The sequence below is a fragment of the Pseudomonadota bacterium genome, from assembly GCA_013285465.1.
In the GTDB taxonomy this organism is placed as follows: Bacteria; Pseudomonadota; Alphaproteobacteria; order Micavibrionales; family CSBR16-224; genus CSBR16-224.
On the sequence record CP053449.1, the window covers coordinates 2,497,079 to 2,612,421 of the forward strand.

The 115,343-nt window shown below is 51.8% G+C and carries 108 protein-coding genes, 4 tRNA genes and 1 pseudogene (2 of these 113 running past the window's edge); 64 read left to right on the forward strand and 49 right to left on the reverse strand.

Annotated features, from left to right (window positions below):
• Positions 1–722, reverse strand: partial view of an HAD family phosphatase gene (locus HND56_11995; protein ID QKK06362.1) — the 5' portion only. 22 nt of this gene lie to the left of the window's left edge; the window shows 722 of its 744 coding nt (coding positions 1–722); its start codon is at positions 720–722; its stop codon lies off the left edge, out of view.
• Positions 723–822: 100 nt separating this feature from the next.
• On the opposite strand from HND56_11995, the gene HND56_12000 reads away from it, so the two are divergent.
• The gene (locus tag HND56_12000; protein QKK06363.1) at positions 823–1,302 is read left to right on the forward strand and encodes a GNAT family N-acetyltransferase; all 480 of its coding nucleotides are present in this window, start codon (positions 823–825) and stop codon (positions 1,300–1,302) included.
• On the forward strand, positions 1,299–1,844 hold the full coding sequence (locus tag HND56_12005; protein QKK06364.1) for an AAA family ATPase: 546 nt from the start codon (positions 1,299–1,301) through the stop codon (positions 1,842–1,844). The genes HND56_12000 and HND56_12005 overlap by 4 nt, the downstream gene beginning before the upstream one ends.
• 13 nt (positions 1,845–1,857) lie before the next feature.
• On the opposite strand, the gene HND56_12010 is transcribed toward HND56_12005, so the two are convergent.
• Positions 1,858–2,304: a hypothetical protein gene (locus HND56_12010; GenBank protein QKK06365.1), complete on the reverse strand. Its 447-nt coding sequence runs from the start codon at positions 2,302–2,304 to the stop codon at positions 1,858–1,860.
• A 184-nt stretch (positions 2,305–2,488) separates the two neighbouring features.
• Between HND56_12010 and HND56_12015 the strand changes: the two genes are divergently transcribed.
• The 4 genes from HND56_12015 to HND56_12030 are packed head-to-tail and all read left to right on the forward strand — an operon-like array spanning position 2,489 to position 8,709.
• Positions 2,489–5,365 (forward strand): isoleucine--tRNA ligase, encoded by a 2,877-nt coding sequence (locus HND56_12015; GenBank protein QKK06366.1) that lies wholly within the window; start codon positions 2,489–2,491, stop codon positions 5,363–5,365.
• The gene (gene tmk / locus HND56_12020) at positions 5,362–6,078 is read left to right on the forward strand and encodes a dTMP kinase (GenBank protein ID QKK06367.1); all 717 of its coding nucleotides are present in this window, start codon (positions 5,362–5,364) and stop codon (positions 6,076–6,078) included. The genes HND56_12015 and tmk overlap by 4 nt, the downstream gene beginning before the upstream one ends.
• A complete protein-coding gene (locus HND56_12025) occupies positions 6,071–7,135 on the forward strand; it encodes a DNA polymerase III subunit delta' (protein ID QKK06368.1) in 1,065 nt (354 codons plus the stop codon). Before tmk ends, HND56_12025 begins: the two co-directional genes overlap by 8 nt.
• An 11-nt stretch (positions 7,136–7,146) precedes the next feature.
• On the forward strand, positions 7,147–8,709 hold the full coding sequence (locus HND56_12030; GenBank protein QKK06369.1) for a methionine--tRNA ligase: 1,563 nt from the start codon (positions 7,147–7,149) through the stop codon (positions 8,707–8,709).
• Between the two features lie 17 nt (positions 8,710–8,726).
• Here the strand turns inward: HND56_12030 and HND56_12035 are convergent, their stop codons facing one another.
• Both HND56_12035 and HND56_12040 read right to left on the reverse strand, forming a co-directional pair.
• Positions 8,727–9,044 carry a multidrug efflux SMR transporter gene (locus HND56_12035; protein ID QKK06370.1) on the reverse strand — a complete coding sequence of 106 codons (318 nt, stop codon included), beginning with the start codon at positions 9,042–9,044 and terminating at the stop codon, positions 8,727–8,729.
• Between the two features lie 124 nt (positions 9,045–9,168).
• A complete protein-coding gene (locus tag HND56_12040) occupies positions 9,169–9,639 on the reverse strand; it encodes a MaoC family dehydratase (GenBank protein QKK06371.1) in 471 nt (156 codons plus the stop codon).
• A gap of 197 nt (positions 9,640–9,836) precedes the next feature.
• Here HND56_12040 and HND56_12045 point away from each other — a divergent pair, with 197 nt between their 5' ends.
• The 9 genes from HND56_12045 (at position 9,837) to HND56_12085 (ending at position 21,679) form a co-directional block, all read left to right on the forward strand.
• A complete protein-coding gene (locus HND56_12045) occupies positions 9,837–10,757 on the forward strand; it encodes an OmpA family protein (protein QKK06372.1) in 921 nt (306 codons plus the stop codon).
• Between the two features lie 459 nt (positions 10,758–11,216).
• Entirely contained in the window at positions 11,217–13,061 is a 1,845-nt protein-coding gene (locus HND56_12050) for a ribonucleoside-diphosphate reductase subunit alpha (protein ID QKK06373.1), read from the forward strand.
• A 65-nt stretch (positions 13,062–13,126) separates the two neighbouring features.
• On the forward strand, positions 13,127–14,110 hold the full coding sequence (locus tag HND56_12055) for a ribonucleotide-diphosphate reductase subunit beta (protein ID QKK06374.1): 984 nt from the start codon (positions 13,127–13,129) through the stop codon (positions 14,108–14,110).
• A 76-nt stretch (positions 14,111–14,186) separates the two neighbouring features.
• Entirely contained in the window at positions 14,187–15,929 is a 1,743-nt protein-coding gene (locus HND56_12060) for a DUF2207 domain-containing protein (GenBank protein QKK06375.1), read from the forward strand.
• A gap of 27 nt (positions 15,930–15,956) precedes the next feature.
• Positions 15,957–16,532, forward strand: a complete 576-nt coding sequence (locus tag HND56_12065) for a LemA family protein (protein QKK06376.1) — start codon at positions 15,957–15,959, stop codon at positions 16,530–16,532.
• Positions 16,529–18,274 carry a DUF2207 domain-containing protein gene (locus tag HND56_12070; GenBank protein ID QKK06377.1) on the forward strand — a complete coding sequence of 582 codons (1,746 nt, stop codon included), beginning with the start codon at positions 16,529–16,531 and terminating at the stop codon, positions 18,272–18,274. The genes HND56_12065 and HND56_12070 overlap by 4 nt, the downstream gene beginning before the upstream one ends.
• Before the next feature lie 45 nt (positions 18,275–18,319).
• Positions 18,320–20,059 carry a DUF2207 domain-containing protein gene (locus HND56_12075; GenBank protein QKK06378.1) on the forward strand — a complete coding sequence of 580 codons (1,740 nt, stop codon included), beginning with the start codon at positions 18,320–18,322 and terminating at the stop codon, positions 20,057–20,059.
• A 174-nt stretch (positions 20,060–20,233) separates the two neighbouring features.
• Positions 20,234–21,217, forward strand: a complete 984-nt coding sequence (locus HND56_12080) for a sel1 repeat family protein (protein QKK06649.1) — start codon at positions 20,234–20,236, stop codon at positions 21,215–21,217.
• 45 nt (positions 21,218–21,262) lie between these two features.
• Entirely contained in the window at positions 21,263–21,679 is a 417-nt protein-coding gene (locus HND56_12085; GenBank protein QKK06379.1) for a hypothetical protein, read from the forward strand.
• Positions 21,680–21,683: 4 nt separating this feature from the next.
• Here HND56_12085 and HND56_12090 read toward each other — a convergent pair whose 3' ends face one another.
• Complete coding sequence (locus HND56_12090) at positions 21,684–22,589, reverse strand: hypothetical protein (protein QKK06380.1); 906 nt, start codon at positions 22,587–22,589, stop codon at positions 21,684–21,686.
• A gap of 271 nt (positions 22,590–22,860) precedes the next feature.
• On the opposite strand from HND56_12090, the gene HND56_12095 reads away from it, so the two are divergent.
• On the forward strand, positions 22,861–23,961 hold the full coding sequence (locus HND56_12095) for an FAD-dependent monooxygenase (protein QKK06381.1): 1,101 nt from the start codon (positions 22,861–22,863) through the stop codon (positions 23,959–23,961).
• A 33-nt stretch (positions 23,962–23,994) separates the two neighbouring features.
• On the opposite strand, the gene HND56_12100 is transcribed toward HND56_12095, so the two are convergent.
• A tRNA-Thr gene (locus HND56_12100) sits at positions 23,995–24,069 on the reverse strand.
• Between the two features lie 186 nt (positions 24,070–24,255).
• On the opposite strand from HND56_12100, the gene HND56_12105 reads away from it, so the two are divergent.
• The 4 genes from HND56_12105 (at position 24,256) to raiA (ending at position 29,578) form a co-directional block, all read left to right on the forward strand.
• Positions 24,256–25,416 carry a type IV secretion system protein gene (locus HND56_12105; GenBank protein QKK06382.1) on the forward strand — a complete coding sequence of 387 codons (1,161 nt, stop codon included), beginning with the start codon at positions 24,256–24,258 and terminating at the stop codon, positions 25,414–25,416.
• Positions 25,417–25,496: 80 nt separating this feature from the next.
• A complete protein-coding gene (locus HND56_12110; GenBank protein QKK06383.1) occupies positions 25,497–25,970 on the forward strand; it encodes a hypothetical protein in 474 nt (157 codons plus the stop codon).
• Between the two features lie 43 nt (positions 25,971–26,013).
• A complete protein-coding gene (locus tag HND56_12115) occupies positions 26,014–28,761 on the forward strand; it encodes a TraM recognition domain-containing protein (protein ID QKK06384.1) in 2,748 nt (915 codons plus the stop codon).
• Between the two features lie 241 nt (positions 28,762–29,002).
• The gene (raiA, locus tag HND56_12120) at positions 29,003–29,578 is read left to right on the forward strand and encodes a ribosome-associated translation inhibitor RaiA (GenBank protein QKK06385.1); all 576 of its coding nucleotides are present in this window, start codon (positions 29,003–29,005) and stop codon (positions 29,576–29,578) included.
• Between the two features lie 131 nt (positions 29,579–29,709).
• On the opposite strand, the gene HND56_12125 is transcribed toward raiA, so the two are convergent.
• The 3 genes from HND56_12125 to HND56_12135 form a co-directional block, all read right to left on the reverse strand.
• Positions 29,710–30,054 carry a hypothetical protein gene (locus tag HND56_12125; GenBank protein QKK06386.1) on the reverse strand — a complete coding sequence of 115 codons (345 nt, stop codon included), beginning with the start codon at positions 30,052–30,054 and terminating at the stop codon, positions 29,710–29,712.
• 100 nt (positions 30,055–30,154) lie between these two features.
• Positions 30,155–31,279: an alpha/beta hydrolase gene (locus tag HND56_12130; GenBank protein QKK06387.1), complete on the reverse strand. Its 1,125-nt coding sequence runs from the start codon at positions 31,277–31,279 to the stop codon at positions 30,155–30,157.
• Between the two features lie 157 nt (positions 31,280–31,436).
• Complete coding sequence (locus tag HND56_12135) at positions 31,437–32,477, reverse strand: alpha/beta hydrolase (GenBank protein QKK06388.1); 1,041 nt, start codon at positions 32,475–32,477, stop codon at positions 31,437–31,439.
• 113 nt (positions 32,478–32,590) lie between these two features.
• On the opposite strand from HND56_12135, the gene HND56_12140 reads away from it, so the two are divergent.
• Together HND56_12140 and HND56_12145 are read left to right on the forward strand one after the other, a co-directional pair.
• The gene (locus HND56_12140) at positions 32,591–33,235 is read left to right on the forward strand and encodes an HD domain-containing protein (protein QKK06389.1); all 645 of its coding nucleotides are present in this window, start codon (positions 32,591–32,593) and stop codon (positions 33,233–33,235) included.
• A gap of 104 nt (positions 33,236–33,339) precedes the next feature.
• Positions 33,340–33,627, forward strand: coding sequence for a hypothetical protein (locus HND56_12145; protein ID QKK06390.1), 288 nt, complete (start codon positions 33,340–33,342; stop codon positions 33,625–33,627).
• 19 nt (positions 33,628–33,646) lie between these two features.
• Here the strand turns inward: HND56_12145 and ligA are convergent, their stop codons facing one another.
• Genes ligA through HND56_12160 form a run of 3 tightly spaced genes read right to left on the reverse strand, consistent with a single transcriptional unit; the run spans position 33,647 to position 38,318 of the window.
• On the reverse strand, positions 33,647–35,725 hold the full coding sequence (ligA, locus tag HND56_12150; protein ID QKK06391.1) for an NAD-dependent DNA ligase LigA: 2,079 nt from the start codon (positions 35,723–35,725) through the stop codon (positions 33,647–33,649).
• Positions 35,722–37,404 (reverse strand): DNA repair protein RecN, encoded by a 1,683-nt coding sequence (recN, locus tag HND56_12155; GenBank protein QKK06392.1) that lies wholly within the window; start codon positions 37,402–37,404, stop codon positions 35,722–35,724. The genes ligA and recN overlap by 4 nt, the downstream gene beginning before the upstream one ends.
• A 29-nt stretch (positions 37,405–37,433) precedes the next feature.
• A complete protein-coding gene (locus HND56_12160; GenBank protein ID QKK06650.1) occupies positions 37,434–38,318 on the reverse strand; it encodes an outer membrane protein assembly factor BamD in 885 nt (294 codons plus the stop codon).
• 200 nt (positions 38,319–38,518) lie between these two features.
• Here HND56_12160 and HND56_12165 point away from each other — a divergent pair, with 200 nt between their 5' ends.
• A complete protein-coding gene (locus HND56_12165) occupies positions 38,519–39,484 on the forward strand; it encodes a hypothetical protein (GenBank protein QKK06393.1) in 966 nt (321 codons plus the stop codon).
• A gap of 407 nt (positions 39,485–39,891) precedes the next feature.
• Here the strand turns inward: HND56_12165 and HND56_12170 are convergent, their stop codons facing one another.
• The gene (locus tag HND56_12170; GenBank protein QKK06394.1) at positions 39,892–42,135 is read right to left on the reverse strand and encodes a primosomal protein N'; all 2,244 of its coding nucleotides are present in this window, start codon (positions 42,133–42,135) and stop codon (positions 39,892–39,894) included.
• A 56-nt stretch (positions 42,136–42,191) separates the two neighbouring features.
• On the opposite strand from HND56_12170, the gene fsa reads away from it, so the two are divergent.
• The 4 genes from fsa to HND56_12190 all read left to right on the forward strand — a co-directional run bounded on the left by fsa (position 42,192) and on the right by HND56_12190 (position 44,719).
• Positions 42,192–42,857, forward strand: a complete 666-nt coding sequence (gene fsa / locus HND56_12175) for a fructose-6-phosphate aldolase (GenBank protein ID QKK06395.1) — start codon at positions 42,192–42,194, stop codon at positions 42,855–42,857.
• A gap of 149 nt (positions 42,858–43,006) precedes the next feature.
• Complete coding sequence (locus tag HND56_12180) at positions 43,007–43,474, forward strand: DUF484 family protein (GenBank protein QKK06396.1); 468 nt, start codon at positions 43,007–43,009, stop codon at positions 43,472–43,474.
• On the forward strand, positions 43,455–43,718 hold the full coding sequence (locus HND56_12185) for a DUF484 family protein (protein QKK06651.1): 264 nt from the start codon (positions 43,455–43,457) through the stop codon (positions 43,716–43,718). The genes HND56_12180 and HND56_12185 overlap by 20 nt, the downstream gene beginning before the upstream one ends.
• Positions 43,697–44,719, forward strand: a complete 1,023-nt coding sequence (locus tag HND56_12190) for a tyrosine recombinase XerC (GenBank protein QKK06397.1) — start codon at positions 43,697–43,699, stop codon at positions 44,717–44,719. Before HND56_12185 ends, HND56_12190 begins: the two co-directional genes overlap by 22 nt.
• A 9-nt stretch (positions 44,720–44,728) precedes the next feature.
• On the opposite strand, the gene HND56_12195 is transcribed toward HND56_12190, so the two are convergent.
• The 4 genes from HND56_12195 to HND56_12210 form a co-directional block, all read right to left on the reverse strand.
• A complete protein-coding gene (locus HND56_12195) occupies positions 44,729–45,049 on the reverse strand; it encodes a hypothetical protein (protein QKK06398.1) in 321 nt (106 codons plus the stop codon).
• Positions 45,046–46,176, reverse strand: a complete 1,131-nt coding sequence (locus HND56_12200; GenBank protein ID QKK06399.1) for a C4-dicarboxylate ABC transporter — start codon at positions 46,174–46,176, stop codon at positions 45,046–45,048. The genes HND56_12195 and HND56_12200 overlap by 4 nt, the downstream gene beginning before the upstream one ends.
• Positions 46,177–46,291: 115 nt before the next feature.
• Positions 46,292–46,924: a response regulator transcription factor gene (locus HND56_12205; GenBank protein ID QKK06400.1), complete on the reverse strand. Its 633-nt coding sequence runs from the start codon at positions 46,922–46,924 to the stop codon at positions 46,292–46,294.
• Positions 46,925–46,939: 15 nt separating this feature from the next.
• On the reverse strand, positions 46,940–48,655 hold the full coding sequence (locus tag HND56_12210; protein QKK06401.1) for a HAMP domain-containing protein: 1,716 nt from the start codon (positions 48,653–48,655) through the stop codon (positions 46,940–46,942).
• A gap of 347 nt (positions 48,656–49,002) precedes the next feature.
• On the opposite strand from HND56_12210, the gene HND56_12215 reads away from it, so the two are divergent.
• The 10 genes from HND56_12215 to HND56_12260 all read left to right on the forward strand — a co-directional run bounded on the left by HND56_12215 (position 49,003) and on the right by HND56_12260 (position 57,311).
• On the forward strand, positions 49,003–50,496 hold the full coding sequence (locus HND56_12215) for an FAD/NAD(P)-binding protein (protein ID QKK06402.1): 1,494 nt from the start codon (positions 49,003–49,005) through the stop codon (positions 50,494–50,496).
• Positions 50,453–50,815: a carboxymuconolactone decarboxylase family protein gene (locus HND56_12220; GenBank protein QKK06403.1), complete on the forward strand. Its 363-nt coding sequence runs from the start codon at positions 50,453–50,455 to the stop codon at positions 50,813–50,815. Before HND56_12215 ends, HND56_12220 begins: the two co-directional genes overlap by 44 nt.
• Positions 50,816–51,013: 198 nt before the next feature.
• A tRNA-Cys gene (locus HND56_12225) sits at positions 51,014–51,087 on the forward strand.
• Between the two features lie 40 nt (positions 51,088–51,127).
• A complete protein-coding gene (locus tag HND56_12230) occupies positions 51,128–51,580 on the forward strand; it encodes a hypothetical protein (GenBank protein ID QKK06404.1) in 453 nt (150 codons plus the stop codon).
• Between the two features lie 74 nt (positions 51,581–51,654).
• The gene (locus tag HND56_12235) at positions 51,655–52,545 is read left to right on the forward strand and encodes a glycerophosphodiester phosphodiesterase (GenBank protein ID QKK06405.1); all 891 of its coding nucleotides are present in this window, start codon (positions 51,655–51,657) and stop codon (positions 52,543–52,545) included.
• Between the two features lie 52 nt (positions 52,546–52,597).
• Positions 52,598–52,861, forward strand: coding sequence for a hypothetical protein (locus tag HND56_12240; protein ID QKK06406.1), 264 nt, complete (start codon positions 52,598–52,600; stop codon positions 52,859–52,861).
• Complete coding sequence (locus HND56_12245) at positions 52,851–54,335, forward strand: DUF4173 domain-containing protein (GenBank protein ID QKK06407.1); 1,485 nt, start codon at positions 52,851–52,853, stop codon at positions 54,333–54,335. Before HND56_12240 ends, HND56_12245 begins: the two co-directional genes overlap by 11 nt.
• A 63-nt stretch (positions 54,336–54,398) precedes the next feature.
• The gene (locus HND56_12250) at positions 54,399–55,094 is read left to right on the forward strand and encodes a response regulator transcription factor (GenBank protein QKK06408.1); all 696 of its coding nucleotides are present in this window, start codon (positions 54,399–54,401) and stop codon (positions 55,092–55,094) included.
• A complete protein-coding gene (locus HND56_12255) occupies positions 55,085–56,656 on the forward strand; it encodes a sensor histidine kinase (protein ID QKK06409.1) in 1,572 nt (523 codons plus the stop codon). Before HND56_12250 ends, HND56_12255 begins: the two co-directional genes overlap by 10 nt.
• A gap of 91 nt (positions 56,657–56,747) precedes the next feature.
• A complete protein-coding gene (locus HND56_12260) occupies positions 56,748–57,311 on the forward strand; it encodes a F0F1 ATP synthase subunit delta (protein QKK06410.1) in 564 nt (187 codons plus the stop codon).
• A gap of 39 nt (positions 57,312–57,350) precedes the next feature.
• Here the strand turns inward: HND56_12260 and HND56_12265 are convergent, their stop codons facing one another.
• The gene (locus HND56_12265) at positions 57,351–57,755 is read right to left on the reverse strand and encodes a hypothetical protein (protein QKK06411.1); all 405 of its coding nucleotides are present in this window, start codon (positions 57,753–57,755) and stop codon (positions 57,351–57,353) included.
• 247 nt (positions 57,756–58,002) lie between these two features.
• Between HND56_12265 and HND56_12270 the strand changes: the two genes are divergently transcribed.
• Complete coding sequence (locus HND56_12270; GenBank protein ID QKK06412.1) at positions 58,003–58,335, forward strand: hypothetical protein; 333 nt, start codon at positions 58,003–58,005, stop codon at positions 58,333–58,335.
• A 102-nt stretch (positions 58,336–58,437) separates the two neighbouring features.
• Positions 58,438–58,512: transfer RNA gene (locus tag HND56_12275), tRNA-Asn, on the forward strand.
• 77 nt (positions 58,513–58,589) lie between these two features.
• Here HND56_12275 and HND56_12280 read toward each other — a convergent pair.
• From HND56_12280 to HND56_12295, 4 genes are all read right to left on the reverse strand, one after another.
• Complete coding sequence (locus tag HND56_12280; GenBank protein QKK06652.1) at positions 58,590–59,198, reverse strand: hypothetical protein; 609 nt, start codon at positions 59,196–59,198, stop codon at positions 58,590–58,592.
• Between the two features lie 103 nt (positions 59,199–59,301).
• Complete coding sequence (locus HND56_12285; GenBank protein QKK06413.1) at positions 59,302–59,745, reverse strand: ribonucleotide reductase subunit alpha; 444 nt, start codon at positions 59,743–59,745, stop codon at positions 59,302–59,304.
• A 6-nt stretch (positions 59,746–59,751) separates the two neighbouring features.
• The gene (locus HND56_12290) at positions 59,752–62,472 is read right to left on the reverse strand and encodes a tetratricopeptide repeat protein (protein ID QKK06414.1); all 2,721 of its coding nucleotides are present in this window, start codon (positions 62,470–62,472) and stop codon (positions 59,752–59,754) included.
• 12 nt (positions 62,473–62,484) lie between these two features.
• Positions 62,485–63,552, reverse strand: a complete 1,068-nt coding sequence (locus HND56_12295; protein QKK06415.1) for a hypothetical protein — start codon at positions 63,550–63,552, stop codon at positions 62,485–62,487.
• A gap of 166 nt (positions 63,553–63,718) precedes the next feature.
• Here HND56_12295 and HND56_12300 point away from each other — a divergent pair, with 166 nt between their 5' ends.
• The 3 genes from HND56_12300 to HND56_12310 are packed head-to-tail and all read left to right on the forward strand — an operon-like array spanning position 63,719 to position 66,663.
• On the forward strand, positions 63,719–64,693 hold the full coding sequence (locus HND56_12300; protein QKK06416.1) for an efflux RND transporter periplasmic adaptor subunit: 975 nt from the start codon (positions 63,719–63,721) through the stop codon (positions 64,691–64,693).
• Positions 64,694–64,696: 3 nt separating this feature from the next.
• Positions 64,697–65,953 carry an ABC transporter permease gene (locus HND56_12305; GenBank protein QKK06417.1) on the forward strand — a complete coding sequence of 419 codons (1,257 nt, stop codon included), beginning with the start codon at positions 64,697–64,699 and terminating at the stop codon, positions 65,951–65,953.
• Positions 65,953–66,663, forward strand: coding sequence for an ABC transporter ATP-binding protein (locus HND56_12310; GenBank protein QKK06418.1), 711 nt, complete (start codon positions 65,953–65,955; stop codon positions 66,661–66,663). Before HND56_12305 ends, HND56_12310 begins: the two co-directional genes overlap by 1 nt.
• Here HND56_12310 and HND56_12315 read toward each other — a convergent pair.
• Together HND56_12315 and HND56_12320 are read right to left on the reverse strand one after the other, a co-directional pair.
• Positions 66,655–67,755, reverse strand: coding sequence for an acyltransferase (locus tag HND56_12315; GenBank protein ID QKK06419.1), 1,101 nt, complete (start codon positions 67,753–67,755; stop codon positions 66,655–66,657). The genes HND56_12310 and HND56_12315 overlap by 9 nt on opposite strands.
• Positions 67,752–68,729, reverse strand: a complete 978-nt coding sequence (locus tag HND56_12320; protein QKK06420.1) for a sterol desaturase family protein — start codon at positions 68,727–68,729, stop codon at positions 67,752–67,754. Before HND56_12320 ends, HND56_12315 begins: the two co-directional genes overlap by 4 nt.
• 64 nt (positions 68,730–68,793) lie before the next feature.
• Here HND56_12320 and HND56_12325 point away from each other — a divergent pair, with 64 nt between their 5' ends.
• On the forward strand, positions 68,794–70,740 hold the full coding sequence (locus HND56_12325) for a hypothetical protein (protein QKK06421.1): 1,947 nt from the start codon (positions 68,794–68,796) through the stop codon (positions 70,738–70,740).
• On the forward strand, positions 70,737–71,117 hold the full coding sequence (locus tag HND56_12330) for a hypothetical protein (protein QKK06422.1): 381 nt from the start codon (positions 70,737–70,739) through the stop codon (positions 71,115–71,117). The genes HND56_12325 and HND56_12330 overlap by 4 nt, the downstream gene beginning before the upstream one ends.
• Positions 71,118–71,123: 6 nt before the next feature.
• On the opposite strand, the gene HND56_12335 is transcribed toward HND56_12330, so the two are convergent.
• From HND56_12335 to HND56_12360, 6 genes are all read right to left on the reverse strand, one after another.
• Positions 71,124–71,393: a DUF1971 domain-containing protein gene (locus HND56_12335; GenBank protein ID QKK06423.1), complete on the reverse strand. Its 270-nt coding sequence runs from the start codon at positions 71,391–71,393 to the stop codon at positions 71,124–71,126.
• A gap of 401 nt (positions 71,394–71,794) precedes the next feature.
• Positions 71,795–71,884: transfer RNA gene (locus HND56_12340), tRNA-Ser, on the reverse strand.
• Between the two features lie 61 nt (positions 71,885–71,945).
• Complete coding sequence (locus HND56_12345) at positions 71,946–72,905, reverse strand: ABC transporter permease (GenBank protein QKK06653.1); 960 nt, start codon at positions 72,903–72,905, stop codon at positions 71,946–71,948.
• Positions 72,906–72,907: 2 nt separating this feature from the next.
• Positions 72,908–73,891, reverse strand: a complete 984-nt coding sequence (locus HND56_12350; GenBank protein QKK06424.1) for an ABC transporter permease — start codon at positions 73,889–73,891, stop codon at positions 72,908–72,910.
• Entirely contained in the window at positions 73,888–74,781 is an 894-nt protein-coding gene (locus tag HND56_12355) for a hypothetical protein (protein ID QKK06425.1), read from the reverse strand. The genes HND56_12350 and HND56_12355 overlap by 4 nt, the downstream gene beginning before the upstream one ends.
• A gap of 3 nt (positions 74,782–74,784) precedes the next feature.
• Positions 74,785–76,500 (reverse strand): peptide ABC transporter substrate-binding protein, encoded by a 1,716-nt coding sequence (locus tag HND56_12360; protein ID QKK06426.1) that lies wholly within the window; start codon positions 76,498–76,500, stop codon positions 74,785–74,787.
• A gap of 63 nt (positions 76,501–76,563) precedes the next feature.
• Here HND56_12360 and HND56_12365 point away from each other — a divergent pair, with 63 nt between their 5' ends.
• From HND56_12365 to HND56_12405, 9 genes are all read left to right on the forward strand, one after another.
• A complete protein-coding gene (locus tag HND56_12365; protein QKK06427.1) occupies positions 76,564–76,938 on the forward strand; it encodes a hypothetical protein in 375 nt (124 codons plus the stop codon).
• 18 nt (positions 76,939–76,956) lie between these two features.
• Positions 76,957–78,207, forward strand: a complete 1,251-nt coding sequence (locus HND56_12370) for a Glu/Leu/Phe/Val dehydrogenase (protein QKK06428.1) — start codon at positions 76,957–76,959, stop codon at positions 78,205–78,207.
• 36 nt (positions 78,208–78,243) lie between these two features.
• Positions 78,244–78,576, forward strand: a complete 333-nt coding sequence (locus HND56_12375; protein QKK06429.1) for a hypothetical protein — start codon at positions 78,244–78,246, stop codon at positions 78,574–78,576.
• 23 nt (positions 78,577–78,599) lie between these two features.
• Positions 78,600–79,670, forward strand: coding sequence for a hypothetical protein (locus tag HND56_12380; protein QKK06430.1), 1,071 nt, complete (start codon positions 78,600–78,602; stop codon positions 79,668–79,670).
• 100 nt (positions 79,671–79,770) lie between these two features.
• On the forward strand, positions 79,771–81,447 hold the full coding sequence (locus HND56_12385) for a thiamine pyrophosphate-binding protein (GenBank protein ID QKK06654.1): 1,677 nt from the start codon (positions 79,771–79,773) through the stop codon (positions 81,445–81,447).
• A 64-nt stretch (positions 81,448–81,511) separates the two neighbouring features.
• Positions 81,512–82,033: a hypothetical protein gene (locus HND56_12390; protein QKK04159.1), complete on the forward strand. Its 522-nt coding sequence runs from the start codon at positions 81,512–81,514 to the stop codon at positions 82,031–82,033.
• Positions 82,034–82,086: 53 nt separating this feature from the next.
• Positions 82,087–83,013 (forward strand): riboflavin biosynthesis protein RibF, encoded by a 927-nt coding sequence (locus HND56_12395; protein ID QKK06431.1) that lies wholly within the window; start codon positions 82,087–82,089, stop codon positions 83,011–83,013.
• Positions 83,010–83,594, forward strand: a complete 585-nt coding sequence (gene lspA, locus HND56_12400) for a signal peptidase II (protein QKK06432.1) — start codon at positions 83,010–83,012, stop codon at positions 83,592–83,594. The genes HND56_12395 and lspA overlap by 4 nt, the downstream gene beginning before the upstream one ends.
• Positions 83,595–83,615: 21 nt before the next feature.
• Complete coding sequence (locus HND56_12405; GenBank protein QKK06433.1) at positions 83,616–84,158, forward strand: DUF3035 domain-containing protein; 543 nt, start codon at positions 83,616–83,618, stop codon at positions 84,156–84,158.
• Here HND56_12405 and HND56_12410 read toward each other — a convergent pair.
• Complete coding sequence (locus HND56_12410) at positions 84,155–84,691, reverse strand: DUF962 domain-containing protein (protein ID QKK06434.1); 537 nt, start codon at positions 84,689–84,691, stop codon at positions 84,155–84,157. The two genes, HND56_12405 and HND56_12410, sit on opposite strands and share 4 nt — an antisense overlap.
• Positions 84,692–84,705: 14 nt before the next feature.
• On the reverse strand, positions 84,706–85,794 hold the full coding sequence (locus HND56_12415; GenBank protein ID QKK06435.1) for an ATP-dependent 6-phosphofructokinase: 1,089 nt from the start codon (positions 85,792–85,794) through the stop codon (positions 84,706–84,708).
• A 102-nt stretch (positions 85,795–85,896) separates the two neighbouring features.
• Here HND56_12415 and HND56_12420 point away from each other — a divergent pair, with 102 nt between their 5' ends.
• Positions 85,897–86,100: a DUF465 domain-containing protein gene (locus HND56_12420; GenBank protein ID QKK06436.1), complete on the forward strand. Its 204-nt coding sequence runs from the start codon at positions 85,897–85,899 to the stop codon at positions 86,098–86,100.
• Between the two features lie 2 nt (positions 86,101–86,102).
• Here HND56_12420 and HND56_12425 read toward each other — a convergent pair whose 3' ends face one another.
• Both HND56_12425 and HND56_12430 read right to left on the reverse strand, forming a co-directional pair.
• Complete coding sequence (locus tag HND56_12425) at positions 86,103–87,350, reverse strand: dicarboxylate/amino acid:cation symporter (protein QKK06437.1); 1,248 nt, start codon at positions 87,348–87,350, stop codon at positions 86,103–86,105.
• A 2-nt stretch (positions 87,351–87,352) separates the two neighbouring features.
• The gene (locus HND56_12430) at positions 87,353–87,535 is read right to left on the reverse strand and encodes a hypothetical protein (protein QKK04160.1); all 183 of its coding nucleotides are present in this window, start codon (positions 87,533–87,535) and stop codon (positions 87,353–87,355) included.
• A 128-nt stretch (positions 87,536–87,663) separates the two neighbouring features.
• Between HND56_12430 and trxA the strand changes: the two genes are divergently transcribed.
• Positions 87,664–88,527 carry a thioredoxin gene (gene trxA / locus HND56_12435; GenBank protein QKK06438.1) on the forward strand — a complete coding sequence of 288 codons (864 nt, stop codon included), beginning with the start codon at positions 87,664–87,666 and terminating at the stop codon, positions 88,525–88,527.
• Positions 88,528–88,580: 53 nt separating this feature from the next.
• Here the strand turns inward: trxA and mfd are convergent, their stop codons facing one another.
• The 6 genes from mfd to mnmG all read right to left on the reverse strand — a co-directional run bounded on the left by mfd (position 88,581) and on the right by mnmG (position 97,448).
• On the reverse strand, positions 88,581–92,123 hold the full coding sequence (gene mfd / locus HND56_12440; GenBank protein ID QKK06439.1) for a transcription-repair coupling factor: 3,543 nt from the start codon (positions 92,121–92,123) through the stop codon (positions 88,581–88,583).
• 130 nt (positions 92,124–92,253) lie between these two features.
• Positions 92,254–92,949 carry a hypothetical protein gene (locus HND56_12445; protein ID QKK06440.1) on the reverse strand — a complete coding sequence of 232 codons (696 nt, stop codon included), beginning with the start codon at positions 92,947–92,949 and terminating at the stop codon, positions 92,254–92,256.
• A gap of 110 nt (positions 92,950–93,059) precedes the next feature.
• Complete coding sequence (locus HND56_12450) at positions 93,060–94,001, reverse strand: ParB/RepB/Spo0J family partition protein (GenBank protein ID QKK06655.1); 942 nt, start codon at positions 93,999–94,001, stop codon at positions 93,060–93,062.
• Between the two features lie 34 nt (positions 94,002–94,035).
• Positions 94,036–94,860: a ParA family protein gene (locus tag HND56_12455; protein QKK06441.1), complete on the reverse strand. Its 825-nt coding sequence runs from the start codon at positions 94,858–94,860 to the stop codon at positions 94,036–94,038.
• Between the two features lie 66 nt (positions 94,861–94,926).
• On the reverse strand, positions 94,927–95,538 hold the full coding sequence (gene rsmG / locus HND56_12460; protein ID QKK06442.1) for a 16S rRNA (guanine(527)-N(7))-methyltransferase RsmG: 612 nt from the start codon (positions 95,536–95,538) through the stop codon (positions 94,927–94,929).
• A gap of 5 nt (positions 95,539–95,543) precedes the next feature.
• On the reverse strand, positions 95,544–97,448 hold the full coding sequence (gene mnmG, locus HND56_12465) for a tRNA uridine-5-carboxymethylaminomethyl(34) synthesis enzyme MnmG (GenBank protein QKK06443.1): 1,905 nt from the start codon (positions 97,446–97,448) through the stop codon (positions 95,544–95,546).
• A gap of 110 nt (positions 97,449–97,558) precedes the next feature.
• On the opposite strand from mnmG, the gene HND56_12470 reads away from it, so the two are divergent.
• Positions 97,559–98,074 carry a hypothetical protein gene (locus HND56_12470; GenBank protein QKK06444.1) on the forward strand — a complete coding sequence of 172 codons (516 nt, stop codon included), beginning with the start codon at positions 97,559–97,561 and terminating at the stop codon, positions 98,072–98,074.
• Between the two features lie 47 nt (positions 98,075–98,121).
• Positions 98,122–100,416, forward strand: a complete 2,295-nt coding sequence (gene rnr, locus HND56_12475) for a ribonuclease R (GenBank protein ID QKK06445.1) — start codon at positions 98,122–98,124, stop codon at positions 100,414–100,416.
• A gap of 3 nt (positions 100,417–100,419) precedes the next feature.
• On the opposite strand, the gene HND56_12480 is transcribed toward rnr, so the two are convergent.
• From HND56_12480 to HND56_12495, 4 genes are all read right to left on the reverse strand, one after another.
• Positions 100,420–100,797 (reverse strand): hypothetical protein, encoded by a 378-nt coding sequence (locus tag HND56_12480; protein QKK06446.1) that lies wholly within the window; start codon positions 100,795–100,797, stop codon positions 100,420–100,422.
• 16 nt (positions 100,798–100,813) lie between these two features.
• Positions 100,814–102,118: a transcription termination factor Rho gene (rho, locus tag HND56_12485; GenBank protein ID QKK06447.1), complete on the reverse strand. Its 1,305-nt coding sequence runs from the start codon at positions 102,116–102,118 to the stop codon at positions 100,814–100,816.
• 236 nt (positions 102,119–102,354) lie between these two features.
• Positions 102,355–103,431 carry an aminoglycoside phosphotransferase family protein gene (locus tag HND56_12490; protein ID QKK06448.1) on the reverse strand — a complete coding sequence of 359 codons (1,077 nt, stop codon included), beginning with the start codon at positions 103,429–103,431 and terminating at the stop codon, positions 102,355–102,357.
• On the reverse strand, positions 103,431–104,066 hold the full coding sequence (locus tag HND56_12495) for a hypothetical protein (protein ID QKK06449.1): 636 nt from the start codon (positions 104,064–104,066) through the stop codon (positions 103,431–103,433). Before HND56_12495 ends, HND56_12490 begins: the two co-directional genes overlap by 1 nt.
• Positions 104,067–104,497: 431 nt before the next feature.
• Here HND56_12495 and HND56_12500 point away from each other — a divergent pair, with 431 nt between their 5' ends.
• The 3 genes from HND56_12500 to hemJ are packed head-to-tail and all read left to right on the forward strand — an operon-like array spanning position 104,498 to position 107,108.
• The gene (locus HND56_12500; protein QKK06450.1) at positions 104,498–105,562 is read left to right on the forward strand and encodes a uroporphyrinogen decarboxylase; all 1,065 of its coding nucleotides are present in this window, start codon (positions 104,498–104,500) and stop codon (positions 105,560–105,562) included.
• A 4-nt stretch (positions 105,563–105,566) separates the two neighbouring features.
• Complete coding sequence (gene hemH, locus HND56_12505; protein QKK06451.1) at positions 105,567–106,649, forward strand: ferrochelatase; 1,083 nt, start codon at positions 105,567–105,569, stop codon at positions 106,647–106,649.
• 27 nt (positions 106,650–106,676) lie between these two features.
• A complete protein-coding gene (hemJ, locus tag HND56_12510; protein QKK06656.1) occupies positions 106,677–107,108 on the forward strand; it encodes a protoporphyrinogen oxidase HemJ in 432 nt (143 codons plus the stop codon).
• A gap of 5 nt (positions 107,109–107,113) precedes the next feature.
• Here hemJ and HND56_12515 read toward each other — a convergent pair whose 3' ends face one another.
• Together HND56_12515 and HND56_12520 are read right to left on the reverse strand one after the other, a co-directional pair.
• Entirely contained in the window at positions 107,114–108,907 is a 1,794-nt protein-coding gene (locus tag HND56_12515; protein QKK06452.1) for a hypothetical protein, read from the reverse strand.
• Between the two features lie 35 nt (positions 108,908–108,942).
• Positions 108,943–109,674: a dienelactone hydrolase family protein gene (locus HND56_12520; protein QKK06453.1), complete on the reverse strand. Its 732-nt coding sequence runs from the start codon at positions 109,672–109,674 to the stop codon at positions 108,943–108,945.
• A gap of 117 nt (positions 109,675–109,791) precedes the next feature.
• On the opposite strand from HND56_12520, the pseudogene HND56_12525 reads away from it, so the two are divergent.
• Positions 109,792–110,112, forward strand: a pseudogene (locus HND56_12525) ((2Fe-2S) ferredoxin domain-containing protein).
• 47 nt (positions 110,113–110,159) lie between these two features.
• On the forward strand, positions 110,160–111,524 hold the full coding sequence (gene mnmE, locus HND56_12530; protein QKK06657.1) for a tRNA uridine-5-carboxymethylaminomethyl(34) synthesis GTPase MnmE: 1,365 nt from the start codon (positions 110,160–110,162) through the stop codon (positions 111,522–111,524).
• A gap of 2 nt (positions 111,525–111,526) precedes the next feature.
• Here the strand turns inward: mnmE and fabI are convergent, their stop codons facing one another.
• Entirely contained in the window at positions 111,527–112,351 is an 825-nt protein-coding gene (gene fabI / locus HND56_12535) for an enoyl-ACP reductase FabI (GenBank protein QKK06454.1), read from the reverse strand.
• Positions 112,352–112,615: 264 nt separating this feature from the next.
• On the opposite strand from fabI, the gene HND56_12540 reads away from it, so the two are divergent.
• Together HND56_12540 and HND56_12545 are read left to right on the forward strand one after the other, a co-directional pair.
• Complete coding sequence (locus HND56_12540; protein QKK06455.1) at positions 112,616–114,166, forward strand: M23 family metallopeptidase; 1,551 nt, start codon at positions 112,616–112,618, stop codon at positions 114,164–114,166.
• Positions 114,167–114,182: 16 nt separating this feature from the next.
• Positions 114,183–114,935, forward strand: a complete 753-nt coding sequence (locus HND56_12545; protein ID QKK06456.1) for a ComF family protein — start codon at positions 114,183–114,185, stop codon at positions 114,933–114,935.
• Positions 114,936–114,945: 10 nt separating this feature from the next.
• Here HND56_12545 and HND56_12550 read toward each other — a convergent pair whose 3' ends face one another.
• Positions 114,946–115,116: a hypothetical protein gene (locus HND56_12550; GenBank protein QKK06457.1), complete on the reverse strand. Its 171-nt coding sequence runs from the start codon at positions 115,114–115,116 to the stop codon at positions 114,946–114,948.
• 125 nt (positions 115,117–115,241) lie between these two features.
• A protein-coding gene (fliP, locus tag HND56_12555; protein QKK06458.1) for a flagellar type III secretion system pore protein FliP crosses the window boundary here: on the reverse strand, positions 115,242–115,343 show its 3' end. 690 nt of this gene lie beyond the right edge of the window; the window shows 102 of its 792 coding nt (coding positions 691–792); the start codon falls outside the window, past its right edge — the gene reads right to left on this strand; its stop codon occupies positions 115,242–115,244.

Genomic DNA, 115,343 nt, shown 5'->3' on the forward strand with positions numbered 1-115,343 from the left:
TTCGGCGGCGGATCGCGCTTTTCTTCCGTTTTTAGATCAGGTTTTGCCGCACCGGATGTCAGGGATTTCACCAGTTCCATTAATTCCGCGGGCGTTTCCACCGTATAATCGGCATATTTGCTGGTCTTGCCCGCATGTTGCGGCCAGAAAATCGTCGTCATCCCCGCCAGTTTTGCAGCCATCACCCCTGCGGGGCTGTCTTCCACCGCGACAAAATCCGCCGGATCGGTTGCGTCATTATCCCAATCCAGCCCGTAACACATCACCGCCTTGCCCGACATATAAGGCAGCGGATGCGGTTTTGTTTCGCCGACATCATCGGCGCTGAGCGAAAACAGCATTTGATCATCGACGCCCGATTGCGACAGGCTGTGATCCACCGCAATGCGAATACCGCTTGATACCGCGGCTTGCGGAATCTCTTTTGAGGCAAAATGATTGAAAGCTTCCTTCGCGCCCTCGCGCGGCACGATCTCTTCCGGATGCGCCATATAATAATCGTAACATTCGTCGTAAAAATCATCGAGGGAGATTTTCAGCCCCTTCGACGCTTTCAAATATTTCCAGACGCTTTTATCGGCCACACCACGCATGGCCTCCAGCTCGTCCTCCGACAGCGTGATACCGTTATTTTTTGCCACACCCGCAAATTTCGCCAGATGCAGCGGCTCGGTATCCACCAGCGTGCCATCCACATCCCAAAGAACCGCCTTGATCGCCATCGGATTTTCCTTTGTTTTTTCAAGTCTTCCTGTTAAGAAATATCAAGCATCCTTTGTAACATTTTTCATAATATTTGTCAAGCTTGGTCGGAGAAGACATATGTCCTATCAGATTGCTCCCGCATCCACCGCAGATGCCGCACAGATCACGGAATTGATGACCCAAACAGACACAATCGACACCCACACGGTTTACACGCTTTGGCAAAGTCACTATTTTGACCCCGATTTTTTTCTGGTGGCAAAAAGCGATGAACACGTTCTCGGCTATGTTTTCGGACGTATGGCGGAAAACAATACGGCGTTTCTGTGGCAAATTGCCGTTGAAGATACCCACCGCAAAAAAGGCATCGGCTGCGCATTGGTCACAGCCTTTCTGCAACAGGCGGATACAAAAGGCGCAAAGGATGTGGTCACGACGATTGTCCCCGGCAATGACGCATCACAACGCCTTATGAAACGCAGCGCCGTTAAGAACGGCATCCCTTTTGTTAAAACAGGCGACACAGGTGATTTCGGGAACACCATGAAAACAGAGAATATCTACTGTTTTCAGATCGGAAAAAAGGCGCAATCATGACATTTCCACCTCTTACACAGATGGGGCGGCGCATCTGCATTATCGGCCCGTCCAATAGCGGCAAATCGACGCTCGCCCATATTCTGGGAGCGAAGATCGGCGTGCCTGCCGTGCATCTTGACCAGATTCGTCACATTCCCGGCACGGATTGGCAAACCCGCCCGCTGGAGGATTTTCTGGAAGATCACGCCCGCATTATCGCCGAAGACGGCTGGGTGATTGACGGCAATTATTCCGCCGCCATGGCCGACAGACTTGACCGCGCCACAGGCATTATCTGGATTGATCCGCCGCTGGCGGGCTGCATCTGGCGCTATTTGAAACGCTGTTTCGCAGGACCGGAGAAACGCTATGGGCGGCTGGATAACGCCACGCGTGAATTCAGTTTTGACCTGATCCATTACACCTTAACGCGCTATCCGAAAAACTGCGAAAAATACCGCGAACATATTGCCGCTCATCCCGACCTGCCCTTCATCTCCGTCAAATCAATGAAGGAGCTGAACAGGCTTTATGACAGCTGGGGGCTGAAACGCCCCTAAAACGCGCTTTTTATTATAAGCCGCGTTTGGGACGTTGAAAGGTAAATTCCTGCGGCGCACCGTCATCAGCATAATTTTTCATCGGGTTCACCGGATTCACCGGCCTTGTGGGCAAAGGCTCATAAAAATTCACAGTCAGCGATTTAATCACCTCAAGCTCAGGCTTGATATCCAGCTCCGCCGCCAGCGCTTCATTAATCTCGCCCTTGCGGTTAACCAGCACGCGGAAATCCTCTTTTTCAAGACCGATTGCCACAATATAGGCATGACGGTCATGCCCCTGCACTGCCGGAGAGACACGGTCACCTGCATCCATATACTGGATCAGATTGCCGTCCCTGTCCGCCGCAATGGCATAGCCGATATCCGTCCATGCCTGCCCGCCGTTCCAGTGTTTTTCTTCCGTTTTACCGGCATGCATATCCGCCGATTTTTCCGAATACCAAAGATGATACGCCATAATTTTTTACACCCTTTTAAAAATCAAAATTCCGCCCAAAACGGGCGACTCACCCGCCTTCCGAATATATTTACATAAAATTAAAATTCTTGCAACTCCGCACCCGTATTTATACTTGCGCGGGCGCGGTATTCCGCCTATTTTTGTAGAGTCGCAATTTACCAAAAAAGGATTGATTCACATCATGTCGGAACAAGAGCCGGATTACGGAACGACCATCCATCTTCCGCAGACTGAATTTTCACGCCGCGGCGGGCTGTCAAAAAAAGAGCCTGTGATCGTAAAACGCTGGGAGGAAATCGACCTCTATAAAAAACAGCGCGAAGCATCAAAAACCCGTGCGAAAAAAATCCTGCATATGGGCCCGCCCTTTGCAAACGGCCATATCCATATGGGTCACGCGCTTTCGACCGTGTTGAAGGATGTTGTCGTGCGTAGCTGGCAAATGCTGGGCTATGACGCACCGCTGGTGCCGGGTTTTGACTGCCACGGCCTGCCGATCGAATGGAAAATCGAGGAAAAATACCGCGCCGCAGGCAAACGCAAAGAAGATGTGCCGCCGGAGGTTTTCCGTCAGGAATGCCGCGATTTCGCGCAACACTGGATGGATGTGCAAACAAGCGAATTCAAGCGCCTCGGTATTTGGGGTGATTGGGACAAACCTTATAAAACCATGGAAAAGCGCTCCGAAGCGCTGATTACCAAGGAAATCCACAAATTCCTGCTGAACAATAAGCTCTATCAGGGCAGCAAGCCCGTAATGTGGTCGGTGCCGGAACAAACCGCACTGGCCGAGGCCGAGATCGAATACCGCGATCACACTTCCGATACGGTCTGGGTAAAATTCCCGTTTAAATCCGGTGCACCCGCAGGGCTGGAAGACGCAAATATCGTGATCTGGACCACCACGCCCTGGACATTGCCGGGCAACCGCGCCGTCGCTTACGGGGCGGAAATGGATTATGTCGGCGTCACCGTTGATGATGTTGCCGAAGACAGCACCGCGCAAAAAACTGATAAATTGCTGGTAGCCAAAGAATTGCTGGATGCCACGCTGGAGGCCGCAGGCATTACCGCCCATAACGTCTTCTGGAGCGGTAAGGGCGCGGATTTTGCAGGCGCAATCTGTCATCACACGCTGCACGAAAAAGGCTATGATTTCGATGTGCCGGTACTGGAAGCGGATTTTGTTACCACCGATGCGGGAACGGGCTTTGTCCATATCGCCCCCGGTCATGGTGAGGATGACTATAAGCTCGGCATGAAAAACAATATCGCCGTGCCGCAGACCGTCAATGGTGATGGTACTTATGCCGAGAGCGTACCGCTGTTTGCTGGCATGCCGGTCTATCTGGAAGACGGCCGCAAAGGCCCTGCCAACAAGCTGGTCACCGAAGCCATCAACGAGGCGGGCAATCTGGTTGCCAAGGCGCAAATCCGCCACAGCTATCCGCATTCATGGCGCTCGAAAGCGCCGGTGATCTTCCGCAACACGCCGCAATGGTTTATTTCCATTGATGACAAAGATGCGGAAGGTAAAAGCCTGCGTGAGCGCGCCCTGCATGAAATCGCCAAAACCCGCTGGGTTCCCGAACGCGGAGAAAACCGTATTGCCGCCATGGTCGAAGGCCGCGGCGACTGGTGCATCAGCCGCCAGCGCGCATGGGGCGTGCCGATTGCGATTTTCGTCAATAAGAAAGACGGTGCGCTGTTAAAAGACGAAGCCGTGCTTGACCGCATCATCAATATCTTTGAACAGGAAGGTTCGGATGCATGGTTCACCCATGACCCGCAGGACTTTCTGGGCAACGGCTATAACAAAGACGAGTGGGAGCCTGTCTATGACATTATTGATGTCTGGTTTGAATCCGGATCGACGCAAAGCTTTGTCTTAAAAGAACGTGACGACCAGCACTGGCCTGCCGATCTGTATCTGGAAGGATCGGATCAGCATCGCGGCTGGTTCCAGTCATCGCTGCTGGTTTCCTGCGGCACCAACGGTGTCGCCCCTTACAAAGCCGTGCTGACGCATGGTTTCATTCTGGATGAAAAAGGCTATAAAATGTCGAAATCCGGCAGTAACGGCATGTCGCCGCTGGATTTGTCTTCAGAATACGGTGCCGATATCGTACGGCTCTGGGTCGCGGGGTCGGATTATACCGATGATATCCGCATCGGCCAGAATATCCTGCAAGGCCACACCGATATTTACCGCCGTATCCGCGGCACATTCTGTTATCTGCTCGGCAATCTGTTCGACTTTAAAGCGGAAAACACGGTTGATTACGGCGAATTGCCGGAGCTGGAACGCTGGGTGCTGCATCGCCTTTATGAAATCGATGCGGAAATCCGCACTCATATCGACAATTTCGATTTCCAGCGCATGGTCTCCACGCTGCATAATTTCTGCGCCAAGGATTTATCGGCCTTTTATTTCGATATCAGCAAAGACAATCTTTACTGTAACGCGAAAAACAGCCTGAAACGCCGCGCCGCACAAACCGTGCTGGATAAGGTCTTCATGCATCTGGTGCATTGGATTGCCCCCATCCTCAGCTTTACAGCAGAGGAAGCATGGCTGTCCCGCATCGGTGAGCCGCTTGACGGTTTTGAAAACAGCCTGCATCTGCGTGAATTCCCCGATGTTGACGAAGAATGGCAAAAACCTGCATTGGCGGAAAAATGGCAGCAAATCCAGAGCGCCCGCCGTGTTGTCACCGGCGCCATGGAAGTGAAACGTGCGGAGAAGGAAATCCGTTCCTCGCTTGAAGCCGCGCCGAAACTTTATGTCGAAGATGAAAAACTCGCCGATATGCTGCGCCATGTGCATTTTGCCGATATCTGCATTACCTCGGATATCGAAATCGTTATTTCCAAAGTACCGCCTTACGTTTTCACATTGGAAGATGTGCGCGGTATCGGCGTGGAAATTCGCCGCGCCGATGGTGAAAAATGCGCCCGTTGCTGGAAATATACGCAGGATGTCGGCAGCGATAACGAACATCCCGCCATTTGCAGCCGCTGCGCCGAAGCCGTGAAAAAAGAGAAGCTGGCAGCATGACGACAAAGGCAAACGGCCGGTTCATAACTTTCGAAGGCGGCGACGGCACCGGTAAAACAACCCAGATCAAGCTTTTCACCGCTTTTCTTGCTGAAGAATACGGTGTTGACGTGTTTTGCACGCGGGAGCCGGGCGGCACGGAAGAGGCCGAAAAAATCCGCGCCCTGCTTGTCCAGCGCGGCGGCGGTAACTGGGACCCGTTGACCGAAGTGCTGCTGCTCTCTGCCGCACGGCGCGAACATCTGGTCAAAAAAATTCTGCCCGCTCTTGAAAAAGGACAATGGGTCATCTCCGACCGTTTTGTCGATTCCACCTATGCTTTTCAGGGTTACGGTATGGGGCTTGAGCAAGCACAGCTGCAGCGCATCTACCGCGAAATCGCCGGTGATTTCATGCCTGCCCTGACCTTTATTCTGGATATAGATCCCGAAGAAGGTTTGAAGCGCAGCGGTAAACAGCTGCAGGATACGGATGATACGGCGGAAAAAACCGAAGACCGTTATGAACGCATGGGGCTGGCATTCCATACCCGTCTGCGCAACGGCTTTCTGGACATCGCCAAAGCCGATCCGGCGCGGTGCTGTTTGATTGATGCGGCGCAGCCTGTTGATAATGTGCAGGCGGAAATCCGCAAATACTTCATGGAAAAATTCCCGCTATCCGCCCTTCCGCAAAACACGGCACAGAATGGTGAAAAACGGCATAATGGATAATCTCGCTTTTGATCTGCCCGAAGAAGATAACAGCCTGCCCCCGCCGCAGGCGAATATGCTGTTGCTTGGGCATGATAAGGCCGAAAAATTGCTGGCAAAGGAGATTGCCGCGGGCCGCCTTCCCCATGCGCTGATGATCGCGGGGCCGAAAGGTATCGGTAAAGCAACGCTGGCTTTCCGGCTGGCGCGTTACCTGCTGGCAGGCAAGGCGGAGGAAGATGCCAGCGGCTTATTCGGTGATGCCGCTCCCGCTGAATCGCTGGCGGTTGATGCGGAAGACCGCGCCGCGAAACTGGTCGCGGCAGGCAGCCACCCCAATCTTTTCTACATCCGGCCGACGGATATCGACAGTATTAAAAACACAAAACGCGCCAACCCCTTTATCGGCGTTAGCGAGGCACGCATTACCCGTGACTTCCTGTCCCATACCCCGTCGGAAAAAGGATGGCGTGTCGTGCTGATCGACGGCGCGGAAGATATGCGCCTTGATGCGCAAAACGCGCTGCTGAAAACGCTGGAAGAACCGCCTGCCAAGACCGTTATTATCCTTGTTACCACCGCCCCCGGCCGCTTTCTGCCGACCGTGCATTCGCGCTGCCGTATGCTGCCGCTGACCGGCCTGTCTGATGCGGATATGGAATGCCTGCTTGACCGCGCCCTGCCCGATCTGTCCAAGGAAGAAAAATCCGGCCTGCTGGCGCTGGCTGATGGCAGTATCGGCGAGGCCTTATCATTACATGAAACAGGCGGCGCGGAAATCTATCAGGATATTCTGTCCCTGCTTTCCGGTTTCTCCGAGGCCGATGCGCATAAGCTGGCGGCGGAACTGGCGGCAAAAAAAGACCGCTTTCCGCTGTTTATGGAGATTTTGCTGAAAATTCTGTCCCGCGCCGCCAAGCAAACACTGGTCGATGCGGAAACGGGTTTCACACAGAAAGCGCCGCAAAAATGGTTCAAAATATGGGAAGATGTGAAAGCCTGTTATGAATCCTGCGACTATGCTAATCTTGACCGGCAGACAGCCTGTCTGAGAATTTTCGATCTTATCCGCAGCTAGGGGTGTAAAGAATGACCGATAATAAAAAAAGCTATTACATCACCACGCCGATCTATTACGTCAATGACAAGCCGCATCTGGGGCACGCCTATACGACTGTGGCCTGTGACGTGCTGGCGCGTTTCAAACGGCTGGACGGATATGATGTCAAATTTCTGACCGGCACGGATGAACACGGGTTAAAAATTTACCAGACCGCAGAAAAACAGGGGATCACCCCGCAGGAGCTGACCGACCGCGTTTCCGTCAATTTCCGCGAAATGGGCGCGTTGATGAATATTTCCAATGACCGGTTCATCCGCACCACCGACCCCGCACATAAAAAAGCCGCGCAGGCGATCTGGCAAAAAATGCAGGATAACGGCGATATCTATCTGGATAAATATGCCGGCTGGTATTCGGTGCGTGACGAGGCCTTTTACAGTGAAGATGAAATCACCGAGGACGAAAACGGTGAAAAACTCAGCCCCTTCGGCAGCCCTTGCGAATGGACGGAAGAGGAAAGCTATTTCTTTAAGCTCTCGGCATGGGAGGAGAAACTGCTGGCTTTCTATGACGCCAATCCCGATTTTATTCTGCCGCCCTCCCGCCGGAATGAAGTCGTCAGTTTTGTCAAAGGCGGGCTGCGCGATTTGTCGATCAGCCGCACAACCTTTGACTGGGGTGTGAAAGTCCCCGGTGATGAGAAACATGTCATGTATGTCTGGGTTGACGCGCTGACCAATTATATCAGCGCCCTCGGCTATCCCGATACAGCGGCAGAGGATTTTCAAAAATTCTGGCCTGCCGATCTGCATATGGTCGGCAAGGATATTCTGCGTTTTCACGCGGTTTACTGGCCGGCCTTTTTAATGTCTGCAGGTATTGAATTGCCCAAGCGTATTTTTGCCCATGGCTGGTGGACGGCGGAAGGCAAGAAAATGTCGAAATCCGTCGGCAATGTCATCGTCCCCGCCGAAGCGGTGGAAAAATACGGGCTGGATCAGCTGCGTTATTTCATCCTGCGTGAAGTGCCGTTCGGCAATGACGGTGATTTTTCCCATGATGCGATGGTCGGACGCATGAACAGCGATCTTGCCAATAATCTCGGCAATCTCGCCCAGCGCAGCCTGTCGATGATCGCCAAAAACTGCGACGGTAAAATCCCCGCAGCAGGCGCTTTCACAGACGAAGACACCGCTCTGCTGAAAGCCTGCGGCACGGAATTACTGGATGCACTGCGCAAGGAGCTTGACGGACAAATGTTCCACAAAGCGCTGGAAACGGTCTGGCGTGTATTGAATGATGCCAATGCCTATATTGACGCGCAGGCGCCATGGACATTAAAAAAGACCGACCCCGCGCGGATGGCAACCGTGCTTTATGTTGTTGCTGAAACCGTGCGCAATATCGGTATTCTGCTGCAGCCGGTGATGCCGGAAAGCACGGCGAAACTTCTCGACCTGCTCGCGCTGTCTGAAAATGAACGCAGCTTCGCCTTTATCGGCGCAGATCACGCGCTGAAAACAGGCACGGAACTCCCGACCCCGCAGGGCGTGTTCCCGCGCTATGTCGAAGAGACCGAAGCCGCGTAACAGCATCATAAAGTAAATCAGGCGCTTGATATTTTCATCAGAACAAGCCCCGACACAATAAGAACAGCCGCAAGGATTCTCACAATATTCACAGGCTCGGCCAGTAAAGCGATCCCGACAAGGAAAGCGCCGACAGCTCCAATTCCCGTCCAGATCGTATAAGCCGTGCCCAGCGGAATACTGCGCATTGCCATCGCCAGCAGCGTGAAACTGCCCAGCATTGTCACCAATGTAATAAATGTCGGCATAGGCCGGCTGAAACCGTAGGACTGCTTCATCGCATAAGCCCAGACAACCTCAAGAATACCGGCAATAATAAGATAGAACCAGGACATAACCCCTCCATCATTCAACAAGATCAGGTCGTCCTGAAAATGGCTGCCCAAAACGGGGGAGGTCGTCCCCCTTTTAAAGAAAATACGCTAGCGCAAATGATGCGTTTGAACAATTAATTATCGCTCAGGATTTCACAGGCACAAACATCACAATATCCGCGGTCTGCACCGGATCGCCGTTCTGGTTTTTGGTGGTGTTCAGCATTTTGACAACACCCAGATGCGGTTTCGATTTTGACGGTGTCACATCTTTGACCAGACATTCCACCGTCAATTTGTCATCGGGATAAACGGGGCGCGGCCAGCTGAGATTTTCAATCGTCCGCCCGATCATGCCGCCGTAGATGTTCGGGCAGGCCATGGTAAAAAGACGCATCGACAGGCTGGCGGTATGCCAGCCGCTGGCAACCAATGTGCCAAAAACGGAGTCCTTTGCCGCCTCCTCATCCAGATGGAAAAATTGCGGGTCATATTGCGCGGCATATTCCTTGATCGCCGCGCGTGACACATCGACGGGACCTGCCGTAAAAATCTGCCCCGCTTTAAAATCATCCAGATAATAATAATCCGTGTTTTTATTTTCAACCTGTTCCATATCCGCGTTCTTTCCTTGATTTTCCTGCCTTCTTTGCATGTTTGACGCATCATATAAGAATATTTTAGCTGTTGCAATTTATCAGATAAGGCTTTAAAAACATGAGGGTATGGAAAAATTACGCTAAATATTTCTATCTTGGCCCCATTTGGAACAAACTGAAGTCCTAAAAAGAGTTTTCTTACAAGGAGTATAACATGACGAGGTTACACAAACTGCTTTCCGTTACCGCGGTTCTGCTGCTTGCAGCATGTTCAGGCGGCATGCCGGGTTTCTCGACCATCAAGGTCGGCAACGAGCTCGAAGCCCTGAACAACGCCCAGGCAATCGGATCGCCTTTCACAAAGCATCTGACCGGCGAATACCGCGATTACGCAAATCAGGAATTCACCGAATATGATCATGCTGATTCGCTGCATTTCGCCCGCAAAGGTCTGGCAACGGCCGCAGGTGAAACCGTCATGCCCGAAGTTCTGGATGACTGGGATCTGGATCGTCCGCATATCGTCGAAATGAGCTCCGCCCGCGCACAGCTGGTTGACGTTCTTGAAAACGGCGGCCGTGATATCGCGGCACAGCTGGCAGCCACCGCACAGGCACGTTTCGACTGCTGGGTGGAAGAGCAGGAAGAAGACTGGCAGACGGAAGTCACCCATTGCCGCAACGAATTTTACAACGCTCTGCGCGAATTGCAGTCGCTGGTCGAGCCCGAGCCTTATGTCGAGCCCGCACCTGCACCTGTGACGGTTGCGGAAGAGCCGGTTCGCACACCGGTTCCGCTGGAACAGGCTTTGTTCCTCGTCTTCTTTGACTGGGATAAGAGCGATATCACAGATAGCGCAACGGATGTTATCGACGCCATCGTCAAAGAGGTTATGAGCCGTGACGACGTCAATAAAATCAAAATCAACGGCCACACCGATAGCTCGGGTAGTGACCGCTATAACGACAAATTGTCCAAGAAACGTGCCGAAGCCATCCGTGATGCGCTGGTTGCACGCGGCATTGACCCGACCATGGTCTCTGTCGAATCAAGCGGTGAAAAAGACCTCTTGGTTAAAACAGCCGACAATGTGCGTGAACCGGCAAACCGCCGCGCACAAATCAGTCTGGAATAATATTACCCGATTGATCTGAAATTTTGGAAAAGGCGCTTCGGTATTTCGAGGCGCCTTTTTCATTTTTGCACGTTTTTTCCTGTAAAAATTTTTATATTTTTCCCGCGTAAACGTCATTTTTACCCCGCTATGGTAAAATGATATATAAGGAAATTTTCAGTAATCACCATTGAAATCCGTTATGCAATTTTACTTTCGGGAAATAAGTTTCGGTGAGTGCTTGAAATGCTTGCATAAGTTTTTCGTCAAGAAAAAAATTTGCATTTTTTAATGATTTTTTAGTATTTGGTACGTAGACGGAGGCACAATATCTGGTATGCTTATAGTCAGACAGTTACTACACATAGTAACAACATCGAAGTTATCCACAGAATTATGTAGTCCCTTGTGGATAATTCCAAAAAAGAAAAAAAGAAGAAGACGATAGCCGTGACGAAGATAGAAAGGGAGACGTGCCTCATGTTTGATATTGCCCAGATTGAGAAGGGAACAACCGTTAAGGTCGACCGCAGCCGTGACGAATTTTTGACGGAATTCGGCAAGGCGACGCTGGAAGACCGTTATCTGATGCCCGGCGAAGATTTTCAGGATCTTTTTGCACGTGTTGCGACTTATTACGGTGATGATTCCGCCCATGCGCAGCGTCTTTACGACTATGCATCCAAATTATGGTTCATGCCCGCCACCCCTATCCTGAGCAATGGCGGCCTTGACCGCGGCTTGCCGATCTCCTGCTTTCTGAATGAATGCGATGACAGCCTGCACGGCATTGTCGATTTGTGGAATGAAAATGTCTGGCTTGCCTCGCGCGGCGGCGGCATCGGCTCTTATTGGGGCAATCTGCGCGCCATCGGCGAAAAAGTCGGCACCAACGGAAAAACATCCGGCATCGTTCCCTTTATCCGCGTACAGGATTCCATGACGCTGGCGATCAGCCAGGGCAGTCTGCGCCGCGGCTCTGCCGCCGCTTATCTGCCGGTGCATCACCCTGAAATCGAGGAATTCCTTGAAATGCGCCGTCCGACCGGCGGTGACCCGAACCGGAAAGCCCTGAACCTGCATCACGGTATTCTAATTACCGACGCCTTTATGCGTGCAGTCGAACGTGACGAGGACTGGGCATTACTGAGCCCGAAAGATAACAGCGTGCAGGATCGTGTCCGCGCCCGTGATTTGTGGATCCGCATCCTGACGGCACGGATTGAAACCGGCGAACCGTATCTGGTCTTTATCGATCATGTCAACCGCGCCATTCCCGACCATCATAAAATGGCCGGTCTGGAAGTAAAAATGTCGAATCTGTGCAGCGAAATCACGCTGCCGACGGGTATCGACAGCGACGGACAAAACCGGACGGCGGTCTGCTGCCTGTCCTCCCTGAATCTTGAGAAATACGACGAGTGGGAAAACGACCCGCGCTTTATCGAAGACATCATGCGCATGCTGGACAATGTGCTGGAAGATTTCATCAAAAAAGCGCCCGACCAGATGATGCGCGCAAAATATTCCGCAATGCGCGAGCGCTCGGTCGGACTCGGCGTCATGGGCTTCCACTCCTTCCTGCAGGCCAAGATGATGCCGTTTGAAGGCGTGATGGCAAAAGTCTGGAACAAGCGTATGTTCAAACATATCCGCAGCCAAGCCGATGCCGCTTCCATCAAACTGGCGAAAGAACGCGGTGCCTGCCCGGATGCGAAGGAATACGGTATCGAGGAGCGTTTCTCCAACAAGATGGCCGTTGCCCCGACAGCGTCAATTTCGATCATCTGCGGCGGAACCTCGCCGGGGATCGAGCCGATTGCCGCCAATGCCTTCACGCATAAAACCCTGTCCGGTTCCTTCCCCGTAAAGAACCGCCATCTGGAAATGATTCTGGAGGAAAAAGGCATGAATAACGAAGATGTCTGGAATGATATCTTCACCCATGAAGGCTCGGTACAGCATCTCGACTTCCTGTCCGATGACGAAAAAGACGTCTTTAAAACCGCTTTTGAACTCGATCAGCGCTGGGTGATCGAACATGCCGCCGACCGTGCGCCTTTCATCTGTCAGGCACAGTCGCTGAATGTCTTCCTGCCCGGTAATGTTCACAAACGTGATCTGCACCAGATTCACTGGATGGCGTGGAAAAAAGGCGTGAAAAGCCTCTATTACTGCCGCTCGAAATCCATCCAGCGCGCGGAAACGGCGCATAGCGTGCAGGGCGAGGAACGGCTGCTGGAAGTGCTTGCCGAAGAAGCCGGCGCGATTGCACCACCGCAAAGTAGCGGGCCTGATTACGAGGAATGTCTTTCCTGCCAGTAAAAAGACCTGCATAATAACAATACGACATCACTTTTAACGATAAGACACACAAGGAGCAAAATTCCATGTCAAGACTGCTGACGGAAAATCACGTCTATAAACCCTTCCATTACCCATGGGCCTATGAGGCATGGCTGATGCAGCAGCGTCTGCACTGGCTGCCCGAGGAAGTGCCGCTGGCCGAAGACGTGCGTGACTGGAAAAACAAGCTGACAGCTGCGGAGCGCAACCTGCTGACGCAGATTTTCCGCTTTTTCACGCAAGCCGATGTCGAGGTCAATAACTGCTATATGCAATATTACAGTCAGGTCTTCAAACCGACGGAAATCCGGATGATGATCGCGGCGTTCTCGAACATCGAAACCGTTCATATCGCAGCTTACAGTCACCTTTTGGACACCATCGGAATGCCGGAAACCGAATATTCCGCCTTTATGAAATATAAGGAAATGAAGGACAAATACGACTATATGCAGAACTTTAATATGGATTCCAAGGAAGATATCGCCCTGACAATGGCGGTCTTCGGTGCTTTCACGGAAGGATTACAGCTCTTTGCCTCATTCGCCATTTTGATGAATTTCCCGCGCTTTAACAAAATGAAGGGCATGGGGCAGATCATCACATGGTCGGTGCGGGATGAAACCCTGCACACGCTGTCGGTCATCAGGCTGTTTAAAACCTTCATTGATGAAAATCCGGAAATCTGGACAGAAAAACTGCAAAACCAGATTTACGATGCCTGCAAAACCATTGTCACGCATGAAGACGCCTTCATCGACCTTGCTTTCGAGCAGGGCGGCATCGAAGGTCTGGAAGCAGCGGAGGTGAAACAATATATCCGCTATATCGGTGACCGCCGTCTGACGCAGCTTGGCCTGAAAGCAATCTATCACATCGAGAAAAATCCGCTGCCCTGGATGGATGCGATTCTAAACGGCGTGGAACACACCAATTTCTTTGAAAACCGCGCCACCGAATATTCCAAAGCCTCCACCGAAGGCAGCTGGGAAGAGGCTTTCGAGGATAAGGTTTTCCAAACCGCATAAAAATTCAAAGAAAAACAGTTCGGTAACACATTTTTAAAACTCTCCTCCGATAATGATGACGGGGGAGAGTTTTTCTTTGTCACATCATCTATTATTTTCAAAAAAATCCTTATTACCGTTCCTGCGCGCTGCGCTGGCGCTTTGCGCCTTTGCCATCATGTTTGGCTTTCCGTCTGCCGCCTATGCGAAAACCAAACTGCCGACCGAACGCATCCATGATTTCCACAGCGATATCTGGGTACATCCCGATAGCAGCATCACCATTACCGAAAACATTACCGTCACCGCCGCAGGACGGAAAATCAGGCGCGGCATTTACCGCGACCTGCCCCGCAGCTTTCGTGATGCCAAAGGGCGGCGGCATATATTGTCTTTTGAAATTGCCGATGTCCTGCGTGACGGAGAACCCGAATACCATCACACCACCGCCATCTCCGGCTATACCCGCCTTTATATCGGCCATAAGGACAAGCTGATTTCCGCGGGCAGACACAGTTATCAGATCACATACCGGGTCAGGGCGGCGCTGTTGCATTTTCAGGAATTTGACGAACTCTACTGGAATATCACCGGCACGGAATGGGATTTTTATATAGAGCGCGCCTCCGCAAAAATCCACCTCCCCGCCGGTGCCGATATCCTGCAGCATCATTCCTATACCGGATACCGCAGCAATAAGACGGGGCAGGATTATATGGCGAAGACCGTCAAAAACACGCTGGGCGTCGGCGCAACCCGAATCCTGTCCCCCGGTGAGGGGCTGACAATTGCCGTTGCCTGGCCGAAAGGTTACGTCGTCCCGCCGCCGGCAATGGAAAAATTCCGTATGTATCTGCGCGCCAATTTCTGGCTGGCACTGGGCGGTGTCTTGTTCGTGCTGCTGAATGTCATGTATCTGACGGTCTGGATCCGCGCGGGACAGGATCCGGAAAAAGGCACGATTATTCCGCTCTTCGCGCCGCCCGAGAATTTCTCGCCCGTGCTGGCGCATCATGTCGCGGAAATGGGGATGGATCTGGATACGGCTTTTGCCGCCGCCGTCACCAATCTGGCCGTCAAAGGCTTCTTAAGAATCGAAGAGATTAAAAAGAAAAAGGAATACCGCCTGCACTTGCTGAAAGACGATCTGCATGATCTGCCCTTCAGCGAACGTTATCTGATCCGCAAACTGTTTCTGGGGAAAAATAAGAAAACGCTGCATATCAGCAAAAAATACAATAAAGACTTCGCAGAAGCCATGAAGGGCTTTGCGGAAAGAATTAAACGCGAATACGAAAATGTCTATTTCATCACCAATGAAAAATGCTTTACCGCCGGCTCGCTGCTCTCCGGCCTTTATATCGGCGCCGTCATGGGGGCGGAACAGGTAAACCGCCCTGAAACCTTTGCGCTGATTGTCGCTTTTGTCATTATCAATTTCATGTATAACCAGCTGCTGGAAGCGCCGACCATGCGCGGGCGCAAAAAAATGGACCATCTGGAAGGGTTCAAGCTCTATATGAAAGTGGCGGAAAAAGACCGGCTTGATTTCCTGCATCCGCCGGAAATGACCCCTGCGCTGTTTGAAAAATTCCTGCCCTATGCCATCGCTCTGGGCGTGGAAAACAAATGGGCCGCCAATTTCAAAAAAGCCGTCCCGAAAGAGGTTTATGACAGCTACAATCCGCGCTGGTATCGCGGCAGCGGCAATTTTAACGCTTCATCCATGGGCAGCAGTCTGTCCGGCGGACTGGGGACGGCCGTCGGCGGCGCCAGCGGGTCTTCCGGCGGCGGGTCTTCCGGCGGCGGCGGCGGCGGCGGCGGTGGTGGCGGCTGGTAATAACCGCATAAAATAAGGAAGGCAGATATGACGGTATTCTGGATTGTTTCGGCAGTTATTGCAGCGGCGGCGGTTTATTATTTCAACCGTCTGGTCGGACAAGTGCAACGCGTCAATGAGGGCTGGAGCGGTATCGACGTGCAGCTGAAACGCCGCGCCGATCTGATTCCGGCACTTGTGGAAACCGTCAAAGGCTACGCAAAACACGAGGAAGGCTTATTGACCCGCGTCACCGAACTCCGCGCAAAAGCCGTTGCCGAACAGCAGGACAGCGACCTCACAGCCCGCAATGCGGCGGAAAGCGGGTTATCCAGCTCCATCGGCAAGCTTTTCGCCGTCATCGAAAATTACCCCGAACTGAAAGCCGATAATAATTTCCGCGAATTGCAGAATTCTCTGGTGGATATAGAAGACCAGCTGCAATTCGCGCGGCGTTATTACAACGGCACAGTGCGCGATATGAATATTCTGGCCAATTCCTTCCCCGGCAATATCGTTGCCAAACTCGGAAAATTCGGCAATGCACAGTTTTTCGAAATCGACAACCCGCTGGAACAATATGCACCGAAAGTCGATCTGGAGACGGATAAAAAAGACGCATGAAGCATTTACGCACCGCATCTCTCCTGTTTCTTCTGACCGTCTTTTCTTTCACAGGCAAGGCTTTTGCCTATGAAGGCATTCTGTCTTATGAAAGCGATATCCGCATCCGCAGTGACGGCTCTTTACTTGTAACGGACAGGCTCCGCATTCATGCTCTGGGTCAGGATATTCTGCACGGCATCTACCGTGATATTCCGCTGCGTTACCGCGATGATGACGGCAACCGCCGTCATCTGGGTTTCCGCCTGATCGGCGTCTATCGTGACGGCCGGCCGGAAAGCTACCGCCTGAGCAATCGCGGGTCGGGGAAACATTTATCCATCGGCGCGGAAGACCGTCTTCTCGCTGCCGGAACACACGACTATATCATCACCTACACCCTGCGGCGTGCCGTGAATTTTGATGATGCGCACGACCATCTGCACTGGAACGTCACCGGCAATGGCTGGACATTCCCGATCAGACAGGCCGTCATCCGTATTCACCCGCCGAACGGCGCCGTGTTTCAGGATTATGATGCCGCCACCGGCAGGGACGGCGCAGAAGAAAAAAATTTCCAGGCCGCAACAGATGAAAACGGTGTCCTGACCTTCCGGACAACGGCCGCTTTAAAAGCCGGGGACGGTATAACGGTTTTTATCGCATGGCCGAAAGGGTTTATCTCGCCGCCCTCCGCTATCGGCAATTTTGCCGCTTATATTGAAGAAAATTTCCGGCTGTTTGTTGCGCTGGTTGCCGCCGGATTTGGCATCCCCTTGTTTTTTATCATCTGGTGGCTGGTCGGACGCGATCCGCCGCGCGGCACAATCATTCCCGAATTCGCCCCCCCTGAAAACTTCTCTCCCGCCCTTGCCGCCTATGTCGCAGGGCAGGGATCGGGGGATCACACGCTGCGCCGCGCCTTTTGCGCCGCAATTGCCGATCTTGCCATCAAGGGATTTATTAAAATCACGCTCCACGGCAAAGATCATTACGCCCTTGACCTTATCAAACCGCGCCTGCGCATGAACAGCCTTCCCGCCGCAGAACGGGTGCTGGCAAAATGCCTGTTTGCGGGACGCACAAGCCGCTTCATGTTCAGCGCCCAGAAAGACCTGCGTTTCGACATCATTCTCAGCGGCTTCAGCAACAGCCTGAGACGTCAAAGCAACGGCATTTATTTTTCCGGGAATGAAAATTACGTGCTGGCCTCCACCCTTTTTACGCTGGTTTTATCTCTCTGGCTGTTTACAGGCATGTACTATGACCATATTCTTTTAGTGCAGGGTTGGAGCATGATTATCGGATTGCTGTTTTTGAATCTTGTCTATTATTTTCTGATGAAGGCGCCAACCTTGCGCGGACGCCGGAAAATGGATCGTCTGGAAGGATTCAAAATGTATATGAGTGTTGCGGAAGACGGCCGGATGGATTTTCTCAATCCGCCGCCCATGTCGCCCCGCATGTTTGAAACGCTGCTACCTTACGCCATTGCTTTCGGTGTCGAGAAAAACTGGGCGGAAAAATTTAAGAAATCCGTCCCGAAAACGGTTTACGATGATTACAGGCCGGACTGGTTTGTCAGTGAACTGGCCAAAATGCAACTGCCGAAAATCTGCCTCGTCATTGGCACGGCCATGCAAAAAGTACTGGCCAGCGCCGCACAGCTGCCCGGACAATTAACCACCGGCAAAGCGATGAAAAAAGCCGCCATGATGAAAGTCGGAAAAGGGCTTGGCGGCGGCGCAGGCGGTGGATGGTAACTACGGCATGTAACCGCGAATAGTAACGAATGGGGATGTAAAGAAATGAAACGCCTGTTTTACCTGATGGCTCTGTTTTGCTGTTTTGCGTTGTTTGCAAAACCCGCCCTGGCTGCTGAGGAGATCATACGCTTTCACAGCGATATCCGCATTCAAAAGGATTCCTCCGTTCTGGTCACGGAAAATATCACCGTTCAGGCAGAGGGAGAAAAAATAAAGCGCGGTATTTACCGTGATTTTCCGGTCCGTTACAAAGATGATGACGGGCGGCATTTCCGTATCGGTTTTCGCCTTCTTGCCGTCAGCCGTGACGGCCATGCCGAACCCTATCACATCGTCAACAGCCAGAATGGCAAACGCATCTATATCGGCGATAAAGATACTTTTATCCCGCACGGAATTCACCGGTACCAGCTGACCTATCAGACCCACCGCGTTGTCAGTTTTCTCGGCGATATGGACGAGCTTTACTGGAACGTCACCGGCAATGACTGGGATTTCCCGATACGCGAAGCCTCTGCCGCCTTATATCTGCCCGATGGCGCCAGCATCAGCCGCCATCGTGTCTATACCGGTTATAAAGGCAGTCGGGAGCGCAGCTACAGCGCTTATTGGGACCCCGTATCCAGCGCATTATCGGTACAGGCCTCACGGCCTTTGGCAGCACGGGAGGGGCTGACAGTGGCCGCCGGTTTCCCGAAGGGCCTTGTCACCCAACCGGATGTCTGGCAGCAGCTGAGACTGCGTATTGCCGAAAATCCGCTTTTCGCCGCAACGGTTCTTTATGTCGTGCTGCTGTTTTGCTACCTGTTCACACTCTGGGTGATGATCGGGCGCGATCCCGACGGCGGAACGATTATTCCCGAATTTGTGCCGCCGGATAATTTCTCCCCCGCGCTGATCAGCTATATCCGTAATATGGGGATGGGGCATTCCGACAAGCGCGAAGCCTTTTCCGCCGCCATCATCAATCTGGCCGTGAAAGGCGTTTTAAAAATCGAGCAAAGCAAGAAAAACCATTACAAGCTGGTAAAGGACAAAGGCGAAATCCCCGGCCTGCCGCCGGGTGAGGCCTATATCGCCTACCGCATGTTCCGCCATAACAACAGTTTTACGATCAGTAAAAAATACAATTCCAAATTCGTGAGTATTCTGGAAGGTTTTGCCGATGCGATTGAGGGAGAATACGCCCATACATATTTCCTGAAAAACAGCAAATATGTCACAATTTCTTTCCTTGTCTCGGCGCTTGCCATGATGCTGATGGGTTATCACGCCGTAAGTGATCCGGCGCTCGCCCCGCAAAGTTTCGGACTGATCGGCGCCACTGTTCTTCTGCATTTGATGTTCTATTATCTGATGAAAGCCCCGACCATGTACGGGCGCGAGAAAATGGACCGTATCGAGGGCTTCCGCCTTTACCTGAAAACGGCGGAAAAATCGCGGCTGGACTTCCTGCATCCGCCGGAAATGACCCCCGAACTTTTTGAAAAATACCTGCCCTATGCCGTTGTGCTGGGCGTGGAAAACAAATGGGTAAAATATTTCAAAAAATCCCTGCCGCGGGCGGAGCAGGACAGCTATCATCCGCGCTGGTACAATAGCAGCTATGGCGACAAACACCCTTCCGTTTCGCAAATCAGCAGCAATCTCAGCAAAGGTCTGTCTTCCACACTCAGCCATGCGGCGCAGGCTCCAAGCTCCTCCGGCAGTAGCGGCGGTTTCTCGGGCGGCGGCGGTTTTTCCGGCGGCGGATTCGGCGGCGGTGGCGGCGGCGGCTGGTAAAAGCCTTTTTCCGCCTTGACCGTTTTTCATTATTTCTCCTGTTTTTCAGAAACATAAGCTGCATTCGCTTGCATAAATATTATTATTATGTTAATGTTTCCGCTATTATTACAACAGAATCATTTTTAAGACGGAAAAGGTGTGAAAATGGCGGATTCGGAATTGAAAGACATCATGGCGCAAAGCCGCGATGCATTGGCTGGAAAAGATACAAATTTCAAAACCACAACGGGGGAGAAAATCCTGTCGGCAGCCTTTAACGTGGCCGCCGGTGCAGGCGCGGCCTGGGCAGCGAAAGCGGTTGCCGCTTCGGTCTTTGCGACATGTCTTCCCGCGGTCGGAACAATTGCCCTGACCTCCGTCGCTGTTGGTGCAGCCGTTGCCACGGCAACATGGTTCAACAAAAAACGTCAGGCGAAAAAACGCGGATTGGATGCGCCGAAATTCTGGACAAAAGAAACAGGCAAAACCTTCCTGATTTCCTCCGCCTTTGCAGGTGTCGGTGGTGCCCTCTTTGCTTATTTCACGGGCGGATTTGATTCCTGCCTCACAACCGCCGCCAATGATGCCGCTGTTAATACCGTCCCCGCGCCGGTCGAAACAGCCGTTATTCCCCAGACAACGGGCAGTGAAACACTGGTTGCACCGATTGATACATCCGCCGTTACGAGCGCTGCGGAAATCGTGCCCGCGATTGTTCCCGAAGTTGTGCCCGAAGTTGTAACTGAAACCGTCAATACCGCCGCAACGGAAACAGTTGTACAAACGGCTGCCGCCGTGCCGGCTTTCTCCTGCGGCGATGTGACACAAAGCTTTAACAGCTGGACAGCCGGCGGCGAGACATCCTCCCGCGTAGCCGAATCGCTTTCCCGCGCCGGAAACGGCAGCGCACAAGGTGTGAAAGATCTTGGCTATTTCCTGTTCAACGGCTTTGACGGCGTTGCGGAAAACAAGGAACTGGCCGTCGAATTCTTCAAATGCGCCGCAGAGCAGGGTAATGTGCAGGCACAGGTTGATCTGGCCTATGCACAATATCACGGCCTCGGCACCGCAGCACAGCCCGAACAGGCGCTGAATGCGATGAAAGAAATCGGCTCCAAAAAAGCGGAATGGTTCGTCCAGCAATGGGGCGGAAAAGCCGCCGTGGCCAAGCTTTAACTATAAAGCCCGGCTTTTATTTCACTTTAACAGGAGGCACGCCGCATGGCGTCTGATGATCCCGCACATGCCAAGGCAGAAGAACGCTTTCAAAAGCTTTCTGCGGCAATGACGGATTTTTCCGCATGGGCGCATCACGGAAAAGGGCAGGAAATTCTGTCCGCCGCCATGAAGGACAAAGACCTCCTCGGAACTTCCACCATGGCCGGCGCTTTACTGGTTCTCACAGATCAAACCCGCAAAAAACTCTGGGATGATACGGTTTTTCTTTTCGGAAAGCTGGTCGATACGGTTCTGCCGCATCTTGATGACCCCGCCGCGCAAATTCCCTCATCCTGCCTGACGGCAGAACTCGCACCGCTTTATAAATTGATCGGCATCACAGCTATGGCGGAAATCTGCCCGCAAAAAACACCTTCCGCAAATCCGCACCCAAAGCGGCACAAAGGCAACAGCCTGTAAAAGATCACGGCGCAGCTTCTTTTTCAGGAATGCGATCGCTTTTCTGCAACACGGCTTGCGCCTGTAAAGCGGCAATACGCTTCAGACGGGCGTCATCCGCTCTGCCTGCCACAACACCCAGATAAAAAATCAGCGCCATACCGACAACGAACATCCACATAACCGTTCCAAACCGCCATCCTTGCTGTTCCTGTAAATCAGATGTTTGCGGTTTATTTGCCCAGAAAGTTACATATATGAGAATAGCAAACAGCAGCACCCCTATATCCAGATAAAGAAGCAGGAAAATAAGTGATGCAAAGAAACTGCCCCTGACCACCGATTCAAGAGACAGTTTCCACCCGCGTGCCAATTGCATCGTAACGCTAAAAGCACCGACCAGAAGAAATAAGACAACAAGGCTGAATTTTTGTGCAGCAACGGCATAAGCGCTCAACAGAGAAACTGTAAGATAGCCCGCTATATAATAAAATAACCTCTTACCCGTTGGCGTTATGCCGCGTCGCTTGATTTCCATCACCAGAGCGGAAACAGCACTTAGGGCAAGCGCAAACAAAGGCCCGACACTGCCGGATATGCCATACAAAGCCGCAAAAAAAGCTGTGAATAATGTCACGGTCATAAGTGGTATAGATAAGCTGTCGCAGTCAGTATGTGACTGATATTTTCCGCCTGCATGGCCGATATTCGCCGCCGAGAGCAGCATCAAAAAAACGCAAAACACCCCTCCGTTTTTTTCCAACAGAAAAAACGCCCAAAGAAACAAGGCAGCGTTCGCAATCTGGCTAAGCAGCGGCATTATGTTATCGGGCTTTTCCAGCTCCCGTAACGATGCCGCATAGAAAAACAATGCTGTGGGCAGGATAACAATGATACCGCCGGGATTCACCGGTAACATCAGAACACCCATACAAAGGATCAGCGCATTCAGAAAATAAAGCTGCAGACAAAACAGCTTTTGTACTGTTCCGGCAGGATACGCCTTACTCCGGTCATTTTCAATTTTTCTAGACAAAACACCTCCCCGCTAGAGAGTAGGTCTTAGTATTCTTCATATTGTGGCATGAAAAGGGTAAAAAATTGGATAAGCTTTGGTGACGCATAAATAAAAAGCCCTTTGAAATCATTCCGCACCGCAGTACAATAATTTCTTCATCACCCTATGAGAAAGGCGTGAACCCGTGTCTTCATCGAAGGAGCCGAAAAAGGTTCTCATCGTCGGCGCCGGCACCACCGGTCTGACGTCAGCTTTCGAGCTGGCGCGGCAGGGTATCGTGCCGAAAGTCATCGATGCCAAGACGTGCATTTCCCCCACCAGCCGCGCCACGGGTCTTAGCGTCAAGTCGCTGGAGCTACTGGAGGCATCGGATGTGACGCCGCGCCTTGCCGCCACCGGCATTAAGGTTAATAATGCCAAGATCATGCAGGAAAAGGGCAAAAGCATCACGCTCGATTTTAACGAGCTGGCGCATAAATATAATTTCCTGCTCTGTCTGCCGCAAAACCACACCGAACTCATCATGCAGGAACGGTTTGAGGAACTGGGCGGGAATGTCGAATACAATACGCGCCTTGTCAGCCTGACGCGGAAAAAGGACGGCACGGTCGAGGCCGTGATGGAGAAAAACGGCAAGCGCCTGACCGAGACCTTCAACGCCGTTATCGGCGCAGACGGCGTCAACAGCACGGTGCGCGATCAGGCGGGCATCAAATTCAAAGAAAAAATCTATCCCGGCAAGTGGAGCGCCGCCGAATTTGACAGCAAGAACTGGCCGCACAAGCAGGATGAAATCCAGTACTTCATCGGCAAGGACGGTAAATTCGCGGTCGTCGTACCGCTGGGCGGCAACCGCTACCGCGCTGTGGCCAATACGGATGACGCGATGTCTTGCCTTTTCGGCGAGCACAGCATCGACAAGCTGCATTTCAATGACTCCTTCGATGTCAGTGTGCGCCACGTCAAAACCTATCAAAAGGGCAATATCTTTCTGGCAGGCGACGCGGCACATACCTATGCGCCCGCGGGTGTGCAGGGCGGCATGAATCTCGGCATCAGGGACGCCTGCTCCCTCGCCCGCCGCATCGCCACAGGCGACACCAAAGGATATACGCGCGAACGCAAGGCCGATGGCGCCGCCACTATCCGCGACAGCAGTCTTGCCGTGCGCGTGGCGGGATACAGCAACATTTTCATGAAGGCCGCCCGCAATATGGGTGTCGGCGCAGCCATGCACATCAAGACACTCCGGCAGAAGGTTCTCAAAAAATCGCTGGGAGCGTAAAGGGTGGGTTTACAGTAGGGAAGCCTTGAAAAATGGTGCCGGAAGAGGGATTTGAACCCCCGACCTTCGGTTTACAAAACCGCTGCACTACCACTGTGCTATTCCGGCATATCGCATTTCTTGGAAATCTGCCCGAAGATACACCAGATTCAAAATGTTTTTCAATACATTTTTTACCCCTTTCTGCTATCATGGATTTGAAATCTGCGAATGTCGCGGATAAAATAACAGCAGGAAGATTTGCACACACCCTGTCGGGACGTGCGCTCTATTTATTGATCAAGGTAATAAACCATGTCATATCAAAAGGATAAAGATGACGGCATGACCCTGTTATGGGTCTTTCTGGCCTTTGTCGCTATTTTTTCCTTTCTTATCTGGACGGTCTTCCAGAACGAGTTAAAAAGCGGGCTGCGCTGGGTGCGGGTTGCGGAACTGAAAGTCGCCATGCTGATTCACGATCCGAAACATCAGGTTGTCCACCCGCAATACGGGCCGCAACGCCTTGATACATGGTATAATTTCCTGCGCCGCGCCAATCCGAAAAGCATCACCAAGCGGGAAATTGAGGCAATGACCTTCATTTCCATGCACAGTATCAAAATGCCTCTGATTGTTCTGATGTGCCTGTTCGGATTATGGGCGATTATCAAAGGCCCCGGCACAAAATATAAACGGCGCATGAATCTGGAGGGGATTCTAACGGAACATGCCAAAAATTTCCCCGTCATCGCGCCTTTTGTCAAATTCAACCCGAGCAAAATGAAGTCGCGCGTCCCCGGTGATCCCGTACCGGAGAATTTGCCGCTTTTTGCCGAGGCTTTAAGCCCCGAAGAATGGATCGCCTATCACAATATTCCCTATATCAACAAAAAGCTGGACCGTGACAAAGCCTTCCATGCCCTGACCGAACAGCTGGGGCAGCGCTGGCGCGGGCCGGAAAACCTGCCTTTGCACATCAAGGCGCTTTATGCCGCTTTCTGTCTGAAGGCCATCCGCAAAAGAAAAGAAAGTGACCAGCTGATGAACGAGCTGTCACTGGCATGGAGCCATGATAAAGGCCTGCGCATTCCCGGCAAGCTGAAGCGGGAGATCAACCGCATTATCGCTGACCCCAAAGCGCAGGATGCCGTAACGAAATATGCGAATAAACACGCCTTTGTCACAACCGCCATGCTCCGCGCCCTTGCCCGCGCCCGCGATGAAGGCGGGGTTTTGTCACCGTCACAATTCCTGTGGCTGCGCGGCTATGACCGCACGCTGTGGTATCCGCTGAACAATCTCGGGCGCAAGGCCTACCATGCCGAGGCTATGGGCGCGACAACACATTACACTTATGAACTGATTGCAGGGCAGAAAATCCCGACCCCGAAATTCGACGATGCCATCCGTACCGTAGAGGAATATGTCGGCGGTCCGGCCGGGCGTCCCATCCCGAAACGGGCCAAGGGGTAAAAAATTTCTCACCTGCAGGCGGTTAACAAAATAATGATATTTAACGGTTAGAATAAAGAAAGACAGAGGAGTTTATTAATATGTCCGGAAAAACAACGGCGAAAGTCATGGGCGATGCACTTGTCATGGATTTCGGTTCCGCAGAACCGAAGGCCATCTGGCGTTGCAGTATGGACAGCCTTTCACAGGCCGGTTTCGCTCTGAAGGGCAAAAATAAAAAATATATTCTGGTGCTGAAAACACCGGAAAAAGAGGAGGAAATCGCAATCTTCCCCGATCAGGACGAAGCCGAAACGGCTCTGACCGTTATTACGGGCGTTTTCCTGTCTTATCAGCCTCTCAGCGCCAAAAAGCCTTTTTACAAACGCGCATGGTTTTACATTTTCCTTTTTCTGATGTTTATGGTGCTGTTCTACGGTATTTCCACACCCACCACGCAACAGCAGATACAATATAATATGGATCCGGGCAGCACGCCGCCGATTGTCGGCCAGGATAATCAACCGATCAAACAGGGTGTTCCGACATCCGCAGATGACCTTTTCGGAGAATAATTCCCCGCAAAACAGGATCAGATAATAACGGAGATGATGGCGCATGGCCATTAAGATGAAATATCAGCGGAAAAGGGAGGACATCCTCAGGGATGCCCGCCCGCTTTCCACGCGCATCGGCGAGAATATGCGCAAAGGCGGCACCGCCTCCACGATTTTCATCGGTTCCGCCTATCTTATTTATGCCGATCCGGTGGCTGTCATGGCCACGGATGTCATCTTTCTGTTTAATCTGTGTTATTTCCTGTGGCTGGTTTCACAAAAGACGGTTCTGCCGTTCAAACTGCCGAAATCCGCAAAAATAAAAGATCAGAACAATGTCCGCCCCGACGGTAAATACGGTCAGGCCGACGGTATTCTTTATCTTGGCAATGAAATGGATACGGGCGAGGAAGTCTGGTTCACCAACTCCGATGCGCGGACGCATATTCTTTATCTCGGTACGACGGGCTCCGGTAAAACCGAGGGGCTGAAAGCCCTCTCCACCAACGCCCTCTGCTGGGGATCGGGCTTCATCTATGTCGATGGTAAAGCCGATACCGATTTGTGGAGCAGTATCTCCGCAATGGCGCGCCGCTTTGGCCGCGATGATGATCTGCTGGTGATGAACTATATGACCGGTAGCGCCAGCGGGCGTGTTGCCTCCAATACGCTGAACCCGTTTTCCAGCGGCTCCGCCTCCTACCTGACCAATATGCTCGTCAGTCTGATGCCGGATGCCGAAGGCGATAACGCCATGTGGAAAGAGCGTGCGGTCGCGCTTGCCTCCTCCCTGATGCCTTGTCTGGTCTGGCGGCGCGAGAATTTGAATATCCCGCTGAATGTCAGCGTCATTCGTAAACATCTGGAATTCGGCGAGGTGATCCGCCTGTCACGCGATCAGGCCGTACCGGAAAATCTGCGTATTGCGATTGTCGGCTATCTGAACGAGCTTCCCGGCTATGTCGATGACGCTTTCGATGATGAGGGGAAAGAAAAACCGATGCCCCCCGATGCGCCGATGGTCGACACCTCCGTCCCGCGCCAGCAGCACGGTTACCTGTCAATGCAGTTTACCCGCTCCCTGCAGTCTCTGGGGGATGACTACGCCTATATCTTTGATACCCAGGCCGCTGATGTCGATATGATGGACTGCGTCTTGAACCGCCGCATCCTGATTACCCTGATTCCGGCACTGGAAAAATCAAGTGACGAGGTCGCTAACCTCGGTAAAATTATCGCCTCGACCCTGAAAGGTATGATGGGTGCAACGCTGGGTTCGACGGTGGAAGGCTCCTCCGAAACCGCGATTGAAAACAAACCGACGCGTTCCGAAACGCCTTTCATGGCCATCTTTGATGAGGTTGGTTACTATACTGCCGCCGGTATGGCGGTGATGGCCGCTCAGGCCCGTTCTCTGGGTTTCTGCCTTGTCTATGCGGCACAGGATTTACCGGCGCTGGAAAAACGCGTCAAGGAAGAAGCGCGTTCCATCACGGCCAACTGTAACATCAAGCTGTTCGGGAAGCTTGAGGATCCGACGCAAACAAAAGACTTTTTCGAGAAAACCGTCGGTAGCGCCTATGTGGCGGAGGTCTCCTCCTTCACCCGAGATGCCGGATCGCTCAGCGGCTCTTATAATGATACCAACCAGGCCAGCATCCATGCCCGCGCCCGTGCCGATTATGATGAGCTGCGCGCCTTCCGCGAAGGCCGCGCCGTCTGCGCCTTTGGTGAGCGTGTTGCCGAATTGCAGGTCTATTACGCCAATCCCGGTATGGCCAAAGCCATGCGCGTCCAGCGTTTCCTGCCGATTATTCCGCCGGGCGAAGAGGTTATGGAAGGGATGCGCCGCGTCAGCGATATCCTCAAACGCCTGCGCAGCAAACGCTGGGACCCCGAGGCGCAGCAGCCCGTCACCGATACTTACGAAGATGTGGCCGCAATTGCCGGCGGCTTTGCCCTTGGTAAACAGAATGGCGAGGATTCCGTTATATCCGCCACAATGGCCGTTGCAGCACTTGCCGAACATCATAACCTGATTTCCGTGGAGATGGTTCAGGCCGAGCGCGCTGACAAACAGGAAAATGACCAGATTACCGAGGAAATTTCCGTCATGACCAACGGCAATGCGCCGCTGGCATGGAATGATATTATCGGCGGCGAGGATGCCGGTAAACTCGAAGACCAGATGGTACAGGATCTTGCCGCTGATCTGGGCGAAGAGGCCGCACCGCAGAAACAACCGCAGACCGCCGCAAATATCGCGGCGGATGATCCGATGTATGCGGTACAGCAGCAATCATCCTCTGCGCCGCCGTCTCAAGCTCCGGCAGCGCCGCCGACACCGCTACCGCCGGAAGCCGCACAGGAAGAAGACGCGCAAAACATGAAACCGCTGACATGGATGGATGTCATCGGCGGCGATGCCGAAACCATGCCGTCCACACCGCCGCCGATGCCTCCGGCAGCGGATTCGAAATTGCTCAAAACAACACTGCCGCCTCCGGTGCCGCAACCGGTGCCGGAAAAAACACCGGAAGAAGCGGCACAGGAAATTCCGCCCGAAGCCGAAGATTTACCCGTCATGTCATGGGCGGATATTATCGGCCAAAGCGAAGAAGCCGCAATACCGGCCGCACCGCCGGTACCGGAACCGGCAACAGCGCCGCCGCCTGCCGCACCGCCTGAAACGGCTGCCGCACCGGAGCCCGAGGAAGAGAAAACACTGTCATGGGCGGATATTATCGGCACGGATGACGAGAAACCGGAAGATGACAGCAGCCGCGTCTTCTCCGATAAAACGGGATAAGGTTGACAAAAGCCGAAAAACCGCCCAAAGATAACATTAAAACGTGCAAAGAACATGCTGAATAGAGTTTTTATCGTCGTTTTTAAAATTGTTGCAGAAAGCAAACGACGATAACACGCCGCGACTGCGGCGCGCCCTTTGGGCGAAGCCTGCGTGGCGTCGTGAACGCGTACAATAAAAATCACATTTTTTATTGTACAATGAATTAAGAGTGGTGGCATCAATTTGAAGGAGAAACAAAATGCGCCTGACAGTAGAAGGTAAACAATTGGATGTTGGTGACGCCCTGCGCGAACATGTGCGGTCAAACCTTGTCGAAACTGCGGAAAAATATTTCCCGAACCCGATCGAGGCCACCGTCGTTTTCTCGAAGGAAGGCGGGCATCTGTTCAAGGCGGATATTTCCATCCATGTCGGTAAAGGCATTGTCCTGCAGGCACAGCATGCGGCCTCTGACCCGTATCCGGCCTTTGACACGGCTTCCGACCGTTTGGCAAAACGCCTGCGCCGTTACAAAAACAAACTGAAAGATCACCATAAAGAGCTTCCCGAAGCCGCCAATACCGACGCCGCCTATTACACGATCAGCGGCGGTCTGGATGAGGACGATGTTGAGGAAGTGCAGGGTGACGAACCCGCCGTTATCGCGGAAATGGCGACGGCCATCCAGACGATGAGCGTCAGCGACGCCGTTATGCGTCTTGATCTGGCGGATGATGCGGCGCTGCTGTTCCGCCATCCGACAAGCAAACGCCTGAACATGGTCTATCGCCGCAAAGACGGCAATATCGGCTGGGTCGACCCCAAAGACGCGTAAGCGCCCAAAACCATAAAATTTTAAAAGCCCGTCTGATTTATCAGCGGGCTTTTTTTATATCCCACACCGTCACTCCCGCGAAAGCGGGAGTCCATTTGTTGTTAATGTCCGAAGATATAAAAAGAACATTCTCACAGAACACGCCTTTCCAGCCGTCCTTCCAGCCATGAAAATGTCGTGACAAAAGCCGCCGTTGCCGGAATCGATGTGACAACCATCAACGCCCAAAGCGGTGGCATGATGATGAAGGTTATCCCTCCCGCAGCGCTGCACCAAAAACCTGTCCGTATATAAGTTTTCAGACTTCTTTCACCGCCAGACCACATCATCAGAAAGACAATATAAAAAAGAATGATTGCCCCCATTGCCAAACCTGTGCCGACCGCTGCGGCGCTTGCAATCAAACTGACCCAGTTATCACCGCCGTGGAAGAGTTTTTCAGAGCCGAGAACATGCAGTAAAATTCCGCCCCCCATCAAAAAGGCCGAAAAATATGAGACAATCAGTAACAAAACAAATGCGCGTAGAGCCTGGAAAAACTTTTTCACAAAAGAAAAACCGAAGAGTTAAAGTAACTTAAATGCCGAAACGGCGGTTATTGAAAGAAGAAGAGGGTTTGTCATCACCGCCATTGTCCTGTCCCTGACCGGGCAGGCTGTCATCTTCGATATGACGGGGGCGCGGACCGTGCGGTGTCGGCGGATGTGCGCCTTTCCAGTCTTCGTTCTTACGGGCGTTCTTGTCGAAATCACGCGCCAGTTTTTTTTTGTTATCAAATTGCGTCAGGAATGTATCGCATTTAGCGAGCCAGTCACTGCGGATATCATCCGTTTCCATCCAGATTTCGTGACGGGCATCGGGAAAGCTTACCTGTGTGCAGCGCGGCAGCATTTTTGCAGCGCGGTCCTGCGGCGGCACGTCAACGGTTTCGTCCTGTCCGGCACTGGCCAGCAGGATCGGCGTATCAATCGACCGCAGATAGGATTCGTCATTCACGATATCCATGGATTTAAAGGCTTCATGCACCCAGCGATAGGTCGGATCACCTGTCTGCAAATGCACATTGTTTTTCATGATATCCTGCCCCAGATTATGGCGCGTTTCATCATGGGTCAGCTTGTTATCGGCAAAAGCGGTTTCCTGCCAGTCTTTGCCGCCGGGAATATATTTCTCGCCCTTACCGCTGGAAACGGCATGTTTCGCCAAAGTGCGGGCAATATGTTTCGGAAGCGCGCCGGTTTTAATATCCAGCATTGGTGCCGTTAACATGGCGCCGTCAATCATTCCGGGATGTTCTTTTAGATAACGCAGGGACAGATGCGCCCCCATCGAATGCGCCGCCAAAAGCAGCGGCTTGTCCTTCACAGGTTTCACCACCTTACTGATGAAATGGTCAAGATCGCGCACCTGCGCGTCAAATCCTTCACTATGCGATTTTTGCGGATCATGCGGCAGATAATGGTCGGAACCACCCTGCCCGCGCCAATCCATCACATAAACGGAATAGCCGCGGTCGAGAAAATCCTGCACTGTTTCGTGGTATTTTTCCGCTGTTTCGCGAAAGCCCGGCAGAATGGCAACCGTGCCTTTGATATCTTTTTTATCTTTGGGAGAAACATGGCCATAGCGAACCGCCGCACCATCCTCATTTGTAAAGGTGCTCCATTGAAAACCATCCGGTTCTTTCCAACGCTGACTCAACGGCTTGTGTCTCCGTCTTTTCTGTATGACGAGATATAGTATCTCATAACGATTCCACCCTGCAAAGGACAAAAAGAATTTTTTGCCCGCTTTTTGTTTTCTTTGCCCAAAAAGCACAACTTATGAAAAACTATATTTCCGTAAGTTTGTAATATTGTTATTTTTTAGGGGAATTTTGTTTCGGGCGCACCTGTTTCACTGCGGGGGCGGCAGGGTTATTCGCCTTCTTATTATCATTTTCAGCCGCAGGTTTTCGTTGTTTTTCAATCCCTTCGATAAAAGAATCAATACGGGCAAACCACTGGTCACGAATCTTCTGCCTTTCGGTCCATAGCCCGTGATAACCGTCTTTGATCTCGATCAGCTCACCTTTCGGCAGCAAATCCGCGGCGCGACGGATGGCGTCATTATTGACCAGACGGTCTTTTTCGCAGATTGCCATCAGCACAGGCGTGTCGATGGATTTCAAAACCTTCTCGCTGCGCATCACATCGGCGCGGCGGGTCATATTGCGAATCCACAGAAAAGTCGGATCGCCGAGTTTCAATCCCGGATTTAAATCCGCAAAATACTGGTGCAGACGCATCCGCACCGGCTCATCGGTTTTTAAAACCTCGCGCTCCTTTTTAATGCGGCGCACGATATTTTTACGGGTCATCCGCTTATGTCCCAGCCCCAGTTTGCAGGCCGCTTCCATAAAGGCGCGCGACAAAAAGCCTTTAACCGGCGGCATTTTCACCGTATCGACAAAAGGCGTCGCCAGCATCGCCCCGTCAAAATCGCCGGGATGTTCGCGCAGATAATGCAACGCCATCTGCCCGCCCATGGAATGGCTGGCCAGAAAAACCGGCTTATCCTTTTCAGGTTTCACAATCTCGTGCAGAAATTGATGCAGATCGCGGATATTGTGATACGGTCCCTCAGGGCTCGGAATGCGCGGGTTCTCGTAATAACGCTCGGACCCGCCCTGCCCCTGCCAATCCATCATATGGACGGTAAAGCCGCGATCAATGAAATCCTGAATTGTTTCAAAATAGGTCTCGGTAAAATCGGCATAGCCTGTTGTCAGCACAACCGTACCGCGGCTTTTACCTTGCGGCTGCGCCGTGCCATAGCGGATCTGTTTTCCATCCTCATTGGTAAAAAATTTGGGAAAGTCGAAACCATCCGGCTTTAAAAAACGTTTCGGAAGAGTCATATGCGCTGTGCCGCCCGTCTCTTTAATATTTCAATAACGGCTTGCACCTTACCATTATTCAATGGTAAAAGCCATGCCTTGGCGGTACAAAATCCTGAAGGGACTGTTTCACAATGCAAAACTGGCAACAAATTTTTGAAAACTGGTGGCATGACAATGCCGCTGATGATGCCGCGCATGATCTCGGTCATTTCCGCCGCGTTTATAAAATCGCGCTACATATCGCCACACAGGAAAGTGAAAAAAGCGACCCGCTGGTGCTGCTGGCCGCCGCCTATTTCCATGATGTCGTCAACCCGCCGAAAAACAGCGATCTCCGCAGCAAAGCCTCCACACTCTCTGCTGAAAAAGCCGCTGAAATTCTGGCAGAGATGACTTTCCCGCAAGAGAAAATTCCGGATGTTCAGCACGCCATTGCCGCACATAGTTTTTCCGCCAATATTCCGGCGGAAACGATTGAGGCCAAAATCATTCAGGATGCCGACCGTATGGAATCGCTGGGGGCAATGGGCGTTGCCCGCACCATGTATGTGTCGGGCAGGCTGGGGCGCTCGCTATTTCATCCCGATGACCCGCTGGCGGAAAGCGCCCGCCCCCTTGATGACAAGGAATACGGGCTGGACCATTTCGCACTGAAACTGATGAAATTGCCCGCCATGATGCAAACGGAATCAGGCCGTAGACTCGCTACAGAACGCGCCGCTTATCTGGAAGATTTCCGCGCGCAACTCGCCAAAGAAATCAGCGCCGATTTTTAATCCGAAAGATTTGACATTTTCCGTAAAAAAGCGTATTGTCCGTAACCTTTTTTAAAGGGAAAGATACGGAATATAATTTCATGAATTTCAGAAGGGAATAAAACATGGCCAGAAGTAAGTTAGAAAAAGGCATTCTCGCCGGGCTTTTCGCCGCCACAATCGGCGTTGCCGGTGTGAACCTTGTCGGACTGGAAGACCAGGACGGCGCAAGAGCAGCGTTGCAAAATGACGGGCGTTTCACACAAATCGACGTCGGTGGCCGCGATTCTTTCAGCTGCGGCAAGGGTGATCTGTACCGCACGCATTTCACAGCTTTGAACCAGAATAATAAAAAGGTTGAAGGTACGGTCTGCGCCGGTATTTTCAAAGGCAGCACCATCCGTCTGGACTAATAGACAATATCAGACAAAATCAGGCCGAGATCAGCTGCGCCCATTCCTGTTCCGACAAGATGGTCACGCCCAGCTCCTCGGCCTTTTTGCGTTTTGATCCCGCATCCGCGCCGCAAATCACGTAATCGGTTTTTGCCGAAACGCTGCCCGCCACTTTTGCGCCGAGGCTTTCGGCCTTTGCCTTCGCCTCATTCCGCCCCATGGTTTCCAGCTTACCGGTAAAGACGACCGTCTTCCCCGCCACGGGGCTGGACATATCGGCATTGGAGACGTAATCCTGCACCGTCAATTCACTTTTCAAATCATCCAGAATGGCGCGCTGATGCGGGTCGGCAAAAAACGCCAAAATATCTTCCGCCACTGCCGCACCGATATCCTCGATATTCAGCAATGCGGCATAATCTTCCGACTCCCTGTCCTGCGCTTTTTCCATCGCTTCCATCCAGTTTTCCAGGCTGCAATAGGCAATCGCCAAGCGTTTCGCCGTCGCCTGTCCGACCTGCCGGATGCCCAGCGCATAGATAAAGCGGTCGAGGGAAATCACCCGTTTCTGTTCAATCGCCGCAAACAGATTTTTCACCGACAGCGCGCCCCAGCCGTCACGGTTTTCCAAATCCATCCCCTCACGCTGCGGCAGGCGGAAAATATCGGCTGGGGTTTTGATAAAACCTTCCTCCCAAAACTCCTGCACGATCTTTGCGCCCAGCCCGTCAATATCAAAAGCGGCTTTTGACACAAAATGTTTTAACCGCTCCACCGCCTGCGCAGGACAATAGAGCCCGCCCGTGCAACGCCGTGCTACTTCGCCCTCTTTCCGCACAGCCGGACTGCCGCATTCGGGACAGGTCGCGGGAAAGATAAATTCCTGCGCATCTTTTTTGCGTTTCGACAAATCAGCACGCACAATTTGCGGAATCACATCCCCTGCCCGCTGGATAATGACATGGTCACCGGCACGGACATCCTTGCGTTTGATTTCATCTTCATTATGCAGCGTCGCGCGGGAGACGATAACCCCGCCGACATTCACAGGCGTCAATTCCGCAACAGGCGTTAATGTTCCCGTCCGCCCGACCTGAATGCTGATTTTTTCCAGCACGGTTTCCGCCTGTTCGGCAGGAAATTTATGTGCGGTTGCCCAGCGCGGCGCACGGCTGACAAAACCCAGCCGCTCCTGCAAATCCAGACGGTTGACCTTATAAACAATACCGTCGATATCATAAGGCATCTCGCCGCGTTGGCTTTGCGTTTCCTCGTAATAGCGCAGAATATCCTCCAACCCGTCGCAAAGACGTGCATTCTCTGTCACAGGAAAGCCCCATGCCGCCAGTTTCTTTGCAATCCCTTCCTGCGTCTCGGCAATCGGCGCACTGCAATAGCCCAGCGCATAAGTAAAAATTTTCAGCGGACGTTTCGCCGTCACCTGTACATCCAGCTGCCGCAATGAGCCTGCCGCCGCATTGCGCGGATTGGCAAAAATTTTGCCGCTCTCCGCCGCCTGCGTTTCATTGAGTTTGAGAAAATCATCCTTGCGCATATAAATCTCGCCGCGGATTTCGATTTTTTGCGGTGCGTCTGCGGGCAGCGTCTGCGGAATATCCTTCAATGTTTTGACATTCGCGGTAATATCTTCGCCGGTTTCACCGTCACCGCGCGTTGCCGCCGTCACCAGTTTTCCGTCTTCATATAAAAGCGAACAGGATATGCCGTCAATTTTCGGTTCGGCAAAAACGGCAATCCGTTCCCCCTCGGGCAGGTTCAAAAAACGCCTGACCCGCGTCAGAAAATCCGTCACCTCTTCATCCGAAAACACATTAGAGAGTGACAACATCCCTGCAAGATGCTTCACCTTTGAAAAACCGCTTGCCTCGGGCAAGGCGCCGACCTTTTGCGTCGGGCTGTCTTCTTTGATCAGTTCGGGGAATTCCGCCTCCAGCATTTGCAATTCACGGAACAGCGCATCATAAGCCGCATCGGAAATCTCCGGCGCGTCTTTGCCGTGATAAAGAAGATTGTGTTTCTCGATTTCCGCAGACAGGGCAGAGATTTTTTCTGTGGCCTCTTCCGCCGTGATGTCACGGATTTTTTCGGGCATCATGCAGCAAGGCTCCCGATTAGTTTCGCGGCGGCGGCACGTGCCTCTTCGGTAATATCCTGCCCTGACAGCATCCGGGCGATTTCCTCGCGGCGCTGATCGGTGCCGTCCAGAATATTCACTTCCGTGACGGTTTTTTCATCCTGCGTTTTCGAGATTACCCAATGCGCATCCGCTTTGGCGGCGACCTGCGGGCTGTGCGTGACCACCAAGACCTGATGATGTTTACTGAGCCGTTTCAAATGCGCACCAACCGCATCCGCCACCGCACCGCCGATACCGCTGTCGATCTCGTCAAATATCAAACAGGGAATGCGGCTTTTGCCCGCCATCACAACTTTGAAAGCCAGCATCAGGCGTGACAGCTCCCCGCCCGAGGCAACCTTTTGCAAAGGTTCAGGCTGTTGCCCCGGATTGGTGGCGACAAGGAAGCGTACGCGATCCATACCCTCCATACCCCATTCCGCCGCATCTTCCAGCACGGCAATTTCGGCAACGAATTTCACTTTTTCCAATTTCAGCAAAGGCAGCTCTGCCAGTAATTCTTTTTCCAGCCGTGCTGCCGTTTCCTGCCGCGCTTCCGACAATTTTTTCGCTGCAGCGGCATAAATCTCCCGCGCCGCCTTTTCGTCTTTTTCCAGACGCGCCAGCGCCTCATCCTCATGCTCGATCAATTCCAGCTGTGCGGCAATCTCTTCCTGTTTTTGCGGCAACGCGCCGATTGCGCAGCCATGTTTACGGGCGCAATCGCGCAGTGCAAACAGCCGTTCTTCAATCATATCCAGTGACATCTCTTCATCATCAAAGCCGCTGCCCAGCGTTTCCAGCTGTCCCAGCGCCTCTGCGATTTCCGCCGCCGCACGTTCCAGCGCCCCCGCCGCATTGACAATCCCCTCATGGGAGACGTCACCGACACGGTCCAGCACGGTCTGCGCCCGCGCCACCAGATCTTCGGCGCCGTCTTCCTCCGCCAGAATCTGGCGGCATTGCGCAAAGGCTTCGCCCAGCTTTTCACGATTGGCCAGCAGGCTGCGCTTTTCCATCAAGCGGTCTTCTTCTTCCGCTTCGGGGGAAAGCTTTTCCAGCTCATCCAGCAGATGCTGCAAATAATCCTGTTCCTCTTTGCTTTTTTCCAGACCCGCGCGGGCATTTTTCAACTTTTCCGCCGCCGCCTGCCAGCCATCCCATGCCGCGGCTGTTTCCTGCAAAAGAATTTCATGGCCGCCAAAACGGTCCAGCACGCGGCGATGGGTTTTCACATGCAGCAATCCATGTGTTTCAAACTGTCCGTGAACTTCCACCAGACGCGCCCCCGCCTCTTTCAGCAGACCGATACTGACGGGACGATCATTGATAAAGGCCTTACTGCGCCCGTCGGCTGTCAGGCTGCGGCGCAGGATAATCTCCTCCCCCGGCTGCAAAGCGATATCCTGTTTTTCGAAAAAGCGAAAAATATGCGCATCCTTATCCGTCAACGCGAAAGAGGCTGCAACCTCTGCCTTCTCCTCCCCCGCACGGACAAGCCCTGTTTCCGCCCGCATACCCAGCGCCAGCCCCAGCGCATCCAGCAGGATGGATTTTCCCGCACCTGTTTCCCCGGTCAGGGCAATCAGCCCTGCGCCGCAATCAAGATCCAGCGCCTCGATTAAGACAATATTGCGAATGCTTAAATATGTCAGCATGGCTTTTCACCGGTTAGAATATTTTTTCATTAAAATATTTTTCCAAGCGTGCGGTCGTAAAAAGTCGGTTTCACTTCCAGCTCTTCACCGGGGATTTCACCTTTCAACAGCCGGTAACTATCGCGATACCAGATACTGTCGGGGAAGTTATGACCCAAAACCGCCGCTGACTTTCTGGCCTCGGACGGAATTCCCAGCGCAAGATAGGTTTCCACAAGACGGTGTAAAGCCTCCGGCACATGGGTCGTGGTCTGGAAATCGTCAACAACGCGCTGGAAACGTGCGACCGCCGCATGATATTGCTGCCCGCGCAGATAAAAACGTCCGATTTCCATTTCTTTTCCGGCAAGGTGGTCCAGCGTCAAATCCATTTTCAACTGCGCATCCCGCGCATAGATGCTGTCGGCATAACGGTCAACAACGCTTTGCAGATTTTCCAGCGCCAGCACGGTCATTTTCTGGTCACGGCGCACATCTGAAATCTGCTCATAGTAACACAGCGCCCGCAGATAATAGGCATAAGCGATATTCTTGTCACCGGGGTGAAGCTGGATAAAACGATCCAGCGCCAACACGGATTCATCATATTTCAAATCACGGTAATGCGCATAGGCCGCCATCAACTGCGCCCGCGTTGCCCATTGTGAATAAGGATATTGCCGCTCGACCTCGTCAAATTCCGCGGCAGCGGCCTGATAACTGCCTTTATCCAGCAGCGATGCCGCGCCGCGGTAAAGTTTTTCCACAGGCGTCGGCTGATCCGGCTTTGCCGCTTTCGGTGTTTCGGGCGCGGCAATACGTCCGTCAGGCGTGACTTTGACGGCCTCTACCTTGTTTTTACCCGTACAACCCGCCGGCAGCAACAGCGCAAAAGCCAGCGCAATGTAAAGACAGGTTAAAATTCCGCGCTTCATACCGCTCATCCCGTTATTGTCCCTGAAAGATTATTTGTCTTTTACCTTATAGCATGTTTTTCGCGGCGGAAACAAGAATCCCCCGCGGTTTTACAGGGGAGGATTTTCACGGGTTTTTCCCGAATTCTTATTGACGGCGGATAAAGTTGTCGCAATAATATTTTACAGGACACACAGGAAACGAAACATAGTTTTAACATATGCCGCGCAAGCGCAAGAACATATCTAAAAACACCCCTCTCAGCTTTGATTTTCACAAAGCTGCGGCGAAAGCGGTTGCAGATCATCCCGCTCTGGAAAAAGACACGATTTTCATCAATGCCAAAACCGGCAAGCAGCTTGCGCATCCCGATGTGCTGGAACAGCTATATGATGACGATGATGCGCTGGAAGATGTAAAAGACACGATGCGTGAGGCGAAAAAGGGCAAAACCTCTTTCTTTCAACCCATCGATACGGGAAGTAAAAAACTGCGTAGCATTGTCTTCCACAGCGACCGCCACCGTCTTTATGACCCGAAAGACCGCGATATTGATGATGCTGCAACTTTTGATCATGAAACGGGGCATGCGCTTGTGCCGACGGCACATGGCACATTGGGCGAGAACACCGCCGATGCCTATGCGCTGCTGAAACATTTGCAGCGCCGCAAAGGCGATGCGGGCGATATTGATTATTGCGGCTTCAAACGCGCAGCGATCGCCGTATTTAGCGGCACAAGCTCGCATGTCACAAGTTTCACCGTTGATAAAATCCTGATGGATAATGACAGCGGTGATTTCCTGTCGCTGTCGCCGAAAGAAACTGTCGCGCTGGCAAAAAAATACGCCAAAACCCATACCCGCAATGCCAGGGATTTGAAACGCCTGCGCGATGCCTTCAAACCGCTGAAAGGCAAAAAACCGACTGCCGCCAGTTTCCGCAAAATCGCCGCAATTACTTTAAAGGCGAAAACGGACAGCGATGTGTTTTATATCGGCGCGCGGGTTTTGATGACCCCGCTATCGCAAAGCAGCGTCATGCTGGATGGTGAGAAAATCACACTAAAAGGAAAAGAATGGGATAAAATCCGCAGCGCGCTGGAGGAAAAAATCAGTACCCTGCCGAAAAACCACCCCCTGCACAAAACCGCCGTACCGCGTAATAACAGGTCATTCCGGCTTTAACCTCAGACCATAGGTCTCAAGATAATGTCAGAAACTAAAGTAAATTTTTATCACACAATACATGTTAATGAAGAAAAAAGACTTTTAACGATCCATCGAGTATTTCACGATGGATCTCAGCAACTATTTACATCGGTTGAACTGCCAAGTAAGACCATCTCAGAAGATGAGAAAAGTTTTAGGAATTTTGCCCAAATGCTTGGTGAAAACCTACTTATGGATTCCCCAATAGTAAGAAAACTTTTAGGCTTATAGAATACGCCGTGGAGGCATAGAGTACTTCAAAAATCCGTCACCCTGAACTTGGTTCAGGGTCCACGTCTCCTATAGGCTCACACCGCGCAAGTTGAGGAGTGGATTCCAAAACGAGTTTGTAATGACGGTGGGGAGGGTTGCGGCAAAACGCCCTAAAAAAAGCTATAGGGATCAATATCCACCTTCAACCTGACGGCTGACGGAATTTTAACGCGGGACAGCCAGTCGGAAAGCAGCTTTTGCAGATTGGTATTGCGCGGTGCCTTGACCAGGAAACGGCGGCGGTGCTGGCCGCGGATCATTGCAATCGGTGCGGGCGCAGGGCCCAGCACGAACACATCTTCATAACGCGGCGCGGCACGCGCTAAGTCGCGGCAGAAACCATCCAGCGCCGCTTCGCTTTTTCCGGCAATCACCAGCCCCGCCAACCGTCCGAAGGGCGGCATTTTGCTGCGCTCCCGCATATCAATTTCCGCAGCAAAAAATGCGTCACGCGTTCCTTCCAGCAAGGCCGTCATCACCGGATTTTCAGGCTGATAGCTTTGCAGAAAAACATGACCCGGCTTTTCCGCCCGCCCCGCACGGCCTGCGACCTGATGCAGTAATTGATAAGTGCGCTCCGCCGCACGCAGATCACCGCCCTCCAGCCCCAGATCGGCATCAACAACGCCAACCAGCGTCAGCAACGGGAAATGGTGGCCTTTCGCGACGAGCTGTGTGCCGATGACGACATCCACCTCATGGGCATGAATTTTATCCAGCGCCGCTGATAATGCGGCCTCGGATGTCAGCACATCGCTTGATAGAACCAATGTCCGCGCCTCCGGCATCAAACGCCTGACTTCCTCCTCGATCCGCTCCACCCCCGGGCCGCAAAAGGCAAAGCTGTCTTCATCCTCACATTCAGGGCATTTCTTCGGCAACGGCGACTGATAACCGCAGTGATGACATTGCAGCCGGTCGAATTTACGGTGTTTCACCAGCCATGCCGTACAGGACGGGCATTCCAGACGATGTCCGCAAGTACGGCACAGGGTCAGCGGCGCATAGCCGCGGCGGTTCAGAAACAGCAGCGACTGTTCCGCCGCCGCAAAATTTTCCAGCAATGCCGTGCGCAGCGGTTGTGACAAAAAGCTCGCACGTTCCGGCGGCGGGTTTTCACGCATATCAATCATATGCACCTCCGGCAGGGCGGCCGCGCCGAAACGCCCTTGCAGCTCCACCACCGCATATTTTCCCTGCCGCACATTCACCATCGTTTCCAGCGACGGCGTTGCCGACACCAGCATCACGGGACAATCCTCAATCTTGCCACGCACCACCGCCATATCGCGGGCATGGTAAATCGGGCCGCCATCCTCCTGTTTGTAGGAGGCATCATGTTCCTCATCCAGCACAATCAGGCCAAGATTCTGAAACGGCAGAAACAGCGCGGAACGCGCACCGACAACCACGCGGGTTTTCCCCTCTGCCACACCGCGCCAGATTTTGCGGCGCTGCGCCTGCCCGACGGAGGAATGCCACAAGGCGGGTGCTTCCCCGAATCGGCTGTTAAAACGGTCGATAAACTGGTTGGATAAGGCAATCTCGGGCAGCAGCACCAACACCTGCGCCGCCGGATCATTTTCCAGCACTTGCGCCAGCGCCTCGAAATAGACTTCGGTTTTCCCCGCCCCCGTCACACCATCCAGCAAGGTCACGCTATGCGTTTCCGCCGCGCAGATTTCCTTCACCGCATCCGCCGCTTTTTGCTGTTCCGGCGATAAATCCACACCGCGATAAACAGGCGACATACAGGGAGCATCCGCCGCGCGTTCTACAATCTCCAGCATATTCTTATCCGCCATACCGCGAATAACCGCCGTGCCGCAGCCGGCTTTTTCCGCCAATTCTGCTGCAGCATAAACACCGCCCTGCTGCACAATTTCCAGCACCCTGCGCCGCGCCGCCGACAGCTTCCCCGCAGGGGCTTCGGCGCTTACTCTATAATATATTTCACTTTTTTCAGGTGACAGCGCATCAGGCACTGACAGCGCCATTTTCAAAACCAACCCGGCAGGGGACAGCGTATATTGCGCAACCCAATCCAGAAAGCGCATCATCCCGGGTGTCAAAACAGGGGCGTCTTTCAGTTTTTCCGTGACAGGTTTCAGCTTGTGAACGGGAATCTCTTCGCCTGATGTTTCACGCTTCCAGACCACGCCGCAGACTTTGCGCGGGCCGAAAGACACCCGTACAATCTCGCCCGCCGCCAGCGGCATATCGTCAGGAATAAGGTAATCATAGGTTTTCTCGACCGGCAGCGGCAATAAAACCGCAGCACGGCGCGCCGTTTCCGCGCCGGAGGAGGAGGAGGGAAAAAGATTTTCCGCTTGCGTTTTGGACGGTTGTTGCATAATTTCACAAATATATCACGAGCGTCATGCGAAACAAAACAGGAAGGGCTAATACTATGAAATTTTTTGTCGATACGGCGGATTTTGACGATATCAAGGAATTGCAGGAAACGGGGTTGATTGACGGAGTCACGACCAACCCGTCGCTGATCGCCAAAAGCGGCCGCGAATTCCTGCCGCTGATCAAGGAAATCTGCGAAATTGTTGACGGCCCGGTTTCTGCCGAAGTTGCCGCCACCGATTACGAAACCATGTTGAAAGAGGGCAGAAAACTCGCCGCCATCGCGCCGAATGTCGCCGTCAAAGTTCCGCTGACGCCCGACGGGCTGCGCGCCTGTAAGGCGCTGTCCGATGACGGCACCATGGTCAATGTCACTTTGTGCTTCTCGGCATCGCAAGCCATTCTTGCCGCGAAAGCCGGTGCAGCCTTTATCTCTCCCTTCGTCGGCCGCCTTGATGATCTGTCGCAGGACGGCTTGCAGCTGATCGAGGATATCGTCGAAATTTACGACAATTATCCGGCATTCACGACCGAAGTTCTGGTTGCCTCCATCCGTAACCCGAACCATATCGTTGAATCCGCCAAGATGGGCGCACATGTTGCCACCATCCCGCCGCAGGTTATCCGCCAGCTTTACAAACACCCGCTGACGGATAAAGGTCTGGCTGATTTCGTTGCCGACTGGCAGAAAACCGGACAATCAATTCTGGATGCGGCTTAAATAAAGCCGTAACCTGATAAAAAGCAAAGCGCCGGAAAATCTCCGGCGTTTTCTTTGCCTTGCCGATTGCCCCGCCGCGTGTTTTACGGCATACTGGAGGAAGCAAAATTCTTTGCCCTCTATTAATTCCGGATCAAAAAGCCGCCGCCATGACAGCCTCACCGACCGCCGCCCCGCGAGAAAAAAACATGAATGAAAAAGATGTGATCGCCTATTTAAAAACGCATCCGGAGTTTTTGCAAAAACATCCCGAGCTGCTGGATCATTTAAACCTTCCCGCCGCCGATCTGGGCAAAGGTGTTGCGGATTTCCAGAAATTTATGGTCGATAAGCTGAAGAAGGACCGCGATGAAGCCGTTGACGTGCAAAACCAGTTAATCAGCGTCACCCGCGCCAATCTTGACATTTACGACCGCGTGCAAGCCGCCGTTCTGGGCGCGCTGGAGGCACGCAGTTTTGAAGAATTCATCGAAATCGTCACCCATGATTTCGCCGTCATTATGGATGTTGATGTTGTCTCGCTGGTCATCGAAGCCAACGAGCCGGGCATCCATAATGTGCATTTGAAAGGCGTCCGCGTCGTGTCCCCCCGGCACAATCAAAAAATGGCTGCGTGACGGTGACGGGCTACTGCAGGGTCATATCCGCGGATCGGAGGAAATTTTCGGCCCCGCCGCAGGGCTTGTCCATTCGCAGGCACTTATTCAAATGCAGGTCGGCTCAAACACGCCGCTGGGCATTATCGCCTTCGGGTCGCGCAATCCCGATATGTTCCATCACGATCAGGCCATCGACCATGTCGGTTTTCTGGCCGAAGTCGTAGAAAGATGCATCCGGCTATGGCTTCAAATTCCGGTGTAACAATCCCCCCCGAAGGCTTTTACAAAGGCACGGCCAGCCTTGCCGCCGGTGATCTTGAAGATAAAATCCTGAAATGGCGGACATATCTGGCGATAGAAAAACGCATGTCACAGCATAGTTTGCGCGCCTATTTCAAGGATCTGCGCGATTTTCTGCTTTTTGTCACCGATCATCGCGGGCAGCCGCCGTCGCTGGATACATTCGGAGATTTGAAAATTACCGATTTCCGCTCATGGCTGGCGAAAAAAACAATGGCCGGCAACGCCGCCTCTTCCCGTGCAAGGGCGCTCGCCTCCATCCGCAGTTTTTTCCGCTGGCTGGATGTGCAGGGCTATCTGCATAACCCCGCCATCCAATATGTGCGCACCCCGAAACGCCCGCAAAAACTGGCAAAGGTGCTGACGCAAAATCAGGCCAAAACCGCGATGGACGGTGCGGATCAATTGATTAAACCCGAAGATGACTGGATCAAGGCACGGGATAAGGCGCTGCTGTTCCTTCTATACGGAACGGGCCTGCGTGTTGCCGAGGCCGCCGATGTAAATGCGGGAGATATCCCTCCCTTTGACCCGTCCAAAAAGGCTCTGCCGCTGCGCGTCACCGGTAAAGGCGGCAAACAGCGAGATGTCCCTGTTATTCCCGTGGTCTGGCAGGCTTTGGACTATTACCGTGACAGCTGTCCCTTTTTGCCTGCCGATAAGAATGAGCCTTTTTTCTACGGCACGCGCGGCGGGCGGCTGCATCCCGGCATCGTACGCCAGCGTATGAAACTGCTGCGCCGCCAGCTTGGCCTGCCCGAACATATGACCCCGCACAGCCTGCGCCACAGCTTTGCCACCCATCTTTTGGAAGAGGGCGCGAATTTGCGTATCATTCAGGAACTGCTCGGCCATGCCTCGCTGAAAACCACCCAGCGCTATACCGAACTCAGCGATGAAGCATTGCTGAAAGTCTATCAAAACTGCCACCCGCGCGCCCGCATCAAAGATGTCCCGGACTAGGGTCTCATTCTAAATAGAATCGTCATCATATCCCAGTTCAAGCGCTGCATTCAGATATTTAACAACACCGTAAAGCCAGACAGCAAAGCCAGCCCCGATTGTCATCAACCCTTCGGTGATAAACCGGATCGGCCCATCCTGCCCTTCACTCATAAAGACTGTTGTACAGTAAAGAACAATCCCTATCATAGCGATAATCGTTCCCCCACATATAATGGTCTTGCCCTGACGAAGTCTCGCAATGGCGGGAACCGGTTTTTTCTCCTGTCTCTCACGAACCATTTCGTAAGGTACAACAACATCTTTTTCTGTATTTTGTATATCAGTCATATTTTTTCTCTCCTTTTATTTTGGCCGGATTCTGTAATTTTACAGTCTGACCGGCATGATTTGATAAAAAGCAGTAAGGCATAGAGTGGACGTTTCAACATACTCATAAAAGTCAGTGACCACGCGGCAAGCCCTGCGGTCAGAAAAATTCGCGCAATCAGATATAACGGCGTCAGATCAAAAATTTTCCCCATTTTATAGGTACAGACCGCATACATACCGAGGGGGAAGACCAAACCCCAGTAAAGCGGGTCATAAGTAAAGGCAAATTTACGGATACCGTGACGCCAGATTCCCAAAATCAGCAACATCGGGATCCACCATGTCGCTGTTGCCCAGTAAAGCGCAGTAAAGCCTTTTATAAAAGGCAGCATATCCTGCATATGACCGGTCTCACCGACGGCAAAAATAAAATTTGCCCCTGCCAGAGTCGAAATCGCTACCGACCCCATATTAATCCAATATGGCGGTATCAGATCGGATGGAGCAAAACGAAAGAACATATAACGGTAAAAAATCAGCGAGATAATCCAGATATATAGCATCCCGCCAAATAGCCAGAAGGATAAAAGCATCATCATCATAAAGGCTTCTCCGCCGGGTATAGCAGGTAAAATCATCGCTCCAAGGACACAAACAGATTGCGTCGCAACAACTGCGACCAGCCAGCCGCCATTAATCCCTTCTTCTATCTGGGGTTTTTTCTCCTGCACGGCCAATAGCACGAAAAGACTATAGGTACACAGCACCCACAATCCGACTCCCAGCCACCAGAATAGTAATGCGGCCTCCCGGTCTCCGGCCAACAGCCAGAACTGTGATCCCAGAACATTGGTGGCAGCAACCATCGTAAAGAAGCCAAAACCGCGTTTATGAGACAACCAGTCCCCTAGAAACTGCTTTGGGAACATGACCAGCCGTGTCGTATAAAGTCCCCATAAAACAGCATAACTGATGATATTGATGACAAAAAGAATGCTCGCCAGTATATCCATACCAAAAAGATGACAGGCGATTGAAACAATTCCGGTCGCCATAACCATAGCAAAATAGGCGGGGTGCAGATTTTCAATCCGTTTGCGGAGGAAGCCTCTTGTTCTATCTTTTAATACATTCGTATCATCCATAACTTCTATTATAAGCTATAGATGGCATGATCCGTTATCGGCAGATCACGCTTTTTTCTGTCGGAAAAGGCGGAAATCCGCGTCAGAAAAGACTGACAAGACCCTGATAAAAATCTCAGGCCAGACCATTCTGTACGGCGTAGCGGATTAAATCGGCATTCGAATTCATATCCATTTTTTCAAGGATTCGCGTCCGGTAGGTACTAACAGTTTTGACGCTGATTGCCAATCTATCGGCAATTTCAGTCATAGCAACACCCGCGGCGATCATTAAAAATACTTCATGTTCACGAGCCGATAAACGCGCATGCGGTACTGTTTCACCCTCTTGCCCTGATGAGAGATAATCAGCCAGGCTTTCCGTCATCAGCGGCGTAATATATTTCTTCCCCGATAAAATCGTATGAACAGCCTTAATCAATTCTTCGGGAGCATGTTCTTTCGTTAAATAACCGTCAGCACCGCCACGCAATGCTTGCAAAACAAACTGCCGGTCATTATACATGCTGAGAATTAGAATCGGCGCTGCGGCTTTCTTTTCTTTAAGACGCGGCAGGATATTCAGGCTGTTTTTATCACCCATTGCCACATCCAGAATAATGATATTCCAGTCTTGCTTGCTGTTTTTTTTCAATACTTCCGCGCAGGACTCCGCCTCCTCGATAACAGCTTCCGGAAATTCCTCTTCCAGAATATGCCGCAAACCCGAGCGAAACATGGCATGATCATCCGCCAGAAGTATATCCATTTCTTTCTCCTTGTCCTAAAGCCTGTCTTCTGTATGCGATACAGCAACAGAAACAACCGTCCCGTTACCGGGGCTGCTTTCAATCGAAAATGTCCCGCCGACAAGATGCGCCCTTTCCTTCATACCGGCAATCCCTAATGCCTCCTGCCGGATTGCCGCCATATCAAAACCGCAACCGTCATCCCGTATCATCAAAAGCGTTTTTCCATCTGCCCGCGATATATCTATTGTTATGAGGCGCGCACCGGCATAGCGTACGGCATTGGTCAGCGCCTCTTGCGTAATCCTGTACAGCGCTGTCGCCGCAACCCAGTCAAGACCTTCTGCACAATTTTCATCCGTATTCACCTCAATGGCCGGACCATTATCTTTCTCAATTTCTGCGGCCAGAATTTTCACAGCTGCAGCAAATCCCACCTTATCCAGCACCGGAGGGCGCAAATCTGATGCAATACGGCGAATAAAATCGACAGAAGCGTCAATTTTTCCACATACTGACAGGATTGTTTGATCAAAAGATTTCTTTGACTGCTTTTCAAAAGAACAGGCTTGGCATATTTTCTTAAAACCGGTGATATCGATTTTCAGACTTGTCAGCACCTGACCGACTTCATCATGGAGGTCACGTGCAATTCTTTTCGCTTCTTCCTCGCGTGCGAAATGCAGGCGGCGCGTCAACAGATCAAGGCGATCATAAGCCAATTGCAGCTCCTTATGGCGCGCCGTCAGCGATTCTGCCATATGGTTAAAAGTACGCGCCATTTCCTGCAATTCCCCCTGCCCCATTGGAACAGGCGCCCGCGCCCCGGCTTTCCCCTTACCGAACTGGCGCATTGCTACAGATAGCCCCCGTAAATAGCGGATCAATGCAACTTCTTCAAAAAGCAGTACCAGAAAAACTGTAAAAACGGTAAAGAGTGACAACCAGCCGATCAGACGATAAAAAACCCGGTTGGCTTTTTGATATATCTGGCGGTAAGGAATACCGAAAGCGACCGACAGTCCCGGCAATCCTTCCATCTCCGCCAAAACAAGCGGCTGACTACTTTGACCGATCACAACCGGAATTGTGGTTTTATTCTTACGATTTTCTTCTGAAAGCGCGGGAATCAGCATTCCCGGCAAAACAGTTATGCGGTCAGGCTGCGCCGAACCGGCAAGAACGCGCCCCTCCCTATCCACAATAAAAAGCAGGTAATCCGTTTCAAATTCGATAATATTCGTCAAACGGTTAAACCACTGCAAATCAATCGCGACAAAAATAATTTTTTGCACCTCTTCCTCCGCATTGCGGACGGCATAGGCCAGATGCAGGATCGGTTTTTTTACAATCGGGCCGATCACATAAAGCCCCGTCTCGATCTCGCGGGACAGTAAAGCTCTTTGAATGGCGTCATAATTCCCCATATTCAAGGATTCCGGCAACGGATGCGCGCTATTCAGAACATTCCCTTCGGGCGACAGAACCGCAATATTGGCAAGCTGCGGGTATCCTGCCAGCAATGCGGCAAGAAATGCGGAATCTTCGGCACCTTCTCCCAGATTTAGGCGGTCAACCAGCCATAGTAACAACGTCTTCGCGCCGGAAATCTGATAAAAATGTTCGCGTGAGACTAGCTTGACCATATGGCGCGCATCTTCTTCCATCCGTTGCAGAGCGGCGTTCCGTTCATTATTGGCGATGTAGAGTGTAAATAAAATTGCAGGCAATGTTGCCAGAAAAACCAACATTACAAGACGGCCGCGCAAAGACAATGCAATCGAAAGAACTCTTCCCATTTAAGAGGAATAACATACAACAAGACAACGCAGATTGATTTGGATCAATCAGCACGCCCATAACACACTTGACAGAATCCGCGAATCGGACTTACACTGAAAACATGACAAATGCGAGACAATCATTCCGCGCCATGATGCGCATGATGACCCCCGGCAGGGCTTAACCCTCTGCCGGCAAAGCGGATGTCGCGCTTTTTTTCACCCAGCACATTCCAAAAATCAAAAAATTTAAACCGTTGAAACAGGGCTTTTGACAGCTTTTGCGATGTTTCGATTTTTATTTGGGATGTGAAAAAATGTCACGACAAGACAATACAAAAACAATCACGATTATCGGCGGCGGGCTTTCCGGCCTGACCGTTTTTTATGAACAGGTGAAAGCCTATCAATCCGCGCCGCAGGATGCGCCGGATTTGCACATCAACTGGATTGAAAAATCCGGAAATTTCGGCGCAGGTATTGCCTATAATGCCGATGATGATGTCTTTCTTTTGAACCAGCCCGCCAAGCTGATGTCGCCTTTTGCGGATGACCCGCAGCATTTCACGCGCTGGCTGGAGAAGAACGATCCCGGCAGTGACGAGGACAGTTTCGTGCCGCGCCGCCTGTATCGCCGCTATCTGGATGAGTTATTGAATGACGCGCTGGAAACAGCGAAACAAAGCGGCGGCAAGCTGAAAACAAGCTTGATCTCCGCCGCCGCCGATGACCTCACCCCGCAACAAAACGGCAGCTACCGCATCACGCTCAAAAGCGGGCTAACGCTTGGCAGTGACGCCGTCATTCTGGCCACAGGTCATTTGCTAAACCGTGACTGGCAGCATTTGCGAGGGGCACCGCATTATCAGCAATCCCCTTTTCACAAGGCCGATATCGCGCGCGAAGTTAACACCGCCACAGGCAATATCGGCATTATCGGCACGGGGCAAAGCATGATGGATTGTCTCGCCGCGCTGGAGGCAATCGGCACAAAGGAGAAAATCTATCTATTCTCCCGCGATAATATTCTTCCCTGGGAATTTGATCCGAAAAAATTCGGCGATGATACACCGCGTTATGAACTGCAATATCTGACACCGGAAAATATCAGCGCGGACAGCGATTTTAATGTCTTAAAAAACAACTTTGCCAAGGAAATCAAAAATGCCGCAGCAGGCGGTTTCACCCTCGGCCATGTGCTGACGGGGTTTGATAAACAGGGGTTTTTAAAAGCCGCCGCGCATCACCCCAAAGGCGGGGACATCCGCAAATTCACCGGATTGATTGATAAATATTACGCCAATCCGACCACGCCGGAACGCTTCCGCCTGTTCCAAAAATTACAGAAGAACGGACAGGTCGAAATCATCCGGCAGGAGATCAATGCCGACAGTTTGCGGCAGGATGCGGATGGCGGTTTTACTATCGGCGGCAAGGTGAAAATCGCGCATCTGTTCAATTCCGCCGCGCTGGGGCGCAGCGCCTTTGATAAAAACGGGTTGCCTGTCGATAAACTCGCCCGCGCCGCCGACAGCGCGGGGGCATTGGCGCGGCACCCGAAAGACAAGGCCTCGATCCGCCCCGGTCTGCAAAACCGCGCCGGATTATACGTCACCGGCCCACAAACCAACGCCACAAGATGGGGCGTTGAAACCTTCCGCGAACACAGCCGCGATGCGGCGCGGGAGGCGCTCTCTTACGTCTTAACTTTACCCGCAACAACAAATAACCAAAGCAATAACCAAGAAAACAGAAAGGAAAACAACCATGTCAAAGATCGAAAAATTTCAGCAGGAACGCACGGAATATAACGAAATTCTGGCGAAATACGCCAATTCCAGCCAGAAGCGTTTTTACGGGCTGGATGCCAAAACCTATGAGCAAGGCGCTCTGGATAAAAAAACCAAAGAACTGCTGGGCTTCACCGCCTCGCTGGTTTTGCGCTGTGATGACTGCATTCTTTACCATTTGATCGAATGCCACAAGGCAGGCGTGACATCTGAGGAACTCGCCGATGCCGTCTCGATCGGGCTGCTGGTCGGCGGCTCCATCACCATCCCGCATGTCCGCCGCGCCATGGCGGTCTGGGATAAAGAACTGGCACTGGTGGAAAACAGCGCGGCGGCATAAAACCCGCCCACTTCCTCCCCCACGGAAAAGCGGCAGATTCATTTTGACAATATCGCCTGTTGCGGTATATGTTACGCAATCTGTCTTGAATTTTAAAACAGACAGTCTTTTTATACGGCAAGGCGCAAGGAGTGCCGTGTACAAATCGTACACAAACGACGCAGCAACGATGTCCGTATGAAAAGAATGCTTTGTTTTGGCGCGGTGGCAGAGTGGTCATGCAGAGGACTGCAAATCCTCGTACGCCGGTTCGATTCCGGCCCGTGCCTCCAACAAACAAAACACCTCTTAAATGTTTGGTACTTTTCCTAAATGGCTACAGATAAACAGAAACTCGGACAATTTGGAGAAAAACGTGTTGTCAGTAAATGTTTCTGCCCGAAGTGTAAAAACGCATCTACCTTAAAGCTACTACCAACCAATTTTAAATGTGCTGATATAATTTGTGATTTTTGTGGATACTTGGCACAAGTTAAAACCAGCCAAGTTAATGATGTTTCTATACTACCTAAAAAGATTTTAGGAGCAGCGTGGAAACCCCAAAAAGAACGCATGACGGCAGGAATATATTTCCCCCTTTTTCTTGTGCTGGTAAATAAAACCAACCATAAAGACGCCGCGATTTACTACTTGTCCGCAGACTTACAAAGCCCAGAAATTTTTGTTCCTAGAAAAAAACTCAGTGAACAGGCAAAAAGAGCCGGCTGGCAAGGCTTTTTATATGATACTGAAACCGTATCCGAAAGCTTCGTTCGATTATTTTGACACCTAATATACTTTCTGTTTTTTCCCACTCATGCTAGCCTAAAGACCTACTTCAGCACTTTTAGGAAACGCCTTTGGTCAAAATCATCGGACATCGCGGGCAGCGGCATGACAAAACCACGGATGACAATTCGCTGGCGGCTTTCGAAACCGCGTTCAAAAACTGTGACGGGATTGAAACCGATGTTTCCGTTTCCGCTGACGGTACGCCGTTTTTAATCCATGATATCGGGCGGCTGAAAATTCCGAAACTGTATGACCGCACCGTCAATATGCTGAAATACTGCCTTGACCGCGCCTCCGCCAAAACCTTAAAAGGCCGCCGTATTGACCAGATCAATGATGCCGCAATCAGCGTGCTGCGCCTGAAAAAAGGCGCAAAAATTCCGCGCCTGTCGGAGCTCTTCGCGCTGGCGGCGAAATATCCCGGTAAAGAGATTGATATTGAACTGAAAGGCGCGGATGCGCTGCGCCCCGTTTTAAAGGAAATTGACAAAGCCGTCAAAAAAGGACAAATCAAACGCAGTCAGATTACGCTGACCTCCTTTGACATTCACGCCATTGCAGAGGCCGCACAGCTTGCCCCCGACATCCGCCGCGGCGTGATTTTCTCCGGCAAGGGGAAAGGCAGTACAGAGATTTACCCGTGGAAAAAGGACAAAACACGCTGCTATACCTCCTTTAACAATACCGCCGTCAAAAGCCCCGCCATGCAGGCCGCCGCCCCCGATGTCGCCGTGATGCATGCCTCCGCCATTAGCGCAAAGAAAATCAAAATGCTGAAAGACCGGTTCCCTTCCATAAAAATCGCCATATGGGAATCGGCAAAAAAACCGCCCGCCAGGAATAAAGCGTTGAAAAAGGTTTTATCCGACCAGAAAACCGCGCCGCATATCAGCGCCGTTATCACCGACCATCCAAAAGAACTGGCAAAAATAACGGCGCAAAACCGCAGAAAACCTTAACCGCGCCTCCTGCACAAAATTTGCACAAAATTACCTTATACGTGTCACACCGATGCCACATCATTCTGGCATTCTCGTAGACATGAACGCGATTGATTTGAAAAATATTTGTTGCTCCTTTCTGACCCATGAACCCTTTACGGGTTTCAGCATGGCGCTGACGGTTCTGGGTATCCTGACGGGCGAGGTCTATTTGCGCCGCACCCGCCTGCAGGAAAAGGAGATGTTTCAGGATTTTTGTGCCTTGCTTTATGTCTTGGCTATTTTGGTGCATAACCGTCCCCCCATGGATGGCGAGGTAAAGCATGACGCATAGCCTCGCCATCCGTTCGGTTTCTTTAAAATTTGTTTTATGCCTTTTTACGATTGTCTTGGCGGATTTTCTGTTCTTCCGCCAACCCGCGGGGTGGACCGCCGGGTTGTTCGCTGCCACTGTGTTACTCCTGACGCTATCGGCACATCTGCAAATCCTGCGAACACCCGGCGGAAAGCCTCTGCTTTTTTTAACCGCGCTATTGCTGCCCGCCATGATCTACCGGCCGGGGATATTGCCGCTATTCATGTTTCTTCTCGGGCTTGGCTCACTCTTAATTCTTGCCAAACGGGGGCGGATTCACGATGCCGCCGCATGGCTGCGTGATTTGCGTTATATGGCGCTGCGTTTTTTTACACGCTGGTATCGTGACAGCCGTGTTCTGGCCGCCATCCGCCGCAAACGCGGCACGCGGCTGTGGCAGGGCATTTCCTATTGCCTGATGCCTGCCGTTTTTACGATTGCCTTTCTTTGGCTTTTTACCAAAGCCAATCCTGTCTTTGCCGCTTTTTTCGATCACCTCAATCTGCGCCTCTCTCTGCTCTCCCAACCCTTCGGGCGCTGGTTTTTCTGGGGTCTGACGGGAAGCGCGGTCTGGAGTCTTTTGCGCCCGAAACTGCCGAAAACCAAACCTCCTTCCTTCGCGCAAAAGGCAGATGAGGGAAACCGGACCGGGAGTCTTGATGAGAACAAATGGGCCACCCCCCGCTCTCTGTCGGTTTCCCTCATCATTTTTAACACATTATTCGCATTGCAAAATACCAGCGATATCGCCTATCTGTGGCGCGGCATCAAACTGCCCGACGGTATGAGCTATGCGCAATATGCCCATGCCGGCGCTTATCCGCTGATTGTCACCGCCCTGCTGGCTGCCGGATATATTCTGATCTGTTTCAATGATACAAAACGCCGCGGCAAATTCAACGCGGCGGAAAAACTGGTACTGCTGTGGATTGCGCAAAATATCTTTCTGGTTTTCTCGGCAATGAACAGGCTGCTTCAATATATTGATGCCTATTCGCTGACCTCTTTGCGCATCGCCGCGCTGATCTGGATGCTGCTGGTCGCAGGCGGGCTGGCGCTGATCACCATCCGCGTCTTTTGCGGTAAACGTAATCAATGGCTGGTCAATATGAATGTCATCGCCCTGCTGGCGGTTTTATACGGCAGCTGTTTTGTCAATTTTGACCGCATCATCGCGCAATATAATGTGCATCATGCCCGCGAAATTACCGGCAATACCGAAAAATCATATTTTGATTTTTACTATATGAACCGTCTGGGCGCGGAATCAATCGCCGCATTGGAATGGTTTCAGTATAACGCCAATTTAACACCCGGTAACCGCCGCTTGCTGCAGGATAATCTTTCCTATCAGAAAACCCGTCTAAAAAATGATGTCCAAAACTGGCGGTCATGGACATTGCAGAAACATCTTTTGGCGCAAAAACACGGATTGATAAACGCCGCTTATTGACCGCAAGCCGCGCCGCGCCTATGATACCGCCGTATAACGGAGCATGAAAGACTGTAAACAATCATGGCAAAAACGATTCTTGTTGTTGATGACGATCCCCATATCCGCGATGTTGTGGTTTTCGCGCTGGAAAAGGCCGGCATGAAAACCCTGTCCGCCGCCAACGGGACGGAGGCGCTTTCCTGCGCCGCCGCGCAAAAACCCGACCTGATCGTGCTGGATATTTCCATGCCGGAAATGGACGGGCTGGATGTCTGCCGCCAGATTCGCAAAACCAGCGATATGCCTGTGCTTTTTCTATCCTCCCGCGATGAGGAAATCGACAAAATCATCGGGCTTGAAATCGGCGGCGATGACTACGTTACAAAGCCTTTCAGCCCGCGTGAGCTGGTTGCCCGCGTCAATGTTATTCTGAAACGCACAATGCCGTCCGGGCAATCCGCCGCCGATGATCCACCGCAATTCACCCGCGGTGCCGTGTCTTTAAACACGCAGAATTATACCGCCACGGCAAAGAGCAGCCATATCGCCCTGACGGCAACGGAATTCCAGCTATTGGCGGCCCTTCTGAAACATCCCGAAAAAATCTTTACCCGTGACGAATTGATGGATCATGCCTATGGCGTCAATATGATTGTCAGCGATCGCACCATCGATAGCCATATTCGCCGCATCCGGCAAAAATTCGCCGCATCCGGTCTGGCGGATGTGATTGCCACCAGTCACGGCATCGGCTACAAGCTTGGCTCATGTCTTTAGAACCGCAAAAAAGAACCGTTTTCCGCCTGCACACCGTCTTCGGGGCGATTCTGCTTTTCGTGTTATTACTGCCGCTCAGCGGTGCCTATCTGTTCCGCATTTACGAAAATGATCTTGTCCGCCAGACGGAAAGCGAGCTGATTGCGCAAGCCGTTTATATCGCGGCAACCTACAAGGCATTATTACAGGAGGAACGCCTTCCGGGACATTACGGCCTGCCTGTCCCCGAAAACAAGATCGAAGATGATCCGGAACTCCGTCCGGTTTTGCCGCAGCTTGATCTGCGCCATGCCCGCATCCTGCCTCCGCGCGAAGACGGTAAACAGCCTGACACGGCAGTGCAGGCTTTTGAACACCGCGCCGGAAAAAAACTGGCGCCGATTCTGCATGAAGCCCAAGCGCATGTCCTGTCCAGCACCCGCGTTTTAAATCCGCAGGGTATTGTGATCTCCGGCACGGCGGAAATTGGCGTGTCGCTCGCCCATCCCGCAGAGGTGCAGGCCGCGTTAAAAGGAAATTACAGCAGTGTTATCCGCCGCCGCATTTCTGACGAACCGCCGCCGCCCGTCGCCTCTCTCAGCCGCGGCACACATATCCGCGTTTTTACCGCCATGCCCGTTATTCTGGAGAACAGGCTGGTGGCTGTCGTTTACCTGTCGCGCTCCCCCCGCAATGTTCTTAAAGCCCTTTACGAAGAAAAGGACAGCGTCTTCTGGGCAGGGTTGTTTGTTCTGACTTTGACGGGAATGATCGCCTGGCTGCTCAGTCAGGCCATCGGCAAACCTCTCAAAGCCTTGAACCTGCGGGCGCAATCCTTGATCCGCGGAGAAAAACAGGTCAAGAAACTGCCGACGGCGCGCATTGCCGAGCTTTCCGAGCTGATGGATAATTTTGAAAAAATGTCCGCCGCCATTGAAACACGCTCCGACTATATCCGCAGCCTGTCCATGCATCTGGCGCATGAGTTTAAAACGCCGCTGGCCTCCATTCAGGGCGCGATCGAGCTGATGCGCGACCACAAGGATATGCCGCCCGACCAGCATACGCGCTTCATGGAAAACATTACCCATGACACCGACAGGCTCAAACGCATGGTCACCCGCCTGCTGGAACTGGCGCGCGCCGATGTGATGCAGCCCGCACCGGAAGAAACCGCCATCACGCCCCTGCTGAAAGACTTGCGGGCGCAATTCCCGCAAAAAATCATACTGAATTTACCCTCCGAAGACATCACGGCGCAAATCGGCGCCGATATTCTTGAAAGCGTCTTGACCAATGTCATCGAAAACAGCTTCCAGAACGGGGCGAAAAACGTCACCATCCGCCCCCGCGCGGAACAGGACAGTCTTATCATTGACATTACCGATGACGGCCCCGGCATTTCCGCAGGCAATCGTGATAAAATCTTTACACCGTTTTTCACAACACGCCGCGAAAGCGGCGGCACAGGGCTGGGGCTTGTGATCTGCCGCTCACTGCTAAGCGCATCAGGGGCAAGCATTGATGTCCTGCCCGCCGCAAAAGGCGCACATATCAGATTGCGGCTGGCAACAACGGCCTGACACGCCCCGCATTAATACGGTGATTTCCGTATCACAGCGTTAAAAAACCTGCTATAAAATGAGAAACAGCATAAATTTAGGAGACCCGCCAATGGCCGAGCCCCGCCCGAACAAACTGACCGCAAAATCACAAGCCCGCCCTTATGCGAAGGCCGCTTATGATTACGCAAAGGAAAATAAAACCGTGTTTGATTGGGAGGAAAAACTCTCCTTACTGGCCGAGGTCGTTGCATCTCAGGAAAAACAACTGCTGCGCAACCCCGCCATTACCGTGGAAAAAACCCGCGATATCATGGAAACCGTCATGGATAAGATGGAAATGTCCGCGCCGGAGAAAAACTTCATCAATCTTCTGATTGATAACAAAAAGCTCTCGCTGTTGCCTTACGTCTATGATGACTTTGTCGCCAGACGCAAAAAAGACGGCAATATCATTGATGTCACCATCACCTCCGCCCGCGAGCTGACAGAGAAACAGCTGGATGACCTGACAAAATCCATCGAAAAGAAATTTAACGCCAAAGCCGCGCCGACGGTGAAAATAGACGAAAAACTGATCGGCGGCGTAAAAATTCAGGTCGGCGATCAAGTCTATGACGGCAGCCTGCGCAGCAAACTCGACGCCTTGCGCAAACACTTAAAGAATGGTCGTTAACAACACAGCAAGGCGCATTTCATGCCTTCCTAAATCAGATCAAAGATCCAGCCATCTCTTAGCTTTAGCTGTTGCAATCTCAACACCTGGCGTATTCGCAGGCCAGCAGTTCTCAACACTCATATGCGTATTCTTACATTTGACCGCAAGCTGCAAAACCTTTGATATTTTATCGGCATCCTGAAAAGAAATTCCGGAAGGATAGGTAAATCTGACAACCGTTTTGCCCGCCTCTTCTTTTGAGATATGACGTGATGTGTAAATGCTTTTGGCCAGTGCCTTTTGCGCCGCTGTCATTGTCATTTGGTGAAAGCCGTATCTGACTTTCGTCAGTACCGCATGAGAGTCGTTTTGAAGCGGTTCCTTTATAAGGATTTGGCAAAGACGTTTTGCGCTGGCCGCTTTCGCTGTAAAAACACTCTTGATAGATTTCTTAAAAAACATTTTATTTATATCCTATTACATGAAAAAATATCTGCCTGCCATAGGCAGCTTCGTTTCAATGTGTGTATTATGTTAATATATACACAGCTTTCTGTCAGCATGCATTTTCGCAGATAAAATTCGCAGAATTGCAGTTTCCAGAATAATCCCCGTCAATCGCGTCATCGTTAACAACTGTTGACAGTGGATTTTATTTCCCATATAATCTTCACACTACATAAACAGGCCTAGAAAAACGGGTAATCAAATGAGCAAAGAAAACTGGTACATCATCACAAAAGATAAAGAAGGTCTCTCCGGTCTTTGGCGTAAACTAACCAAAGACCCTTCATATCAGGAATTCAATGCGGATATTACCTCACTGCGCGGCGATTCGGATTTTGAAAAAGATGTCGTCCCCCTCGTAGGCTCTTTAAACGGCGGCAACAAAACTTCCTTTGTTATTCAGGCGCAGGATTCTAATGCCGCCGTCATGAGCGCGTATTTCGCCCGATTCATCAACGCGGGGCAGCGCGAGAGCCTGTTCAAAAAAATAAAGCCTGCGCCGAAAAAAAGCCGCAACAACAAGCGGCGGCCGTAAAAAAGCCATAAAAAGAGATGGGTAAAGAAATAAAACTCACCTGAAATGCTGATTTTCCGCTTGTGACTCCTGCAAAAATTGATTATAACATTTTTCTAGTGTTCCTCGGTAGCTCAGTGGTAGAGCAGGTGACTGTTAATCACTTGGTCGCTGGTTCGAATCCGGCCCGAGGAGCCATTTTCTCCCATCATCAAAATCAACGAACAGATTAAACGGTGCTTTTAAGGAATACCGTAGCTTTGAGCTTTCCAATTCTAAGATAGCCCTTCACCTAAATGCCAAAAATACATATCTACTAACTTCATAAGGGGATATTCTTTCGTTTTTGATACAACAGTTTGGACTTCATAGAATTCTTTTGAATTTTTTCTACAAAACTCCACCATCTTCTTAAAATTAAATTCTTTTAGCTCTGAATAAGGTAAATTGTGATTTCTTAAACCCTTTATGAAATAACGGTCATAGGCAGGGATACACCCCAATGTCCCCAGCAGTATTTTTGTTACCAGAGTATCTGTCACATTCGCTGCTTTTCTGGGAGTGTCGCCAACACCCTCGTAACACATTTTTACCTTATGAATTAAATCAAATAATTTTTCTGACCCATTATTATTATCATCAAAAAAATAATCAAAACTCGCGTTATTTAAAGGCTTGTACTCCTCCTTTAAAATCTCTTCTACAGCAGGCCTATGAATTAAATAATCTTTTTGAAGCAGGAAACTTGAACCGCGATACATTCCCCAACTAGCAAGATAAAAACCTAAATGTAAACAAGCCTTATCTACATCAAGATTATCGCTCTGGAAATATCTATAGCAATGCTCCCATGACTTAAAGCGATGATGCGGGTCGTCTTGCATTTTGTTATAGAAGCAAACCACTTCAGATTTAATCGCATTTTTTACTACCATCTATTCACCACCCGATAAAAATTTGATTTGGTTTATAGATAATATCCGCGATTCAATGACTAAATTGAATCGGGTCGCCATTTCTATCAAAGGCCATAAAATTGGAGAGACTTCCTCCTTTTTCTATCGTCTGAACCATCATCTTCAGTGGTTGCGTCGCGTCATCAGATGTCGGAGCAATGCCATTCTTGCCGGCAAGACACGCAACCAAGACAATGTGCCAGTTTTTTTCGATACGCTCGGATTCCGCGACTAAGTCAGCGAAACTACCAAGTTCTTCCAATGCTTTATCAACACACATAATTGCTTCTAATTCGCCGCCCCCGCCGAAATCGGTATCCCTCTCCTCCGCATCTTCACGGCCTTCCGGTTTGTATATTTTTAAGAAAACGAAGAGCAAACGCTGCGGCTCCGCCTGTTCTCTTGCTACTGATAATAGGGAGTTATAATCGGTGATATGAATTGTCTTTTCCTTTAAAAAAAGTAATCCGTGCACAACGCATCAGGAATTTTGAGATACAACATCAAAGTCCTCCGGCTCTTCGCCGTCCTGATGTCTCTGCCAGATTGTTTTATAGGCCGATTCCAGATTTTTGGTGAAGCTTTTAGTATCAAATAATGCTGCCGTTTCACGATTCGCAATAACTTTCTCCCGCAATGCGGCAAGTTTTTCAGGCGCGCGCGCAAGATCAAGCGCCAGTTTCTCGTAATCATCCGGATTTTCCGTGATTAGTTCCGGCAAATCATGGGCATAAAGCAAACTGGCCGCCACGCGTCCGGCAAATGTATTGCCTGTACAGGTAATCAGCGGCAACCCGACCCAAAGCGCATCCGAAGCCGTGGTATGGGCGTTACAGGGGATATTATCCAGAAACAGATCGGCACATTTCTGCCGCGCCAGATGTTCTTCCAGTTTCATTTTCGGTGCAAAGACCAGCCTTGCGGGATCGACATCCCGTTTCTTTGCCTCACGGCGCAGATTATCGGCCACACCGTCATTACCTTCAAACAGCCAGAGCACGCTGCCCTCTACCTCTTGCAAAAGCCGCATCCAGATATCGAAAATTTCCGGCATGATTTTATAGGTGTTATTGAAGGAACAGAAAACAAACGCCTCTTCCGGCAATCCGTAATCCGCCCTGTCAGGCGTGTCTTCAGGCAAAAAGCGTTGATCGTCATTCACCTGATAACTGCCGGGCATATAAATGATTTTCTCGGAAAAGAAAGACGCAATCTCGGGCGTAACCGTGCGGTGATCGCCGACAAAATAATCCATATAAGGCGCCGCCATCGTACCGGGATAACCCAGATAGCTGACCTGAACGGGCGCAGGGCGGCGCGCGACGATATTGATACGGCTGTTATTGGTGTAACCTTTCAAATCGACCAGAATGTCGATTTCCTTTTCAAAGATTTTCTGCGCGATCTCCTCGTCACTGACGCCCGCCACATCAAAAAATCCGGTGAAGGAGGATTCAAGCCGCGCCCGCAATGCGCTGTGATCGTTCGGACCAAAGGAAAAGGCATAGGTTTCAAACTTGTCCCTGTCATGCTGTTCAAAAAGTCCCGCAATCAGATAAGAGGTCGCATGGCGGTGAAAATCCGCCGACAGATAAGCGACGCGGATTTTGTCGTGACTGTATGTCTCGCCATTCCAGAGCGGCGGCAATGGCGGATATTTTTCCTCCATATATCTCTTTGCGCAAATCATCTGGTCTTCCGGTGTGGAGGGCAGACCGATCAGCGTAAAGGGCGGCGTTTCCGCTTCACCTGTGCGTATTTTCTCTAAAAAACCGTCAATCTCGTCACAAGCCGACCAGTCGCACAGCATCATCTTGGTATGCAGACGCACACCGGCAAGATTCTTATGATCGGGATTAATCGCATAGGCGCGGTCATAATCAGCGCAGGCCTCTTTCTGACGATGCATATAAGACAAAGTCTGGCCGCGGTTATACAGAATAGACACATTGCGCGGATCAATCTTAAAGGCGCGGTCATAGCTGTCGACAGCCGCCTGATACTGCCCCTGTTCCTGAAAGGCGTTGCCCAGATTGGTCAGGGCGGCAATATTCTGCGGGTCAAGTTCAACCGCACGTTTATAACTGTCAAAGGCCTCATCATAGCGTTTCAATGCCCTCAAAACACCGGCGCGGTTAATATGCGCCTGCACAAATCCCGGCCAAAGCGTAATCGCGCGGTCATAACTGCCCAGCGCATCGCGCCGGCGGTTCATTTTTTCCAGCAGCGATGCACGGTAAGCCCATGTATGGGCGTTTGATCCGTCCAGTTTCAGTGAACGGTCAAATTCCGACAGCGCCTCATCATACTGCCCCGTATCCGCCAGTACGCGCGCATTCGCACAAACCGTCGCCGCATCATCATTATGCAGTTTCAGCGCCGCATTCATGCTTTTCATTGCCTCGTCATTCCGTCCCATTTGCAGCAACAGAATACCGCGCAAACAGAAAGCATCCGTGGATGTGGCATGGTGTTTCACCGCCAGATCAAAACAGTCCAGCGCCTCATCCAGCCGCTCTTCCTCTTTCAAGGCTTTCCCTTTATTGATCAGCGCATCGACATGATTGGGGGCGATCGTCAAAGCCTGATCGTAACAGGACACGGCCTCCTCGTATTTCCCGATATCTTTTAGCGTATTGCCTTTATTAATATAGGCATTCACATTCTCCGGCTGGGATGAAACGGCATGGTTAAAACAGTCCAGCGCCTCGTCAAAACGCCCAAGGTCACGCAAGGCCGCACCTTTATTATTATAAAGATTCATATCTTTATCTTGCAGCTTCTCGGCATTCTCGTAACTTTCCAGCGCCTCTTCAGGGCGTGCGAGAAGCTGCAGCACATTTCCCTTTTTAAAATGCGCCTGATAAAAATCGGGTTGCAGCGCAATGGCGCGGTCGTAACTGGTCAGCGCCGCCTGCGGCTTATCCAGCGCTTCCTGAATACTGCCGAGATTACTATGCGCCGCTGCGGAAGAACCATCTATCTTCAATGCCCGTTTAATCAGCCGCAAAGCCTGATCTGCCAGCCCCTGCTGGAAAAGCGCAACACCCGTCAAATGGTTTAAATCAAAGCTCTTGGGATTAACTTTCAACAACCCTTTATAAATGACCAGCGCCTCATCCAGACGCCCGGATTGGTGCAAAGATACGGCCTGTTTCATCAAGGCTCGCGGATCATGATTTGTTTTTAGATTGCCCGCCATCTTTTTCTCCCCTTATATCGCTTCCTGCAGCGGCGCGAACACGCCCCATTCATCGCCGATGGCTTCCTGATAGAATGTCTTATAATCCGCCGCCAGACCCGGCTTTACCGCGTCCAGAATTTCCGCAAAAACAGAGAAAATCGACGGAATGGAATCATTACCGACAAGCTTTTGCGAAATTTTTTCGATCTTGGCGGAATTCGTATGTGCGGTATTGCGCGGCAGGTTCTTCAGATAATTCTTGATGTAAAGGTCAAGGCAGAACGCCCCTGTCACAAAGCGTTCCTGCGGCGATACGGGGGAATCTTTCCGGTTGACGAAAATAAAGGAATCCACCGCATTGAAAATACGGGAATAGGCGCTGGAACCTTTCGGTAACCCTGTCTTCGTATAGGCACGCTCTACCTGTTCTTCGATCTGTTTGGCGCCGCCGGCCCAATTTTGCAAATTGTAAAAATAGCTGCTGCCCGGCTCGGACATCACCCGCCCGGAAGACACAAAGCCGTTCATCACCGCCCAGTCACAATAAGTCCCCCGCGTCGGGTGCGGACCCAGCCACAGATCCATAATGGATTTAAAAACATCGCGCCGCCAGAAGGTAAAGATACCGATATTCGACCCGTTTGATGTCGTCAGATGCTCGGCAATACGCTCGGACGCATTCTTTGAGGTAATCTGGCCGGTATTCACACAGATAATCCCCTTCAAATCGGCATAACCGAAAACCCCGGGGCGGATCCCGACAATATCCGCCGGAATATTGTCAAAAGACGGAGACGGCCCGAAACCGAAAATCGTGTCATCGTCCCCCATCATCAAAACGAAATCATAGCCTTCCGTTGCGTCAAAAGCCGTTGACCAGTTCGTCATCATATCCGTCGGCGGTGTCTCGATATAATTCATATTGTCATCCGCCATCATCTCGCGCAACTTCTCCGCCTTGACCGCGTCGCCGGAATTATCCGAGACGACAAGGTGATAGCCGCTTTTCCGGCAGAAATTCACCGCACTTTCAATGGAGTCCCGACAACTGTCAAAATCCCGGTTTGATGGGATGCCGATGGCGAGTTTCTTTTTCATGGTGTCTCTCCTGCGCAGCGAATAAAAAGTCTTTTTTATGATAGTATCGGGCAGGCAATATATCAACTGCGGGAAGGTTTTTTCCTTTTCCATGATAAATTGTGACGGAGGCATTCCTGTTGTGCTATAAAATGCAAAAGCGGTTATTAGAAAAATCGGTCACGACATGAAAAAATTTCTGGGAACATTTCTGATACTGGCAGGGCTGGGTGCCGCATTCTTTTTTGCGTGGAAACATTACCTGTACAAAGCCCCGCCGCTGACGGTAACGCCGCAGCGCGGCGCGATTGTGCAGGCGGTTTACGCAACAGGCGAGGTCGAGCCCGTACACTGGGCAAAAGTCTCTACACAAGTGCCGGGACGCATCGAAAGCGTTTTGGTCGAAGAAGGCGATAACGTCACCGCAGGACAACCGCTCGCCGAAATCGAAAACCATGTCGAACGCGCCCGCATCGCGGAATTCGAAGCACGGTTGCAATATCTTGAAAAAGAGAAAAAACGCACGGCGGAATTGATGAAAAAAGGCTTCGCCAGCAAAAGCACTTATGACGCGCTGGTCAGTGACTATGACGCCGTCAAGGCACAGCTGGAATCGCAACATCACGTTCTGCACCGCCTCACCGTTACCACACCGCTGGACGGTACTGTCTTGAAACGCGATATTGAGCCCGGCGAAACCGCGACAATGGTCGATATCCTGTTCTGGATCGGCGATACCGAAAATTTGCGCATCACGGCCGCAGTGGATGAGGAAGATATCGCCCTTGTCCGTACCGGACAAAATGTCCTGATCAAAGCCGACGCTTTCCCCGATCAGGTGCTGGAAGGTATCGTCACCGAAACCACTCCGAAAGGCGATCCCGTTGATAAGAATTTCCGCCTGCGCGTCAGCCTGCCGGAGGATTCACCGCTGATGATTGGTATGACCGTCGAAATCAATATTGTGACAAAACAGGAGGAGAACGCCCTGCTGGTTCCCGCCGGCAGCGTCAAAAACAATCAAATCTGGGTCATGGAAAACGGTACAGCCGTCCCCGTCACCGTCAAAACAGGAATCAGCGATACAAGCCGTATCCAGATTCTTGACGGGTTAAAAGGTGATGAGAATATTCTGGCAACCGTACCTGCAAACGGGGGGTAAGCGATGAATACGGTTCTTGTCATCGGCTGGGAATATTTGAAAAACCGCCGTCGCCAGACTGTGTTATCCATCGTCGGCGTTATGCTGGGCGTCTCCTTTTTTATCGGCATCGCCAGTATGATGAAAGGCATGCATGATTATTTCATCGAAAAACTGATTGATGTCGCCCCGCATGTCAAAATCATGGATGAATTCCGCAATCCGCAGCAGCAGCCTGTTTACCAACGTTTTCCCGATGCGGCGGTCGAGCTGCGCGGCATAAAACCGCGGGAGGAAATCCGCGGTATTCACTCCGCCCGTTCCATTCTGGAGCGGCTTACGGCGATGGACGGCCTTGCCGTTTCCCCCGTTTTGCAAGGTCAGGTTTTTTTGCGTTACGGCGGCAAGGATGTTGCGGCAGCGTTAACCGGAATCCGGCCGGAAATGGAACGCCATGCCAGCAATCTGGAACGCGATATGACGCAGGGCGATTTAAATGCGCTTTTAACCAACAGCAACGGCATTATTATCGGGGAGGAACTCGCCCATAAACTCGGTGCAAGGCTGGGGGCGAAAATTTCCGCCATTTCCCCTGCCGGCAATACGCGCACAATGAAACTTGTCGGGCTGTTCAATACCGGCGTCACCGAAGTGGACGGCAGCACCGGCTATGCCATGCTGAAAAAGGTGCAAATTCTGCAAGACAGGGAAAACCGCATCAATCAGATCAATATCCGGCTGCAAAATGTCGATGACGCCACATCTCTTGCCGCTGATCTTGAAAAACGTTACGGCTACCGCACGGAAAGCTGGCAGGAAACCTTTGCCAATATTTTCGAAATGTTCGTCATTGAAAACATCATCATGTATTCCACGGTCGGCGTTATTATCATCGTGTCCAGCTTCGGGATTTTCAACATTATCTCGACATCGGTGAATGAAAAAAGTCGCGATATCGCCATTTTAAAATCCATCGGTTTTTCCGAAGGCGATATCAGAAAAGTGTTCCTGTTTCAGGGTATCGTAATCGGATTGATCGGCTCGATTTTCGGCTGGGTTCTCGGCGCCATGCTGGTGGAAATGCTGGCCTCCTTCCGTATTGATCTGGGCGAAGAGGTCAATATGCCGATTAAATTCGAAGGCATGCCCGTCTTCCGTTCCGTCTGGCTGTATATCGGCGGCGCGGTCATGGCAACATTATCCTCCGTCATTTCCGCCTATATTCCGGCGCGAAAAGCCGCCGCGCTTTACCCCGTCGATATTATCCGCGGAGCGGCATAATGACAAAACCCGCTTCCGCATCTCCGGCGATCGAACTCAGGAACGTCACCCGCATTCTGACGCGGGAAGTCATCCCCGTCACTTTGGTCAAAGACATCAACTGCCGTATCGAAGCGGGGGAATTCGTGTCCGTCACCGGCCCGTCCGGCTCAGGAAAATCCTCTCTGATGTATCTGATCGGCCTGCTTGACAAACCGACGGAGGGACAGGTCTTTATTGACGGCTTCGACACCTCGACTGCCAACAAAAAACAGCTGGAAAAAATCCGCTTGGAAAAAATCGGTTTCGTCTTTCAGTTTCACTTCCTGCTGGAGGAATTTACGGTGCTGGAGAATATCATGCTGCCGATGCGCAAATTGGGGAAATTATCCGCCGCGGCAATGAAGGAACGGGCGGAAATGCTGCTGGCCCATTTCGGGCTGGAAGGCGCAGGGCGTAAAAAACCCGGACAACTATCGGGGGGAGAACGCCAGCGCGTTGCCGTCGCCCGCGCCATGGCAAATGACCCGCTGATTATTCTGGCAGATGAACCCTCGGGGAATCTGGACACCAAAAACGCCGATATTGTTTTCAAGCTGTTTGAAAAACTGGTGAAGGAGGAAAATAAAACCGTCCTGACCATCACCCATGACCCCGCACTTGCCGCACGCGCACAGCGGCGCATCCATATCGTCGACGGAAAAATCACCACGGAAAAATCATCACCGTGAAAAAGTAAGCTTTCCGGCAGAAAAAACCCGCCTGAACCAGCCCAGCCGCCGTTCGGAAATTTCCGCCGCGGCAAAACACAACAGCAGCACCGCAAACAATAACCCGCCCTGCCGCGCATATTTTTCCATCTCCTCCGGAAGCAGCGCATCAAAAAACTGCAGCGCCGGATAATGCAGGATATAAATCGTAAATGTCGCCCCCGCACACCATTTCACTATAACTGCCGTACGCGCACCGATATTATAATCTTTCCGCTGCGCCAATGCCGCCACACCGATCAGATGCAGTGCCACAAAAGCCCCGATCAGCATATTCCACAAAAATTCATCGGAAAATCCGAACAAGGCTTTCACAATAACTTGCCCGAAAACAGCCTCCGTTCCCGCCAGCAGAATATGCGGCAGTCCCGCCCAAAGACAGCCGGCATAAAGCAGCACCGGCACAATTACCGCCGCCCATGCCTGCGACACTGTCAGCGGCACATCCTGTTTTATCAGTTTGTAAACCGCCATTCCCAGCAGCCAGACCGGAAAAAGCAACAGCACGGAAATACCCGCCACAAAACAGAATAAAACCAGCAACCCCGCGCGCAAGCCGCCGCGCAGATAAAAGGCCGCCCCGAAAATCAGATAATAGGCGGCTTCATAGCTTAGTGACCAATAAGGCCCGTTTGTACCGATTCTGAACCCCAGCAGCCCCCATTCATTACTGAATGTCCAGCCGCGCAGTAATTGCTGCCAGACCGGCGCAGGATTATACCACCAGCCGTCATAAACAGCCGGCGCAATAGAGCTGCCAAAGCGATCCATCAAAACCGTCAGCATCAGTGCCGGAATAACAACGGAATAAAGCCGCGTTGCACGGCTGAAAGCATATTGCCGCAGCGTTTTATCCTTCACTTCCGCCGTATAGGAAATCACCAGACCCGACAGCACAAAAAAGAACACCACCGCATCACTGCCCAGATTCAAGTCACGGATAAAAAGATAATCACCATCGGTAAAACGCGGATAGGCAAAATGTGACACCAGCACCAGCAATGCGGCAAGAAAACGGAGCAGATCAAGATAAAGGGAAAAGAAACGCGTCATTTTTTCTTTCTCCGCCGTTTCAGCGCTTTCCAGCTATCACGGAACGGCACCAGCAAAGCCGTTTTCAATGTCGGATGCGGCTGCGCAATTCTTTCATTCGACGTACTGCTTTTGGAAATGCCGAATTGCAGATCCTCACGTCCGGCAGGAATATAGATCGTCCCGAAAATCCAGTCCCAAAGGGCGAAAATTTCGCCGTAATTTTTATTATGATGCCGCGGTTCCAGCGAATGATGGATTTGATGTTGTGCGGGGGAAATAAAAATTTTCTCCCAAAACGGCCCATAGCTGAACCAGATATGGCTGTGCCGGAAATTCGACCCCAGCGCATTAAACAGAAAATAAAAGATATTCACACCGGCAATCAGCGTCAACTGTATTTGCCCAACCAGAAACACCAGCGCCAGACCGGAAAAAATACCGACAAAGATATTTTTTACAAAGCTTGAAATCAGATCATAAACCGGATGTTTGCGATACACCGTCACCGGTGTCATCACCTCTGCGCTGTGATGTACGGCATGGAACGGCCAGAACACCGGCAGCTCGTGATGCAAACGATGCACCCAGTAAACGCAAAAATCACGAATAAGGGTAATCACAATTGTCACCAGCAACACCCGCCCGACTGTCAAAGGCTTTGCCGAAACCTCGCCGCCGACCGCCAGAATCGTCAACCCCGCAAACAGCGTCATCACCACGATCATATTAAAGGCTTTCGCCGCCGTCAGAACCTGTCCCAGCAGAAATAATTTAATATCGGTGATATGCGAGGGGTGAAAATAAACATCTTTGGGAAACAGCCATTTGAAAAACCCCTGCCCGTCATGCAGACCGCGCCGCCTGTGATAAAGATAAAGCAAAAACGCCATCACAAAAAACGGCAAAAGGTAAAGCGGATGAAAGCGCAAATCAGGGTCGATCAGCGCGGATAAAAATGACAGGAAATGGTCAAGCGGGCTTTGCTGTTCCATCCTGTTATTTTAACATGAAAACTTTAAGAAAGACCTGTAAATAAATCCCGTGTAAAATATTCCCATGACGATATCCGCAGGAAAGAAACCGTTTTTTATCTTCATCATCACGGCGCTTTTTTGTGCCGGGTTTCTTTCCGTCGCCCCCGTTTATGCCGAAGCCGCAGAATCTGAAGACCCCGTCTATCTTTCCCGTCTGGAGACGGAGGCACAATGGCTGTCAATCGCCGCGCGGCCAAAAACCAGCATGGCGGCACGCACGGAAACCATCAAATTTATTTTCACCCGCGACAGCTGGAAACTCTATCTGACCAATACCAAAAAATGGGATATCCATTACCGTTTTGTCCGCGCCAATATTGATCCGGAATATCCGCATAAGCTGTTCAATAGCCGCGAATATGAATCGCCCGACCGCCGTTATATCATGGGCTCTATCAGCCATTATCTGGACGGTGATTTCTGGGCGATGGAAATCGCCCCCAGCGATAATATGTCCGCCGCATTCATCGAAAAAGCCTATCACAGCCTTGTCAAACGCACCTATTTCGGCAAAAAAATGCGGTTTCACCCGCAATCCCCGACCCATCTTCAGCGCGTGGAAGAGCTGGGCGGCGCAATCCCCGTCTGGACGATGGATGATTTCCAATCCGCCATTCAATACCAGCCGCTGACGCTGGCAACGGGATACGGCTATCTGCGTTTTCTGCGCGGCAGAATTGACCCCGCAAGCATCCGCCCCGACCAGATTCTGGTGACGGAATTCGTCCCTGATGATCTGCCTGTCTGTGCGGGGCTGATCACATCACAGCTGCAAGCGCCGCTGGCGCATATCTCCCTGCTGATGGAGGGGCGGCGCACCGCGAATATGGCTTTGCGCGGCGCGATTGATAATCAGGCCTTGCGGGCGCTGGAAGGCAAATTGGTCAAACTCACTGTTGACGGGCAGGATTACAGCATCACACCCGCAACGCGGGACGAGGCCAATAGCTGGTGGGCGCAAAACCGCCCGCCGGTGACTGTCACACCGCAGCTGATTTCCGCTGATATCGGCCTGCCTGATTTATGCGATACGGGCTTTTCCGATATCGGCGCAATCGGCGGCAAAGCCGCCTATCTTGGCGAGCTGTGCCAATTGCATGATAAAGGCATTACCATTCCCGGCGGTTTTGTGATCCCCGTCCATCATTATATAAGCCATATGCAGGCAACGGGGATTGATACCCTCATCAACGGCTTGATCAAATCCGAGGGGCTGCGTTATGCCCGCCCGGCGGAGGTACAGCTTTATAATATCCAATCCGCCATCAAAACCATGCCCGTCTCGCAAAAACTGCTGCGTGATATTCAGACGCGGATGCGTGCTTTCGGCGCGAAAAAAGTTATTCTGCGCTCCAGCGCCAATGCCGAGGATATTCAAGGCTTCACAGGTGCAGGGCTGTACCGTTCAAAAGTCATTTCCGCCGATGCGGATGAAAAACAGATCGCCGCCGCTCTCCGCGCCGTTTGGGGCAGTCTCTGGAATATCCGCGCCTATCGCGAACGCGTCTGGTACCGCATTGATAATGACGCCACGGCGATGGCGGTGATCGTCCAGCCTTTTGTCAGTGATGTTGTTGCCAATGGCGTTGCCGTCACCGCCAACCCGTTCCACCACCGCAGACCGGGGCATTTTATCAATGCCCAGACCATGGCGGGCAATATCACAGGCGCAACCGGCACGGCAACACCGGAATCACTCATTGTTTATACTTTCACCGATGAACTTGAAACCGTACTGTTTTCCCGCAGCTCCCTCAATGGCGGCAAACCGATCTTGTCGGAACAAAATCTGGAAACCCTGACCGGCCATCTGGAGGACATCCATAAATTCTTCATCCCCACCCGCAAAGGCAGCGGCGACCCGCGCGCCATGGATGTGGAATTTCTGCTGCACAAAGACGGGCATTTCACCTTTCTGCAAGCCCGCCCCTATACCGTAGATTTCCGCTCGAAGGAGGAAGAAGAATGAACAGTGAAGATAATAAAGAAATTCCCAGACTTGCAGGCGGCTATATCGGAACGGAGATTGATGAAAAATGGTGGCGCCGCTATAAAGAAAACGGTTTTTTTATGCGCGGCAACGGCGAGGGAGAATTGACAGAGGATGGATTATCCTTTCGCCGCTATCTGACAAAAGACCCGCTTATCATCCCTTATAAAAATATAACAGGCATTACATTCGGCAAATGGCATGCGGGTAAATGGCTTGCAGGCAAACCCGTTTTGAAACTGCATTGGACTGCGGAAGGTGACGCGCGAAAGCTCTGCGCGGGTTTTTATTTCAAACTATCCGAAAATCAATTGCAGCGGCTGGTTGAAACCATAAAGAAAAAGGCCAATATATAAAAACGGTTATCGATAAAAAGCGACGGAAAAGCTGACCTCGCCCAACGGCTTCACATGATGCAGCACCTGCGGTTCGACAACGCCGTTATAACCGGAGCGCAGAATATGTTTTTCAGACGTGCCGATCACATATTCCAGTTCCCCGTCCACAACTTCAATCACACCCCAAACACCCTCCTTTGTCCGGTGATTTTTTAAAAAACCGGGCGGGAGCGTTTTCTCCGTATAAACAGGCGTTCGACTGTAAAATGTCACATTATCCGGAAGGTCCCTCATCACTCCCCCCATTTTCACCGCACCTTTCCTACTATAACAATTTTTATTTAATTTTTAGATAATAGGTTGTATTTTTTAAGCGTGAGAGCTTTGCTTTGCCGTGATACGACATTCACTTAAAAGCCGCGCTATAAAACTATGGTAGCGTTTTTACGCTTCATTACCAAATCTTTTTTGCGACCGGAACCTTATCGCAGCCTAAAATAAAATACTCTCATTATGGGAGTGTTTTCTGTGATAGGAGGGTGGGATTATTTTGCGGCGGCACAATTGTGCCTTGCAAAATCGCAACCGCTAGAGCGCGCTTGCAGCGCGCTAAGCTTGTTGTCGAACCCTGCAGGCTCTCACCCTCACACCGCATCCGCATAATAAAACACCCCCGTTAAGGGGGGCTTTTATTATGGCGGAGGGGGTGGGATTCGAACCCACGATGGAGTTGCCCCCATGCCGGTTTTCAAGACCGGTGCATTCAACCGCTCTGCCACCCCTCCGCTGATGAGATAACAGGAAGCCAGTATCGTCAAATTTTCTTTTCTGTTCAAGCTGTTTTTTCTAATGCTGTGATTTCGGATTCAGCGCATCCTGCAACCCGTCGCCGACAATATTAAACGCCATCACGGTGATGAAAATCATCCCGCCCGGATACAGCGTCAAAAACGGATGTTCCCAAACCAGCTCCTGCGCCCCTGTCAGCATATTCCCCCAGCTGGCCGCGGGCGGCTGGATCCCCAGCCCCAGAAAGCTTAGAACCGATTCCAGCAGAATAATATTCCCGACCGACAGCGTCACCGCCACAATCATCACCGCCACCACATTCGGCAACACATGGCGCAGCAAAATTCTGAGCGGCGCAACCCCCAGCGCACGGGCCGCGCGGATATAATCCTGTTCCTTGACCACATAAACCTGCGCCCGCACCAGCCGCGCCACCGTTGTCCAGCCAAATAGCGCAATCACAAAAACAATATGCAGCACGCTTAAACCGCTGCCGTCAAAACGGCTCGGATCAATCCCCAGTTTCGCAATATCAATGGAGGACAAAATAATCAAAAACGGCAGCAGCGGCAGAATAATTACGCCATCAGTCAGACGCATCAAGAAATTATCCAGCCGTCCGCCATAAAAGCCAGCCAGCAAGCCGATTAATGTCCCGATCACCGCCACCAGCAATGCCGTCACCAGCCCGACGGTCAGGGAAATACGCCCCCCGTAAAGCAGCCGCAGAAAAATATCCCGCCCCAGCGCATCAGTACCCAGAAAATGTTCCGGCGACGGCGGCAAAAAACGGCTGATCAAATCAACATCATTGGCGTTCAGCCCCAGCATTTTTTCAAACAGCCCCGCCGCCAGCGCCATCGCACATAAAAAAATCAGCACACAAAGCGAAAATACCGCAAAACGGTTGCGTTTAAACCGTCTGAGAACCTGCCGCGTCCCGTAAAGCGACCCTGTATCTTTAGCGCCTGTTGCCGCAATATTTGCTGCAGCATTTTCCGCCTCCGCCTGCAACATTGTCATGCCGTCTTCCCCGCTTTTTCCGCCGTCATTTTGACGCGGGGGTCTAGAAACACATATAAAACATCCGCCGCGAAATTTGCCGCCAGAACAAAAAAAGTCGAAAACAACAGCGCGACCAGCGCCATATTATAATCATTCCCCATGATGGAGTCGTAAATCAGCTTCCCCATCCCCGGCCATGAAAACATCGTTTCGGTAATCAGCGCACCGCTGAAAAACGTGCCGAAATCCAGCGCGATAATCGTTACCACCGGAATCATCGCACTGCGCAGCGCATGCACCCAGATCACGCGGTTTTCACCGCAGCCCTTCGCCCGCGCCGTCTGGATATGATTCGCACCAAGACTTTCGATCATCGCACCGCGGATATAGCGGATATAACCGCCGATACTCGCCAATGTCAGCGTCATCACCGGCAGCACCATATGTGCAACCCGCCCCAAAAACCCGCCTTCTCCATCGCCGCCCGTCCCGCCTGCGGGAAGCCAGCCAAGCCAGACGGCAAAGACGCTCATCAAAATCAGCGCCAACCAGAACGGCGGGATGGAAATACCGGCAAAGCAAAACAGATTCACAAAACGGTCGGCAAAACCGTAAGGATTATGCGCCGCATAAACACCGACAGGAAGCGCCACCAGCAATGTCAGAAACAGGCTTGCCGCCATCAGGAAAAAAGTTGTCCCCATCCGCGGCATCAGCACTTCCAGCACAGGGCGTCCAAATAAGCGGCTATGCCCGAAATCACCCTGCAAAGCCGCGCCCAGCCAGTTTATATAACGCTCCGATAACGGACGGTCCAATCCGTAAATCACCCTGAGCCGCGCCGCATCTTCCGGCCCCGCATGCGGGTTGGCGGCCAGCATCATATCGATCGGATCGCCCGGCATTAAACCCATTAACATGTAAATCAGAAAGGAAACGATCAGCAGCATCAGACAAAGCTGCACGGCGCGTGTGCCGACAAATCCGGCGGAAATCATGGTCCCGCATCCTCCTGCACCGGCGGTTCCTCGACAGGCGCGGTTTCCACAAGCGGCGCGTCCGTTTCAATCGCCGGTGTCTCTGTGCCGTTTTCATTTGCCGCGCCGCTGTCTTGCTGCGCCTCCTGCATCAACACCGTCTGCCGCAATTCGGGAATAAAACCCTCTTTGATCTGTTCACGATAGGCTTGGTAAATAAGCGGCCAAAACTTTTGATCAACCGGCTTTCCGGTATATTGCGGCAAATGGCGGTAAATATACATGCGTGCAATACGGCAGAAATATTGCGGCGAGGTTTGCGGCGGATTTTCCGCATCCCATGCCATCACTTCGTTGAAAATTCTTTCCGTTCTGTCGATATCCTCACTGATATAGATAGCGACATTTTTACTGCCGTAAAGCTCCGTATAGACTTCCACCGCATCCAGATCATCCGCGCCTTCACAGCGGCGGGCATCAAGACGCAGACGGAATGATCCCAACAGATTCCAGAAAACCGCCTTATCCATATGGCCGATTTCCTCATATCTTTTCGCCAGCTGGAAATAAAAAACAGGTTCGATCACAGGCGCCAAAGGCTGCAGCGTGTTGATAATCTCTACCGCACGTTCCGCCTCCTGCACATCAAACAGAAAAACGGCGTCGAAATATTTATATCTTTCACGGTAATGATCCATACGCAGCAAGGCCTGATCCATCGTCAAAGACCGGAACAGCACCGTCTTCCCCCACATCAGAGTCGCAACGGATCCGACCAGCAGATAGGCGGCAAAAACCATAACCAGCAGTGCTTTTTTAAGAATACGCCCCCAAAAGCGGGAGAGGGATTCCTGCTTTTTCTTCGGCAGATTTTTTGCCGCATCTTTCAGCTTTTGTGACTTCTTTCCCACGGTTTAAGGCTCCCTCCTCCATTCTTCCACCCATAATGTTGACGGGTCCTGATGTCCCGTCGGGCGGATGCCCTTCAGCCATTTTGGCACAATAAAACTATTGGCGCGATAGTAAAGCGGCAAGGCCGGAAGTTCCTCTGCATAAATCGCCTGAATACGTTTCCACAGCGCCATATTCTTGTCCGGCGCACAAACCCGTTCCAGATCATCCAGCACTTGGTCGGCCTCGGCATTTTTAAAACCCGGATAATTCTGGCCGGCATAATTATTTTCCGCAGACGGAATCATGCTTGAATGCAGCGTCGTACGCGGAATATTTTTCGGCGCACTCATCCAGGCATACATGACACCGTCATCAAATTTGCGCATCCGTGTCGTTTCCCCGAACAACACCCGTGCCGTTTCGTTTTTCAAAACGGTCTGCACGCCGATTTTTCCCCAATCCGACTGGATGGCCTGCTGCACCAGCTCGCGCGAGCGGTTGCCGGCTGTTGTCATCAGCCGGAATTGCAGTTTTTCACCCTTGTCATTATAGCGGAAACCGTCTTTCGCCTTTTTCCATCCAGCCTCATCCAGCAGCGCTTCGGCCTTTTGCGGGTCATAGACATATTTACGCACCTCCTTATCGTAAATCACATCCATCGGATGGATATTAACATGGGCAACAGGCTGCCGCCCGCCGAATAATCTGGCACTGACGGCATCACGGTTGATGCCGTGCAGCAAAGCGCGGCGCACGCGCACATCCTGAAAATGCGGGTTATCAAGATTGAAATCAATATGCTCGTAAGTCAGGCCGGTCTCGTAAAAAACCTCGAATTTACCTTTCGCCATCCGCTTTAGACGTTTTTCCAGCCCGACAGCCTCATCCACCATCAGCCCCAGCTCGCCGGCAATATAATCAATATCGCCCGATAACAGATTGGTACCCAGCGCCGCACTGTTCTCGATAATGCGGATGATGATTTTATCAAAATAAGGCGGCTGTCCCCACCAATGCGGGTTTTTCACCATAGTAAAAGACGCGCCCGGCTCCACCCCCGCAATCAGATACGGACCCAGATACAGGCCGGGGGTCAAGGGCGCAGCATCATAAAGTGTGCGGTCTTTATACGTTGCGGGCTCTTTTTCAAAAACCGCGCCTTCCAGATGCGCGGGCAGCAGGCGGAAATCATTAATGGCGGCAAATTCGCATTTCACCTCGTCAAATTCGATGGTGAAGTTTTTCTCATCCTCTGCCGTAATGCTGACGATATCTTTGGCGAATAAATCAAAATTCGATGCCCCCGCCATCGGATGTTTGCCGACCTGCCATGTGAATAACACATCTTTGGTGGTCACTTCCGTACCGTCCCCCCATTTCAGCCCGTCTTGCAACGTATAGCGGGCGCGGATGGTTTTTGTGCCGTCAGCGCGGGTAATCTCTTCCGCCCGCCCGTTCTCGAAAGAGGGCAGCTCCGTACATAACATGCAAAAGGGTCGCCAATCATGGTTATAGGCGGTCATCTGGCGGTGCACCATGCCCAGCACATAGGATTTTGCCACCATGGAATCAATAATGGGATTCATGGTCGAAGGAAACTGCGTCATACCGATCACCAGTTTCTGTTCGGGCTGTTCCCCCGGTTTTTGCGCCAGCGCCGGAAAAACAGCGGAAAATCCCCAAACCAGCAGGAAAACCGCAAAATTACACAATAAAACACGAAAAATCTTTGCCATACGCCCCTCTGTCGTCTTAAATAGTACGGGACATAAGAGTAACAAAACATCAGGGCCTTTTCTATGGGACTTTTATATGTTGTCTGCGGTTTCTTTGTCGTCGTCATGATGGCGGCGCTGCCGGTATTGCCTTTCGTGAAGGTCTGGCTGCGTCTGCGCAAGCATCACCGCGATTTGTGGAACGGTATGGGGCCGTTTGACATTATGGATCTGGTCACCAGCGGCGGCGCGCAATATAACTTTCTGCGCATTATTCAAAAAGCGCATGAACAGGAAAAACTGGTGGAACGCGACCCCGAACTGATTAAATGGACAAATGTCTGTAACGAGCTGATCAAGGCCTTTCCCAAAACCTTTATGAGCCAAATCATTCTGTTTTTCGTTCTCTTCTTTATTGCCTCCTCATTCACCGCCGGACTTGTCAGCCTGTTTTCTTAAAAAGAAGGAATCCCCGCTATGAACAAGGAAGAGTTTTACGCCGCATTAAAAAAGCTGGAAACCCGTTTCGAAAAAATGGAGCCCGAGCTTGAAACCACTTTGCGCGATCCTGCGGCGGGGGTTGAGGGCTATATCGTTGTCTGGAATACCGGTATCTGCGCCGGCGGGCCGCTGGAATTCTGCGGCAAAGGCGGCACACGGATCACGCCCGAAGTTACATTGGACGAGGTCAAAATGCTGGCACGCCGCATGGCGCTGAAGAACGCCGCCGCAGGTCTGCCGCTGGGAGGATCGAAGTCAGGTTTAAAGGCCGACCCCAATGCCGGAGATTTTGAAAAAAAATACCGCCGCTTTGCACAGCTGTGTAAACCGCTGCTGTTTGAAAACGGCGGCGTTTTCGGCGGTTTCGGTTTTGATATCGGCGCACGCCCCGTACATCCGCACTGGATTTGCGATGAACTCGGCTCATTACGCTGTTTTACAGGAAAACCCGTTGAAATGGGCGGCACGGATTACGACCGCGAAGGCATTGCCGGCCTGGGCGTTGCCGTCGCGGCAAAAGCCGCTTTGGAGGCCGATAACAAAAACGCGAAAGGCGCGGCATTCGCCGTACAAGGTGCAGGGGCAATGGGCGGCGCAGTCATCCGTTATTTCAGCGAATTTGGCGGTGTTCTAAAGGCTGTCGCCGATCCGCGTTTGGGCGGTACATGGATTTTCGACGAAGACGGCGCTCCCGCCGCTTTACTGGATGCGCTGGGGCGCGGCGCGATTGATATCGCACATAAACTGCTGCAAGACAGCGATTATGAACATCTTCCGGAGGATACAACCTCCGTATTATATCAAGATGTCGATATTCTTTTCCCCTGCGCCGTGCAGGATGTCGTCACAAAAGACAATGCCGCAAAAATCATTGCTTCCTATCTTGTCGAAGGCGCGAACGGCCCCTGCACAGCAGAAGCACACAAACTGCTGCACGATAAAAATGTGATTGTTATTCCCGATTTTATCGCCAATCCCGGCGGTATCATCGCAGCCTATGTCGAGATGACCTCTCCCGTCAGCCCTGCGGAAAATGAAGAAAAACGCACCAAGGTTAACGAGGCCAAAACCCTGACAAAAATCAAAATCGCCGAAAACGTCCAGCGCCTGATGAAACTTGTCCGCGATCTGGATGTGTCCCCCGTGCAGGCGGGAATGTATCTGGCACTGCAAAGCATTTTTGCCTGCAACGGAAAAGAAGCCTGTGATAACACCGCCGCCGCATAAAAATACGTCAATTTAACCCGAACCGAAAGAAGATGAATGCCTGATAAAAAACCTGAAAACAACAGCAACAAAAAAGTCTTTATCATCGCCTTAAACCGCGATCCCGTTGACCCGAAAGGCAAGACCCGCGCCGAACTGAGCGCGATCTTCAAAAAACAGACCAATAACGTGCTGCCGCTGTTTAAACAGGAATTAAAAGACAGCGGGCTGGAGAAAGACGTCACAATTCAACAACTCGCCCCCAATCTTGGCATGGTCATCGTTGAAACAACGCCGGAAGCGGCGGAAAAAATCGAAAAACTGAAAACCGTGCGCATGGTCATGGAAAACCAGAAAATCTACCTGCCACGCCGCGGCCCGAAACGGTGATTTTCCAAAAAAGGTTCGCTAAAATGCCGAAACTGCGAACGACTTTTACCTTCTGGACAACACTCATATTTTTATTGTTCGTTGGGCTGCAATATTTCCCGTTAACGGGTGTGTTTCTTATGATGGTCGGCGCTCCTATCTGGACCGGCTTTTTTCCACACCTCATTGCTTTAGCTATTATCACAGATATTTTAATCAGACAAAAATTTCCGAGATTTTTACTGGTTATTCCCCTTTTTCCTTACGCCGTCTATTACGTGTTTTTTGCTGTAGACGGCCTTCATATAAAAGAGATCGAACGAGAACTGCAATCCCAGAATCCGGTAAAAATCATCACCTATAATCCGGATAAATATGCGCTCATTTTTCCGCAATATCACGCCCGCGACTTTGTTCAACACTATAAAGTGCCTGTATCATACGAAGCCAATAGCAACCGCCCTGAAGGCTACACCGCATATAGAATTATTACCGGAGATTTATGTGTGCAGTCGCGGGGAATAAAAGAACACAGTCACGTTACCAGCACCGTATCATGGAAGGAAAAGGCATTATTCGCTTATAAGAATTTCACGAATCTCTGCAAATTAGAGATACCTGAATCTCCAACAAAACAGCACCTAACTATAAGAATAGAAGGAATTTCCAAAGAAAGTAATAAATCTCCGCAAAAGCTGCAAAAAATAGAATACAGCTTTTACCTAGATGAGAAACCTATTGGTATATTTACCGCAGCCCAATACGTAGCTAGGCCACGCTTCCCGAAATTCATCATTGGCTGTGCGCTTATATCAAACCCTCCCGCATGGAAATGCGTATATCAACTGCGCTATAAAAGGAAAGTTTTGAATACTTTTCCCAAAAATACGGATTTAGAGAAATATGGCACAAACCCTATTGCACAGATGTTAAAAATTGAAAAATACACAGAAAGTGATCTAGAGAGTTTTAAAAACTACCCAGAAACTGAAAAATATTTAAAGGAACTGATTGCAAAAAAAACCACACCAGAACCTTGCGATAATCCAGATAATGAGTGGGGTTGTTACTTTAACAAGAAACCCCCTAAAACGGAGGATAACAACGTAGAATAATAGTACGCACAGCGTCATTTACGCTGATTGCAGTCAGTCTCACTCTTTCCTATAATGTTCTCCGTAAATGACAGAACCTAAAACGAAAGGTCACACAGCCATGCAGCCCGTTCCCGCTCCCGATATCCAGACACGCTCCGGCGGACGCATTCTTGTCGATGCTTTGAAAAATCACGGCGTCACAACAGCTTTTTGCGTGGCGGGAGAAAGCTATCTCGATGTGCTGGATGCCTTCCACGACACGCCGGAGATCAAACTTGTCACCTGCCGTCAGGAAGGCGGCGCAGCTTTTATGGCCGAGGCACATGGCAAACTGACGCGCACACCCGGTATCTGCCTTGTGACGCGCGGCCCCGGCGCTTGTAATGCCTCCATCGGCGTGCATACGGCGATGCAGGATTCCACGCCGATGATTTTACTTGTCGGGCAGGTTGCCCGCGACCAGATCGGGCGCGAAGCTTTTCAGGAAATTGATTACCGCCGTTTTTTCGCACCGCCGGTGACAAAATGGGCGGAACAGATTGACAGCGCCGACCGCATCCCTGAGATGATCGCCCGCGCCTTCCGCATTGCGATGGAAGGCCGCCCCGGCCCTGTCGTGCTGGCATTGCCGGAGGATATGCTTTGCGAACAGGTTTTCGCCGCTGATGTCGCGCCGATGCCGCTTTCCGGCAATCCGCCCGCGGCGGATGACCTCGCCAAATTAAACACGCTGATCACAAAAGCGGAAAATCCCGTCGCTCTGATCGGCGGCAGCGGCTGGACGGATCGGGCTGTCGAAGACTTTTCCGAAATCGCCGCACAACTCGGCCTGTCCGTGACCACAGGTTTCCGCCGTCAGGATGCCTTTCCGACAAGTCATGACAGTTTTATCGGTGAGCTTGGCACAGGCGCGAACCCCGCCCTTATCGCCCATGTCAAACAAGCCGATTTCGTGCTGGCCATCGGCACACGACTATCGGAAATCGTTACACAAGGCTATACGCTGCTGCAAGCGCCGACTCCGCAACAAACACTTGTACATATCCACGCATCCGGCGCAGAACTCGGTAAGGTTTACACCCCCGCATTGGGAATTGCCGCCGCAACGGAAGCCTTCTGCGCAGCATGGAAAGACACACTGCCAAAACCAAATACCGCATGGAAAAAACACACGGAACAGGCGCGCGCAACATATCTGGACTGGTCAACAATCAAAGACACCGATAAATACCCGCTGGATATGGATTACATTTTCGCCGCTTTGCAAAAACGCCTGCCAAAAGATGTGATTTTTACCACAGATGCCGGAAATTTCAGTTGCTGGGCGCAGCGTTACCTGCCCTATGGCAGGCCCGGGCGCTTGCTGGCACCGACCAGCGGCGCGATGGGATACGGTTTTCCGGCAGCCCTTGCCGCGGCTTTGGCACATCCCGACCGGATCATCATCGGTATGGCGGGTGACGGCGGCATTATGATGAACGGGCAGGAGCTGGCCAGCGCCGTCCAGCAAAAAGCCGCCCCGATTATGCTGGTTTTTGATAACGGCATTTTCGGCACGATCCGCACCCATCAGGAAAAACGCTATCCCGGCCGTATCAGCGCCACCGAACTCTTGAACCCTGATTTTGCCGCATGGGCGGAAAGCTTTGGCGCAAACGGTTTTGCCGTGCATGGCAACAAGGAGTTCGATGCCGCGCTGGAGGCCGCTTTGGCAGACCGCAAGAAACCCAGCATCATCGAATGCAATATTTCCGCGGAACAGATTCTGCCCGGTAAGAAACTCAGCACGCTTTAAAAACAGCCTATCTGGCACGGTTCTTGCAACATTCCTTTCCTGAAAAGAAAGGAGTGCGCCTAAAATGGCAATTTCATCAGTTAATCCGTTCGCTAATGGCAGAACAGCGGGATATATGCCCGTTTTCGGGAAAAATTTTCCGCCGCAGCCTGCTACACCCAAAAATGACACGGAAAAAACTGCCGCCTCCACATCCGCGAAAACCCGCAATTTTGACGACCGCACGGCGGGTATGACCCATATGAATGAAACAATTACGGGAGAAGGATGGTCGTTTTTCGATCTTCTCGATATCGTCAACCCCTTGCAGCACATTCCGATTGTCAGCAGCATTTACCGCAGTATCACAGGTGACGAAATTAAACCCGCCGCCCGCGCCATCGGCGGATTTCTGTTCGGCGGCCCGCTGGGGCTGGCGTCAGGGATCGTAAACGGTGCCGTCGCAGATGCCACAGGCAAGGATCTGCCGGAAACACTGCTGGCCTCCGCCACAAGCCATAGAAAAACCGCCGTCCCGTCACATATTTCCGGCGAGACTGCTTTTCTTGCACAGCACTATTCACAAACCCCTCATAACAGAGTATAAAACCCTGTAACATCAATACAAATTAACTTATGCAGGGCTTGTTTTACCGCGTTATGCAGCGTTTTTTCATTACAAATGCCGATATCGGGCAAGAAAATTTCCGCAGCCCCGGTGCTGTGCTGGCTATCGGCAATCTTGACGGCGTTCATAAAGGCCATACCGCCTTACTGTCCCGCGCCAAAGAACTGGCCACTGAAAAAGCCGCTCCGGCCGCCGTTATGAGCTTTTCACCGCATCCGCGCCTGTTTTTTCAGCCCGATGCCGCGCCCTTTCTGCTCACGGATGACGATACCAAAGCCGGTTTGCTGGAAGAAAAAGGTATTGATTGTCTTTACAGCGTTCAGTTTGACGCGGCACTGGCGGAAATGTCGGCGCTGGATTTTATCCGCAGCCTGCTGGTCGGCACTGTCGGTTGCGGTACAGTGATTGTCGGTGAAGATTTCCGCTTCGGCAAAAACCGTCTGGGTGATATTGATATCCTGAAACAGGCCGGTGAAGCCTACGGTTTCGAGCTGCAAACCCTGCGCCTTGTCACAGATGATAAGGCCGGCGTTTTCTCCTCCAGCCGTGTCCGCGACTGCATCCGCGCAGGCGATATCTCCGGTGCGAATGCGCTGCTGGGATGGAACTGGCACTATCCCGTGACGGTCTTGGACAGCGAAAGGGACGATTCCGGTCTGACCTGCCTCTCCGCCAAAGCCGCAAACTCCGCAGTTTTACCGCCAAAACCGGGCGGTTATACAGGTTTTGCCCGTATCACAGGGGGTAATCCTGCGGCAAATACAATCCAGAAGGTTTTTATTTTGCACAATACGCCTGATTTGGTTAGAATTTTCTTTGATGCGCGTTTTTACACAACGCCCATCCCCGCAGGTGCCACTCTTGCCCTGCACCCCGAAGACGAGACACAAACAGAGGGCCTTTCCGCCGCAACTGCGGAATGGTTGATGCAGCAGGGAAACAAACGGGAAAGCCTATGACGAATTCCAAATTTTTCTTCCTATACGGACTGATTTTTATTTTCAGCATCATTTTCATTGACCAGTATATGAAATGGGTGATGATCGAAACGGTTCTGCGCATAGAAGAACAGCGCGACCTGCTGCCCTTTACAGAATGGTTTATGACACCGAAACATCTGGAATATTTCTATGATGAACGCGAACCTTTCCTGACCAAGGAACTGCTGCCCATACTGAATTTGAACATGGTCTGGAATCAGGGCGTCAGCTTTGGTTTTCTGGACACGAATGAGCCGATTATGGCTTATGTTTTCACAGGAATTTCCGTTGCGATTTCCATGGGTTTTCTGGTCTGGCTGGCTATGGCGGAGCGTTTCCTGACGGTCGTCTCCACTAGCATGATCGTCGGCGGTGCCATCGGCAATGCGATTGACCGCATCCGTTTCCGTGCCGTTGCCGACTTTATCGAGTTCCATATCGGGGATTTTCACTTCCCTGTTTTCAACTTTGCTGATATATGTATCACCATCGGTGCCATCGGTATTGCCTGGGCCGTATTGTTTGAACAGAAAAAATCCTACTTAACCGTGGATGTTTGAAAAAGGCGGATTTTGCCCAAAATGAACAAGAAAATTCTGGCATCTGTTATTTTTGCACTCGGCATTCTGCCTTTTGTTTCCGGCTGTTCACAGGTCAAGCAAGAGCTGGGTATCGGGCGTAACTCGCCGGATGAATTCGCTGTTGTTAAACGCGCGCCGCTCAGCCTGCCGCCGGAATATAACCTGTTGCCGCCCGATCCGAACAAACCGCATACCGAGGTTATCAGTGACCGCCGCCCCGAACAGGCGGCAGAGGCCGTTTTCGGCCTTGAAAGCACCAAAGAGAGCCTGCCGCCGGAAACAGCTCTGCTGGAAAAAGCCGGTGCCTATTACGCCAATCCTGAAATTCGCAGCGTTCTCGACCGGGAAGCCGGCTACATCGTCTTTTACAATGAAGAGAAAAACCTGACCGAGCGCATTCTGTTCTGGAAGAAAGATAAGGAAGAACCGGTTTTGGTTGATGCAAAAGCCGAGGCCGAAAGGCTGAAAAAGAACCAAGAAGAAGGCCTGCCGCCGCATGAGGGCGAGGTTCCGACCATCCACAAAAAGAACGGTCTGTTTTAAGGTTTCAAATGCGTTTTCGGCGATGATTTTTCAGGAGCCTGCGACGGCTCCTCTTTTATATCCGCCGCTTTTCCCGTGAAAACAGTCTTTAGCGAAGATGCCAGCGTCTTTTTAAAATCATTTAAGGAAGATTTGACGGATTGCACCGCCGTCTCGCCGGGATGGAACTGTTTTAATCCGCAGGCACGGTCAATTTCACCTTGTAATTTTCCCGTACACCACAATCCGGCCATACGGAAATCGCTGATAAAAGACCAAAGCGGATGCGCGAATGTTGCGGGACGGTTGCGTTCAACCAGCGCATGTGATGTCCATGCCGCGCCATAAGCCAGACCAAGACCGACCAAAGGCAGCGCCCAGATTTGCGTCACAGCCGCAACAGCCAGCGTTGCCAGCCCCAGCGCCGTTCCGGCAATATGAAAGGCGCGGGTGGTTTTACGGCTGTGTTCCTGCAGATAAAAATCCCAGAATTCCCCGTAATTGCCGAAATGCCGTCCCGGCGCCTTGACGCTTTTTTCCTGGTTTTCCGTCACATCAGCCCTGTTTCTTATGAATCACCAAGGCAGATACCCAGCGCCCGCGCCGTTTTCACGAGCAGCCCGTCAGTTTCCACAGCCTGATAGGATTCGATTGCCTCGACAATCGGCACTTCAATGACGTCACGGTTCGACCATGCCACCATGCAATCGAATTTCCCCGCTTTTACCAGCTCCACCGCACGCACACCGAATGCCGAAGCAATCAGGCGGTCTGCCGGAATCGGCGAGCAACCGCGCTGGACATGGCCCAAAATGGTCACACGGGTTTCAAAACCTGTTTTCTTGGAAATCTTGTCTGCAAAATAATGGCCGATACCGCCATAGCGTTTCTCGCCATCGGCATGTTCCATCTGCACCATACTGCCGGTCGCGGTTTTCACAGCTTCCGAAACGATCACCAGCGCAAAGTTGCGGCCCTGATCTTCACGGATGGAGATAATTTTCTTCGCAATAACATCCAGGTCATACTGGATTTCAGGAATCAGGATAATATCCGCACCGCCGGCAATACCGGACTGGATGGCAATATGCCCCGCATCACGTCCCATAACTTCCAGAATCATCACACGGTCATGGCTGGCCGCTGTCGGCTGCAAACGGTCAAGCGCTTCGGTCGCCGTCCAGACGGCGGTTTCAAAACCGACGGAAAGCTCGGTGCGGCCCAGATCGTTATCAATGGTTTTCGGAATACCGATCAGGTTAAATCCGCCTTCCTGTGCCAGACGGCGCAAAATAGCCAGACTGCCGTCACCGCCGATACCGATCACCGCTTCCAGCCCGAGGGATTTGATTCCATCGGTAATTTCTTTGGAACGGTCTTTAAAACTGCCGTCAGGCATCGGAAAATTAAACGGGTTTCCGCGGTTTGTCGTTCCCAGAATTGTGCCGCCAAGCCGCATAATGGTCGTATCCATCATCTGCGGCGTTAAAATCTGGTAACGGTGCGGCGTCTCCAAAAGCCCCGCCGTACCGTCTTCAATGCCGATAATTTCATAACCCGCCAGCGTTCCCGCATGCACAACCGCCCGCAGAACCGCGTTCAATCCGGCGCAGTCGCCACCACTCGTCAGAATACCAATACGCTTTTTCTGTGCCATAGACCCCTATTTCCTTATTTGTTTTCTTTACGAATTGCTGGTATTATTATTAGTATTACCGCATAGGTTTAACAAGAGTTTTATCAGGACTGAATTTTTACAATGCTGGATGATGAAGAAGAAATCCACGAGATGCTGGAACAGCTGAAGATGGAGCACCGGGATCTTGATGTCGTAATCGAACAACTTATCGATACGCCGCCGGTGGATTTCCTGCGTATCCAGCGTCTGAAAAAGCGCAAACTGGCGCTGAAAGACCAGATTTCGAAACTCGAATCGCTGCTGCTTCCCGATATTATTGCTTAAGATTACGGCTTAATCAGCCTGTTCATCACGACACTGGCGGTTAAATCGCCCGTGACATTAATCGTCGTCCGGCACATATCCAGAATACGGTCTACCGCCAGAATCATCGCAATCCCCTCCGCCGTTACGCCGATATTGTGCAGAATCGTCGATAAAATCACCAGCCCGACTCCCGGCGTGCCGGGTGAACCGACCGAAGCACCGACAATTGTCACCGCCAGAACGCAAGTTTGGGTTAATGTCAGATCAATCCCGAAGACCTGCGCCAGAAACAGCGCCGCAATCATCTGGTAAATCGCCGTCCCGTCCATATTGATGGTTGTTCCCAACGGAATGACGAAGTCGGAAATTTCGGGGCGCAGCTTCAAATTATCTTCCGCCACGCGCAGCGTAATCGGCATCGTCGCCGCCGAGCTTGACGAGGAAAAGGCCAGAATTTGCGCATCTCGGATATGTTTTAAAAACAGCCATGGACTGCGCCGTCCGATCACCGCCACCAATGTCAGGTAAAAAGCCAGCAAACTTAAAAGCCCCGCCAGCACGCAGCCCATATAAACCGACATTGCTTTCAGCGTATCCATGCCCAGCTGTGCCGTCAGCCCGCATAAGAACGAAAAAACCGCATAAGGCGCAATCATCATCGCCCAATCGACAAATTTCATCGAAACCGCCTGCAGGGATTCCATGAAAGACACCAGCGGCGCGGCGCGCGCCTGCCCGATAGACAGTAAAGCAACGCCCAAAAGCACGGAACCGATCACGATTTGCAGCATGGCTTTGTCAAACAGCGCCTTCACCGGATTAACGGGAAAGATCGACATCAGCATTTGCGGCAAAGGCGGGCGGTTTTGCACAATCGGCAAATCACCCAGCTGCGCCGCTTTCGTGCCCGCATCCACCAACAGCTCTTGCGGCACATAACGTCCCGGCTGTACGATTGTGGCGATACTCACCCCGACAATAACGGCAAAAATCGTTGTTGCGACAAAATACAAACCGACCCCGATACCGGTATTGCGCAAATGTTCGACATCGCGCCCCGAAACCACCGCCAAAGTGACGGAACTGACAACCAGCGGCACAACAATCATGCTGATCAGCGCCATAAAGATATTGCCCGGCAGGGATATCCAGGGAAGAACGGCTTCCAGCTGCGCGGCACTTAGCAGCCCCAGCCCGTGCGCCGACATCGCATATCCTGCCAACAGCCCCGTCAGAATACCTGTCAGCATTTTTTTCCAAAGCGCCATTTTCAGCTCGGTCCTTCCTGATTTTTTGCAACGCCGCCTTTTTCCGGCGCAACGATTTCCACCTTGATACGGTCAGGGTCTTCAAAATATACCGCATAACTCTCTTCGCCGCCAGCATGGGGATATGTCTCCTGATATAGCAGCGTCAGACCGCGCCGCATCAGTTTTTCCGCCGGCTCTGCCAATATGGTGCGGCATAAGCCGTTTTTCCCCGCTTTATTTTACGGATAACCTTGACACTTCATATTCGCGCATGTTACGAATCCCCCTTGAGGCTAGGTAAAAAATTACGAAAATGAAAGGATTTTCAACTATGTCATCCGTCCTGAAAGTTACAAAAGACAATTTTGAGACAGAGGTTCTCAAATCAGACAAACCCGTTCTGGTCGATTTTTACGCCGATTGGTGCGGCCCGTGCAAATCTTTGGCACCGACCATTGATGAAATCGCCGGTGAACGCGCTGACGAAATTAAAGTCGTTAAAATTGACGTTGATGCCGATCCCGAAATCGCTGCAAAATACGGTGTCCGCTCCATGCCGACACTGGTTGTTTTCAAAGAAGGCACAGCTGTTTCCGGTGTTGCCGGCGCATTGCCGAAAAGCGACCTGAACGCATTCATTGATGATGCGCTGACGAAAGACCCCGCCGAAATCGCCCGCCAAATGGAAGAAACCGGCAAAAAAATCGTCAACACCATCTTTGATAAAGCGCTGGAACTTGGCCTTGTCACGGACGAAGATGCCGCAGATAAAGGCGAAGCGCTGGATACGCTGTTCAAGACCGCAATGATGACCGGTACATTGACACAAGACGATATCCAAAACACCGGCGGCGACCCGATTGCCGTTCTGGAAGCGATTGCCGCGAAAAAAAACGGCCCGGCCAATGATGCAGGCAATGATGCTGATCTGGATGGCGGTAAGCCCTCTCCGAACACGCCTTCCGCAAAATTGAAAGACTCTTTCGATGGCGCAATCGGCAATGCCCGTGAAAAACTGCATGATGCCGCAGACACATTGTCCCATGTCGCAGACGGTTTGAAAAACCCGGAAGTTCAGGAAAAACTGAAAAACGACGTCAAAGACGCCGTTGAAACCGGTAAAGCCGTCGGCAAAATGGCGACACAAGCTGCAAAAGAGAAAATGAAGAAATTCTTCGGCGGCAGAAAACGCTAAGTTTTTCTCAAAAGACGGAATACAAAAAGGCCGGGGCAATCCGGCCTTTTTATTTACTCCGGCTGGGGCTTCCCTTCCAGTAGAGCAATCAGTTCCTGCAAAATACGTTTACTGCCCTGAACGCGCAGCGCCGGATCATCCCAGCTGCGGATATAGGCAAGGCTCTGATCGGGACGCAATTTAACCGTCCCCGCCGCCCGCTGGATATAGCCGACCAGCCGTTCAACGGCGGCAAATTCGTTTTTATAAAATGACACTGTCGCGCCTTTCGGTCCGGCCTCCAGTTTTTCCACACCGGCACGGCGGCACAGATGTTTGATGGTCACGGTCTGCAGCAGATTTTCAACCTCACCCGGCAAGTCGCCGAAGCGATCGATCATTTCCGCGGCAAAACCGTCAATCTCCTCCTCGGTTTCCAGCCCGCCAAGGCGGCGATACAGCGACAGGCGCAAATGCAAATCACCGACATAGCGTTCGGGAATCATCACCGCAATGCCCAGATTGATCTGCGGCGTCCATTCATGGCGCACAGTTTGCTCTTCTCCCGCGCTGCCCGCCGCGTTTTTAAAGCGGATTTCCGCCACAGCCTCTTCCAGCATTTTCTGGTAAAGCTCGACCCCGATTTCACGGATATGGCCGGACTGATCCTCGCCGAGCAAGTTCCCCGCACCGCGAATATCCAGATCATGGCTGGCCAGCTGAAAGCCCGCCCCCAGCGTATCCAGCCGCTCGATCACCTCCAGCCGCTGCAAGGCGGTCTTGGTCAGCGGTTTTCGCGCATCATAAGTCAGATAGGCATAGCCGCGCTGTTTTGACCGCCCAATCCGCCCGCGCAACTGGTAAAGCTGCGCCAGCCCGAACATATCGGCGCGGTGAATCACCATCGTATTGGCATTGGGAATATCAAGGCCGGATTCGATAATCGTTGTCGCCAGCAGAATATCATATTTGCCGTCATAAAAGGCCGAAACACGGTTTTCCAGCTCTTCCGTCGCCATTTGTCCATGCGCCGTCACAAATTTCAGCTCCGGCACCAGCTCTTTCAACTGTTTCTCCAATTTGGAAATATCCGCCACACGCGGACAAACATAGAAAGACTGCCCGCCGCGGTGATGTTCACGCATCAGCGCCTCGCGGATAATGACGGAGTCAAATACCGATACATAAGTCCGCACCGCCAGACGGTCAACCGGCGGCGTGGTAATCAGGCTCATATCCCGCACACCGGCCATTGAAAGCTGCATCGTGCGCGGAATCGGTGTCGCCGTCATGGTTAAAACATGCACTTGCGAGCGCAGTTTCTTCAGTTTTTCCTTCTGCTTCACACCAAAACGCTGTTCTTCATCAACAACCAGCAATCCCAAATGCGCGAAATCAATCTTGTCACTTAAAAGCGCATGTGTGCCGACCACAATATTAATACTGCCGTCTTTTAAGCCTTCCCGCGTCTGTTTTGCCTCTTTGGCGGAAACAAGCCGCGATAATTGCGCGATTTTCAGACCGAAACCGCGAAAACGCTCATGAAATCCCTGATAATGCTGGCGACACAAAAGCGTCGTCGGGGCAAGAATGGCCACCTGCACACCTGACATTGCCGCAACAAAGGCTCCGCGCAGCGCAACCTCCGTCTTGCCAAAACCGACATCGCCGCAGATCAGCCTGTCCATGGCATGGTCCTGCTCCAGATCCGCAATAACATCCTTAATGGCATTTTCCTGATCTTCCGTTTCAGGATACGGGAAACCTGCGGAAAATTCCTGATATAAACCATCGGCAACATGCAGGGAATCGGTCTTGTTCAGGATGCGTGCCGCCGCAATTTTCATTAATTCTTCCGCCATTGCCAGCAGATCTTTCTTGATCTTGGCCTTACGGCTTTGCCATCCCGCACCGCCCAGCCGGTCAAGCGCCACCGAGACACTGTCACTGCCGTAGCGTGATAAAACTTCAATATGTTCAACAGGCACGTACAGCTTATCACCGCCCGCGTACAGTATTTTCAAAAAATCATGCGCGGCATGGCCGACCGAGAGTGTTTCAAGCCCACTGAAAACACCGATGCCGTGTTCTTCATGCACAACATAATCACCGTCATTTAGAACCGATAAATCTTCCAGAACATCCTGCAATTTGCGGGATTTTTTCTTTTGCCCCGCAGGGCGCACCAAACGGTCTCCCAGAATATCCTGCTCGGTTATGACTGTAAAATCAGTGGCTTCAAAGCCGCGCTCCAACGGCAGCACCGCCGTTCCGGCCATGTTTTTCTTAAGCGCAGACAGGCTGTCAAAAGACCCGACCGGCAGCACGGCGCCAAAACCGTGCTGTTCCAGAACCGTCTGCATTCTTTTACATGCACCCTCGCTATAACCTGCGATCAAAACGCGCCGGTCATCTTTCAGTAATGCCCGTATGTGTGTGATTAAGGCATCATACACATTTGCGCCATCCTGTACGCGCACATCCGAAAAATCACGACCGCGCCGTGCAACGGTTTTTTCCGTCTTACCTTCACCCGGCGCAGGAAAAGGCAATAACAAATGCACGGCCTCTGCCGCCGTCAATATCTCCGCCCAGCGATTGTGATCAATATAGTGACGCATAGCGGGTATCGGCTTATAAGGCGCGGAAAAACTGCTTTCCGCCATATTTTCGCGCCGTGCTTCGTAAAAATCATAAATCTGTTCAAGCCGGCTCTGCCGTGCCGCCTCGGCATTTTCTCCGAAAACCAGCACCGCTTCCGGCACATAGTCCGGCAAGACCTCCATTTCTTCATAAAACAGCGGCAGCCAATGTTCCAGCCCTGCGGTTTTCCGTCCTTCGCTGACGGCGTTATAAACAGGGTCTTCTTCTTTTTGTGTGACCGCCCCGAATAATTCACGGTAAGCGCCGCGAAAGCGTTTGATTGTCTTTTCATTGAGGAAAATTTCCGACACCGGCTGCAGCGAAAATCCCGCAGCCTCCCCCGTACTGCGCTGGCTCAACGGGTCAAAATATTTTAAAGATTCAATTTCTTCGCCGAACAGATCAATACGCAGCGGCGTCTCTTCATTTGCCGGAAAAATATCAAAAATACTGCCGCGCACGGCGTATTCTCCGGCCTCGCGTACTGTCTCGACGCGGTGATAGCCATTCGCGGCAAGATAGGTCGTCAACGCCTCCATATCCAGAAAACCGCTTTTTTTGATATCAAAAGCCGTTTCTTTCAAAACGCTGCGCGGCAGAACCTTCTGCACGACGGCATTCACCGTCGTTAGAATAATAACAGGACGGTCTTTTTTCCGGTGCAGCAGATAAGACAAAGCCTCAAGCCGTGCGCCGGATATGCCGCTTGTCGGCGAAACCCGGTCATAAGGCAGGCAATCCCAGGCCGGAAAACAGATAATGTCAGCCTCTACGCCCAGAAAGCCGAGCATCATTTCCACGCGGCGCATTTCTTCCTCATCCGCTGCGATATAGAGCGGCGGATGGGACGTATCTGCAGCCAAGGCCTTCAGAACAAGCGCTTCCGCACCGGCAACCACACCGTAATGTTTCCGGAAATCGCGGTAAGCGGGGATATTTTCAAGATTTTCCCGCTGCGTCAGTTCGGGCTTCATCACTCTTCTGCCTGTCTGTTCCAAATTCCGTCCATACGGGATGTTAAAATGAAAGAAACCGCCGGATCGTCCCAGCGGTCTCTTCTATCACAGTTCCGCACGGGGCGGAATTTTTTTTGCAAAAACAGGTTTAAGGCTGTTTCTTATTATCCGGCTTTTTCGGTGCCGGACGTGTTGTTTTATTATCGTTTTCGGATTTCTGCTGCGCCGCAGGCGTCGTATCATTTGCAGTTTGATCCGGCGTTTTCGCAGCCTTTTCAGCTTCACGTTTTTCGCGGCGCTGCATTTCTTCGAATTTTTTCGCCAGCGACATAAATTTATGCGCTTTCATTGTTTCGTCAAAAGCGCGGCTGGCCGCCTGTTTCACGGTTTTAAACGCACCTTTGTAATCCAGCAGACCGCCGGGCGTTTCGACTTCCGTGACTTCCATCGACATCAGCTCTTTTGCCTCGTCGCTGGAATAGAATTCATCCAGCCATTTCAGATTGTCTTTAATATCATCCGCGGCATCACTGCCTTCGGCTTCCATTTTTTCGACAATCTCTTTCATCGCTTCAACCTGATCCTTTTTCGGATCAATGTTCAAATGCTTGCGTACAACACCTGTCAACACGCGGACTTCCGCCATTTGCGGAAGAATCTCGTAAGCGGTTTCAATCGTGCTGTTGCGCGGATTAATCAATGTGTGGTGCTGGTCATTCAAAGCCTGGCCAAGGTCACGCACCAAAAGCTCAACATCGCCGACATGAAGAATCTTTTTGCGGTGCTTGCTGACAGCCTTCGCAAAGGTTATACCCAGCTTTGCCAAAGTAAATTTCGGGATCATTGTGCTATTTCCTTTTGGTGTTTGTATTGTCTAGAATTCTTACTTACAAAAAATTTGCGTGTTTGAACAGCATTATCCTATATATTACATATGTTCTTGTCAATTTAAAATTATGCCGAAAATTTCCGCAATAAACTATCCAGCTGATCCAGATCACGGTATGAGATCGTCATCGTGCCGCGCTCGGGATGCCCGTTTTCCGGGTCAATCGTCACTTTCAGCCCCAGCTGGCCTGTCAGTTTTTCTTCCAGCGCAATCAGATCAACACTTTTCTTTTCCGGTTTTGCCGCGGCTTTTTTCGCTATTTTGCCCTTCACCGCTCCGGCGGCGCGGCGTTCCGTTTCACGCACGCTAAGTCCTTGTTTAACAACAATATCTGCCAGCGCCTTCATATCCGCAGCACCCAGAATCGCACGGGCATGTCCTGCGCTCAATAATCCTTCACGCAAATAATCCGCAACAACGACAGGCAGCTTCAACAGGCGCAGCGTATTGGCAACATGGCTGCGGCTTTTGCCAAGCTGTCCGGCCAGATCTTCCTGACGGTAGGAAAATTCTTCGATCAGGCGCTGATAACCTTCCGCTTCTTCCACAGGGTTCAAATCCTGACGTTGCAGGTTTTCAATCAGCGCGATTTCCAGCGCCGTGCGGTCATCAATCTCTTTAATGACAACAGGCAGATTATGCAGCTGCGCTTCCTGCGCGGCACGCCAGCGGCGCTCCCCCGCGACAATTTCGTAATCGCCGCCATTAAGCGGGCGCACCAAAAGCGGCTGCAGCACGCCGTGAATTTTCACCGATTCGACCAGCTGCTTCATTTTTTCATCCGCAAAATGACGGCGCGGCTGGTATTTTCCCGGCACCAGCGCCGTGACAGGCAGTTCCTGAATTTTTACACCCGCCTTACGAGCCGCCGTTTCAACAGCGCCGGATAATTCCCCTTCATCCGCATCTTCCGCCAAAGCCGCTGCAAAATCGGCATAATCGGATGCGCCATCCTGAAACAGAGCATCGAGGCCGCGACCAAGGCCGCCGCGTTTTTTCTTTTTCATCTGTGATGATTGTCCGCTCATACTGCCTCCTTAGTTATGCCGCTTCTTGGCCCTTCTGTTTCTCCGCTTTCGTGCGGCTGTGGCGGCGCAGAACTTCCCGCGCCAATTGAATATAAGCCTGCGATCCCGGGCAACGCATATCATAAACAATTGCCGGCAATCCATAGGACGGCGCCTCGGAAATACGAACATTCCGTGGAATAACCGCCTTAAACACCTTATCGCCAAAATGCGCACGCACATCTTCCGCGACCTGACCGGAAAGATTATTGCGCTTGTCATACATGGTCAGAACAATGCCCTCCAGTGACAATCTGCTGTTAAAGCTGCTGCAAACCCGCTCAATCGTGCGTACCAGATGCGCCAGACCTTCCAGAGCGTAAAACTCGCATTGCAGCGGCACAATCACGCCGTTTGAACAAACAAGCGCGTTTAAAGTCAATAAGTTAAGCGATGGCGGGCAATCAAATAACACATAATCAAATGCCGTCCCGTCATATTTTTCAAAGGCTTTGCGCAGCCGCGATTCGCGGTTTTTTGCGTCCACCAGCTCAATCTCCGCACCGGACAAATGAACTGATGACGGAATCACAAACAGGCGCGGCACGCGGGTTTCAACAGCCGCCTCCGCAACGCCGCACTCTCCGAACAATACTTCATATGTGCCGTTGACGCGGCTGGCGCGGTCAATACCGAAGCCGGTAGAGGCATTTCCCTGCGGATCAAGATCCACCAGCAGAACCCGCCGCCCGACAGCCGCCAAAGCCGTTGCAAGATTCACCGCCGTCGTCGTTTTACCGACGCCGCCTTTTTGATTTGCGATACTGATAAAATGTGTGTCTGTCTTTTTTCTTGTCATGATGGGTATTATAGATACAGGAATTTAAACCCGCATTCCAGCAGAAAATGTTTCACGTGAAACATTTTACAGCCGTGCGATCTCTTCCAGCACCAGCACAACGCCGTCATCACCGGTTATACTTGGCTGTTTTTTAATGGAAAATTTCCAGTTTTCCTGTGCTGCCGCAATTTCCTCCTCTGCCGTCTGGCCTTTCAGGAAAATACAGGAACCTCCCCCTTTCAAAAGCGGTGCGGCGTAATCCAGCAATTGCGGTAAAGCGGCCAAAGCACGTGCCGTCACAATTTCCGCATTCCGTACCGGTGATTCTTCGATACGACAGGCATGAACTTTAACGGGCGCATCACAGGCCCGCGCGACTTCACGCAGGAATACGGCTTTACGGATATCGGATTCGACCAGATGTATATCTTTTACACCCAAGATAGCCAAAACCAGCCCCGGAAAACCGGCGCCACTGCCGATATCGACCAATGCGCCGGTTTTTTCTTTCACAAGCGGGTAAAGCTGCGCCGAATCCAGAAAATGGCGCTGCCACATATCGGTAAGCGTATTCTTACTGACAAGATTGATACTGTTTTGCCATTTTTCAAGAAGCTCTGCATAAAGTTCCAGACGCGCGAATGTTTCACGTGAAACATCAAAACCGGCGCTGTCGCAAAATTCCTGATATTGCATGGGGTTTACGCTGTTTTACGGCTGTTTTTGGCGGATTTTCCGCCTTTTTTGACGTAGCGCAAAAGCGCGACCAGTGCCGCGGGGGTTACACCGGAAATGCGCCCCGCCGCCTCCAGCGTTTTCGGGCGGTGTGCGATAAATTTCAAACGGATCTCCTGCGACAATCCGCCGATGCCGTCATAATCGAGGTCATCGGGGATTTGCAGTGATGCGTCCTTGCGGAACATATCGACATCCGCCTGCTGCCGTTCAATATAGCCGGAATATTGCGCGTCAATTTCGATTTGCTCGCGAATAGCGGGGGAAATCTCTGCCAATTCCGGCCAGATTTCCGTCAGTGTCTCAAAGCTCACATGCGGGAAACGCAACAGCTCAAAAGCGGAGCGGCGCACACCGTCCTGTGTAATATCAATCCCGCGCTGCGCCAGCGCATGCGGGGTTTCCTTCATTTCCTCGCGCATTTTCTGCTGTGCGGTCTCCAGAGCCGTTATTTTTGCGGTAAACGCCGCCGCCCTTTCCGTACTGACACAGCCGATCACAATGCCCCGCGACGTCAGACGCTGGTCGGCATTATCAGCACGTAGCAGCAAACGGTATTCGGCGCGCGAGGTAAACATACGGTAAGGCTCCGTCACGCCCAGCGTGACCAGATCATCAATCATCACGCCTGCATAGGCTTCGGCGCGGTCAAGTGTAAAGACCTCTCCCTCGCCGGCAACGCGGAGGGCGGCATTAATGCCTGCAATAAGGCCTTGCGCCGCCGCTTCCTCATAACCTGTGGTGCCGTTGATCTGTCCTGCCATAAACAGCCCTTCGGCTTTTTTCACCTCCAGCGTATGTTTCAATGCGCGGGGGTCAATATAATCATATTCGATGGCATAGCCATGCTGAAGAATGACGGCATTTTCCAGACCGGGAATGGTTTTCAAAACCGCCTCTTGCACATCTGCGGGCAAGGAGGTTGAAATACCGTTCGGATAGACCGTATCATCATCAAGCCCTTCGGGTTCAAGGAAAATCTGGTGGCGTTCCTTATCGGCAAAACGCACGACTTTATCTTCGATCGAGGGACAGTAACGCGGGCCGGAGCTTTTGATCTGGCCGGAATAAATCGGTGCGACATGCAGGTTGTCGCGGATTAGCTCATGCGTTTCAGGGCTTGTATAGGTAATGTGACAGCTGATCTGCGGCACGGTGATTTCCGTTGTCAGGAAGGAGAACGGCACAGGCGCGGGATCGGCGAATTGTTCTTCCAGCACATCCCAATTGATGGTGGTTCCATCCAAACGCGGCGGTGTGCCTGTTTTTAACCGTCCCAGCGGCAGTTCCAGCCTGTCCAGTGTTTCAGCAAGGCCGATCGCAGGCGCTTCGCCGATGCGCCCGGCCGGTGTGCGGGTCGTGCCGCGATGGATAATGCCGCGCAGGAATGTTCCCGTTGTCAGCACAACAGCTTTGCAGAAAAGCGTATCACCCGCATCTGTGACAACAGCTGTGACGCTATTTTGATCATCCAGCAGAATATCTTCCGCCGCCGCTTCCAGTACAGCGAGATTTTCCATGTTGAAAATCATGTCCTGAATGGCGGCGCGGTAAAGTTTGCGGTCGGCTTGTGTGCGCGGCCCGCGCACAGCCGGACCTTTGCTGGCATTCAGCATACGGAACTGGATTCCCGCCTTATCTGCCGCGCGACCCATAATGCCGTCCAGCGCATCAACCTCGCGCACCAGATGCCCCTTACCCAACCCGCCAATGGCAGGATTGCAGGACATGGCACCGATCGTGTCTTTTTTATGGGTGACAAGACATGTTTTCGCGCCCATACGTGCGGAAGCCGCCGCAGCTTCGCAACCTGCATGCCCGCCACCGATGACGATGACATCATAATCCTGTTTTGCCCGTGTTTCGGACATGGCACTGTCTTTCCGATTTATTAGGGTTTCTTTGGTATTATGAATATAGAAGAGCCGGAAATTATGCAACAAAAAACTGCCGCTATCTGCCATAGCGGAATGAGGTCTTCATGGATAAAACGGATAAAAAGACCCGTAACCTGACAGAGCGCCAGCTTGAAGGCGATTTCACCAGCCATGCGACGCCGTTGCGGGAATTTTCGCTGATTTCCGATGTTTTGCGCGAATTTTTTATGAATTATACGCCGGAAGGTCTGGAAAGCTTAGCGCAGCAGCGGCTGCATGATCTGGATGTCGCCGGACAGCGCGTTATGCAGTATCATCTTGATTTTGAACTGGAAACAGTCGATATCGATATGGATAGCGATAGGCCGGAAGAAGAAAAAGCCCGTCTGGCGCAATTTTACGCCCGTAATCCGCTTTTTGCCAAGGCGCGGGAAGAGTTTCAGCTGGCCAGCAGCGCCCTCTCGGCCATTGACGGCAAAGCCGCCTTTCAGATCATCGGGCATATTCAGGAAACCATCAATAATGTCGTGGATACGATGCGCAGCAAAAAGCAAATTGAAGCCATGCACAGAAATCCTTTCATGCCCCCTTCCCCCAACGGCAAAACACGGATACACTAACAAATAAGAACAATCTGCTTATCACCTTAGCCAAAGGCTTATTTCCATTGTCAAAAAACCGCAAGCATTTCCCCAGCGCTGACGATATTCTTGCTTTCGTCAAAGATAGCGGCACGCCCGCAACCAAACGCGAAATTTCCCGCGCCTTCCGCATTCAGGGGCAGGACCGCGTTGCCTTTAAACAGCTTTTAAAACAAATGGTCGAAGACGGCATGCTGGCGCAGACTGCCGGAAAAAGCTATGCGCCGCCGGGCGGTCTGCCTGACGTAACGACAGTCAAAATCACGGAAATCGGCGGTGACGGCGAATGGCTGGCCGTGCCGGAAAAATGGCATGGTGACGGACGTCCGCCGCTGGTGATTATGAAGCCCGGCAAGGATAATGACCCCGTCGGCACAAAAGCGCTGGTGCGGCTGCGACCTGTGCACGGACAGAACAAGACCTATGAAGGGCGGATTATCAAACATTTCAGCCCGCATGAACACAGCACGCATATCGTCGGCACCATTCATTTCCCGACGCCGGATGCTGCACTGTTTTTTCCCGCCGAGCGCGGCAACCCCGCCCCGCTGCCTGTTCCGAAAGAGTTTCTGGAGAAGGTAAAGGAAAACGATCTTGTTGCCGCCGTTTATACGCCGGGACGCGATATCCGTATCGTCGATGTGCTGGGACAGCAGGATGACCCCAAGCTTTTGACTCTGATTGCCATTTATCAGGAAGGCATTCCGAATGTTTTCCCTGATGAGGTTTTAAAAGAATGTGAAGATATGTCCGTACCGGAAGTCGGCGGCGCACGCAAAGATTTGTCGCATATTTCACTGGTCACGATTGACGGCGCGGATGCGCGCGATTTTGATGATGCCGTTTTCGCCGAGCCCGATACCGACCCGCAGAACAAGGGCGGTTGGCATATTGTTGTCGCGATTGCCGATGTTTCCTATTACGTCCGCCCCGGTACGCCGCTGAACGAACATGCGCTGGAACGCGGCAATTCCACCTATTTCCCCGACCGTGTTGTACCGATGCTGCCGGAAAAACTGTCGAACGAGCTTTGCTCGCTGATGCCGAATGTGCCGCGCGCCTGTATGGCTGTGCATTTATGGATTGATAAACATGGCGAGCTGCAAAAATATGAATTCATCCGCGGCTTGATGAAATCAAAAGCCCGCCTGACTTATGAGCAGGTGGAAGATGCCCATAACGGCCATCCCGACGCGACGACAAAGCCGCTGATGGAAACCGTCATCAAACCGCTTTACGAGGCATTTCATGTTCTGGACAAATCACGCACGGTGCGCGGTGCCTTGGAGCTGGATCTTCCCGAATATCAAGTGCGTCTGAACGAGGACGGAACGGTAAAAGAAATGACGCGGCGCACGCGGCTGGACAGTCATAAGCTGATCGAAGAATTTATGATTCTGGCCAATATTGCCGCTGCGCAGGCGATCGAGGATAGCGGTGTCCCCGGCATCTTCCGTATTCACCCGCCGCCGGAATCCGGACGGCTGGCCGCCGCCAATGATTTCCTGAAATCCATCGGGCAAAGCGCGGCCAAGGCGCTGAGTCCTGTGCCAAAAGACATTAATGCGATTTTGGAAAAAGTCAAAAACACCAAATTTTCCGAAGTCGTCAATACCATCGTGTTGCGCAGCCAGAGTCAGGCTCTTTATCATCCTGAGAACAAAGGACATTTCGGCCTGTCGCTGACACATTACGCGCATTTTACTTCTCCCATCCGCCGTTATGCCGATCTGATCGTGCACCGCGCCTTGATCCGCATTTTTAAGCTGGGCAAAGACGGGCTGACGGATGATGAAATATCCCAGATTGAATCCATTGCCGATCACATTTCCGAGACCGAGCGCCGTTCCATGGGTGCGGAGCGCAAATCCGTTGACCGTTTCGCCGCGCTGTATCTGAAAGACCGCACCGGTGCGGAATTCCGCGCCACCATCGGCGGGATGAGCCGTGCGGGATTATTTGTGACATTGACGGAAACAGGCTCGGACGGGTTTATTCCCTGCCGGCTTTTGCCCAATGATTACTATATGCATGATGAAAAACGTCATATGCTGGTCGGGCGTAAAACAAAATTCTCTTTCCAGCTTTGCGCGCCTGTGAAGGTCAAGCTGAAGGAAATCGATGTCATGGGCGGCAGTATGATTTTCACGCTGGTGGAATATGACGGCCGCGAGATGCCCGAACCGCCGCCCGATGGCGGTATGCGCAAGCCTTATAGACAGGCGCGGCGGAAAAAGCTTAACGATGACGGCAAAAAACGCGACAAGCGCGATTTTCAGAAAAAGCACAAAAAGCCGAAAGGTAAAAAGCGGCAGAAATAAGCGCTAAAGCGGCTGGCGGATCAGCAGATTGACCCAGACACAGCCGCCGGCAACCATTAATGTTGCCGGAATAATCGTCCAATGCGGTTTCATGCCGAAAAACACTACCGTCATCAGCACGGACAGAATAATCATATTGAAGATGTTGACCGGCGTCACAAGGCCGGGATCAAACCATTGATAGCTTTTCGCCACCATGAAATTGCCGAAAAAGAAAAACAGCGGCAGTGACAGCAACATGCGCGTCAGCTCCGTTGTTTTTGCGTAGATACCTGCCAATGTCGTGGACATCAGATGGCCGCTGGTAAAGAAAATTCCCGCAAGAATGGCGGCATGGGCCAGAATGGAAATCGGCAAAAGCTTGAAAAACTGCAACAGCATTTTGCCGGAAACACCCCTACTGGTTCATTGCCTGGAAGAAATCGTCATTGCATTTGGTATCCCGCATCTTGTCGACAAGGAATTCTACAGCATCGACGGTGCCCATCGGGTTGAGAATACGGCGCAGAACCCACATTTTCGACAATGTGTCCTGATCGACCAGCAATTCCTCTTTCCGTGTACCGGATTTTTGAATATCAATGGCCGGGAAGACACGTTTGTCGGAGATTTTGCGGTCAAGCACGATCTCGGAGTTACCTGTTCCCTTGAACTCCTCAAAGATGACCTCATCCATACGGCTTCCGGTATCGATCAATGCGGTGGCGATAATCGTCAGCGAGCCGCCCTGTTCAATATTCCGTGCCGCGCCGAAGAAACGTTTCGGGCGTTGCAGGGCATTGGCATCAACACCACCGGTCAGAACCTTACCGGAGCTGGGGACGACGGTATTATAAGCACGCGCCAGACGCGTGATGGAATCAAGCAGAATGACGACATCGCGTTTATGTTCGACGAGGCGTTTTGCTTTTTCAAGAACCATTTCCGCAACCTGAACATGGCGGGCGGCGGGTTCGTCAAATGTCGAGGAAATAACCTCACCCTTGACCGAACGGGCCATATCCGTCACCTCTTCAGGGCGCTCGTCAATCAGCAGAACGATCAGATAAGCTTCGGGATGGTTGGTTTCAACCGAATGCGCGATATTTTGCAGCATCACGGTTTTACCTGTCCGCGGCGGCGCAACGATAAGTGCACGCTGTCCGAAACCGAGCGGCGAGACAAGCTCGATCACCCGCTGCAGCTGTATCTGCGGCTGATGGCCGCCCTTGCTGTTGGTTTTCGGCATACCGATTGTCGGCAGGGTCGGGTTTTCCAGCTCCAGCGTGATTTTTCTTTCCGGATAGAGCGGGGTCAGATTGTCAAAATTGATGCGGTGTTTCAGCGTATCGGGTTTCGAGAAATTGACCGAGCTGACTTTCAGCAGGGCAAAATAGCGCTCGTTATCTTTCGGGGCGCGGATTTCACCTTCAATCGTGTCACCTGTGCGCAACCCGAAGCGTTTGATCTGGCTGGGCGATACGTAAATATCGTCAGGACCGGGAAGATAGTTTTCTTCCGGAGAGCGCAGAAAACCGAAGCCGTCTTGCAAAATTTCGAGAACGCCGTTGCCGACGATGGATTCATCCTTATCTGCCAGCCGCTTTAAAATAGCAAACATGATTTCCTGTTTGCGCATAGAGCCGGCATTTTCAACGCCCATCTCTTCCGCATAGGTTAAAAGGTCGGCAGGTGATTTGGATTTCAGTTCTTGGAGATTCATGAAATATTACCGTTGATGATGTTGGGGATGGGTTTATAACGTCGGTTGATACAAAGCGGGTTCAAAAGATATGTCTTTTTCCCTGATACGCGGCCAATAATGAGGCCGAAACGCAAAACTCCTAGATTTCCTATTATTTATAAGGGGGAATTGTTGTCGTTATTCAGATGTAACATGTTTTTTCTAGCCGATTCCCACCCCCCTGTCAACATAAACTATGCCAAAAGGAACAGGGGCTATTTTCGGCAAAGCGTCCCGGGCAGGGGAATAACGCCCTCGGCGGCCAGCCATGACAGCCCCGCCTGCAGGCATATTGACTGCACCCAGCGCAGACGCGGCAGCTCCTGCGGTACGGATCGCCACGCATTATCCGCAAAATATCCCGTGACCGTCGCGACAACGGAGAGGACATCCTCCCGCGGATATTGATGTCCCGAGACCTCTTCATAATATTTGATAATGCTCTGCGGCGGAATGCCGCTTTCCGCCGCCACGCATTGTGCAAACAGCACAACATCCAGCAGCACCTGCCCCCAGCAGGTATCCGTCCAATCCACAATAACGGCGCGGAATTCGGGGTTAAACAGGATATTGTCCGAGCGCAGATCGAAATGCACAACGCCTTCCGGCCCCGTCATTGCGCGCATACGGCTTTGCAGGCGTATAAGTTCGGGCAAATGTGTCTCCAGCCAGTGCCGCGCCGCATCCGCATCTTCAAACAGCGCCGCAAAATGCTGCTGGCGGTTTGAATCATCTTCTCTTTCAAAGCGTTTCCACAATCTTTCGCCAAGAAAAAAATCACTGACATGATTGCTTTCCCGTCCGTCAGGCAAATCCGCAACATCGCCGCGCATAACACTGCTGTGCAGTCGCCAGAGCAGATCAACCACCGCCTGCGTTTTTGCCACGGTCCAGGGTAAGGCGGTTTGGCCGTCCACCATATCCCAGATTCCCAGCCGCCAGTCATCTTCATCTCCGACGGAGATACTGCCGTGAAAACGCGGCGCCAGCTCCTGCAAAAATTTGAGTGTTTTATAGGCGTTGATTTCTTGCTGCAGCGCCTTAGCGCCGTGCGCCGTCTGGCCGGGATGGGATCCTTTTATAAAATATTTCCCGCCATCCGCCGCGGTCGCACGGAAACAGGCCGACGGGCTGTAGCCGCCCCAGGCAATGTCCGCGTTTAAGATTTTTCCGGTGATTTTTTCGATTTCCGACAACACTTCCGGCGGCAAATCCGCCCATTCCGGGCGGGCCTCTCTTTCCGGCGGCTCGGGCAACGCCGGATGAAATGCGGGGGAAGACTCCGTCGTCATTACTCGGCAGCCATATCCTGTACGATCGGCATGCCTTCGATTTTCAGCTCTTCATCCGACAGATTGACCATCCCGTCGGGCGTGACATGCACGGTGGTTTTGAACAGCGAATCCTTGAACAGCATAAAAGCTTCAGCCGTATAGCCGCCGTCTTCATCCTTGGACAGAATTTTGACCGGATGCACCATTTCCTGAATAACCTTGCGTCCCTGTGCCGGCGGTTCGGTACGCCAGTGAATTTCATCCACGCTTTCGATCACGATAAAACGCCCGTGACGACCGCGCACATAGGTAAAGAAGAAACGGATATAATCCGCCACATTGCTGTCGCTTAATTTGACGGGCGCTTTCTCATTCACGTCATAGATGGTCTGGTTCGTCCAGTTGACGACATTGACATCATCTTTTTTATAAATGGCATATTTACGCACGGAAGGAACAGCGGATAAATCCGTCATTTCCAGAAAGGAATAATCCGGGTAAAAGGGCAAACGGCGCTTGCGGATCGTTGTTGAATCCGGATTGAACGGGATCGGTTCAATATGCGGATTGATCTCGTCAAGGAAAGCCGGAACATCCGGTGTATCCAGTTTTTCCCATTCAACTTGCGGCATTGCGTTGGCTCCTGCTGTCATTTCCGTTCATCCTCAAAACTGTAGCATATTCCCGTCCGATTCCTCCACAGGCTTTGTGGAAAAAACTGTATGAGATGTGCACAACTGTACAAAACCCGTCCGGCGTCATTTTTTTTCCCCGTATCTATACGGCCTTATCCGTTTATTTTTACAGGCAGCATGGTTTCTGCACAGCTTGTGGAAAAACCGCTTTTTCTTAAATAAAACCGTCGCTTGACCTTTTCTTGCCCTGTGGGCTTTCTTGTGAAAAAGTCTTTATGCACAGGATTCACAGCACCAACCTACAAAAACAATATTCTTTTTCTTTTTAATTGTTATTTGTTTTTATTTGGACAGCGCGTGAAAAAATGGCATCTTCTAGTCATTCCTGATCGGTGTTCGGTCAAGAGGGATGAGTTTAGACGAAAAGCGGTAAAGAAAGGCTTAAAGCGGTGACACAGGCAGTCAAAAAAAATGCGGACGGACAGAAGAAGCCCCTGCTGGCGGTGCTTGCGGGGGAAAAAGCGGCGCGTCCGCCTTTCTGGTTTATGCGGCAGGCCGGGCGGTATCTGCCGGAATACCGTGCTTTGCGCAAAGATGCGGGCAGTTTTCTGGATTTGTGCTATACGCCGGAACTGGCGGCGGAAGTCACCGTACAACCGCTGCGCCGTTACGGTATGGATGCGGCGATTCTATTCTCCGATATTCTGGTTGTACCGCATGCTTTGGGGCAGGAAGTGGCTTTTCAGGAAGGCAAAGGGCCTGTTCTGGGCGCATTGGATATCGGTGTGCTGGATGTTGACAATCTCCATGACAAGGCAGCGCCTGTTTATGAAACCGTGCGCAAAACCCGGGCATTGTTGCGGGAAGATCCCGCATTGGACGACCAGGCGCTGATCGGTTTTGCCGGTGCACCCTGGACTGTTGCAACCTATATGGTTGAAGGCGGCGGCAGCAAGGAATTCATGAAAATCCGTGAAATGATGTACCGGAGCCCGGATCAGCTGGATGCGCTGATCGCTGTCTTGACCGAAGCAACCATAGCCTATCTGTCACGGCAGATTGAGGCCGGCGCAGAGGCCATACAGATATTCGACAGCTGGGCAGGCATTTTGCCCGAAGATATGTTTGAGAAATATGTGATTGCGCCGACAGCGGAAATTGTCGCGGTTTTGCGGCAGGATTATCCGGACGTGCCGGTCATCGGCTTCCCGAAGGGTGCAGGACTGCTGTATAAAAACTATGCAGAGCAGACCGGCGTGACGGCTTTGGGGCTGGATTATACTTTACCGCCGGAATGGGCTGCGCAGGAGCTGCAAAGCATTTGTCCCGTGCAGGGTTGTCTTGATCCTGCCCTGTTGCTGGCCGGAGGCGATGTTATGCTGGCGGCGGCGCAGCGCATTCTGGATGTGTTTTCCGGCGGGTCGTTTATTTTTAATCTTGGTCACGGCATTAACAAAGAGACGAAACCGGAAACGGTGGCGCAGCTTTCCGCTTTTCTAAAAGGGTCGACATAAAATAATGGCACGCAGACTGGCAGTTGTGTTGATGAATCTTGGCGGCCCTTTGGGGCGCAAAGACATTTATCCGTTTCTGCTGAATTTTTTTTCCGACAAGAATATCATCGGCGCGCCCTATCCTTTGCGGCGCATGATCGCAAAGCTGATTGCTTCACGCCGGTCAAAAGGTGCCGCGCTGGAAGCCTATCGCGAGCTGGGATATAAATCACCTTTGTTGAAAAATACGCGGGCGCAGCAAGAGGCGCTGGAAGCCGCTATAAAGAAAAACCTGCCGCAGGGTTTTGGCGCGGTGCGTGTTTTTACGACCATGCGCTACTGGCATCCGCGCAGCGGTAAGGTTGTGCTGGATGTGAAGGATTACAACCCCTCACATGTTGTTTTACTGCCGCTTTACCCGCAATATTCCACCACAACGGTGAAATCCTCGATTGAAGACTGGCAACAAGCCGCCGGTGAACACGGCCTTGTTTGCAATACGACGCCGGTTTGTTGCTGGCCGTTTCAAAACGGTTTTATCGCCGCCTCGGCCGACCGTATCCGCAGCGCCTGGGAGAAAGCGCGCCGCCTGAATCCGCATATTGAGTATCGTGTGTTATTTTCCGCACACGGGTTGCCGGAGAAAGTCGTAAAAAAAGGCGACCCCTATCAATGGCAATGTGAGGAATCGGCGGCAAAAATCGCAGCGGCAACGGGGATTGAAAATATTGACTGGGAAATTTGTTATCAAAGTCGCGTCGGGCCGATGAAATGGATTACGCCGTCGACGGATGAGGCTTTGAATAAGGCGGCGCAGGACGGTAAAGGCATTCTGGTCTATCCGCATGCTTTTGTCTCGGAACATGTGGAAACGCTGGTTGAAATTGAAAATGAATACCGCGAAACTGCGCGGCATCTGGGTATTCCGGATTTTGTCCGCGTCGCAACGGCGGGAACGCATCCGCTTTTTATCGACGGATTGGCGGATCTTGTGCATTATGTGCTGGATCAGCGCCCGCAACCCGCACTGTATTGCGGACATTCGCGCGGGCGGATCTGTCCGGGTACATATAAAAACTGTGCCTATCAAATCTTGAAAAAAGGATAAAAAAATATGCAGGATTTTTTGCTGGGAATCTACGACTGGTTAAGAGCGCTTCATATCATCGCGGTTATCAGCTGGATGGCGGGAATGCTGTATCTGCCGCGTCTTTATGTTTATCACTGCGCAGCGGAAACGGGATCGGAGCTGTCAGAAACGCTGAAAATCATGGAACGCCGCTTGCTGCGCCTGATTATCAATCCGGCGATGATCGTCACATGGCTGCTGGGGCTGAGTATGCTGTACAGCAATCCGTCATTGCTGCAGAACCCGTGGATGCATGTCAAACTGACCTGTCTGGTGCTGATGCAGCTTGTACACGCCTTTTTTGCCAGAAGCCGCAGGAATTTTGACGCGGATAAAAATACCCGCTCACAAAAATTCTACCGCTTTGCCAATGAAGCACCGACGGTCTTGATGATTATTATCGTCATTATGGTGATTGTCCGCCCGTTTTCCGGCTGAGTTTTTTAAAGCCAGGCAGGGCGTTCCGGCATAAGCAGTGCCAGGGCAAAGAAAATCACCAGCGTCATAATTGCTGCCAGCATGCCCGACATGCCGCCGGGGGGGAGCGCCTGCTTTCCGGCATCAGCGCTTTGAAACGACATGACTTTCTTCAAGGCACCGGCACCGAAAAAACGCACGGTGAAATAAGCCATGACGGCAAGTCCGCCCGCCAGTGTGAAATCATAGATCATCTGTTCATTCGCGGGGGTTTCCGGTGTGAGCGCCATACCGCGGAGGCCGGCAAAAAACCACGCGCCCGCCAATGCGGCGGCGATTGTTGTGCCGACGGCGGCGCCGACTTTGCGCGGCTTATCCGTCAATGATTTGATGGCCTGATCTGCAAAGACAACACAGGCTCTCGCATATTTGTCGGATAATCCGCGCGGATAAAGGGTTTTGACATGTTGCAGCATTTTCTTTTTCGTCATACTGCCGGTATGGGAGAAAACATCTTTGACCAGCCGCAATTTCATCGCGGTTTTCATCAGGGCTTCGGTCGCCATCGGGCCTTTGACGATTTTTTGCAGGGCGGCAATGCCGGATTTTACCTGCGGGTCGAGGAAATCATCAATATGCAGAATACAGGATTGATATCCGGCAAGCTGCGCATCATAGCGTTTGCCGCCGATGGAGAACTCCGCCGTGCCGTATGGAATTTCAACATGGTAATGCAGTTCCGCCTGCGGCGGCGTGTGTGCAGCTGCTTGCGTCGCAGGCTGTCCCGCCGTTTGCGGTGATGTTGTTGCGGGTGTTGCCGCTGCTGCTGCCGCTGCCGTAAGGGCATCAAGACTTTCAGGATCGGGCATGACCATGGAAATTGCCGCATGCTGCTCCGTCGCCAGCTTGGTTTCGCCGCCCGTTGCCTCCAGCAGGTCGCGGATTTCCGCAGGCATATTGGCGGTACTGATGCTCATATTCGTGAAAGCTTCAAAAGCGACGCTGTTGTGAAGACTGACATAGCCGGTTTTGTTGCATTCCGTGCAGCCGACATATTTCGTGCCGCGGCATTTCGGACATTGTATATATTTCAAGCCGCGACATTCACGGCAAATAGCGTCTTTTTTACCGAAACATTCCGGACATTTTATTTTTGTGCCGCCCGCACCCGGCAGTTCGCCCAGTCCCAGACAGCGCAGGCAGTCGGTTTTACCGAAACCCTTGCATTCGATACAGGGGGTCTGGCCTTTGCCGTGGCAGTAACCGCATTTATCCTGTTTTTTGCCTTTGCATTTCGGGCATTTTTCGTGACAGGTATAGTCTGCGTTTAATTCTTTCAGGGCGAATTTTTGTTGGCTTCCCCAGCCCAGCAGCGGTGCTTTTTTCAAATATTCACCGGCCAGAATGACGGTTTTGGGATTGCTTAAATTCTGTGTTTTTAAAGCCGCAATTTTTTCCTGCATCTCCAGCTTGGAGTTACAAAAAGTGCCTGTTTTGTCTTGTCCGGCGGTGCGGCTTTCGATGATTGTGGGCGTTAGTTGCAAAGTAATCGGGATATCAAAAGCAAAAACATCCTGTTTTTTCTTCGCGACCCGGACATCGGTGCCGGAAAGTCCGTTACCGGTAACCCAGTCCGTGATATGTTTTGCGGCGGTCTCGGCCAGATCAGGCACGCCCTTTTCAGGGGGATAGGGTTCTTTTCCCCAGACATAAGACGGCGGCACGGCGGCACGGACAGGCGGCGGTGTCTGCGTTTGTGAAGGCGGCGGTGTTGCAGCCCCCTTCTTTGTCTGCGTTGCTGTGTCGTCTGTTTCCGGCAAGGAAAAATATCCTTAAAACAGTTTATTAAAAAATATTACGCTTCGGAGGCTTTGCGTTGCTCCGCCGTTAAAAGATTACGCGCGAGGAAATCCGCGGTGCGGACATTGGCTTCGCGGGCGGCATTCTCGTCAAAATGTTCGCCGCCGATCCGTGCGAAAGCGTGGTCAACGCCCTGATAATGGAAAATTTCGATATGGTCATAAGCCGAAAGTGTTTTTATAATTTTTTCCTGCGCTTCCGGCGGGACGAATTGATCTTTTTCCGCGATATGCATCAGTAGCGGCTTTTTAATCTTTTCAGCGCCGTCCAGCGCATCCTGAATACCGACGCCGTAATAGCTGACATTGCAATCCGCATCGGAATTTACCGCCGTCAGATAGGCCAGTTTGCCGCCAAGACAAAAGCCGATCGTGCCGACTTTGCCGTTTGTGCCGGGATAGCCGCGCATATGATTGATGGTGGCGATCAGATCCTCCACGCCTTTTTCTTCGTCAAAACCTTGATAAAGTTCGAAAGCGCGCGCCCATTCCTCCTCCGTATGGTCGGTCAGTTGAATGCCGGGCTCCTGCCGCCAGAACAGATCGGGGCAAACCGCGACATAGCCCTGATAGGCCAGATTGTCGCAAATCGCGCGCATGACGCCGTTCACACCGAAAATTTCCTGAATGACGATAACAACCGGTGCGCCGTCCTCCGCTTCTTTTTGTCCGGAGAGATAGGCTGAAAATGTACCGCCGTCGCTGCTTTTGATCGTGATGTCGGTCATATGTGCAAAGCTCCTCAAGCCTTATAGAAACCGTGAAGGTTTTCTGATAAACTCCCGTAAAACTATATCGCAACAAAATCAGGCTGTATAGGCCGGAGCATAAAGAAATTCATGGAGATGACGGAGTCTTTTTACAAAGCGCATGTTTTTTGCTGCAATAATGAACGGCCTGCAGGCCATATACGCGGCTGTTGCCGTGAAAAAGGCGGTGTGTCGTTGCAGAATTACATGAAAGTGCGGGCAAAAGAGCTCGGCATCGAGAAAACGCGCATCAACAAGGCCGGTTGTCTTGACCGCTGCGAGCTGGGGCCTGTGATGGTGATCTATCCCGAAGGGGTCTGGTACCATTACGCCACGCGCGAGGATGTGGACGAGATTCTTGAAACACATTTGCTTGGCGGAAAAATTGTCGAAAGGTTGCAGCTGGAAAACGACCAGACGGAACTGACACCTGCGCAGGCAGAGTCTTTGGCTTGTGTCATGCAATGTATGCCGCCCAAAACAGAGCCGGAAGAAACGGGGAAAGAAGTATGACGATTTTTGCCCTGTCCTCCCCGCCCGGCAAAGGCGGTGTGGCCGTCTTCCGCGTATCCGGCCCAGCGGCTTTAAACAGCTATCACGCCCTGACAAAACGGAAAAAATCCCTGCCGCCGCGCAAGGCGACCTATTGCCGTATGATGCATCCTGTCAGCGGCGATGTGATTGACCGCGGTCTGGCGGTTTATTTTCAGGCACCCGCCAGTTTCACCGGCGAAGATGTGGTGGAATATTATACCCATGGCGGTACGGCAGGTGTGGCGGCAATGCTGGCGGCGCTGGGAGCCTGTGAAGGGCTGCGCCCCGCGGAAGCCGGAGAATTTACCAAATCGGCAGTCTTGAACGGCAAGCTTGACCTGACCGAGGCCGAGGCTGTCGGCGATATGATTAATGCCGAAACCGAAATCCAGCATCAACTGGCCGCCGCACAATATGAAGGCAGCCTGAAACAGCTTTATGACGGTTGGACGGCGCGGCTGGTGCAGATGCTGGCCTATCAGGAGGCGGAAATCGAATTCCCTGACGAGGATATGCCTGACGGTATCGCGGAAGAACTGCGGCCGCAAATTGCGGAATTGCTGGCCGATATGCGCGCGCATCTGGATGATGCCAGAAAAGGTGAAAGGCTGCGTGAGGGCCTGAAAATTGTGATACTGGGCCCACCGAATGCCGGAAAATCAAGCCTGCTGAATGCGCTGGCCAAACGTGATGTGGCAATTGTGTCCGAAACGGCGGGGACGACCCGCGACGTGATTGAAGCGCATCTCAATCTGGGCGGTTATGCGGTGACGCTGACGGATACGGCAGGGCTGCGCGGCGAGACGCAGGATGCGATTGAAAAAGAAGGTATGGCACGGGCGCGCAGCCATGCGGCGGAGGCGGATTTGAAGGTGTTTTTATTCGATGCGGCAGAGGGGTTTGATAAGGCGTTTTTTAAAGAGATTGATGTGCAAACGCTGCTGGTAGCCAATAAAACCGATGCGGCGGAGAATGTGAAACTTCCTGAAGGGGTGTTGCCGCTTTCCGTGAAAACCGGGGACGGGCTGACATTCTTCCTGAAACGGCTGACGGATGAGCTGGCGCAGCGTTGGGCGCTGCCGAAAGATCATGCGCCGCTGCTGACGCGGCAGCGTCACCGCGATACGCTGGAAGAAAGCGCCGCGGCGCTGGAACAGTCACTGGCGGCGGAATTGCCCGAGCTGGCAGCGGAGGATTTACGGCTGGCGCTGCGTGCATTGGGCAGGCTGACAGGCCGCGTCGATGTCGAGGCTTTGCTCGACGTTATTTTCCGCGATTTCTGTATCGGGAAGTGATCTTATTTTTTAATGCCGGAAAGCAGCTCCGCTGTTTGCGCGGCGCTGTCCACAGCAGCCATGCCGACGGTGTGATAACCGGAATCGACATGCATCACCTCGCCCGTCACGCCTGCGCCGAGATCGGAAAGCAGGAACAGGCCGGCACCGCCGACATCTTCGATCGTGACATTGCGGCGCAGCGGGGAGTTATATTCATTCCATTTCAGAATATAGCGGAAATCGCCGATACCGCTGGCGGCCAGTGTGCGGATCGGGCCTGCGCTGATGGCATTCACGCGGATATTCTGCGGGCCGAGGTCATTGGCGAGATAGCGGACGGAGGCTTCCAGAGCCGCTTTGGCAACGCCCATGACATTGTAATGCGGCATCACGCGTTCCGCGCCGTAATAGGTCATGGTGACCATGCTGCCGCCGTCGCTCATCAGTTTGGCGGCGCGGCGGGCAACGGCGGTAAAGGAATAGACGGAAATATCCATCGTCATCATGAAATTATCGCGGCTGGTATCAACATACATGCCTGTTAATTCGTTTTTATCGGAATAGGCGATGGCGTGAATCAGGAAGTCGATTTTGCCCCATTCTTTTTCCAGCGTCTCGAAAACAGCATCCAGACCGGCCTCATCCGTAACATCACAGGGCAGAACCAGTTTTGAACCGGTTTTTTCCGCCAGCGGGCGCACGCGTTTTTCCAAGGCCTCGCCCTGATAGGTGAAGGCGAGTTCCGCACCGCATTGATGCAGTTTCTCGGCAATACCCCATGCGATGGATCTGTCATTGGCAACACCCATAACCAGACCGCGTTTTCCAGACATCAGCTCAGACATAGTTTTGTTTCCGTCTCTTCCAACTTGTTTTAAACACTCGCCTTTTTAGCCCCTGCCGAAAAAGCGTTCGGGCAAACAATACACAATATATATAATTTGTGCTAGAGTTTAATAAGGGTTTAGTTATTCTTCAACTTTCCTTCAAGTCTTTCCTCTACAATGAATATGTGATATAGCTACGAATAAGAATCGAGCGAAAACCAACCACCAAAAAGGTGTGATGTGCAAGAGCAATACCCGCGATACAGCGCCCCTGAGGGAGAAATGCGCGTAACAAGCTTTCCGAAATTCCGTCTGCGTTATGTTGTCTTTGGATTTGCGACATTGGCGGCGCTTTTGGTTTTGGCAGGCGAACCGCAGCAGGATGCCCTGACAGGCACGGATAAAGTATTCGATATTCACCAGATTTCCGCCGCCGCAGCCCCTGTTTCCGCAGATCAGGAAGATGCCGCAGCGCAGATGAGCATGATTGCGCCGGCAGCGGGAAATGCCTCCGGTCCTATCGACCTGACTGATATGCTGGTGCCGCTGAAAAACAAACTTTTTGCAGAGAGCGATAACAATGCGCCGGTAAATGCCGTGCGCCTGACAGCGGAAGAAACCGCCCTGCCGGTTGCCGCAGTTCTTACACCGTCCAAAAAGCCTTTTTTGAAAGTTGAGGAAGCTGTTATCAAAGGCGGGTTGACGGCAAAAAAAATCACCATCTCCTCCGGCGATACGCTGGGTTCCATCCTGAACGACAAGGGCGGGCTGACGGCAACGCAGACCTATGATATCTGCCTTGCCGTGAAAGATGTCTATGACCCTGCCCGCGATATGAAAGCCGGACAGAAACTGGCACTGTATTTTGACGGCGGTGATTTTAAAGGCATGGAAATCCGCAAAAATCTGATCGACGGCGTGAAACTGGTTGCGCTGGATGACGGACGTTACGGTGTGAAAGAAACGGCTGTGCCGACCCAGAATGTGTATTTTTCCGCGCGCGGCGATATCGACAGTTCCCTGTATAAAGCCGCGACGGATCAGGGGATGCCGGATAGCGCCATTCTCGAGATGATCCGCATTTATTCCTGGGCGGTGGATTTCCAGCGCGATATCCGCCCCGGTGACAATTTTGAAGCCATGTATAAGCTGTCGATGACCAAAGACGGGAAAGCCGTTCCGGGATCGGCGGAAATCGTCTATGCCAATTTGAATCTGCGCGGCGCGGATACGGCAGTTTACCGCTTTACCGACAGCGAAGGCGATATCGGCTATTATGAAGAGACCGGAAAATCCATCCGCAAGGCACTGATGCGGACACCGATTGACGGCGCGCGCCTGTCCTCGGGCTTCGGTATGCGGAAACATCCGGTTCTCGGTTATTCAAAAATGCATCGCGGTCTGGATTTTGCCGCACCGACGGGAACGCCGATTTATGCGGCGGGCGACGGGCGTATTGCTTATCTGGGGACGAAAGGCGGTTACGGCAAATTTATTAAAATCCGCCATCATGCCGGTCTGGAAACCGCTTATGCACATATGAGCCGTTATAAAAAAGGCCTGACAAGCGGTGCGCGTGTCAAACAGGGCGAGATTATCGGCTATGTCGGGACAACAGGGCGTTCAACGGGACCGCATCTGCATTATGAAGTCGTGGTGAACGGTCATCAGGCCGATCCGCGTAAGGTTAAAATGCAGGAAGGCAAAAAGCTGGCGGGGAAAGATCTTGAAATTTTCCACGGCGTTGTTAATCAAACCCGCGCGCAATATGTCTCCCTGCTCAAGAAGTCTGCAACGCGCCATGCGTCCCTGAATAATACCCGCAGCAACTGACGGGGCCGGTTGCGTTATGAGGTTTACGCACACGCTCTCCAAACTCGTCGATTTTGTCCTGCCGCCGCGCTGTGCGGTGACGGGAGAAATTGTCGATATTTCCGGCACATTATCAGCATCCTCATGGTCGAAAATCCGCTTTATTGACCGTCCGTTCTGTATTTGCTGCGGCTTGCCTTTCGATTTTACAACAGAGGATATGCCGGGGAATGAAGACGGCACATTGTGCGGCAGCTGTCTTGATGCGCCGCCGGAATTTGACCGCGCCCGTTCCGTTTTTGTCTATGAGGGCGCAGGGCGGGAAATGATTCTGGCTTTCAAACATGGTGACAGGCTGGATTTGACCCCCAGCTTTACCGGCTGGCTGATGCGGACAGGCGGTGCGTTGATTGCAGAAAGCGATATTGTTCTGCCCGTACCGCTGCACCGGCAGCGGCTGTTTAAACGGCGTTATAATCAGGCGGCAATATTGGCGCGGGCGCTGGAGAAACAGGAAAACTGCCGCATTGTTTTCGATCCCTTTATTTTGCAGCGCACACGCAAAACGCCGCCGCAGAAGGGATTAAACAAAACGGAGCGGCAGAAAAACATGCAAAGCGCCTTTGCCGTGCCACCGGGGAAAGCCGCGGTGATCAAGGACAAAAATCTTTTACTGATTGATGATGTCTATACCAGCGGCGCAACGCTGAATGCCTGCACGAAGGCATTGAAGAAAAACGGCGCCAAAAGCGTCTTCGTCCTGACGCTGGCGCGTGTTTTGCTGACATAGTTTGTTTCTTTTAAGAGAATTTTTTGCAGTCGTCTTCGTAAAAGACCGGATCTGCTGCCGCGTTGCGGCGCTTGGGGGATTGTTCCGAGAGGAAATAGCGTTCTTCAACCATGGTGGCGCGTTCGATCATTGCGGTAATGCGGTCTGAGGTTTCGAGTTGCCGGGCGGGGTTATAGCGCATGAATTTTCTCTCCAAAAGTTGAAACAACGGCCTATCACACCATATTTTTCAGGTATTTGTCAAGAAATCAGAAAAGCGGGAAGATGTTATGAAATATTCTTGCGGCGGCGTCTTTTTGTTTTTTGTCAGCCGCTATAGCTTTGCAGCAGGCTGCCCGCGACCAGATACCAGCCATCAACCAGCACAAAGAAGATGATTTTGAAGGGCAGCGCAATCATCACAGGCGG

Coding starts and splice junctions, on each gene's coding strand:
- HND56_12000 (QKK06363.1), top strand. CDS start 823: ATGTCCTATCAGATTGCTCCCGCATCCACCGCAGATGCCGCACAGATC.
- HND56_12005 (QKK06364.1), top strand. CDS start 1,299: ATGACATTTCCACCTCTTACACAGATGGGGCGGCGCATCTGCATTATC.
- HND56_12010 (QKK06365.1), bottom strand. CDS start 2,304: ATGGCGTATCATCTTTGGTATTCGGAAAAATCGGCGGATATGCATGCC.
- HND56_12015 (QKK06366.1), top strand. CDS start 2,489: ATGTCGGAACAAGAGCCGGATTACGGAACGACCATCCATCTTCCGCAG.
- tmk (QKK06367.1), top strand. CDS start 5,362: ATGACGACAAAGGCAAACGGCCGGTTCATAACTTTCGAAGGCGGCGAC.
- HND56_12025 (QKK06368.1), top strand. CDS start 6,071: ATGGATAATCTCGCTTTTGATCTGCCCGAAGAAGATAACAGCCTGCCC.
- HND56_12030 (QKK06369.1), top strand. CDS start 7,147: ATGACCGATAATAAAAAAAGCTATTACATCACCACGCCGATCTATTAC.
- HND56_12035 (QKK06370.1), bottom strand. CDS start 9,044: ATGTCCTGGTTCTATCTTATTATTGCCGGTATTCTTGAGGTTGTCTGG.
- HND56_12040 (QKK06371.1), bottom strand. CDS start 9,639: ATGGAACAGGTTGAAAATAAAAACACGGATTATTATTATCTGGATGAT.
- HND56_12045 (QKK06372.1), top strand. CDS start 9,837: ATGACGAGGTTACACAAACTGCTTTCCGTTACCGCGGTTCTGCTGCTT.
- HND56_12050 (QKK06373.1), top strand. CDS start 11,217: ATGTTTGATATTGCCCAGATTGAGAAGGGAACAACCGTTAAGGTCGAC.
- HND56_12055 (QKK06374.1), top strand. CDS start 13,127: ATGTCAAGACTGCTGACGGAAAATCACGTCTATAAACCCTTCCATTAC.
- HND56_12065 (QKK06376.1), top strand. CDS start 15,957: ATGACGGTATTCTGGATTGTTTCGGCAGTTATTGCAGCGGCGGCGGTT.
- HND56_12070 (QKK06377.1), top strand. CDS start 16,529: ATGAAGCATTTACGCACCGCATCTCTCCTGTTTCTTCTGACCGTCTTT.
- HND56_12075 (QKK06378.1), top strand. CDS start 18,320: ATGAAACGCCTGTTTTACCTGATGGCTCTGTTTTGCTGTTTTGCGTTG.
- HND56_12080 (QKK06649.1), top strand. CDS start 20,234: ATGGCGCAAAGCCGCGATGCATTGGCTGGAAAAGATACAAATTTCAAA.
- HND56_12085 (QKK06379.1), top strand. CDS start 21,263: ATGGCGTCTGATGATCCCGCACATGCCAAGGCAGAAGAACGCTTTCAA.
- HND56_12090 (QKK06380.1), bottom strand. CDS start 22,589: ATGGGTGTTCTGATGTTACCGGTGAATCCCGGCGGTATCATTGTTATC.
- HND56_12105 (QKK06382.1), top strand. CDS start 24,256: ATGTCATATCAAAAGGATAAAGATGACGGCATGACCCTGTTATGGGTC.
- HND56_12110 (QKK06383.1), top strand. CDS start 25,497: ATGTCCGGAAAAACAACGGCGAAAGTCATGGGCGATGCACTTGTCATG.
- HND56_12115 (QKK06384.1), top strand. CDS start 26,014: ATGGCCATTAAGATGAAATATCAGCGGAAAAGGGAGGACATCCTCAGG.
- raiA (QKK06385.1), top strand. CDS start 29,003: ATGCGCCTGACAGTAGAAGGTAAACAATTGGATGTTGGTGACGCCCTG.
- HND56_12125 (QKK06386.1), bottom strand. CDS start 30,054: ATGGGGGGCGGAATTTTACTGCATGTTCTCGGCTCTGAAAAACTCTTC.
- HND56_12135 (QKK06388.1), bottom strand. CDS start 32,477: ATGACTCTTCCGAAACGTTTTTTAAAGCCGGATGGTTTCGACTTTCCC.
- HND56_12140 (QKK06389.1), top strand. CDS start 32,591: ATGCAAAACTGGCAACAAATTTTTGAAAACTGGTGGCATGACAATGCC.
- HND56_12145 (QKK06390.1), top strand. CDS start 33,340: ATGGCCAGAAGTAAGTTAGAAAAAGGCATTCTCGCCGGGCTTTTCGCC.
- ligA (QKK06391.1), bottom strand. CDS start 35,725: ATGATGCCCGAAAAAATCCGTGACATCACGGCGGAAGAGGCCACAGAA.
- recN (QKK06392.1), bottom strand. CDS start 37,404: ATGCTGACATATTTAAGCATTCGCAATATTGTCTTAATCGAGGCGCTG.
- HND56_12160 (QKK06650.1), bottom strand. CDS start 38,318: ATGAAGCGCGGAATTTTAACCTGTCTTTACATTGCGCTGGCTTTTGCG.
- HND56_12165 (QKK06393.1), top strand. CDS start 38,519: ATGCCGCGCAAGCGCAAGAACATATCTAAAAACACCCCTCTCAGCTTT.
- HND56_12170 (QKK06394.1), bottom strand. CDS start 42,135: ATGCAACAACCGTCCAAAACGCAAGCGGAAAATCTTTTTCCCTCCTCC.
- fsa (QKK06395.1), top strand. CDS start 42,192: ATGAAATTTTTTGTCGATACGGCGGATTTTGACGATATCAAGGAATTG.
- HND56_12180 (QKK06396.1), top strand. CDS start 43,007: ATGACAGCCTCACCGACCGCCGCCCCGCGAGAAAAAAACATGAATGAA.
- HND56_12190 (QKK06397.1), top strand. CDS start 43,697: ATGGCTTCAAATTCCGGTGTAACAATCCCCCCCGAAGGCTTTTACAAA.
- HND56_12195 (QKK06398.1), bottom strand. CDS start 45,049: ATGACTGATATACAAAATACAGAAAAAGATGTTGTTGTACCTTACGAA.
- HND56_12200 (QKK06399.1), bottom strand. CDS start 46,176: ATGGATGATACGAATGTATTAAAAGATAGAACAAGAGGCTTCCTCCGC.
- HND56_12205 (QKK06400.1), bottom strand. CDS start 46,924: ATGGATATACTTCTGGCGGATGATCATGCCATGTTTCGCTCGGGTTTG.
- HND56_12210 (QKK06401.1), bottom strand. CDS start 48,655: ATGTTGGTTTTTCTGGCAACATTGCCTGCAATTTTATTTACACTCTAC.
- HND56_12215 (QKK06402.1), top strand. CDS start 49,003: ATGTCACGACAAGACAATACAAAAACAATCACGATTATCGGCGGCGGG.
- HND56_12220 (QKK06403.1), top strand. CDS start 50,453: ATGTCAAAGATCGAAAAATTTCAGCAGGAACGCACGGAATATAACGAA.
- HND56_12230 (QKK06404.1), top strand. CDS start 51,128: ATGGCTACAGATAAACAGAAACTCGGACAATTTGGAGAAAAACGTGTT.
- HND56_12240 (QKK06406.1), top strand. CDS start 52,598: ATGCCACATCATTCTGGCATTCTCGTAGACATGAACGCGATTGATTTG.
- HND56_12245 (QKK06407.1), top strand. CDS start 52,851: ATGACGCATAGCCTCGCCATCCGTTCGGTTTCTTTAAAATTTGTTTTA.
- HND56_12250 (QKK06408.1), top strand. CDS start 54,399: ATGGCAAAAACGATTCTTGTTGTTGATGACGATCCCCATATCCGCGAT.
- HND56_12255 (QKK06409.1), top strand. CDS start 55,085: ATGTCTTTAGAACCGCAAAAAAGAACCGTTTTCCGCCTGCACACCGTC.
- HND56_12260 (QKK06410.1), top strand. CDS start 56,748: ATGGCCGAGCCCCGCCCGAACAAACTGACCGCAAAATCACAAGCCCGC.
- HND56_12265 (QKK06411.1), bottom strand. CDS start 57,755: ATGTTTTTTAAGAAATCTATCAAGAGTGTTTTTACAGCGAAAGCGGCC.
- HND56_12270 (QKK06412.1), top strand. CDS start 58,003: ATGAGCAAAGAAAACTGGTACATCATCACAAAAGATAAAGAAGGTCTC.
- HND56_12280 (QKK06652.1), bottom strand. CDS start 59,198: ATGCAAGACGACCCGCATCATCGCTTTAAGTCATGGGAGCATTGCTAT.
- HND56_12290 (QKK06414.1), bottom strand. CDS start 62,472: ATGGCGGGCAATCTAAAAACAAATCATGATCCGCGAGCCTTGATGAAA.
- HND56_12295 (QKK06415.1), bottom strand. CDS start 63,552: ATGAAAAAGAAACTCGCCATCGGCATCCCATCAAACCGGGATTTTGAC.
- HND56_12300 (QKK06416.1), top strand. CDS start 63,719: ATGAAAAAATTTCTGGGAACATTTCTGATACTGGCAGGGCTGGGTGCC.
- HND56_12305 (QKK06417.1), top strand. CDS start 64,697: ATGAATACGGTTCTTGTCATCGGCTGGGAATATTTGAAAAACCGCCGT.
- HND56_12310 (QKK06418.1), top strand. CDS start 65,953: ATGACAAAACCCGCTTCCGCATCTCCGGCGATCGAACTCAGGAACGTC.
- HND56_12315 (QKK06419.1), bottom strand. CDS start 67,755: ATGACGCGTTTCTTTTCCCTTTATCTTGATCTGCTCCGTTTTCTTGCC.
- HND56_12320 (QKK06420.1), bottom strand. CDS start 68,729: ATGGAACAGCAAAGCCCGCTTGACCATTTCCTGTCATTTTTATCCGCG.
- HND56_12325 (QKK06421.1), top strand. CDS start 68,794: ATGACGATATCCGCAGGAAAGAAACCGTTTTTTATCTTCATCATCACG.
- HND56_12330 (QKK06422.1), top strand. CDS start 70,737: ATGAACAGTGAAGATAATAAAGAAATTCCCAGACTTGCAGGCGGCTAT.
- HND56_12335 (QKK06423.1), bottom strand. CDS start 71,393: ATGAGGGACCTTCCGGATAATGTGACATTTTACAGTCGAACGCCTGTT.
- HND56_12345 (QKK06653.1), bottom strand. CDS start 72,905: ATGTTGCAGGCGGAGGCGGAAAATGCTGCAGCAAATATTGCGGCAACA.
- HND56_12350 (QKK06424.1), bottom strand. CDS start 73,891: ATGATTTCCGCCGGATTTGTCGGCACACGCGCCGTGCAGCTTTGTCTG.
- HND56_12360 (QKK06426.1), bottom strand. CDS start 76,500: ATGGCAAAGATTTTTCGTGTTTTATTGTGTAATTTTGCGGTTTTCCTG.
- HND56_12365 (QKK06427.1), top strand. CDS start 76,564: ATGGGACTTTTATATGTTGTCTGCGGTTTCTTTGTCGTCGTCATGATG.
- HND56_12370 (QKK06428.1), top strand. CDS start 76,957: ATGAACAAGGAAGAGTTTTACGCCGCATTAAAAAAGCTGGAAACCCGT.
- HND56_12375 (QKK06429.1), top strand. CDS start 78,244: ATGCCTGATAAAAAACCTGAAAACAACAGCAACAAAAAAGTCTTTATC.
- HND56_12380 (QKK06430.1), top strand. CDS start 78,600: ATGCCGAAACTGCGAACGACTTTTACCTTCTGGACAACACTCATATTT.
- HND56_12385 (QKK06654.1), top strand. CDS start 79,771: ATGCAGCCCGTTCCCGCTCCCGATATCCAGACACGCTCCGGCGGACGC.
- HND56_12390 (QKK04159.1), top strand. CDS start 81,512: ATGGCAATTTCATCAGTTAATCCGTTCGCTAATGGCAGAACAGCGGGA.
- HND56_12395 (QKK06431.1), top strand. CDS start 82,087: ATGCAGCGTTTTTTCATTACAAATGCCGATATCGGGCAAGAAAATTTC.
- lspA (QKK06432.1), top strand. CDS start 83,010: ATGACGAATTCCAAATTTTTCTTCCTATACGGACTGATTTTTATTTTC.
- HND56_12405 (QKK06433.1), top strand. CDS start 83,616: ATGAACAAGAAAATTCTGGCATCTGTTATTTTTGCACTCGGCATTCTG.
- HND56_12415 (QKK06435.1), bottom strand. CDS start 85,794: ATGGCACAGAAAAAGCGTATTGGTATTCTGACGAGTGGTGGCGACTGC.
- HND56_12420 (QKK06436.1), top strand. CDS start 85,897: ATGCTGGATGATGAAGAAGAAATCCACGAGATGCTGGAACAGCTGAAG.
- HND56_12425 (QKK06437.1), bottom strand. CDS start 87,350: ATGGCGCTTTGGAAAAAAATGCTGACAGGTATTCTGACGGGGCTGTTG.
- trxA (QKK06438.1), top strand. CDS start 87,664: ATGTCATCCGTCCTGAAAGTTACAAAAGACAATTTTGAGACAGAGGTT.
- mfd (QKK06439.1), bottom strand. CDS start 92,123: ATGAAGCCCGAACTGACGCAGCGGGAAAATCTTGAAAATATCCCCGCT.
- HND56_12445 (QKK06440.1), bottom strand. CDS start 92,949: ATGATCCCGAAATTTACTTTGGCAAAGCTGGGTATAACCTTTGCGAAG.
- HND56_12450 (QKK06655.1), bottom strand. CDS start 94,001: ATGAAAAAGAAAAAACGCGGCGGCCTTGGTCGCGGCCTCGATGCTCTG.
- HND56_12455 (QKK06441.1), bottom strand. CDS start 94,860: ATGACAAGAAAAAAGACAGACACACATTTTATCAGTATCGCAAATCAA.
- rsmG (QKK06442.1), bottom strand. CDS start 95,538: ATGCAATATCAGGAATTTTGCGACAGCGCCGGTTTTGATGTTTCACGT.
- mnmG (QKK06443.1), bottom strand. CDS start 97,448: ATGTCCGAAACACGGGCAAAACAGGATTATGATGTCATCGTCATCGGT.
- HND56_12470 (QKK06444.1), top strand. CDS start 97,559: ATGGATAAAACGGATAAAAAGACCCGTAACCTGACAGAGCGCCAGCTT.
- HND56_12480 (QKK06446.1), bottom strand. CDS start 100,797: ATGCTGTTGCAGTTTTTCAAGCTTTTGCCGATTTCCATTCTGGCCCAT.
- rho (QKK06447.1), bottom strand. CDS start 102,118: ATGAATCTCCAAGAACTGAAATCCAAATCACCTGCCGACCTTTTAACC.
- HND56_12490 (QKK06448.1), bottom strand. CDS start 103,431: ATGACGACGGAGTCTTCCCCCGCATTTCATCCGGCGTTGCCCGAGCCG.
- HND56_12495 (QKK06449.1), bottom strand. CDS start 104,066: ATGACAGCAGGAGCCAACGCAATGCCGCAAGTTGAATGGGAAAAACTG.
- hemH (QKK06451.1), top strand. CDS start 105,567: ATGGCACGCAGACTGGCAGTTGTGTTGATGAATCTTGGCGGCCCTTTG.
- HND56_12520 (QKK06453.1), bottom strand. CDS start 109,674: ATGACCGACATCACGATCAAAAGCAGCGACGGCGGTACATTTTCAGCC.
- mnmE (QKK06657.1), top strand. CDS start 110,160: ATGTATGCCGCCCAAAACAGAGCCGGAAGAAACGGGGAAAGAAGTATG.
- fabI (QKK06454.1), bottom strand. CDS start 112,351: ATGTCTGAGCTGATGTCTGGAAAACGCGGTCTGGTTATGGGTGTTGCC.
- HND56_12540 (QKK06455.1), top strand. CDS start 112,616: ATGCGCGTAACAAGCTTTCCGAAATTCCGTCTGCGTTATGTTGTCTTT.
- HND56_12545 (QKK06456.1), top strand. CDS start 114,183: ATGAGGTTTACGCACACGCTCTCCAAACTCGTCGATTTTGTCCTGCCG.
- HND56_12550 (QKK06457.1), bottom strand. CDS start 115,116: ATGCGCTATAACCCCGCCCGGCAACTCGAAACCTCAGACCGCATTACC.